Annotated in this window: 124 protein-coding genes, 1 other RNA gene, 1 pseudogene and 3 riboswitches (2 of these 129 only partly in view); of the genes and pseudogenes, 69 read left to right on the top strand and 57 right to left on the bottom strand. The window is 52.8% G+C overall.

Annotated features, from left to right (window positions below; translation table 11 throughout):
• From KNP82_RS06235 to KNP82_RS06255, 5 genes are all read left to right on the top strand, one after another.
• Positions 1-21, top strand: the final stretch of a protein-coding gene (locus tag KNP82_RS06235) for a GTP-binding protein (RefSeq protein ID WP_214802520.1). 1173 nt of this gene lie to the left of the window's left edge; only the last 21 of its 1194 coding nucleotides appear in the window; its start codon lies off the left edge, out of view; it ends in the stop codon at positions 19-21.
• 61 nt (positions 22-82) lie between these two features.
• Positions 83-183, top strand: a riboswitch (TPP riboswitch).
• Between the two features lie 81 nt (positions 184-264).
• Positions 265-858: a YkoF family thiamine/hydroxymethylpyrimidine-binding protein gene (locus KNP82_RS06240; protein WP_214827351.1), complete on the top strand. Its 594-nt coding sequence runs from the start codon at positions 265-267 to the stop codon at positions 856-858.
• Complete coding sequence (locus KNP82_RS06245) at positions 851-1426, top strand: ECF transporter S component (protein ID WP_131471192.1); 576 nt, start codon at positions 851-853, stop codon at positions 1424-1426. Before KNP82_RS06240 ends, KNP82_RS06245 begins: the two co-directional genes overlap by 8 nt.
• A complete protein-coding gene (locus tag KNP82_RS06250; RefSeq protein WP_214802523.1) occupies positions 1419-2747 on the top strand; it encodes an ABC transporter ATP-binding protein in 1329 nt (442 codons plus the stop codon). The genes KNP82_RS06245 and KNP82_RS06250 overlap by 8 nt, the downstream gene beginning before the upstream one ends.
• Positions 2747-3481 (top strand): energy-coupling factor transporter transmembrane component T family protein, encoded by a 735-nt coding sequence (locus KNP82_RS06255; protein ID WP_214802526.1) that lies wholly within the window; start codon positions 2747-2749, stop codon positions 3479-3481. Before KNP82_RS06250 ends, KNP82_RS06255 begins: the two co-directional genes overlap by 1 nt.
• A 15-nt stretch (positions 3482-3496) precedes the next feature.
• Here the strand turns inward: KNP82_RS06255 and KNP82_RS06260 are convergent, their stop codons facing one another.
• Entirely contained in the window at positions 3497-4084 is a 588-nt protein-coding gene (locus KNP82_RS06260) for a DUF1643 domain-containing protein (protein WP_029595402.1), read from the bottom strand.
• 34 nt (positions 4085-4118) lie between these two features.
• Positions 4119-4811 (bottom strand): lytic transglycosylase domain-containing protein, encoded by a 693-nt coding sequence (locus tag KNP82_RS06265; protein ID WP_251128654.1) that lies wholly within the window; start codon positions 4809-4811, stop codon positions 4119-4121.
• Positions 4812-4889: 78 nt separating this feature from the next.
• Here KNP82_RS06265 and KNP82_RS06270 point away from each other — a divergent pair, with 78 nt between their 5' ends.
• A complete protein-coding gene (locus KNP82_RS06270; protein WP_214827354.1) occupies positions 4890-5588 on the top strand; it encodes a CPBP family intramembrane glutamic endopeptidase in 699 nt (232 codons plus the stop codon).
• Here the strand turns inward: KNP82_RS06270 and KNP82_RS06275 are convergent.
• On the bottom strand, positions 5545-6444 hold the full coding sequence (locus tag KNP82_RS06275; RefSeq protein WP_131471189.1) for an alpha/beta hydrolase: 900 nt from the start codon (positions 6442-6444) through the stop codon (positions 5545-5547). The genes KNP82_RS06270 and KNP82_RS06275 overlap by 44 nt on opposite strands.
• Before the next feature lie 183 nt (positions 6445-6627).
• On the opposite strand from KNP82_RS06275, the gene KNP82_RS06280 reads away from it, so the two are divergent.
• Positions 6628-7056 (top strand): hypothetical protein, encoded by a 429-nt coding sequence (locus tag KNP82_RS06280; protein WP_214756590.1) that lies wholly within the window; start codon positions 6628-6630, stop codon positions 7054-7056.
• 54 nt (positions 7057-7110) lie between these two features.
• Here KNP82_RS06280 and KNP82_RS06285 read toward each other — a convergent pair whose 3' ends face one another.
• The 5 genes from KNP82_RS06285 to KNP82_RS06305 all read right to left on the bottom strand — a co-directional run bounded on the left by KNP82_RS06285 (position 7111) and on the right by KNP82_RS06305 (position 11792).
• A complete protein-coding gene (locus KNP82_RS06285; RefSeq protein ID WP_214827358.1) occupies positions 7111-7758 on the bottom strand; it encodes an ABC transporter ATP-binding protein in 648 nt (215 codons plus the stop codon).
• Positions 7755-8762 carry an ABC transporter permease gene (locus KNP82_RS06290; RefSeq protein WP_214827361.1) on the bottom strand — a complete coding sequence of 336 codons (1008 nt, stop codon included), beginning with the start codon at positions 8760-8762 and terminating at the stop codon, positions 7755-7757. Before KNP82_RS06290 ends, KNP82_RS06285 begins: the two co-directional genes overlap by 4 nt.
• Positions 8763-8829: 67 nt before the next feature.
• Complete coding sequence (locus KNP82_RS06295; protein ID WP_131471187.1) at positions 8830-10176, bottom strand: sensor histidine kinase; 1347 nt, start codon at positions 10174-10176, stop codon at positions 8830-8832.
• Positions 10173-10838: a response regulator transcription factor gene (locus KNP82_RS06300; RefSeq protein ID WP_131471186.1), complete on the bottom strand. Its 666-nt coding sequence runs from the start codon at positions 10836-10838 to the stop codon at positions 10173-10175. Before KNP82_RS06300 ends, KNP82_RS06295 begins: the two co-directional genes overlap by 4 nt.
• A 63-nt stretch (positions 10839-10901) precedes the next feature.
• A complete protein-coding gene (locus KNP82_RS06305) occupies positions 10902-11792 on the bottom strand; it encodes a hypothetical protein (protein WP_131471185.1) in 891 nt (296 codons plus the stop codon).
• Between the two features lie 169 nt (positions 11793-11961).
• Here KNP82_RS06305 and KNP82_RS06310 point away from each other — a divergent pair, with 169 nt between their 5' ends.
• Both KNP82_RS06310 and KNP82_RS06315 read left to right on the top strand, forming a co-directional pair.
• Positions 11962-12369: a hypothetical protein gene (locus tag KNP82_RS06310; RefSeq protein WP_131471184.1), complete on the top strand. Its 408-nt coding sequence runs from the start codon at positions 11962-11964 to the stop codon at positions 12367-12369.
• Between the two features lie 105 nt (positions 12370-12474).
• Entirely contained in the window at positions 12475-13929 is a 1455-nt protein-coding gene (locus tag KNP82_RS06315) for a S8 family peptidase (RefSeq protein WP_131471183.1), read from the top strand.
• 38 nt (positions 13930-13967) lie between these two features.
• Here KNP82_RS06315 and KNP82_RS06320 read toward each other — a convergent pair whose 3' ends face one another.
• Complete coding sequence (locus KNP82_RS06320; RefSeq protein ID WP_021067512.1) at positions 13968-14372, bottom strand: hypothetical protein; 405 nt, start codon at positions 14370-14372, stop codon at positions 13968-13970.
• Between the two features lie 121 nt (positions 14373-14493).
• Here KNP82_RS06320 and rnpB point away from each other — a divergent pair.
• The 4 genes from rnpB to KNP82_RS06340 all read left to right on the top strand — a co-directional run bounded on the left by rnpB (position 14494) and on the right by KNP82_RS06340 (position 17577).
• Positions 14494-14861: RNase P RNA component class B (gene rnpB, locus KNP82_RS06325), an RNA gene on the top strand.
• Between the two features lie 106 nt (positions 14862-14967).
• Positions 14968-16134 (top strand): THUMP domain-containing class I SAM-dependent RNA methyltransferase, encoded by a 1167-nt coding sequence (locus KNP82_RS06330; RefSeq protein WP_021067511.1) that lies wholly within the window; start codon positions 14968-14970, stop codon positions 16132-16134.
• Positions 16135-16575: 441 nt separating this feature from the next.
• Positions 16576-17058: a VOC family protein gene (locus KNP82_RS06335; protein WP_214827364.1), complete on the top strand. Its 483-nt coding sequence runs from the start codon at positions 16576-16578 to the stop codon at positions 17056-17058.
• 21 nt (positions 17059-17079) lie between these two features.
• A complete protein-coding gene (locus KNP82_RS06340) occupies positions 17080-17577 on the top strand; it encodes an NUDIX hydrolase (RefSeq protein WP_214798348.1) in 498 nt (165 codons plus the stop codon).
• Between the two features lie 45 nt (positions 17578-17622).
• Here the strand turns inward: KNP82_RS06340 and KNP82_RS06345 are convergent, their stop codons facing one another.
• Complete coding sequence (locus KNP82_RS06345; RefSeq protein ID WP_214827367.1) at positions 17623-18489, bottom strand: DNA/RNA non-specific endonuclease; 867 nt, start codon at positions 18487-18489, stop codon at positions 17623-17625.
• 256 nt (positions 18490-18745) lie between these two features.
• Between KNP82_RS06345 and KNP82_RS06350 the strand changes: the two genes are divergently transcribed.
• The 6 genes from KNP82_RS06350 to KNP82_RS06375 all read left to right on the top strand — a co-directional run bounded on the left by KNP82_RS06350 (position 18746) and on the right by KNP82_RS06375 (position 23252).
• The gene (locus tag KNP82_RS06350; RefSeq protein ID WP_021067507.1) at positions 18746-18928 is read left to right on the top strand and encodes a hypothetical protein; all 183 of its coding nucleotides are present in this window, start codon (positions 18746-18748) and stop codon (positions 18926-18928) included.
• Between the two features lie 68 nt (positions 18929-18996).
• Entirely contained in the window at positions 18997-19902 is a 906-nt protein-coding gene (locus tag KNP82_RS06355; protein WP_214827370.1) for a Gfo/Idh/MocA family protein, read from the top strand.
• Between the two features lie 59 nt (positions 19903-19961).
• The gene (locus tag KNP82_RS06360) at positions 19962-21380 is read left to right on the top strand and encodes an alanine/glycine:cation symporter family protein (RefSeq protein ID WP_029595416.1); all 1419 of its coding nucleotides are present in this window, start codon (positions 19962-19964) and stop codon (positions 21378-21380) included.
• A gap of 108 nt (positions 21381-21488) precedes the next feature.
• Positions 21489-22310 (top strand): YihY/virulence factor BrkB family protein, encoded by an 822-nt coding sequence (locus tag KNP82_RS06365; protein ID WP_131471179.1) that lies wholly within the window; start codon positions 21489-21491, stop codon positions 22308-22310.
• Between the two features lie 79 nt (positions 22311-22389).
• Complete coding sequence (locus KNP82_RS06370; RefSeq protein WP_029595418.1) at positions 22390-22944, top strand: hypothetical protein; 555 nt, start codon at positions 22390-22392, stop codon at positions 22942-22944.
• Between the two features lie 83 nt (positions 22945-23027).
• Complete coding sequence (locus KNP82_RS06375; RefSeq protein WP_021067502.1) at positions 23028-23252, top strand: hypothetical protein; 225 nt, start codon at positions 23028-23030, stop codon at positions 23250-23252.
• A 147-nt stretch (positions 23253-23399) separates the two neighbouring features.
• On the opposite strand, the gene putP is transcribed toward KNP82_RS06375, so the two are convergent.
• Positions 23400-24881, bottom strand: a complete 1482-nt coding sequence (gene putP / locus KNP82_RS06380) for a sodium/proline symporter PutP (protein WP_029595420.1) — start codon at positions 24879-24881, stop codon at positions 23400-23402.
• A gap of 358 nt (positions 24882-25239) precedes the next feature.
• A complete protein-coding gene (locus KNP82_RS06385; protein ID WP_029595421.1) occupies positions 25240-26256 on the bottom strand; it encodes a D-alanyl-D-alanine carboxypeptidase family protein in 1017 nt (338 codons plus the stop codon).
• Between the two features lie 162 nt (positions 26257-26418).
• On the opposite strand from KNP82_RS06385, the gene KNP82_RS06390 reads away from it, so the two are divergent.
• From KNP82_RS06390 to KNP82_RS06410, 5 genes are all read left to right on the top strand, one after another.
• Positions 26419-27951, top strand: a complete 1533-nt coding sequence (locus KNP82_RS06390) for an FAD-dependent oxidoreductase (RefSeq protein WP_214827373.1) — start codon at positions 26419-26421, stop codon at positions 27949-27951.
• Between the two features lie 66 nt (positions 27952-28017).
• On the top strand, positions 28018-29484 hold the full coding sequence (locus KNP82_RS06395) for a carboxypeptidase M32 (protein ID WP_021067498.1): 1467 nt from the start codon (positions 28018-28020) through the stop codon (positions 29482-29484).
• Between the two features lie 11 nt (positions 29485-29495).
• Positions 29496-30209 (top strand): glycerophosphodiester phosphodiesterase, encoded by a 714-nt coding sequence (locus KNP82_RS06400; protein WP_029595424.1) that lies wholly within the window; start codon positions 29496-29498, stop codon positions 30207-30209.
• Positions 30210-30462: 253 nt separating this feature from the next.
• Entirely contained in the window at positions 30463-31260 is a 798-nt protein-coding gene (locus KNP82_RS06405) for a DUF4397 domain-containing protein (RefSeq protein WP_021067496.1), read from the top strand.
• The gene (locus KNP82_RS06410; RefSeq protein WP_236355686.1) at positions 31208-31846 is read left to right on the top strand and encodes a class F sortase; all 639 of its coding nucleotides are present in this window, start codon (positions 31208-31210) and stop codon (positions 31844-31846) included. The genes KNP82_RS06405 and KNP82_RS06410 overlap by 53 nt, the downstream gene beginning before the upstream one ends.
• A 100-nt stretch (positions 31847-31946) precedes the next feature.
• Here KNP82_RS06410 and KNP82_RS06415 read toward each other — a convergent pair whose 3' ends face one another.
• Both KNP82_RS06415 and KNP82_RS06420 read right to left on the bottom strand, forming a co-directional pair.
• Complete coding sequence (locus tag KNP82_RS06415; RefSeq protein WP_021067494.1) at positions 31947-32384, bottom strand: MarR family winged helix-turn-helix transcriptional regulator; 438 nt, start codon at positions 32382-32384, stop codon at positions 31947-31949.
• 91 nt (positions 32385-32475) lie between these two features.
• On the bottom strand, positions 32476-33534 hold the full coding sequence (locus tag KNP82_RS06420) for a GTP pyrophosphokinase (protein WP_021067493.1): 1059 nt from the start codon (positions 33532-33534) through the stop codon (positions 32476-32478).
• A 112-nt stretch (positions 33535-33646) separates the two neighbouring features.
• On the opposite strand from KNP82_RS06420, the gene KNP82_RS06425 reads away from it, so the two are divergent.
• Both KNP82_RS06425 and KNP82_RS06430 read left to right on the top strand, forming a co-directional pair.
• Positions 33647-33874 carry a hypothetical protein gene (locus tag KNP82_RS06425; RefSeq protein ID WP_029595427.1) on the top strand — a complete coding sequence of 76 codons (228 nt, stop codon included), beginning with the start codon at positions 33647-33649 and terminating at the stop codon, positions 33872-33874.
• A gap of 103 nt (positions 33875-33977) precedes the next feature.
• Complete coding sequence (locus KNP82_RS06430; RefSeq protein WP_021067491.1) at positions 33978-34301, top strand: YflT domain-containing protein; 324 nt, start codon at positions 33978-33980, stop codon at positions 34299-34301.
• Positions 34302-34342: 41 nt separating this feature from the next.
• Here KNP82_RS06430 and KNP82_RS06435 read toward each other — a convergent pair whose 3' ends face one another.
• On the bottom strand, positions 34343-35380 hold the full coding sequence (locus tag KNP82_RS06435) for an SDR family oxidoreductase (RefSeq protein ID WP_029595428.1): 1038 nt from the start codon (positions 35378-35380) through the stop codon (positions 34343-34345).
• 192 nt (positions 35381-35572) lie between these two features.
• Here KNP82_RS06435 and KNP82_RS06440 point away from each other — a divergent pair, with 192 nt between their 5' ends.
• Complete coding sequence (locus tag KNP82_RS06440; protein ID WP_021067489.1) at positions 35573-36868, top strand: glutamine synthetase family protein; 1296 nt, start codon at positions 35573-35575, stop codon at positions 36866-36868.
• Positions 36869-36917: 49 nt separating this feature from the next.
• On the opposite strand, the gene KNP82_RS06445 is transcribed toward KNP82_RS06440, so the two are convergent.
• The 3 genes from KNP82_RS06445 to KNP82_RS06455 form a co-directional block, all read right to left on the bottom strand.
• Positions 36918-38411 carry a peptide MFS transporter gene (locus tag KNP82_RS06445; protein WP_021067488.1) on the bottom strand — a complete coding sequence of 498 codons (1494 nt, stop codon included), beginning with the start codon at positions 38409-38411 and terminating at the stop codon, positions 36918-36920.
• 144 nt (positions 38412-38555) lie between these two features.
• The gene (locus KNP82_RS06450) at positions 38556-39800 is read right to left on the bottom strand and encodes an MDR family MFS transporter (RefSeq protein WP_021067487.1); all 1245 of its coding nucleotides are present in this window, start codon (positions 39798-39800) and stop codon (positions 38556-38558) included.
• 265 nt (positions 39801-40065) lie between these two features.
• Complete coding sequence (locus tag KNP82_RS06455) at positions 40066-41166, bottom strand: AI-2E family transporter (protein ID WP_021067485.1); 1101 nt, start codon at positions 41164-41166, stop codon at positions 40066-40068.
• 173 nt (positions 41167-41339) lie between these two features.
• A riboswitch (SAM riboswitch) is annotated at positions 41340-41440 on the top strand.
• Between the two features lie 77 nt (positions 41441-41517).
• Between KNP82_RS06455 and KNP82_RS06460 the strand changes: the two genes are divergently transcribed.
• The 5 genes from KNP82_RS06460 to KNP82_RS06480 all read left to right on the top strand — a co-directional run bounded on the left by KNP82_RS06460 (position 41518) and on the right by KNP82_RS06480 (position 46423).
• Complete coding sequence (locus KNP82_RS06460; protein WP_214827376.1) at positions 41518-42693, top strand: aminotransferase class I/II-fold pyridoxal phosphate-dependent enzyme; 1176 nt, start codon at positions 41518-41520, stop codon at positions 42691-42693.
• Entirely contained in the window at positions 42690-43706 is a 1017-nt protein-coding gene (locus KNP82_RS06465) for an iron-containing alcohol dehydrogenase family protein (RefSeq protein WP_214827379.1), read from the top strand. Before KNP82_RS06460 ends, KNP82_RS06465 begins: the two co-directional genes overlap by 4 nt.
• 40 nt (positions 43707-43746) lie before the next feature.
• Positions 43747-43851: riboswitch (SAM riboswitch) on the top strand.
• Between the two features lie 72 nt (positions 43852-43923).
• Positions 43924-44745 (top strand): MetQ/NlpA family ABC transporter substrate-binding protein, encoded by an 822-nt coding sequence (locus KNP82_RS06470; protein ID WP_021067482.1) that lies wholly within the window; start codon positions 43924-43926, stop codon positions 44743-44745.
• A gap of 9 nt (positions 44746-44754) precedes the next feature.
• Positions 44755-45789, top strand: a complete 1035-nt coding sequence (locus KNP82_RS06475) for a methionine ABC transporter ATP-binding protein (RefSeq protein WP_029595430.1) — start codon at positions 44755-44757, stop codon at positions 45787-45789.
• Positions 45761-46423, top strand: a complete 663-nt coding sequence (locus KNP82_RS06480) for a methionine ABC transporter permease (protein WP_021067480.1) — start codon at positions 45761-45763, stop codon at positions 46421-46423. Before KNP82_RS06475 ends, KNP82_RS06480 begins: the two co-directional genes overlap by 29 nt.
• 27 nt (positions 46424-46450) lie before the next feature.
• Here the strand turns inward: KNP82_RS06480 and KNP82_RS06485 are convergent, their stop codons facing one another.
• Positions 46451-46846, bottom strand: a complete 396-nt coding sequence (locus KNP82_RS06485; RefSeq protein ID WP_021067479.1) for a Spx/MgsR family RNA polymerase-binding regulatory protein — start codon at positions 46844-46846, stop codon at positions 46451-46453.
• A 172-nt stretch (positions 46847-47018) separates the two neighbouring features.
• Here KNP82_RS06485 and KNP82_RS06490 point away from each other — a divergent pair, with 172 nt between their 5' ends.
• The 6 genes from KNP82_RS06490 to KNP82_RS06515 all read left to right on the top strand — a co-directional run bounded on the left by KNP82_RS06490 (position 47019) and on the right by KNP82_RS06515 (position 51571).
• Positions 47019-47402, top strand: a complete 384-nt coding sequence (locus KNP82_RS06490) for a DUF302 domain-containing protein (RefSeq protein WP_131472636.1) — start codon at positions 47019-47021, stop codon at positions 47400-47402.
• Between the two features lie 104 nt (positions 47403-47506).
• Entirely contained in the window at positions 47507-48799 is a 1293-nt protein-coding gene (locus KNP82_RS06495) for a hypothetical protein (RefSeq protein ID WP_131472638.1), read from the top strand.
• 11 nt (positions 48800-48810) lie between these two features.
• Positions 48811-50067 carry a hypothetical protein gene (locus KNP82_RS06500; RefSeq protein WP_214827382.1) on the top strand — a complete coding sequence of 419 codons (1257 nt, stop codon included), beginning with the start codon at positions 48811-48813 and terminating at the stop codon, positions 50065-50067.
• A 15-nt stretch (positions 50068-50082) separates the two neighbouring features.
• Complete coding sequence (locus KNP82_RS06505; protein ID WP_214827385.1) at positions 50083-50262, top strand: hypothetical protein; 180 nt, start codon at positions 50083-50085, stop codon at positions 50260-50262.
• Positions 50263-50292: 30 nt separating this feature from the next.
• Positions 50293-50463, top strand: a complete 171-nt coding sequence (locus KNP82_RS06510) for a hypothetical protein (protein ID WP_214827388.1) — start codon at positions 50293-50295, stop codon at positions 50461-50463.
• 202 nt (positions 50464-50665) lie between these two features.
• Positions 50666-51571: a methyl-accepting chemotaxis protein gene (locus KNP82_RS06515; protein WP_131472644.1), complete on the top strand. Its 906-nt coding sequence runs from the start codon at positions 50666-50668 to the stop codon at positions 51569-51571.
• A 37-nt stretch (positions 51572-51608) separates the two neighbouring features.
• Here KNP82_RS06515 and KNP82_RS06520 read toward each other — a convergent pair whose 3' ends face one another.
• Positions 51609-52265: a M48 family metallopeptidase gene (locus KNP82_RS06520; protein WP_131472646.1), complete on the bottom strand. Its 657-nt coding sequence runs from the start codon at positions 52263-52265 to the stop codon at positions 51609-51611.
• Between the two features lie 116 nt (positions 52266-52381).
• On the opposite strand from KNP82_RS06520, the gene KNP82_RS06525 reads away from it, so the two are divergent.
• The 3 genes from KNP82_RS06525 to KNP82_RS06535 all read left to right on the top strand — a co-directional run bounded on the left by KNP82_RS06525 (position 52382) and on the right by KNP82_RS06535 (position 55975).
• Positions 52382-53554 (top strand): MalY/PatB family protein, encoded by a 1173-nt coding sequence (locus tag KNP82_RS06525; protein ID WP_131472648.1) that lies wholly within the window; start codon positions 52382-52384, stop codon positions 53552-53554.
• A gap of 70 nt (positions 53555-53624) precedes the next feature.
• The gene (locus KNP82_RS06530) at positions 53625-54836 is read left to right on the top strand and encodes a hypothetical protein (RefSeq protein ID WP_131472650.1); all 1212 of its coding nucleotides are present in this window, start codon (positions 53625-53627) and stop codon (positions 54834-54836) included.
• Positions 54833-55975 (top strand): hypothetical protein, encoded by a 1143-nt coding sequence (locus KNP82_RS06535; RefSeq protein ID WP_131472653.1) that lies wholly within the window; start codon positions 54833-54835, stop codon positions 55973-55975. Before KNP82_RS06530 ends, KNP82_RS06535 begins: the two co-directional genes overlap by 4 nt.
• 63 nt (positions 55976-56038) lie before the next feature.
• Here KNP82_RS06535 and KNP82_RS06540 read toward each other — a convergent pair whose 3' ends face one another.
• Both KNP82_RS06540 and KNP82_RS15665 read right to left on the bottom strand, forming a co-directional pair.
• Positions 56039-57049 carry a tyrosine-type recombinase/integrase gene (locus tag KNP82_RS06540; protein ID WP_214827390.1) on the bottom strand — a complete coding sequence of 337 codons (1011 nt, stop codon included), beginning with the start codon at positions 57047-57049 and terminating at the stop codon, positions 56039-56041.
• Between the two features lie 15 nt (positions 57050-57064).
• The gene (locus KNP82_RS15665) at positions 57065-58120 is read right to left on the bottom strand and encodes a GGDEF domain-containing protein (RefSeq protein ID WP_214799911.1); all 1056 of its coding nucleotides are present in this window, start codon (positions 58118-58120) and stop codon (positions 57065-57067) included.
• A 353-nt stretch (positions 58121-58473) separates the two neighbouring features.
• Here KNP82_RS15665 and KNP82_RS06550 point away from each other — a divergent pair, with 353 nt between their 5' ends.
• The 3 genes from KNP82_RS06550 (at position 58474) to parC (ending at position 63383) form a co-directional block, all read left to right on the top strand.
• Complete coding sequence (locus KNP82_RS06550) at positions 58474-58878, top strand: CoA-binding protein (RefSeq protein ID WP_021067467.1); 405 nt, start codon at positions 58474-58476, stop codon at positions 58876-58878.
• 129 nt (positions 58879-59007) lie between these two features.
• Complete coding sequence (gene parE / locus KNP82_RS06555; protein ID WP_214827393.1) at positions 59008-60975, top strand: DNA topoisomerase IV subunit B; 1968 nt, start codon at positions 59008-59010, stop codon at positions 60973-60975.
• Positions 60976-60977: 2 nt separating this feature from the next.
• Complete coding sequence (gene parC / locus KNP82_RS06560; RefSeq protein ID WP_214756598.1) at positions 60978-63383, top strand: DNA topoisomerase IV subunit A; 2406 nt, start codon at positions 60978-60980, stop codon at positions 63381-63383.
• A gap of 65 nt (positions 63384-63448) precedes the next feature.
• Here parC and KNP82_RS06565 read toward each other — a convergent pair whose 3' ends face one another.
• Positions 63449-63955 carry a DinB family protein gene (locus KNP82_RS06565; protein WP_214756599.1) on the bottom strand — a complete coding sequence of 169 codons (507 nt, stop codon included), beginning with the start codon at positions 63953-63955 and terminating at the stop codon, positions 63449-63451.
• A 141-nt stretch (positions 63956-64096) separates the two neighbouring features.
• Here KNP82_RS06565 and KNP82_RS06570 point away from each other — a divergent pair, with 141 nt between their 5' ends.
• The 3 genes from KNP82_RS06570 to KNP82_RS06580 are packed head-to-tail and all read left to right on the top strand — an operon-like array spanning position 64097 to position 65906.
• On the top strand, positions 64097-64708 hold the full coding sequence (locus tag KNP82_RS06570) for an NUDIX hydrolase (protein WP_214756600.1): 612 nt from the start codon (positions 64097-64099) through the stop codon (positions 64706-64708).
• A 14-nt stretch (positions 64709-64722) separates the two neighbouring features.
• The gene (locus KNP82_RS06575; protein WP_214827396.1) at positions 64723-65439 is read left to right on the top strand and encodes an MBL fold metallo-hydrolase; all 717 of its coding nucleotides are present in this window, start codon (positions 64723-64725) and stop codon (positions 65437-65439) included.
• Between the two features lie 17 nt (positions 65440-65456).
• Positions 65457-65906: a GNAT family N-acetyltransferase gene (locus KNP82_RS06580; RefSeq protein WP_214827398.1), complete on the top strand. Its 450-nt coding sequence runs from the start codon at positions 65457-65459 to the stop codon at positions 65904-65906.
• A gap of 156 nt (positions 65907-66062) precedes the next feature.
• Here KNP82_RS06580 and KNP82_RS06585 read toward each other — a convergent pair whose 3' ends face one another.
• Positions 66063-66605, bottom strand: coding sequence for a GNAT family N-acetyltransferase (locus tag KNP82_RS06585; protein ID WP_214827401.1), 543 nt, complete (start codon positions 66603-66605; stop codon positions 66063-66065).
• An 81-nt stretch (positions 66606-66686) separates the two neighbouring features.
• Positions 66687-67082 carry a hypothetical protein gene (locus KNP82_RS06590; RefSeq protein WP_214827403.1) on the bottom strand — a complete coding sequence of 132 codons (396 nt, stop codon included), beginning with the start codon at positions 67080-67082 and terminating at the stop codon, positions 66687-66689.
• Between the two features lie 333 nt (positions 67083-67415).
• On the opposite strand from KNP82_RS06590, the gene KNP82_RS06595 reads away from it, so the two are divergent.
• The 6 genes from KNP82_RS06595 to KNP82_RS06620 all read left to right on the top strand — a co-directional run bounded on the left by KNP82_RS06595 (position 67416) and on the right by KNP82_RS06620 (position 72273).
• Positions 67416-68264, top strand: a complete 849-nt coding sequence (locus KNP82_RS06595) for a transporter substrate-binding domain-containing protein (RefSeq protein WP_214827406.1) — start codon at positions 67416-67418, stop codon at positions 68262-68264.
• 6 nt (positions 68265-68270) lie between these two features.
• The gene (locus KNP82_RS06600; protein WP_021067457.1) at positions 68271-68966 is read left to right on the top strand and encodes an amino acid ABC transporter permease; all 696 of its coding nucleotides are present in this window, start codon (positions 68271-68273) and stop codon (positions 68964-68966) included.
• Positions 68967-69076: 110 nt separating this feature from the next.
• A complete protein-coding gene (locus tag KNP82_RS06605) occupies positions 69077-69250 on the top strand; it encodes a hypothetical protein (RefSeq protein WP_214799924.1) in 174 nt (57 codons plus the stop codon).
• 110 nt (positions 69251-69360) lie between these two features.
• Positions 69361-70269, top strand: coding sequence for an AAA family ATPase (locus KNP82_RS06610; protein ID WP_029595449.1), 909 nt, complete (start codon positions 69361-69363; stop codon positions 70267-70269).
• Position 70270: 1 nt separating this feature from the next.
• Positions 70271-71299, top strand: a complete 1029-nt coding sequence (locus tag KNP82_RS06615; protein WP_021067454.1) for a DUF58 domain-containing protein — start codon at positions 70271-70273, stop codon at positions 71297-71299.
• Positions 71296-72273: a hypothetical protein gene (locus tag KNP82_RS06620; RefSeq protein WP_131472677.1), complete on the top strand. Its 978-nt coding sequence runs from the start codon at positions 71296-71298 to the stop codon at positions 72271-72273. The genes KNP82_RS06615 and KNP82_RS06620 overlap by 4 nt, the downstream gene beginning before the upstream one ends.
• 50 nt (positions 72274-72323) lie before the next feature.
• Here the strand turns inward: KNP82_RS06620 and cls are convergent, their stop codons facing one another.
• On the bottom strand, positions 72324-73790 hold the full coding sequence (cls, locus tag KNP82_RS06625; RefSeq protein WP_214827409.1) for a cardiolipin synthase: 1467 nt from the start codon (positions 73788-73790) through the stop codon (positions 72324-72326).
• 121 nt (positions 73791-73911) lie between these two features.
• A complete protein-coding gene (locus KNP82_RS06630) occupies positions 73912-74694 on the bottom strand; it encodes a LysM peptidoglycan-binding and 3D domain-containing protein (RefSeq protein ID WP_214719589.1) in 783 nt (260 codons plus the stop codon).
• Between the two features lie 208 nt (positions 74695-74902).
• On the opposite strand from KNP82_RS06630, the gene KNP82_RS06635 reads away from it, so the two are divergent.
• Together KNP82_RS06635 and KNP82_RS06640 are read left to right on the top strand one after the other, a co-directional pair.
• Positions 74903-75163, top strand: coding sequence for a DUF1294 domain-containing protein (locus KNP82_RS06635; protein WP_232939616.1), 261 nt, complete (start codon positions 74903-74905; stop codon positions 75161-75163).
• A 140-nt stretch (positions 75164-75303) separates the two neighbouring features.
• On the top strand, positions 75304-76104 hold the full coding sequence (locus KNP82_RS06640) for an AraC family transcriptional regulator (RefSeq protein ID WP_214827412.1): 801 nt from the start codon (positions 75304-75306) through the stop codon (positions 76102-76104).
• Positions 76105-76137: 33 nt separating this feature from the next.
• Here KNP82_RS06640 and KNP82_RS06645 read toward each other — a convergent pair whose 3' ends face one another.
• The gene (locus KNP82_RS06645; protein ID WP_214827415.1) at positions 76138-76896 is read right to left on the bottom strand and encodes a glucose 1-dehydrogenase; all 759 of its coding nucleotides are present in this window, start codon (positions 76894-76896) and stop codon (positions 76138-76140) included.
• A 191-nt stretch (positions 76897-77087) separates the two neighbouring features.
• Here KNP82_RS06645 and KNP82_RS06650 point away from each other — a divergent pair, with 191 nt between their 5' ends.
• Together KNP82_RS06650 and KNP82_RS06655 are read left to right on the top strand one after the other, a co-directional pair.
• A complete protein-coding gene (locus tag KNP82_RS06650) occupies positions 77088-77333 on the top strand; it encodes an alpha/beta fold hydrolase (protein WP_214827418.1) in 246 nt (81 codons plus the stop codon).
• On the top strand, positions 77333-77872 hold the full coding sequence (locus KNP82_RS06655; protein WP_214827421.1) for a hypothetical protein: 540 nt from the start codon (positions 77333-77335) through the stop codon (positions 77870-77872). Before KNP82_RS06650 ends, KNP82_RS06655 begins: the two co-directional genes overlap by 1 nt.
• 33 nt (positions 77873-77905) lie before the next feature.
• Here KNP82_RS06655 and KNP82_RS06660 read toward each other — a convergent pair.
• A pseudogene (locus tag KNP82_RS06660) lies at positions 77906-78075 on the bottom strand (excalibur calcium-binding domain-containing protein); the annotation flags it as partial.
• A gap of 592 nt (positions 78076-78667) precedes the next feature.
• On the opposite strand from KNP82_RS06660, the gene KNP82_RS06665 reads away from it, so the two are divergent.
• Positions 78668-78883 (top strand): hypothetical protein, encoded by a 216-nt coding sequence (locus KNP82_RS06665; protein ID WP_214827423.1) that lies wholly within the window; start codon positions 78668-78670, stop codon positions 78881-78883.
• A gap of 89 nt (positions 78884-78972) precedes the next feature.
• Positions 78973-79839, top strand: coding sequence for an AraC family transcriptional regulator (locus KNP82_RS06670; RefSeq protein WP_214827426.1), 867 nt, complete (start codon positions 78973-78975; stop codon positions 79837-79839).
• Positions 79840-79889: 50 nt separating this feature from the next.
• Here the strand turns inward: KNP82_RS06670 and bglA are convergent, their stop codons facing one another.
• Together bglA and KNP82_RS06680 are read right to left on the bottom strand one after the other, a co-directional pair.
• Complete coding sequence (gene bglA / locus KNP82_RS06675) at positions 79890-81344, bottom strand: 6-phospho-beta-glucosidase BglA (protein WP_214827429.1); 1455 nt, start codon at positions 81342-81344, stop codon at positions 79890-79892.
• 12 nt (positions 81345-81356) lie between these two features.
• A complete protein-coding gene (locus KNP82_RS06680) occupies positions 81357-83246 on the bottom strand; it encodes a beta-glucoside-specific PTS transporter subunit IIABC (protein ID WP_214827430.1) in 1890 nt (629 codons plus the stop codon).
• 162 nt (positions 83247-83408) lie between these two features.
• Here KNP82_RS06680 and KNP82_RS06685 point away from each other — a divergent pair, with 162 nt between their 5' ends.
• Positions 83409-84119 (top strand): GntR family transcriptional regulator, encoded by a 711-nt coding sequence (locus KNP82_RS06685; protein ID WP_214827434.1) that lies wholly within the window; start codon positions 83409-83411, stop codon positions 84117-84119.
• Positions 84120-84220: 101 nt separating this feature from the next.
• Here KNP82_RS06685 and KNP82_RS06690 read toward each other — a convergent pair whose 3' ends face one another.
• The 8 genes from KNP82_RS06690 to KNP82_RS06725 all read right to left on the bottom strand — a co-directional run bounded on the left by KNP82_RS06690 (position 84221) and on the right by KNP82_RS06725 (position 90864).
• The gene (locus tag KNP82_RS06690; protein ID WP_214827437.1) at positions 84221-84922 is read right to left on the bottom strand and encodes a hypothetical protein; all 702 of its coding nucleotides are present in this window, start codon (positions 84920-84922) and stop codon (positions 84221-84223) included.
• Between the two features lie 14 nt (positions 84923-84936).
• On the bottom strand, positions 84937-85998 hold the full coding sequence (locus KNP82_RS06695) for a DUF58 domain-containing protein (RefSeq protein WP_251128656.1): 1062 nt from the start codon (positions 85996-85998) through the stop codon (positions 84937-84939).
• 2 nt (positions 85999-86000) lie between these two features.
• Positions 86001-86924 (bottom strand): AAA family ATPase, encoded by a 924-nt coding sequence (locus tag KNP82_RS06700; RefSeq protein ID WP_214827440.1) that lies wholly within the window; start codon positions 86922-86924, stop codon positions 86001-86003.
• A complete protein-coding gene (locus tag KNP82_RS06705) occupies positions 86921-87694 on the bottom strand; it encodes a hypothetical protein (RefSeq protein ID WP_242679045.1) in 774 nt (257 codons plus the stop codon). The genes KNP82_RS06700 and KNP82_RS06705 overlap by 4 nt, the downstream gene beginning before the upstream one ends.
• Positions 87695-87800: 106 nt before the next feature.
• Positions 87801-88349 (bottom strand): DUF3916 domain-containing protein, encoded by a 549-nt coding sequence (locus KNP82_RS06710; RefSeq protein WP_131472703.1) that lies wholly within the window; start codon positions 88347-88349, stop codon positions 87801-87803.
• Positions 88346-88834 carry a DinB family protein gene (locus KNP82_RS06715; RefSeq protein WP_131472705.1) on the bottom strand — a complete coding sequence of 163 codons (489 nt, stop codon included), beginning with the start codon at positions 88832-88834 and terminating at the stop codon, positions 88346-88348. The genes KNP82_RS06710 and KNP82_RS06715 overlap by 4 nt, the downstream gene beginning before the upstream one ends.
• Before the next feature lie 109 nt (positions 88835-88943).
• The gene (locus KNP82_RS06720) at positions 88944-89537 is read right to left on the bottom strand and encodes an Imm64 family immunity protein (RefSeq protein ID WP_214827442.1); all 594 of its coding nucleotides are present in this window, start codon (positions 89535-89537) and stop codon (positions 88944-88946) included.
• 64 nt (positions 89538-89601) lie between these two features.
• Entirely contained in the window at positions 89602-90864 is a 1263-nt protein-coding gene (locus tag KNP82_RS06725; RefSeq protein ID WP_029595471.1) for an NCS2 family permease, read from the bottom strand.
• Between the two features lie 779 nt (positions 90865-91643).
• Here KNP82_RS06725 and KNP82_RS06730 point away from each other — a divergent pair.
• From KNP82_RS06730 to KNP82_RS06740, 3 genes are read left to right on the top strand one after another with little or no spacing between them, the layout of a single operon-like run.
• Positions 91644-92204 carry a VanZ family protein gene (locus tag KNP82_RS06730; RefSeq protein ID WP_058763659.1) on the top strand — a complete coding sequence of 187 codons (561 nt, stop codon included), beginning with the start codon at positions 91644-91646 and terminating at the stop codon, positions 92202-92204.
• Positions 92205-92224: 20 nt separating this feature from the next.
• Positions 92225-92905, top strand: a complete 681-nt coding sequence (locus KNP82_RS06735) for a response regulator transcription factor (RefSeq protein ID WP_214827445.1) — start codon at positions 92225-92227, stop codon at positions 92903-92905.
• Entirely contained in the window at positions 92895-94037 is a 1143-nt protein-coding gene (locus KNP82_RS06740) for a sensor histidine kinase (RefSeq protein WP_251128657.1), read from the top strand. The genes KNP82_RS06735 and KNP82_RS06740 overlap by 11 nt, the downstream gene beginning before the upstream one ends.
• 144 nt (positions 94038-94181) lie before the next feature.
• Here the strand turns inward: KNP82_RS06740 and KNP82_RS06745 are convergent, their stop codons facing one another.
• The 6 genes from KNP82_RS06745 to KNP82_RS06770 all read right to left on the bottom strand — a co-directional run bounded on the left by KNP82_RS06745 (position 94182) and on the right by KNP82_RS06770 (position 98600).
• A complete protein-coding gene (locus tag KNP82_RS06745) occupies positions 94182-95687 on the bottom strand; it encodes a PH domain-containing protein (RefSeq protein ID WP_214827451.1) in 1506 nt (501 codons plus the stop codon).
• A complete protein-coding gene (locus KNP82_RS06750) occupies positions 95684-96193 on the bottom strand; it encodes a PH domain-containing protein (protein ID WP_214712776.1) in 510 nt (169 codons plus the stop codon). The genes KNP82_RS06745 and KNP82_RS06750 overlap by 4 nt, the downstream gene beginning before the upstream one ends.
• Before the next feature lie 74 nt (positions 96194-96267).
• Positions 96268-96729: a hypothetical protein gene (locus KNP82_RS06755; protein WP_214827454.1), complete on the bottom strand. Its 462-nt coding sequence runs from the start codon at positions 96727-96729 to the stop codon at positions 96268-96270.
• A gap of 6 nt (positions 96730-96735) precedes the next feature.
• Complete coding sequence (locus KNP82_RS06760) at positions 96736-96939, bottom strand: WGR domain-containing protein (protein ID WP_214827456.1); 204 nt, start codon at positions 96937-96939, stop codon at positions 96736-96738.
• A 26-nt stretch (positions 96940-96965) separates the two neighbouring features.
• Entirely contained in the window at positions 96966-97391 is a 426-nt protein-coding gene (locus KNP82_RS06765) for a hypothetical protein (protein ID WP_214827458.1), read from the bottom strand.
• Between the two features lie 117 nt (positions 97392-97508).
• Positions 97509-98600, bottom strand: coding sequence for an FUSC family protein (locus KNP82_RS06770; RefSeq protein WP_114166163.1), 1092 nt, complete (start codon positions 98598-98600; stop codon positions 97509-97511).
• Between the two features lie 172 nt (positions 98601-98772).
• Here KNP82_RS06770 and KNP82_RS06775 point away from each other — a divergent pair, with 172 nt between their 5' ends.
• Together KNP82_RS06775 and KNP82_RS06780 are read left to right on the top strand one after the other, a co-directional pair.
• Positions 98773-99393 carry an NAD(P)-dependent oxidoreductase gene (locus KNP82_RS06775; RefSeq protein ID WP_211779474.1) on the top strand — a complete coding sequence of 207 codons (621 nt, stop codon included), beginning with the start codon at positions 98773-98775 and terminating at the stop codon, positions 99391-99393.
• A 17-nt stretch (positions 99394-99410) separates the two neighbouring features.
• On the top strand, positions 99411-102791 hold the full coding sequence (locus tag KNP82_RS06780) for a dynamin family protein (protein ID WP_214827460.1): 3381 nt from the start codon (positions 99411-99413) through the stop codon (positions 102789-102791).
• A gap of 160 nt (positions 102792-102951) precedes the next feature.
• Here the strand turns inward: KNP82_RS06780 and KNP82_RS06785 are convergent, their stop codons facing one another.
• Positions 102952-103518 carry a histidine phosphatase family protein gene (locus KNP82_RS06785; RefSeq protein WP_214797477.1) on the bottom strand — a complete coding sequence of 189 codons (567 nt, stop codon included), beginning with the start codon at positions 103516-103518 and terminating at the stop codon, positions 102952-102954.
• Positions 103519-103834: 316 nt separating this feature from the next.
• Here KNP82_RS06785 and KNP82_RS06790 point away from each other — a divergent pair, with 316 nt between their 5' ends.
• The 4 genes from KNP82_RS06790 (at position 103835) to KNP82_RS06805 (ending at position 106593) form a co-directional block, all read left to right on the top strand.
• Complete coding sequence (locus KNP82_RS06790; RefSeq protein WP_251128658.1) at positions 103835-104467, top strand: class I SAM-dependent methyltransferase; 633 nt, start codon at positions 103835-103837, stop codon at positions 104465-104467.
• Between the two features lie 79 nt (positions 104468-104546).
• Entirely contained in the window at positions 104547-105095 is a 549-nt protein-coding gene (locus tag KNP82_RS06795) for an AAA family ATPase (RefSeq protein ID WP_483299264.1), read from the top strand.
• A 67-nt stretch (positions 105096-105162) separates the two neighbouring features.
• Positions 105163-105981 carry an SDR family NAD(P)-dependent oxidoreductase gene (locus tag KNP82_RS06800; protein ID WP_214797475.1) on the top strand — a complete coding sequence of 273 codons (819 nt, stop codon included), beginning with the start codon at positions 105163-105165 and terminating at the stop codon, positions 105979-105981.
• A gap of 66 nt (positions 105982-106047) precedes the next feature.
• Positions 106048-106593 carry a P-loop NTPase family protein gene (locus KNP82_RS06805; RefSeq protein WP_214797474.1) on the top strand — a complete coding sequence of 182 codons (546 nt, stop codon included), beginning with the start codon at positions 106048-106050 and terminating at the stop codon, positions 106591-106593.
• Here KNP82_RS06805 and KNP82_RS06810 read toward each other — a convergent pair.
• The 11 genes from KNP82_RS06810 to KNP82_RS06860 all read right to left on the bottom strand — a co-directional run.
• On the bottom strand, positions 106587-106952 hold the full coding sequence (locus KNP82_RS06810; RefSeq protein ID WP_214797473.1) for a hypothetical protein: 366 nt from the start codon (positions 106950-106952) through the stop codon (positions 106587-106589). The genes KNP82_RS06805 and KNP82_RS06810 overlap by 7 nt on opposite strands.
• 60 nt (positions 106953-107012) lie before the next feature.
• A complete protein-coding gene (locus tag KNP82_RS06815) occupies positions 107013-107993 on the bottom strand; it encodes a Gfo/Idh/MocA family protein (RefSeq protein WP_214797472.1) in 981 nt (326 codons plus the stop codon).
• 19 nt (positions 107994-108012) lie between these two features.
• Complete coding sequence (locus KNP82_RS06820; protein WP_214716207.1) at positions 108013-108489, bottom strand: GNAT family N-acetyltransferase; 477 nt, start codon at positions 108487-108489, stop codon at positions 108013-108015.
• A gap of 6 nt (positions 108490-108495) precedes the next feature.
• Positions 108496-108978 carry an SRPBCC family protein gene (locus KNP82_RS06825; protein WP_034777574.1) on the bottom strand — a complete coding sequence of 161 codons (483 nt, stop codon included), beginning with the start codon at positions 108976-108978 and terminating at the stop codon, positions 108496-108498.
• Positions 108979-109021: 43 nt separating this feature from the next.
• On the bottom strand, positions 109022-109531 hold the full coding sequence (locus KNP82_RS06830) for a GNAT family N-acetyltransferase (protein WP_214827461.1): 510 nt from the start codon (positions 109529-109531) through the stop codon (positions 109022-109024).
• Positions 109532-109556: 25 nt separating this feature from the next.
• Positions 109557-110318 carry a hypothetical protein gene (locus KNP82_RS06835; RefSeq protein ID WP_214797470.1) on the bottom strand — a complete coding sequence of 254 codons (762 nt, stop codon included), beginning with the start codon at positions 110316-110318 and terminating at the stop codon, positions 109557-109559.
• 144 nt (positions 110319-110462) lie between these two features.
• A complete protein-coding gene (locus KNP82_RS06840) occupies positions 110463-111110 on the bottom strand; it encodes a DUF2750 domain-containing protein (RefSeq protein WP_131472743.1) in 648 nt (215 codons plus the stop codon).
• A gap of 284 nt (positions 111111-111394) precedes the next feature.
• On the bottom strand, positions 111395-112171 hold the full coding sequence (locus KNP82_RS06845; protein ID WP_131472745.1) for a hypothetical protein: 777 nt from the start codon (positions 112169-112171) through the stop codon (positions 111395-111397).
• A 71-nt stretch (positions 112172-112242) separates the two neighbouring features.
• Positions 112243-112926, bottom strand: coding sequence for a hypothetical protein (locus KNP82_RS06850; protein ID WP_131472747.1), 684 nt, complete (start codon positions 112924-112926; stop codon positions 112243-112245).
• Between the two features lie 92 nt (positions 112927-113018).
• Positions 113019-113453, bottom strand: coding sequence for a hypothetical protein (locus KNP82_RS06855; RefSeq protein ID WP_051627722.1), 435 nt, complete (start codon positions 113451-113453; stop codon positions 113019-113021).
• 158 nt (positions 113454-113611) lie between these two features.
• Positions 113612-114537, bottom strand: partial view of an ISL3 family transposase gene (locus tag KNP82_RS06860; protein ID WP_214800016.1) — the 3' portion only. 229 nt of this gene lie beyond the right edge of the window; 926 of the gene's 1155 nt are visible here — the last part of the coding sequence; the start codon falls outside the window, past its right edge; the stop codon is at positions 113612-113614.

Genomic DNA, 114537 nt, shown 5'->3' on the forward strand with positions numbered 1-114537 from the left:
GGTATCGTGACTTTCACATAAACCGTTTACAAATTCGGAGCGGTCGTCTATACTTCTCGTTGCATAGATAACCGCATACATTGGACTACACTAGGGGTGCTTCGGCTGAGATGTGAGCATGGCTCCAATCCCTTATGACTCGATCCGGGTAATACCGGCGTGAGGAAGTGTGGCACTTTTTCTAATGGATTATTACATTGGACGAGTGGCCGCATTCTCATGGATGCGGCTTTTTTGTGTACATACAATAAGGGGGAATAGAACATGAACAACCAATGTGGTACGAGTCCGATCGTCGGATTCCGCTTTACGCTGAGCCCAATGACATCTGATTTTGTGAGTGTCATCAAAGGGGCATTGAAAGAGACGAACTTGCAAAACGTTTGGCGGCATACCGATGACGTCTCGACGGTCATCCGGGGACGCAGTGAGCATGTGTTCGACGTGGCCAAAGCCGTCTTGTCACATGCGTCGAAGAACGGGGAACATATGTCGATGAGCGGGACGTTCTCGGTCGGCTGCCCAGGCGACACGGCAGGAGACAACCTGCTCGACGTGACGACTGATCCTGTGAACGGTCCGGTATCGACCCAGTACGTCTCTTCCCAGTTCGCCCTCTATCCGCTCGGGGACGCGAAGTATATGGACATCATCTACGAAGAAATTGCCTTTGCGAAAGAGCGTGGCGTCTTCAATGACTCGATGCATTACGCCTCGGGCATTCACGGCGACATCGAACCGGTGTTTTCATTTTACGAGGCGACGTTCGACCGGGTCCGTGCGAAGACGTGCCACGTCGTCATGACGGTGACGTTCAGCGTGAACAGCCCGTCACACGAGGGACAACAGCATGCTTAAGTCGTGGAAGTTAAAAGAAATCGTCTTGTTGGCCATTTTATCGGTCGTGTTCGCTGTCGTCTATTTGGCGTTCGTCCATGTCGGGAATCTATGGGCTGGCTTGATTGGACCGATCGCGTACGAATGGATTTTTGGGATTTGGTTCATCGTCTCGATTATTGCGGCTTATATCATCCGCCGACCTGGCGCCGCATTCTTGTCCGAAGTGCTTGCGGCGACGATTGAGATGATGATTGGTAACGCGATTGGACCTCGTATTATTTTAGTCGGGATCATTCAAGGACTTGGTGCTGAAGCAGCGTTTGCGGTCACGAGCTACAAGCGATATGACCTTTGGGTGCTCATGCTGGCCGGATTTGGTGCAGCTGCGACTAGTTTCGCGTATACGTACGTCATGGGTGGACTCGCTGCCCTCAGTCCGACATACGTGGCGACGATGTTCGCGTTACGAGCGACGAGCGGGATGCTCATTGCCGGTCTGGGAGGTAAGATTTTAAGCGACTTGTTGCTTCGGACGGGTGCGCTCGAAGGGTATGCCATCGCGCGTCAGGGACGTGTGCATGGTTGAGGCAGAACAGCTGTCATTCCGCTATCCGGAAAAACAGCGCGAAGTATTGACGGATATCACGCTTCAATTAACGGCTGGGAGGACACTCATCACGGGGGCGAGCGGGTCGGGAAAATCGACATTGTTCTCTTTGTTGAATCGTCTGTATCCGGATAACTGCGATGGCATCGTGACAGGCAAATTACACTTGTTTGACCGCTCTTATGATACGTATGCAGCTGGTGAGGTGAATCGTCGTGTCGGAACGGTGTTTCAAGATCCTGACAGTCAGTTCGTCATGCAGACGGTCGAGGAGGAATTGATTTTCACACTCGAAAATTTTGCCGTGGCGAGGGACGAGATGATGGCGCGTGTGGCCAAGATTTTAGCGGAATTGCAGTTGACCGATTATCGTGACCGAGTCATTCATGACCTGTCAGGTGGTGAAAAGCAACAAATCGCTGTCGCCTGTGCTTTGATCGGGAAGCCGGAATGGCTACTGCTCGATGAGCCGCTCGCGCACCTTGATCCCGAGACATCAACCCGTTTCGTTCAGTGGCTCGACAACGTCGCACAGACGGTAAACGTTGTCGTCATCGAGCATCGACCCTTCCTATGGGGCGGGTTCTTCGACAGAGAAGTGGAACTCGTGAACGGACGCATCAACTATGACGGACCGTTCGTTGCCCGCCCGGATTATACGTTCTCTCCGGTTGAAGTGATACAAGGAAATACTATTTTATTTCACGTACCGCAATTGAAACGAAAAACATTCAACCTAGCAACGAGCAAGCTGACCGTCGCCGAGGGTGATCTCATTGCCGTACTTGGTCGAAACGGCAGTGGCAAATCGACTTGGCTCAAGAGCCTTGCCCGCGAACATCAAGAAGTGGGACTCGTCCCACAATCTCCGGCTCATCTATTTATCACGAGTGATGTGACACGTGAACTCGCATATGGCCATAATCGTCCGATTGGGGACATCATGAACCGGCTCGGGCTTGGACCGTTTCGTAACGACCACCCACTCTCGCTTAGTCACGGTCAAAAACGAAGGCTCGCCATCGGCGTGATGATGCTCTCGAATAAACGGCTCATCGCGTTCGATGAACCGACTGCTGGACAAGATGAGGTATCGCTTCGTGCGCTTTATGAATTGATGGTTGAACGAATCCGCGCCGGCCAGACGGTTCTGTTTGTGACACACGACCTTAGTTTCGCCCGAATCGCGAACACCTATTACTTGATGCATGAAGGTTACTTGAGTGGGCCATATGATGCATCGCTCTGGAATGAGACGGAGCTACTACAAGCTCACGGTTTATTGCTGGAGGAATCGTGATGACGTTTCAAGAGATGAATCCGACGATCAAATTTATGACCGTGACGTGTCTCATGTTCGGTCTTGCCTTTATGTACAATCCATGGACGCCGCTTGCGGTATTCATCGGAACGCTTATACTTCAAATTCTTTTTTCTAACGTGAACTGGAAGCGCTGGGGGCTATTCATGATTCCGTTTTTATTCACCGCGCTCGGGACATTGTGGACGACGCTCGTCTTTGGAAAAGAGACGAGCGGGGAGGTCATGTTCACGCTGTTCGGCAACGACGTCACCGACGAGAATGTGATACTAGCAGCGACGCTCTCCTTACGGGTATTAGCATTCACCGCGTTGTCACTCCTGTTCACACTGACGACGGATCCCAAACGGTTCGTCTACAGCTTGATGCAACAAGGGAAGTTGTCACCTAAAATCGCTTACAGTGTCTTCGTCGGCTTTCGTTTCTTTCCGATTTTGAAGCATGAACTGATGCAACTGTATGAAACGCATGCTTTGCGAGGCGTTCGTTTAGAGACACGACTCGATCACATTCGGCACGTTCCGAATTTAGTCATCCCGCTTCTGGCCGGATCGATCCGACAAGCGGAACGCATCGCGTTCTCGATGGAGGCACGCGGGTTCACGGGCGAACCACGAGCGACGTATGAAGTAGTCGCCATCACTCGGTACGACTTTCTGTTGGCGTCGCTCTTGATTGTATTGTTCGGAGTGAGCGTATGGATTGGCGTATAAACGAAACAAGACGACTCACTCGGAGTCGTCTTGTTTCGTTTCTTTCACGATTCTAAACTTCGGTTTGACCGATTCATTATTGAACGCCTCGAGCACAGTGTTCTCGTTGGCCATACGAATCTGTTGCGGCTCGCCTTTGGACGTCGTGCCGATACAGAACATATGGGCCTCGTGGTCGGCGAACAGCGTCTTATACGGGGTCGCATGGTGCATCAAGCGTCCTGGCGAGCCCCAGCCGACGATCACCATTCCGCCGGTCGCCTCGACCTCGTCGAGCGTTTCCTCCACGTAATGAAAGTTGACCTCGTCAAGCTGTGACTCGACGTAAGGCAGATTGTCATTGATGGCGAGTGTCGGGACGAGACTGATGACGCGCATCTCACGGATCGGTTGATCGAGATGGTTACGCATGAGCATATACGCCCGCTGCGTGGTCGTGCCAGACAAGAAGGCATCGCTCATCCGGGGTGAGTAGATGATGACGGCACAGATGACGCCGTCGACGACATCTGTGAATTCGTACGTTCGCATATATCGTTTCGTCTTGTCCTCATTGAAGACCGACTTGACGCGAATCGTCACTTCCTCGATATGGGTGTTCATAATGTTTCCTCACTTTTGCTCAAATAGTGCCAGGTCAGACCCAGCCGGCGAACCATTCCAAATAGCGAATCGTATAGCGGGCGACTTGTTGCGTCGCCGTCGCCTTGTCATCCGGTAAATAAGACACGTCAGTTTGATATGACTCATAAAACGACATCACATCGTTGACATACTGCTCGCTTCGGTTGTATTCGAAGATGGCGTTCCGAATCGAATCGGTCGAATCTGCCGTCGTCCCACCGTGCTCGCTTAAATAATAAGCGGCTGCATGGGCCGAATCGACGAGACTGTGCGGGTCGGCCTGGCCATCGTTGTTACCGTCGCGTCCGAGACCGCCATACTGTTCGATCAGCGCGAGGTCTGTCAAATCGACCTCGTCCTCAGGCACGTCACCTTTTTGGTCGTCGGTGTCGTACTGCCAACCGAGCCACGTCCGCGGCATGAATTGGAACGGACCGATCGCCCCGACTGATGAACGCATCGATGAGCTATGGGAGAAAATCGTCTCGACGCGATGGACCGCGGCAAGAAGCCGCCAATCGACGTCATACGTCGCCGCCGCATCTTCATACACGTCACGATGGACAGCAGGGATGCCGTGATCCCCGTAATAGGCCCGGTAAAGGGCGTTGTTCACTTTATCATGTTGACCAAACCAGCCGATTGCGCCGAGGCACAGCACGATCACAAGCAAGAGACCGGTCAGTCGCAAAATCAATCGTTTCAAGATTCCGCCTCCTAGCTTTCTAGACAATACCCGAATAGTGTAGCATATAGCTAACAGGAAGGACAGGAGTGGATATCCATGCTCGAACAGGCCGTCTTTACCATCATTCTCGTGTATTTATTGATTGTCCAATTGTTCAACGCCCGGTTGATGAAACCGATGATTGAAACGCTCGGACGAAGCCGCGTGTACGATCAGACCATCAAATCGGCGTGGGGGCTCTGTTTGCTGTTGCTCGCCCTCATCTTTTTGTTCCAGGTCCCGCCTGAAGCGGTCGGGCTCGGCTTCGCCCCGGCCGAGGGGGATTTGCGCGCCTGGCAGTTCTTCTTTTTGACGAGCGTCCTCATCTCCGCATTGATCGCGTTCTATCTGCTCGTGAAAACGTCTCCGGGTTTGCGGCGCCGGTTACGGCCATATTATGAGCTCGAGATTGAACGGCTACTGTTGCCTCAGACGATTCAGGAGGCGAGAGCGTGGGGCGCCGTGTCTTGGACGGCTGGAGTGACCGAAGAGTTCATCTTCCGTGGCGTTCTGCTCTACACGGTCACATTGTGGATGGACGTCTCGCCCCCGATGCTCGCCTTGATCGGCGGAGCGTTATTCGGGTTGGCCCACGCTTATCAAGGTGTCCGAGGCATCCTCGCGACCAGTCTCGTCGGGTGGGGGCTCGGTTATTTATATGTGGCGATGGGTATCCTCTGGCCGGTGATGGTCGTTCATGCCTTGCTCGATCTTATTGCTGGACCGATTCACGTCGTCGATTCAGAAACTGACTGACGGCCGCTTCATACGCGGGCTGGTCTTTCAAAATACAGTTCGTATGTTCCGCGCCGTGGATGAGGGCGATCTCATTTTTGCGGTTGAGCGCATTCATCTCGACGGACATCCAGGTCGGGACGTAATCGTCCTCTGTCCCATGGATGAACAAGACCGGCACATCGATTGCCGCGAGCGCTCGTTTCGGTCGGACTTGGTGCATCCGGAATCCGGCTCGCGTCCAAAGGAAGTAATTGATTCCCGGCAACAACAAATCACCAGGCAGTCGGTGTAAGACGTTCAACTGATGGCGCATGAGTTGTCTCATGTCATCGAACGGGCACTCGGCAATCAAAAAATCGACATCTGTCAATGGACCGGCCTGTAAAATCGAGGCGGCGCCCATCGACACGCCATGTAGCCCGACCTCGGAGACGGACTCATTAACCCGCAACCAGTCGACCCAATCCACGATGTCATGTTTCTCATGATAGCCGTACGAGGCGTACACGCCCTCGGATTCGCCGTGGGACCGCAAATCGACGGCGAGCAGATTGTAGCCGAGGCGATGGAACATCGCCAAATGCGGGGCCATGAAGCTGTGGGACGCCGTATAGCCATGCACGAAGACGATCCACTTCGATGAGCCTTCGTTTCGGTAGACACGCCCATAGAGGCGATATCCGTCTTGCGAGCGGAGCGAGACGTGCTCAAATGGCACGTCGTGATAAAAGGATTGATCTTCCTTCGTGTAGGGGGCCAACAGCATCTCGGGCGTCTTGCGTTTCCCTCGTGTCATGCGTTTGAACGCATAGTAGCTGATGGCATAATAGCCAGTGAATAATGTTGCGAGTCCAACCTTCCATCTCTTCTGCATATGAACCGCTCCTTTCCCCATTATTGTACCCGAAAACGCGTTCCCAATTCACGCGCCATATGGGTCATGGTGTGTTTTCAATGACGGAACGCCAAGGCTTATATGTGATAAGGCGAATTGTGCCGAATAGAGTTGCCACATATGATAGTAGCGAATAGTCACCAAGTGGGAGGATATGAACCGATGGAGCGACAGGCGATGTATCAATTTTTACAGGCATGTTTGATGGGACAGACGGATTATACGACGACTGAGGGAGTGACGTTCTATCGCGCTCCGACGAGCGGGGAACGGCAACATGGAATCGTCTTGGACGTGTTAATTGACCGCTACTTATGTCAGCCTGGGCAGGCAATCGAATTATCGGTCCCGGACATCGCCGTTTCCATTGACGTGTCGGCCGATGAAATCGTCCGGTCCGTACTCGCACTCGCCCGCATCACTCTCGTCTCGCAACATATCGAGGAGAGATTGATTCGTGTCGTCTCGGCGGGCATCAATGAAGCGGGTCGATTGACGCTCGTCATCGGTTTCAACGCTTGGCTGACGCATCATTTGGGCCATCTATCGGGCGAGTGGGTCGAGCTGCCGGCTCGCGTGCACGCCATGTGACAAACCTTGAACAACAAAAAGGGAAGGCCGCGATGGACGCGGTCTTCCCTTTTTTTAATGTCGGGGCGAGGGTTGAAGCTGACCGTCCTGAAGCAATAGGACCCGGTCGCAGACGTCTAGCATGCGTTCATCGTGAGTGATGACAAGGACTCGACGTCCGTGATTACGCGCCTCAGCGACGAGCAACTCCATGACCCGGCGCCCGTTCTCGAAATCGAGGCTCGCCATCGGTTCATCGGCCAACAAGAGTCGAGGCCGATTGATGAGGGCTCGGGCAACGGCGACGCGCTGCCGTTCGCCGCCCGACAAGTGCTTCGGCAGTTGATTGAGGCGATGACTCAGACCGAGGACGTCGAGCAGGTGGAGCGGGTCTTGTTTAGATTCGCTTTCGGCCTGGACGAGCTCGAGTTGTTCTCGAACCGTCAAATATGGAACGAGGTGGGCTTGCTGAAATACGAAGCCGATTTCATTCAAGCGAAGCAAGCGTCGTTCTTCTTCACTCGCAGCGAGCAACTCCCGTCCCTCGAGCTCGATGAGCCCAACGTCAGGTCGTTTCAATAAACCAAGAATTTGGAGCAGCGTGCTCTTCCCGCTACCGCTCGGTCCGATGATGCCGATACATTCCCCGGGCTCGACCTGTAAATCGATGCCACGCAAAATGGGTTGTCCGTCATACGTATGGCAAATATTCGTCAATTTCATTGTCCAATTCCTCCTAGCGCGTCGGCGGCGTCAAGCCGGCGCAATTTCCAAAGCTGCAACAATGTCCCGATGAGTGAGAGGGCGGCCATGACCGCACCATATGCGAGCACGTTGCCCAAGTCGAACCGGAACGGGATGGCGTCTGGGACGAACGTGCCGGTGAACCCTGTCAGCACCGTGGCTAGCAGGCTCGCCGTGAGCACCGTGGCCATGACCTGGATGACGAGAGCCGTGCCGATCACACGGGGACGAATCCCGATTGCTTTCAAAATCCCGAGCTCCGGGAGCTTTTGGAGTGTCAACATATAAAAGAAAGCGGTCAAGATGAATGCGCCGATGAACAGCAAGAAGCCGCGCATCATCGTGAATGTGCCTTGTTCTGCCGTATACCCAGGGACGGCCTTAACGACGTCTTGTTTCGTCATCGTAGCGAGTGAGGTGTCAGCCTTCCCGAGCCAGGCCGAGACGTAGGCGGGCTGACCGCTAGCCGTCTGGAACGCTTCCCACGTATCCTGTGTTGCCCAGATGACCGGGGCGTGGCTATAGCGACCGTCCGTCGTCCCGACGATGGTGAATGCATACCCGGACGCAAAATCGCGAACCGTGTCTCCGATTTCGACGTCACCGAGAAAACTTGGGTCGACGAGCACGTCCCCGACAGCGAGGTCAAGCTCGGGCCCGATTGTGGAATCTTTCGGCAGTGTGAATAATGTGGCATCCTGTTTTTTCGTCCCATGGACGAGCGTCATCGATTTGACGCCGAGCGGGGTGAGCGCATCGGGTGTCGGCAGTTCGATGAATGAGCGGGTCAATTGCCCGTCGGCATCATCGGCCAGTTGAAACGACTCGACATCGAGTTCACGCAAGGTGGCCCCGTTATCATAAGCCAGACCGTCCGCGAGTCCGGTGATCAATGTCGACAACAAGACGATAAGTAGCGTGATTACGAAAATGAGCGAAAATTTTCGTTTTTGCCGCCACATCTCTTTTAATCCTAAGTTCATAAAAAAAGCCTCCTTCATAGCGATGAAGGAAGCATAACCGACCAAGATGAACGGAATATGAACATGACTACAACGTGACGTAAAAGACGGTACCCGCCCCGAGCTGAGATTCGACCGTCAACGTGCCGCCGTGAAGGTGGACGATATCTCGGGCGATGGCGAGGCCGAGCCCGGTGCCTCGTCCGGATCGTGAGGCGTCGCCTTTATAGAAACGCTCGAACAGCCGTGCCTTCGTCGCTTCATCCATGCCGACACCAACGTCTTGAATCAAGACGGTCGGGCGTTCGCCTTGATACGCCTTGATGGTGATGAGGCCACCGTCTGCAGAAGCGTGAATCGCGTTCGTCAGCAAGTTGGACCACACTTGTGCCAGCAATAGCGGGTCACCGGTCACGAAGAGCGTCGAATCGAGTTCTGTGGCAACGGCGATCCCTTTCTCGTCGAGTTGGAACGTGTGCCGCCGGATAACATCCTCGATGGACGCACGCACATCGACCGGTGTCGTTAACGACACGTTGGCCTCGTCGAGCCGGGCGAGGAGCAGTAACTGTCTCGTCAGATCGGACAGGCGCGAAGCCTCGTCTCGAATGATGGCGGCATGCGCTTTCGCGTCACCGTCGGTCGTCGCGACGAGTTCCGAGGCGTAGCCTTTGATGGAAGTGAGCGGGGTCTGGAACTCATGGGAGACGCTCGAGACAAACCGTCTGCGCTCGCCTTCCGATTTTTCAAGCGAGTCGACCATATCGTTGAAGCGACGGGAGAGCGTGCCAATCTCATCGTTGCGCTCGAGCGGGAGGTCGCTCGGCCGACCCCCGGATGCGACCGAATCGGTCGCAGCGGTCAACGTCCGCAACGGGCGGACGAGTTGACTCGTCGACAAGGCAATCAAGATGAAGGCGAGCCCGGTCAACAAGGCGAAGAACAACCCGACGAATAAATGCAGCTCGCGGATTTGGGCACTCAGATCGGGACGGATGAAGACGGCATCCTCACCATCGATGCTAAACCCATACGTATTGACGACCTCGTTGTCGAACAGTCCGAGCAAAAACAAGTGGAACGGATAGGTGTGCATCCCGTCGTAGGTTTCACCGGACCGGACGGAGGCGATGACGTCGGTGTCGAGCCGCTCATCCCGGAACGCTCCGCCATAGCGTTCAATCGTATCGTCCGGTCGTACGACGAACAACTGATAGCCGGTCTGAGCGAGCAGTGTATAAAATGTGGACGTCTCACCATCGGTATGGGCCTCGAAGTACACTTTCGCGGCCTCAGCCGTCTGTTCGGTCTTGTCGCTATAGGACGGTTGCCACCACACGTAGTAGGCGACGTTGCTGACGAGCAGGGCGATAGCACCCGACAACAATAAAATCATAAACACGGTCAAGACGATTCGCGTGTATAACGTCTTCATGGCGTCACCTCGAGCGTATACCCGACGCCTCGCACCGTCCGAATCATGTTGCCTTCGTCACGGAGGCGACCGCGTAATCGCTTGATGTGGACGTCGATCGTCCGGTCGTCGCCTTCGAACTCGAGGCCCCATACTTGCTCAATCAATTCATCACGGGTGAACACACGACTTGGAAACGCAGCCAACTGATAGAGCAGCTCGAACTCTTTTTTCGGCAAGTGGATCGTCTCCTCATGAAGTTCGAGCCGATAATCACGCAAGTCGAGTTTGAGCGGTCCGGCAGTGACGACCGTGGCCGCATTCTTGGCGTAACGTTTCGCGACGGCTTGGAGCCGGAAGAGCAGTTCTTCTGGAATGAACGGTTTCGTCATGTAATCGTCGGCCCCGTGCTCGAAACCGCTCCGTTTCTCCTCCCATTCCCCGAGGGCGGTCAATAGGATGACCGGAATATCCGTCAATCGTTTCAGCCGGGAACAGAGCGTTCGCCCGTCTTGGCCCGGCAACAGGATGTCAATCACGGCAGCATCTGCAGGTCGCTCTAAAAACAGTCGCTCGGCGACGTTTCCGTCCATGGCCGTGGTGACGGTGTGACCGGCCCGCTGTAACGTCGTTTCAATCAGATGCAGGATGGCCAGGTCGTCTTCAACAATCAGTACGTGCATGACTCTCTTCCTTTCTCATGAAGGACATCGAAAACAGGTGACCCATGTCAGGTCACCTGGCCGTTATGTCGCTTTGGTCAGTTCTTTGTGTAGCGCCCGGAGCGCCCGCAGGAAGGCATCTTTGAAGTACTTGTCTTCTTGGGCCTCGAGCGTCTCGAGCGCGGTCGTATCGCCCGCGCTCGCTTTGACGAGCAGGTTGACGACCGTTCCCCAGCGCTTGACATGCTCGGGCTTCGGATGGTTCATCGCAACGGTCAACGTGAACCAATACGGTTGGTCCCGACGCTGCAACGTGGCAATCATCTGCTTGGCCGTCTGTGCCTCCGCCTCGGACGGTAACGTGGCCGTCGCGAACCAGCCGAGCAGTCCGGCACTCATTGCCTCGAGTCGCGCCTTGGCTTCTGACTCGATCGGCTCACGTCCGAATTCGGAGATATTGACGAAGACGAGACGGTCCTTGCGGTCGAGGTGGGTGATCCATCCTTTGACCGTCTTGAGCTTGTCTTTGTCTTTCGACTGGGCTTTGACCGTGTAACCGTTCAGTTTGCCGATGTAAATTCGGAACTGGCCACGGTCGAGTTGCTTATCGACTTTGAACTCGATGTCCTGACCGACCGTGAACGGTTGGTTCTGTTTGTTGAGCGTCTCGCCTTTTTTCAGTTCCGGACGTCGGACGATGTAGCGGAGCGCTTCTTGTTCGGTCTTGTCGTCGAGCGTCCACAGATTGTTCGGTGTGACATTTTTAAAGCGATGCCGGCGGACGAAGATGTATTGATCGAGCGCCTCGACGGCGTCGGTGACGGAATTTTTTCCACTCAAATAATCATCGGCGATATCTCTTAGCGTGATTGATTCGAGCCGGTCGATATGCCCGACGTATGGGACGTGTCCGACGACGAACAGGGCGGTGGCAATCAATTCACTCTCGCGAGGGGTCAGAGGACGTTTGGCCATGTTGCACTTCCTTTCTTGCATTCATATCATTTAGTATACCAAAAACAAATTTCGACATGTTGTATGAATCAACCAGATGGAAAATTTTACAGGCATACAGGATTTCGTGGATTGATTGCGAATACTTGAATATGATAGAGCTATGCGGATGTTGAGATGAGGTGATGAGATGAAGCTATCGATAGAACCGGGGGATTATGTCGTGTTGATTGAAATCAACAAGGAAGTATTGAAATGTACGTCCCTCGATCAGGCCGACTATGTCGACCGAGACCGCTATGAACTGGTCGGCCGGATGAGTGAACGGCTCCCGGCCGAGGTGATCGTCCCTTCTATCATCGACTATATTCGGTTCGGTAGTGGATATATCGGCGACAATATCGTCTGGGACACAGAGACGGAATCGTTTTTCTGTCAACAGTTCGAGACGATTGATGGATCTCCGCTCGGTGAGGACCTCGACGGATTTACACCCGATCCGTATCGGACGGAACTGGCGCGTTATTATACGTATTTGACCATCGGAAAGATTGTCGACTATGAGATGGATGAGCCTGACGAACCGAACTATTGGTGAGCGTCGAAAAAATGTCACAATCTATTTTTCGAAAAAAAGGGAAATTGATTCCGTAATTTGAGATAATGGGGGCATCTTAGGAAGTTTGGAATGGAGCGGTAGGCGATGAAAAAAATGATGCTTGTGGCGGCGCTCGCGCTGCTCATGCCTGCATCGGTGGACGCGGCGAAACCGGTTGTATTGGAGAAACACGGTTACATCGTGGCCGAGCCGAGGGTCGGGAACCAATACTATATCAAGCAAACAGGCACCGATTTGGCGTGGAACACGACGCGCGGCGCTTCAGACATCGTGATCGCTTTAATCGATTCGTCGGCCGATCGTCGGCATAAAGAACTATACAAGGTCCCTCGTGTCGTCAATTCGATGAAAGGGCCTTACAGCGTCGATTATCATGGGACGCATACGGCCGGCATCATGTCTGGCCGTCACAACAAGTTCGGGATGGCCGGACTTGCTCCGAACGTACGCTATCATTTTTATAACGTCTTCTACGGTAAAAACTCGGAGTACACGGATTCTTGGACCGTCGCCAAAGCGGTCGATACGGCGGTGGCGAAAGGGGCGAACATCATCAACCTGTCGCTCGGCGGGCAAGATTACGATCAAGTCCTCGCCGATTCGATTCGCCGGGCCCGGGCCAAAGGGGTCATCATCGTCGCCTCGGCAGGAAACGACGGGGAGAAGACCGTCTCGTTCCCGGCCAATATGAAAGAAGTCATCGCGGTCGGGGCGATTGACGCGAACCGTCGCGTCGCCGGTTTCAGCAATATGGCCGCTCAAGTCAAAATCGTCGCCCCCGGGGTGAACATTTTGTCGCTCGGCCTGAATAACGGCTTCGTCTATATGGACGGGACGTCGATGGCCGCGCCGATGGTGTCGTCGGGTCTCGCGCTCGTCAAATCGGTCAATCCGTTTTTGACACCGGCCGATGTGGACGCCTTGATTCAAAAGATGCCACGGGCGAGCGGCAAGATTTATACGGAGCTGAACACGAAGCGGCTCCTCGATGCGACACCGCGTCCCGTGACGCTCTCGGTGCCGTCGACGCTCAAGAGCCGTTACGTCAAAGAAGCGAAACTGACGGTCATGAAAAAACCGAATTTGAAAACGACGTATACGTTATATCAAGGTACCCGTAAAGTGAAGACGCTGTCGGCAGGGAATTCGATGTTCACGATGTATGCCGGCGGCGATTGGCTACCGAGTGGCTCGTACAAACTCCAAGCCGTCGTCACGGATGGGAAACATAAACGTACGGCCAGTCGGTCCTTCAAATACGTGAATCCCGTCAAGCCGGCGGTTGCGGTCAAAGCGTCCGACGGAGGCACGTTCGAATTGGCGACGACGCGAAAAGGGGTCGTCACCGTACTCGATGCGAACAAAAAAATCGTCTATGAGGCGCTTCACGTACCGGGCAAGTTCCCGGTCCGGAGCGACACGGGAGCTGCGTACACGGTCGTCTTGAAACCGACCGACGTCTCTGAGAAAGTGGTGACGGTCAAGTATGCGCCGCAACCGGTCCAAGCCGAGACGGACAAATCGGCGGAATCGACATGAAAAACACCCGGAGCCAGCGCTTGGCTCCGGGTGTTGATTTATGCTTTCGTGATGGCTTCACCGCTCCAACGAATGTTCGCTTCTAAGACGTTGCCGTTGTCGTCGATATGTTCAAAACTCAGTTTCCCGTCGACAATAATCTCACAGAGACCGACACGGACATCCTCGCTCCATGCGCGACGTGTCTGAGTCGACGCGTCGAACGTCGGAATCGATTCAGGAAAACGTTCCTGTAAGTGGGCCAAGTTATGATGGTCGAAGTGATACGGACGTTTGGACAGTTCATTCGGTGCTTTAATGTCAAACGGCTCGAATCCTCGGACGAGTCGATTATTCCGGTAGAAGGCGAACACGCCGTTGTTTGGGTGGAGCGCTTTAATGTCATCGATTTCAATCACATAGGTCAGTCGTTGAATCCAACCGTTTTTTGCATCTTGACGCATCAAAATCCCTCCTTGTTCAATGGAACACGCCTTATTTTAGCGCTGACGCCGGTGAAAATCAAGTTCAGGTTCTCGGTTGTCATTTCACGGGTTATCCGCTACAATGGGTAAAGTGACTATGAGGTCTGGGCAATCGCGGGACGCAAGTCTTGAGGAAAGTCCATGCTCGCACAGCCTGTGATGGCTGTAGTGATCGTGCTACACGAAAAGATAAGTGTAGGCAACGCAAGTTGACGGCAGAAGAAGCACCTAAGTCCTCGGATATGGTGCAAGCTTCTTGAAAGTGCCACAGTGACGGAGTCTGATCGGAAACGTTCAGAGTGGAACGAGGTAAACCCCACGAGCGAGAAACCCAAACTATGGTAGGGGAACTTCCTGACTGGAACCGAACGGGACGGAAGGCGCCAATCGGCGCAGATAGATGATTGTCACTCCATCGTGCCAGGGAGACCGTTATGAGCACCGGAGTACAGAACATGGCTTACAGGGCAGCATAGTCTCTCATTTAACATTGACCAGGAGTTCAAGCAATCCTACTTGAGCTCCTTTTTACATGACCATTTTAGGAGTAACACTTATAGAAAGTAGGGATAGTATGGCAAAACGAAAACTGATTGCCACCGCAGCGATGGGCATCGAAGCACTCGTCGCCAAAGAAGTGCGCGACCTCGGCTACACGTGTGAGGTCGAGAACGGACGCGTCTATATCGACGCAGAAATGGAAGACATTCCGCGATTGAACCTATGGCTCCGGACGGCAGACCGCGTCAAGCTCGTCGTCGCCGAGTTCAAAGCGACGACGTTCACGGAACTGTTTGACGGTGTCGTCGAACTGCCTTGGACGGATCTCATGCCGTGGGACGCTCGATTCATCGTCGACGGCCGCTCGGTCAAGTCGAAGTTGTTCTCGATCCGCGACTGTCAGAAAATCACGGAGAAGGCGATTGTCGACGCGATGCAACGCGGATACGATAAGCCGGGCGAGTGGCTGCCGAAGACGGGCGCCTACTATCCGATTGAAGTCGCCTTGTTGAAAGATGTGGCGACGATCACAATCGACACGTCAGGTGACGCGCTTCACCGTCGTGGTTACCGTGAGCTCCACTCACAGGCACCGCTCAAAGAGACGATGGCTGCGGCAATGATTCAGCTAACGAACTGGAAGCCGGACATGCCGTTCTACGACGTTTTCACCGGCTCAGGGACGCTCGCCATCGAGGCGGCGCTCATCGGTCGTAACATCGCGCCTGGTCTCAACCGTGAGTTCTGTTCACAAGACTGGCCGTGCGTACCGAAGAAAGCCTGGTATGATGCAATCAATGAAGCGAACGAGAAAGCGGAATGGGACAAACCGCTCAAAATCTACGGCATCGACCTCGACCCACGCATGGTCAAGCTCGCCAAGGATAACGCCGAGCTTGCCGACGTCCGTGACGCCATCACGTTCGTCCATAGTGACGCGGCTGCCTTGAAGCCGAAAGAAGAGTACGGTGTCATCATCGGCAACCCGCCATACGGCGAACGGTTGCAGACCGAAGAAGAGATTATCGACCTGTACGAGCGGATCGGCCAGCAGTTCGCCAAATATCCGGGCTATAGCGTCTATATGTTGACGAGCTATGAGGATTTCGAGAAAGCGTATGGCCGTCCGGCGACGAAACGCCGTAAGCTGTACAACGGGAATATCGAGACGCAATACTACCAGTTCTTCGGTAAACGTCCGCCGAGACGTTCAGCTGAGCCGACTTCTGATACGAAATAAGTCTTCATTGCACACACATTGCACACTTTTTGTTTGTGATACTGAAGACAAGCGAAAACTGCTCCTAGGAGCAGTTTTTTTGCTTGCCGTGGTTTTTTCGCCCTTGTAGGTGACGGAATGAATGTATGTGCAAGATAGTCGGACCAGTCCTCATAAATGGGCATGGCCCGTCCTAAGTCCGTCTGTTCAAGAATCGATTGCGCGTTCTTCTTGTCTTTCTAATACGTGACGACGAGACGTTCGAATAGCCTCCCTGGAGTCGGACGGCAGTGAAGGGCCATACAAGTTTTTAAACATTGCGTAATCGCATCCTGTAACACATTACATCACTCACTTTCCTATACATCGCTCTACCGTTCAACATTCAAGCTATTATAACTTACATTTCCATATATAAGGATTATACTCATAATATGGCAAAGATAGGGAGATGAAGAATGGATGATAAGAGGTATATATGAGGCACACTTGCCGGTAAGTGATTTGACGGTGTCGATTCCGTTTTATGAAAAACTCGGAATGAAGCTGGCCTTCCAAAACGAGTCCTTGGCGTTTCTATGGATCATCGAAGGAGAGAGTTGGCTCGGTTTGTGGGAGAGCGATCGCGTCGAGGTGCCGTACCATCCATCGATTCGTCATGTGGCGTTTCGAATCGACCCCGAAAGCCTTGAAACGGTGAAGAAGTGGCTCAATGAACGGGATATCGAAGTACGGACCGCATTCAAGATGACGCCTGCAGAACAGCCGTTAGTCCTGCCGAACTTCCCGCACGCACATGCCGCTATCTATTTCGACGATCCGGACGGGAATTCGCTCGAACTGATCACGTTTCTTGAGACGGACCCGACCGCTGCGTTTCAAATGATGTCTTTCGCTAACTGGTCAGAAGAGAAGCGGATGCAAGGGTCACAACATACTGAATGAGACAAGGCAGGGGGTAGGGCGATGTATCGGTATACGTTATGTCTATTGAAATCAGAAAATGAAGTCTTACTGTTGAATCGTGAGAAGTCGCCAGCGATGGGACTATGGAACGGCGTAGGTGGGAAAATCGAGTCGGGCGAGACGGTTGAAGCGTCGGTCTGTCGAGAAGTATTCGAAGAGACCGGATATAAGATTGAGCATCCTCTGTATAAAGGGGAGGTCATCCTGCATGGAGAACAGCAGGTCGGGATGCATCTGTTCGTCGTGGAAGTCACGAAACATGAAGCCGCTGACAAGGTACAGAGGACACGTGAAGGGATTTTGGAATGGAAGCGAATCGACTGGGTGCTTCATCCTGACAATATGGGAATCATCAGCAACTTGAAGCAGTATTTACAGCCGATGCTAGACCATCCTATGCCTCGGCGCCATACGTTCCGTTATAACGGGCATGAGTTGTTGACGTACACGCACGACCAACTGGATGAAGCTTCAAGCATTGTACATAAAACGAGATGATTGGCCCCATCGGCCAACCATCTCGTTTTTGATTCAGATATTGGATCACTCGCCAACCATCCCGTCGCCATCGTTATCACGCATATGCGGATAGAGCCAATGGACGCTCGTGATCGGCATGGTGAAGCCGGCGTCCTTCGCCTCTTGAATCGTCACTTGGCCGTTGCCGTTCGTATCGACGCGCGTGACGTCACCGCTTGCTTCGGTGGCCGATGGTGCGCTCTCCGTCAATCCAAGTTCTTCATTCACCTCATCCGGGTTGACGTTGTCGAACGAGTCGGTAACGACATTTCCTTTGACAGTGTATGTGTACTCATAGTGTGAAGGGATATGAGTATTCGTATCCGGATATGTGATGAGCGCCTCGAAGTCGGTCGCGCCGCCTGCGCTCCGGATCACGCTCTCCATATACGCCTGGTCGCCGTGGCGATTGAGCGTGCTGTTTTGGGGCGTGATGTTGAAGGCGTTCGAGACGCCGCCGAGCGAATCGGCGATGACGTGCCCTTCGTCGAGGTCGCGGTGTTCGACCCCAGACACTTTCGCCTCGTCAGCGTAGTATCGCCCATCCGACGTCCCGTCTTCTCGGTCGTCATCTTGCAGCACAATCTCGTCCGCAATCACTTTCACGAGTTGACCGTGCTCGTTCGTGAACGCCCAATATTCGCGGTCGCCGTATCCGATATCGACGACGACATTACTCTCGCGTTCACCTGACAAATCTCCACCCTCGACTTCGATCATGTCATAACCGGTGAAGCGGTCCTCTGTCTGCGGTTCGGGTGGCGCCGTCGTCTCGACGGCGGACTGTTCTGGGGTGTCCGTCACCGTGGTGGTCCCGGCTTCTTCGCTCGTACAACCTGCCAATAGCAGAATCGAGAGCGGGAATGCTAAATAAGTAATGTTTAATTTCATTTCAAGTCTCCTATGTGTGAGGCATACTTGTTCATTCTAGGAATCTTCGACACGATTGACAAGCAATCGGATTGGGACGTGTTTCGGTCGTGCTTGTCATAAACGAGCCAGAAATTGTCACGATTCGATGACGCGCCTCCGTTGGGACTAGTGGTACAATGGATGGGAACGGTCCGGCGGTCGAGCGGGTTATGGCGTTTCAATCGTTTCGTTTCAGGCTATACATACGTATACATCGCTTGAGAGGAGACGTATCATGCAGACATATACCATCGAATATGCGTTCCAGGACAAAGAGCAGACGACGCGGACGTGTGAGGTCGTTCTCGACCGGACGCCCGATTTACATGATAACGAGCAATTGGCCGACTTGTATCAAATCGTGTCAGATGCGATTCGTAAACCGATTACCAGTTTTGAAATTGTAGCGGTCCATTAAACGAACCTTTGACCCCGGGCACACGCCTTGGGGTTTTGTTCAGTCTTAGGAAGAGGAGAGATGTACACATGAAGATTGTCGTTGTTGGGTTAGGGGACGTCGCGAAGAAGGCGTATTTGCCGGTCTATGCCGGTTTAGAAGGGGTCGACGTTTATCTCGTCTCGAGAGACGCGGCGAAAGCGGGTCAACTCGTCGAGAAGTATCGTTTTGCCGGTCAGTATGCATCACTCGAAGACGTCCCGTTCGAGATGATGGACGGTGCGTTGATTCACTCGACGACATCGGTCCATGCCGACCAGGTCGGTTACGTGCTCGCGCAAGGTGTGCCCGTCTTCATCGATAAGCCGGTCACGTTCATGCTCGAGGACACGGAGCGGCTCGTACGCCTCGCTGCCGAGCAGGGCATCGAGCTCATCACCGGGTTCAACCGCCGTTTCGCGACGGCGACGGCTGCCTTAAAAGAAGTGTCCGACCCGAATCTGATTTTGATTCAAAAGAATCGGACGTATCAACCGGCGACGCTGCGTGAGTTCATCATCGAAGACTTCGTCCACGTCGTCGATACGCTCCGCTATTTGACAGGGCTCGCCCCTGTCGAGAATTTGGCCGTGCGGACGCGCCATGAGGCCGGGACGTTGAAACAGCTCCAGATTCAATTCACGGCCGGAGGGGTCGAAGCGATCGGCATCATGAACCGGGACAACGGCTGTACGGAAGAAGTGATGGAAGTGATGTCGCCTCGTCTGAAGCGGGTGTCGCGCGACGTTGAGCGTGTGTATGATTTCACCCGTGACGGCATGCTCGAGCGGGCACTGAATCCGTGGGAGTCGAATTTGACGCGTCGCGGCTTCACGACCATGCTCGACGAGTTCCTGAAGCTCCTCGCAGGTGAACCGAATGACTCGGTGCGGGCAGAGGACAGTTTGACGACGCACGCGCTCTGTGAGCGCATACTAGAGGAGGCTTCGCGTTGACCGTGTCGTTTCTGTGGCCCATCGGGCGGGTATTAACTCCGTAAAAGGAGGGGATGCGCATGGATATTCGTGAGCTCGTCATGCAGGTGAACGACCTGTTATGGACGTACGTACTCATTTTCGTTTTGATTGCCGGAGGGTTGTATTTCACCATCCGGATGGGATTCGTCCAGTTCCGCATGTTGCCGGAGATGTTCAAGTTGCTGTTCGTCAAAGGAATCAAACACGAGAAAGGGCAAGTTTCATCGTTCCAGGCGTTCGCCATCGGAACGGCCGCACGGGTTGGGACAGGGAATATCGCTGGCGTCTCGACGGCCATCGCACTCGGTGGACCGGGCGCCGTTTTCTGGATGTGGCTCATCGCCTTGATCGGTTCGGCTTCTGCCTTCGTCGAGAGCACGCTCGCCCAAGTGTATAAAGTGCACGACGGGAAGGCGTGGCGCGGTGGACCCGCCTACTATATCGAGCGGGCACTCGGTCAACGGTGGCTCGGCATCGTGTTTGCGATTTTAATCACGTTCGCGTTTGGCTTCGCGTTCAACTCGGTACAGGCCAATACGATTGCTTTATCAATCAATAACGTCTTCGAAGTCGATACGCTCTGGGTCGGCATCGTCTTGGCTCTCGTGACGGCCGTCGTCATCTTCGGCGGGATTCGCTCGATTTCAACGTTGTCGGGGATTATCGTCCCGATTATGGCCGGCGGCTATATCCTGCTCGCCCTCTGGGTCGTGTTCACAAACCTAGAGGCCATCCCGGCCGTAATTTCGGCCATCTTCTCAGAAGGGATTCTCGGCTTCCGACAACTGCTCGGCGGTGCAGTCGGTGCGGCCGTCCTGCAAGGGATTCGCCGCGGCTTGTTCTCGAACGAGGCGGGGATGGGGTCGGCACCGAATGCGGCCGCGACCGCGGAGGTCAGCCACCCGGTCAAACAAGGCTTGATTCAATCGCTCAGCGTCTTCGTCGATACGCTCTTTATCTGTACGGCGACGGCGATGATTGTCCTCATCTCGGGAGTTCCGGGTTCAGAGGACTTCCAAGGCATCGAGTTGGCGCAAGAGGCGCTCTTGACAGAGATTGGGCCGCTCGCGACGACACTCATGACGATTGCCATCCTATTGTTCGCGTTCAGTTCGATTTTGGCGAATTACTATTATGGGGAAACGAACATCGAGTTCATCTCCGAACGAAAAGTGTATCTGGTCATCTACCGGATTGCGGTCGTCGGGATGGTCTTGTTCGGCTCGGTTCGATCGGCGGGGTTGGTCTGGTCGATCGCCGATATCTTTATGGGCTTGATGGCGCTCGTCAATATGTATGCCATCTTCCGACTCAGTAAGGTCGCCAAAGCTTTGCTCGACGATTATGTGGCGCAGAAGCGAGCCGGACGTGATCCGGTGTTCAATCGTGATGATGTGGATTTACCTGGTAAAGAACATGTCGAGGCGTGGGAAGAGAAACGAGAGAACATCAGTTAAGATCGGGGCAAGAATCGGACGCGTCGCGCCATTCTTGCCTTTCCTTTATCAAATTTCTTATTTCAAATACCGCATTTATTTAATAAATTATAGAAAAGAGTGCACGAAATGATACAACCATTCCTTCATACATTCAAACGATTTTTTGCCGAACGATTTTTCGACCAAGCCGCCATGTTGGCCTATTATTTCATCTTATCGACGTTCCCGTTCTTACTGTTCGTCCTCGGGATCGTCGGGTGGCTGCCGTTCTCGAGCGGGGACGTGATTTCCGCGCTCGCCCTGGTCATGCCTGAAGCCAGTTATCGGTTGCTGGAAGGGAACATCGAGGCGATTTTTGATGATTCACGGTTGCGGATTGCCTCACTCAGCATCTTGCCGGCGCTCTGGATCTCATCGATGGCGGTCCAATCGCTCGTCCGGTCGCTCAATGACGCCTATCGCCTGATTCGGAACAAGGCGTTCTGGCGGGGCGTGTTGCAAGACATCGCCGTGACGCTCGCGCTTATGTTCGTCTTGCCGTTCTCGCTACTGATCCCGGTCATCGAGACCGCGCTTCGGGAGTTGGCGACGCATATCATCTTTATCGACGACATCGTCGAGCGCTATGCGCAAATCTGGTTCTATTTCCGCTGGATCGTGGGTACGCTCGTCCTGTTCAGCGTTTTCTTGCTCGTCTATAAGTGGTTGCCGAGCCATCGCGGCACGTTCCGCGACAGTTGGGCCGGGGCGGCGTTTGCTACCATCGGCATCTTGACAGTTTCGAACGTGTTCAGCTACTATTCACAGTATGCAAACTATGAACAGTTTTACGGTCAACTCGGTGCTTTCATCATCTTGCTGATCTGGTTCTATTTGGCGGCCTCGGTCATCCTTCTCGGGGGGCTGTTGAACGCCACGCTTATCGAACGAAAAGAAATATCCGGTTGACGTGTAAATGCTTGTTATCATTCTTTGATTCAGGGAATGATACGGTTAAGGTCACATCTTTTAATCGGAGGTGGGAAACATGGATATGCAACGGCTCGTACACAATCGTCGTTTCATCGATCAAACATTGTTTTACCTCGCCTTACAATTATGGAAGTGGGTTATGTTACTACCGGTCTTGTTCTATCTAGACGTTTCGATGAGCAGTGCCCCGTTTTCCCAGTATGTGGCGGTCAGTCTGTTGCTGTATGTGGCGTTTCGTGTCATGCAGTACGTGATTGCCAGCCGGGCTTCGTTGATGGAGTTACTCGAATTCGGCTATGCGGTGCTATCGCTCGTCCTCGTTTTCTCCTTACTGCTTGAACTCTCAGCATCGCCAGGAGCCATTGCCTTTGTGCTCGGTGTGTTCTTGGTCCATCCATCGCTCGCCTTGCACCATTACCGTGACTTCACAGAACGGAAGTGGTTGAACAAGCAGTTCCAATTGTTCAGTCCGATGCTTCGAAAAGGTGAGATTCCGGTTCACGTGCTCGTGTTGACAGAGGATGAGATTATCATCACGGCAGAGAGTGGAAAAGAGTACACGTATCGGCATATCTACTGGGGCGGATTCTATATCGAAAATGTCTCATGAAGGTGGTCTAATCATTGAATAGTGTGATTGTGATGGTATTTTGGGTAGTAACATTTATTGTGTTCTTCAAAGGGGCGTTCGATATGTGGCGAGAATGGCGTGCCACGAGACAGCGCTCGGTTCTATATTTCTTTATCGTCTTGTTGCTCACTTGGTTCTGGTTCAACCCTTACCAGCTGACGGCGCTCCATCCGTTCGTCTTGATGGCGTATTATTGGAACCGGAACCGTCGGATGCGCAACGCGATGCTCGTGCTCGTCCTCGTGCCATTCTTCATTCAACTTTGGTTCATGGCGAGAGCGATGTAATTTATTCAGACCACAGACAAGATGTCTGTGGTTTTTTCTTTAATCCTTTGTCACGGCCATTTATAAAACAAGCCGCGTTAGAGTAAGGATACGCGACCGTGCGCAACAAAAAACGCGAGCCGTTCGGCCCGCGTTTTTTGATTGATGTTATTCTTTTTTCGCAACGGCGAGTTCAGCTTCCATTTCACTGAATTCACGGTTGATCCGTTTCTGCTCACGTTGGCTCGTAAACGTGCTGACGAGCACGATAGCAAGCATACTGAGGAAGAAGCCTGGTACCATCTCATAGATGACGGCCGAGAGTCCAGTCACGATCCAAAGGATGACCGTGATGGCACCGACGAGGATACCGGCAAGTGCACCTTGGCGCGTCATCTTGTTCCAGTAAAGCGACAAGAGAATCGCTGGACCGAACGCTGAACCGAATCCGGCCCACGCATAACCGACGAGCGTCAAAATCGTGTTCGACGGGCTGAGCGACATGAGTGTCGCGACAAGTCCGACCGTTAGGACACCGATTCGACCGGCGAGGACCATTGTTTTCTCACTGGCATCTTTATTGAAGAACTTACGATAGAAGTCTTCTGTCAATGCCGACGATGTCACGAGAAGCTGTGACGAAACTGTCGACATGACCGCTGCCAAAATCGCAGCAAGCAAGAATCCAGTGATGAACGGGTGGAACAACACTTCTGAGAAGCGGATGAACACTGTCTCCGGGTCAGCGAGAGGATTCCCTTGACCACGGAAATAGGCGATTCCGACAAGTCCCGTCATGACAGCACCGATGATTGAGACTGTCATCCAGCCCATACCGATGCGACGTGCCGTTTTCAATGATTTCACATCACGAATCGCCATAAAGCGGACGATGATGTGTGGCTGACCGAAGTACCCAAGTCCCCAAGCGAGGAGACCGATAATTCCGAGCGTCGACGTTCCTTCAAACAGGTCGAACAATTCGGTATTGATTGTGGTAGCCGTATCGACGGCGTTTGATACACCACCGACGTCCGTCAAGGCGACGACTGGGACAAGGACGAGAGCGAGGAACATGATGACACCTTGCGCAAAGTCCGTCCAACTGACGGCTGTGAAACCGCCGAACAGTGTATATAGTGCGACGACGCTAATCGTCACGATGACACCTGTCTGATAGTCGAGCCCGAATGAGCTTTCAAACAACTTCCCGCCAGAGACAAGTCCGGCTGACGTATAGAACGTGAAGAAGATGATGATGACGGATGCAGACAGGATCCGTAGCCAGTTCGAGTGATCTCGGAACCGATTCTCTAAAAAGTCAGGAATCGTGATCGAGTCATTTGCCATCTCTGTGAAGACACGTAGACGGGGAGCGACTAACAAGTAGTTCAAGTAAGCTCCGATGACCAATCCAACGGCTAACCAAATCGCTGATAATCCCGTGGCATACATTGCACCCGGAAGTCCCATTAACATCCAACCACTCATATCCGAAGCTCCGGCTGACATGGCGGTAACACCTGGCCCCATCTTGCGGCCACCTAACATATAATCTGATGAATCGGTTGTCCGTTTATAAGCGACGTATCCGATGAGGAGCATCATCACGAGGTAAAGCGCGATGGATACCCATTCTTGCCATAACATTTGATTACCTCCTGTTTGCCTTCAATTGTGTCGATTCAATCAATCACGGTTCAATCATGTGTGTGTCTCACACAAATGAGTCAAACTTGAATGACTAGGCGAACTTGTGACTAACCATAACGGACCACGGAAATCATTGCAAACTGTCATCTTTTCATGAAAACGGCTCTAAAGCGCATAGTATCAACGGGTGAGCGCAACATTTTTCATGATTAAAGTTTAAATGTTCTGACAATTAGTTATGCGTGTGACACTTTTGTGTCATCCGTTTGTCATATAATTCGTCATATTTTATGTCTTTAAACGCAAACGACGGCTTCTCCCTTTACAGAGAGAAACCGTCGTTTGATTGCTTAAATCACTCGGTGGTGAGATTGAACGCGATTTTTTCGACAGAACGCATCGTCGGGAACGTCTGCCCGGATTTGGCTTGCATCGTCACCAAGGCATATTGTTTCCCATCCCGCTCCATCAAGAACACCATCGTATAGCCCGATTCGTCGGTATAGCCGGTCTTGGTCGCTGTGACGAGTTTCGAGTAATGGATACTCCGTTCATTGACGGCAGATCCGAGATGATACCACCAGCGTCGCTTTTGATTTCCAGCAGCGTCTTTAAACTTTGCCTCATATTCATACGTCCCGGCAATCTCGACGAGTTCAGGATAAGTGCCGAACGCATACGTGATGCGAGCCATGTCGAGCGCGGTCGTATAATGATTCGGGTCGGAGTAGCCATGGGCATTCCGGAACTGGGTCCCGGTCAGTCCGAGCACTTGGGCGCGTGCGTTCATCAGTTCAACGAACTCATTCGTCGAGCCGCTCACGTATTCGGCTAGACTATTGGCCGCGTCATTTCCTGATTCGAGCAATGTCGCGTACAAGGCCTGGCGAACGGTCAAGCGGTCACCGACCGCGAGGTGGACGATATGGCTGTCCCATGGGATATCTAAAGTAGATTTTTTGACGATGACCACGTTTTGATCGAGTTCTTTCTCGGCGACGGCCTTCTCATAAGCGAGAAGTGCGGTCATCAGTTTGGTCGTACTGGCCGGGAAGACGCGGTCCGCACCATTCTTGTCAATCAGCACCTGGCCATCTGTTAAATTGACGAAAGCCATCGATCCGACGAGAAGTTCGGCCGTGTCGGGCGACACGAGCGGTTGCGTCGTCCATGGTTTGATTGGAATCTCGGGGAACGACGGTCCTTGTTTGACCGGTACGGCGGCCGCGGCCGGCGCAACAGGTTTCGGTTCTACTTCTTGTTTAAAGCCGATCAATGCAGGGATGATGGCAAGTAATCCAATCATGGCGAGGCCGACAAAGAGTCGCCTCATGATGAACGTGTTTCTTCGATGTCTGCGGTTTCGTTTCACTAGATAATCGCTCCTTCATTGTTTACTTTTCTACCATAATGGATGAGGCCTCCTGAAATCGTCTTCAAAATCAAGAATCAGGTCAATAATTGAGGCGTATGAAATGAATCGGAAGGGGTATACACAGTAACAGACACTTATCTTATTAGAGGAGGTACGTTTATGCATCGTCATCCGTTCACCAATTCACTCTGGCGTCAGCACAATGCGGCAACACCTTATCCGCGACTTGAGAGCTCTGTTTCGTGTGATGTCGTCGTCATCGGGGCAGGAATCGCCGGGCTCGTCACGGCATATGAGTTGCAACAGCGCGGCAAGCAAGTCGTCTTGCTCGAAGCGGCTGAGATCGGCCGGGGGACGACCGGCCACACGACCGCGAAATGTTCTGTTCAGCATGGGACCGTCTATTCCAAATTGATTCGGACGTTCAATCAAGAGACGGCGCGCCTCTATTACGAGTTCAACGAACAGGGACTCGCCTATTTGCGGCAACAGGTCGAGGCCGGGTTCGACATCGATTTCGAGACAAAAGATTCATACTTATATTCAATCGATGGGTTGAGTCAACTCGTCGCCGAGCGTGAGGCGTATTCACAACTTGAGCTGCCCGGGGGAGACGCGACCGAGGAAGTGAAGGCGGTCCTCCCGTTCGAGGTCAAACAAGCGATCGTCATTCGCGACCAGGCCCAGATGCATCCGGTCAAATACTTACACGAGCTCGCCAACCGCTTCGTCGCGGCTGGCGGGAGACTCCACGAGAAGACACGGGCGAGCGAAATCAGTTCGGGACCGCGCCCGATCGTCACGACGTCGACAGGGCGACGGGTCCAGGCGAATCAGGTCGTGGTCGCCACCCATTACCCGTTCAACGACATCCGGGGGCTGTACTTCTCGAAGTTTGAGGTCGAGCGTTCCTATATCGTCGCTTGTGAGACGGAACAGAGCGTCCCGGACGGTATGTATTTGAGTGTCGATCAACCGAGCCGGTCGTTCCGTACGTTCAAGGAGGGCGACAAGACGTATATGCTCGTCGGAGGCGAAGGACACTTGAGTGGACACGTCACCGAGACCCGCTCGCGCTATGACCGCTTGGACCGCTTCGCCCATGATTCGTTCGGGGCCAAGAAAGCAAGTTTCCGCTGGTCATCCCAGGATCTGATCACGTTGGACCACCTCCCGTACATCGGGCAAATGTTCAGCCGTGAGCCGGACGTGTTCGTCGCCACCGGGTTCGCCAAGTGGGGGATGACGAATGGGATTGCCGGCGGACTGTTGCTGGCCGATCGACTGACCGGGCGCCCGAATCGGTTCAACGACTTATTGGACCCACAACGCTCGAAATTGAAACCGGCCGACGTCGGGCAATTCTTAAAGACGAACCTCGACACGGCCGTTCAATTCGTCAAAGGGTCACTGGAAAGACCGGGTACACTCGACGACCTGCAACTTGATGAAGGCGGGATCGTCCAGGTCGACGGCAAGAAGGTCGGCGCGTACCGTGACCTCGACAACGAATGCCATCTCGTCTCGACACGATGCACCCATATGGGATGTACCGTCAATTGGAACGATGCGGAACGCTCATGGGATTGTCCGTGCCACGGTTCACGGTTCGACACGAAAGGAAACGTGTTGGAAGGACCGGCGACACAACCGCTCGCCTATGATCGGAAAATCGATGTGCCGAAACAATAGGCAACGCGGGTCGTCTATATTAAAGTAAAGAAGTAACGATATAACTGTCATAGGGGTGGAATCAGAATGGAACTAACAAAGCAGTGGCGTGACCATTTCAAACAATTGCGTGCCTTCGACGAGGCGATTTCTTTACTGTATTGGGACATGCGTACCCAGATGCCGGAACAGTCGGCACCGCTACGGGCCGAGACGATTGGTTATCTGTCGACCGAGGCGTTCAAACGCCAGACGAGCGAATCGTTCAAGGCGCTGTTGGCCGAGATGACCGAGACGGAGGACTTGACACCGATCGAGTTGCGTTCGGTCGCGGTCGCCAAAACCCAATATGAACGGAATGCTAAAATTCCGTCCTCAGAATATCAGGCGTATGTGACGCTCGTCTCTGAGGCTGAGACGGCGTGGGAGAAAGCGAAGGATCAGAATGACTGGCACATGTTCGCTCCATATCTTGAGAAAATCATCGGATTTCAGCGGAAGTTCGCCGACTATTTCGGCTACGAATCGCATCCGTATGACGCCCTCCTTTACGATTATGAGCCAGGGATGACCGTCGACCAGCTCGATGAATTGTTCCGGACGCTTCGCGACGAGCTCGTCCCGCTGATCCGTCAGCTGCCTGAACCGGTCCAAGGGCTCGACTGGTCGATGGACAAGGCCGTTCAGCAACGACTGTGTGAGGACTGGATGCGTGTCGTCGACTATGATTTGACGCGCGGCCGTCTCGATGCCACGGTGCATCCGTTCGAGATCACGATCAACCGTCGCGATGTGCGCATCACGACGAAATATGATGAGACCGATTTCCGTAACGCCTTGTTCGGTACGATGCACGAGGCCGGGCACGCGACGTACGAACAGCAAATCGACTCGGAACTCGACGAACTCGGTCTCGGGGGCGGTGCCTCGATGGGCATCCATGAGTCACAGTCCCTCTTCTTTGAAAACTTTGTCGGACGAAGCGAGGCGTTTTTGAAAAGCGTCTATCCGCGCCTTCAATCCGAGCATCCACAGTTGCAGAACATAGATTTTGATACGTTCTATGCCGGCGTGAACGAGGCGAAACCGTCTCTCATCCGGATTGAGGCGGACGAACTGACATACAGCCTGCATATCATCATCCGCTATGAGCTTGAAAAGCAACTCATCCAAGGCGATTTGTCGGTCGAGGATTTGCCAGCGGCATGGAACGCGCTCTATAAGGAATATCTAGGTGTCGATGTGCCGAGTGATGCGAAAGGCGTCCTACAAGACGTTCACTGGGCCGGCGGGTCGTTCGGCTACTTCCCGAGTTACGCCCTCGGTTTGATATACGCCGCTCAATTGACGGAATCACTCAAGAATGAGCATCCTGACTTCGAGTCGCTCGTCAGCACGGGCACGTTCGGTCCAATCAAACAATGGCTTGAGGACAATGTCCACCGCCATGGTAAAGCGCTGACACCGAACGAACTCATCAAGCAAGTGACCGGAGAGGACATCTCGGTCCGCCCGCTCATCCGCTATTTGACGAACAAATACAAAACGAACTGAGGCGAAAACGAATGAAACTTTTCGCGCACCGAGGGGTGATGGCCCATCATCCGGAGAATACGATGACGGCGTTCCGGGCCGCACTCGAAGCACAAAGCGATGGGATTGAGGCGGACGTGCACATGACAAAGGACGGAAAGCTCGTCCTTATCCACGATGAGACGATCAATCGGACGACAGATGGGCGTGGACGTGTCGCCGATATGACTCTATCGGAGCTGCGAGGCTATAATGCCGGTGTCACGTTCGCTATCCAAGAACAGATTCCGACGTTAGACGAACTGATCGATCTGTGCCGAGGGACATCGATGGTCCTCAATCTCGAGGTCAAGACGGATATCGAGCGGTATCCTGGTATTGAACAACTCTTGCTTGACACCATTCGAAACCAGCGTCTTCCAGTTGGACAAGTCATGTTCTCTTCTTTTAACCATTCGACGCTCCAGCGTTTGAATCAATTGGCGCCAGAAATTGAGTGTGCCGTATTGTTGGCACAACCGCTCTATGACCTCGTCGCATATTGCAAGAAAGTGGGCGCGACCGCCGTTCATCCGAATGTCCTGACGATGACCGATGAAGAGATTCTTCATCTTCAGGACGAAGGTCTCTCCGTACGTCCCTATACCGTGAAAACAGTCCCCGACCTAGAGCGGTTCAGTCAACTCGGCGTCGATGCGGTGTTCGTAAATGACATCGACTGGGCAAAAGCACATTCAACCCCGTAACGTTACGCGTTACGGGGTTTTTAAACAATAGGGAAGGGTAAGTGTGGTTAATGTAAAGAAAGCGGTTTCTTTCAAATGTGCTGAGCGGCATATTGAGAGCACACCGTCACCTTTACGCCGTTGCTCCGTTGTCTTAAATTTAAGATGTCACCAGCTACATAGCAATCAGATGTAGCACACATTGCAGCACCGCATCAAACTTGTTGTATACAGTCAATCGGTCAACCCAAGCAGAAAAAGGAGGAAATTTCACATGAAGAAATTGATGTCTTTACTTGGTACACTCGCCTTGGCGTTCGCACTCATCGTGCCGGTCAGTGCAGATGGACACGAGAACGCGATGGTACGTGTACTCCACGCTTCACCTGACGCACCTGCAGTAGATGTGTACGTCAACGGTGAAGTCGCGGTCGAAGGCGCAGAGTTCAAAGCGCTCACAGACTACTTGACTCTCCCGGCTGGAGATTACAACGTGGAAATCAAGCCAGCTGGTGATGCAGAGACGGTCGTCGTTGCGGCAGACCTCTCAATCGAAGCAGGAAAATTCTACACAGCGGCAGCAATTGGTCAACTTGAAAACATCGAGATCGCAGCAATGGAAGACGATGCGAACTTCGAAGATGGAAAATCGAAAGTCCGCGTCGCTCACTTCGCACCTGACGCACCGGCAGTCGATGTCGCTCCTAAAGGCGGCGACCCACTCTTCTCGAACCTCGAGTTCAAAGCAGTAAGTGACTACGGTACACTCGACGCTGGCACGTATGACCTTGAAGTTCGTCCGGCCGGCGCGACTGACGTCGTGAAGGCACTTGACGGTGTCGCTCTCGAAGGCGGTAAAAACTACACGGCATTCGCCATCGGACTCCTTGAAGGCGAACCAGCGTTTGAAGTCCTTCTCGCAGCAGACGGTGGGGAAATGGCTGGAGCACCTGACACAGGTCAAGGTGGTCTCGCTCAGACAGCATCGATGAACTGGTTGCTCGCAGCAGCGGTTCTTGGTGCAGCAGCAGCTGGCTTCTACGTCTTTCGTCGTCAGAAGCAAGACGCTTAAACTACTCTTCATCGGAACGTTATCGTTCCTTATGATTGCACCGGGCGCAGACGCACCGGATGCGGACGCGAAATTGACGACGGTCGGCTTTGCCGAACCGCTCGTCCTAGCAACGACCGAAATTGATCGGCAGTCATTCCGTACCGACACATTTATCCCAAAACGACTGAAGATTCCGTCAATTGATGTCAACGCGGTCATCCAACCGGTCGGGAAAGACCGACTCGACCGGATGGATACCCCGACGGAGACAGATGAGGTCGGCTGGTATCGGTACGGGGCGAAAGCAGGGGCGACCGGAAACGTGGTCCTATCTGGTCATCTCGATGACCTCAGTGGTCCGGCCATCTTCGCGAACCTTGGCGACTTACGCCTCGGAGAATCGGTGACGCTCCAGCGTGGCAAAAAGGCAATCGCGTATGAAGTCGTTTCCGTCGAACGGTATCGGCTCGAAGACGTCCCGCTCGCCTCGATTTTTGCGGCGACCCAGGCGGAACGGCTCCAGCTGATCACTTGTGCGGGTCCTTATGACCCAGAGTACGGATACCGGGACCGAATCGTCGTCACGGCGATCGCCAAGTCTTAAATCAAGAATGAACCCGAGTGTGGTCCAACCACACTCGGTTTTTTTGTTGTAGCGTGGCGAAACAAAAACGACCAGGCCGAGATAATCGGCCCAGTCGTTCTTATGCGTCCATTCGGTCAAGCAGTCTTGACAGAAGAATCAATTCGTCATCTGAGAAATCGGTGAACACGTCCATCAAATACTCGATTTTCATGTCTTCCAGTGTCTCGAACAAGGCACGGCCTTCTTCAGTCGCTTGCAATTCGACGACACGACGATCACGTTCGCTGCGTTCACGGGAGATCAACCCTTTTTTCGTGAGTTCATCCGCGAGAGCGGTAATCATCGAAGCCGAGAATTGGAACTCGTTCGATAGAGCCGAGGCGATTTGAGGACTGTTTTGACAAAGCGAGCGGAGAATGAAAAATTCGTTTCGCGTCAAGTATTGTGAGAACATCGACCGGAGGTTCTTTTTCACTCCGCGATAGTTCATGCGAATCCCTCGCTCAGCATCGGCGACGAGCTGACGGCGGGATGCTGTTTGTACAGGTGTTGTCATCCTCAAGAGTACCTCCTACATAAAATATCATTATTTGCATATATTTCAGAACATAAAAACATTCTACAACAAAAACATGAAGTCTGTAAAGTTATGATGGCTCTTCGCGGGTACGAAGTTCTTGGATGACCTCGTCGTAATGTTTCAAATCCGGATAGAAGCGTCGGAAGAAGAACTCGATTTGCTGGTCATCCCCTTCTGCGAGCAATTTCGCGAGGACGGCATAGACGACACCCATTCCTTGACGGGGCAGGAGAGACGATGGCAACAGCGTCGCACATTGAATAGCCCGATTGAAGTAGAGGTCGAGCGTGTCGCTCAAGTCCTGGAACGTGCGAATCTCCGCGTAATGGAACATACGCGTCAGTTCAATGATCGTCGACAAGTCGGTGTCGAGTAACCAATCGCTCTGGAAGATGGCGTTGTCAAGCTTCTCGACGGTGACGTCATTGGCGATATAGTAATTCAAATTATCTCGCGTGATGCTCACCTTATCGGGCGATTCGACGATCCGTTCGACGGTCTCTTGTTCGAACGTCCGCAACTGTTTGCGGATATTGACGAACTCGGAGTCGGCAATCTCGAGGAGCCCCGCGACACGGCTGAAGCTGCGCTTGATTTCCGGTGGCACGGCGTTCGGGTTCTTATAACCGAGGTCATGCTCGATCTCGGCCCACGCGTGCTGCAAGATGGACCGGACTTGAATCTCGGCTTCTTTGTCTTCATAGCGACGGTACTCCCCGAGGGCGAGCCGCGTGTCGCTCAAGCCGACGACGTAATGGACCGACAAATAGCCGAACTCATTCGGGTCGAGCAACGTGGATTTATCGATCGACTGTTCGCGGTCAATCCGGAACTCATCCTCGAGGATTTGGGCCACGGCACGGACATCGTCGTGGAAATAGGTCACGATCCGAATCCCCGCCAAATCCTGGACGTCGCGCAACGACCGGTATTGATACGGTTTGCGGGACAACTTAGCATACAGGCTCTCGGCTTCCTTCGCCCGGGCGACGATCGAGTGGAACTGGATGCCGGCGTCGTTCAACAGCTCGCTGAGGAGTAACTTCAGCTTGGCTGCGAATGCCTCGTAATCTTCTTTCTCATTCATATAGTCGAGCATGATCGTGTTCATATCCTGTCTCGGCATCAACATCACTCCTTGTCTCATTATATGTAGTATAGCATCAAAGAAATCGGTGTCGCATCTGTTGTCCGTCCCTATGATACAATACGGTTTGGAACGGGAAGGAGTGTCACGCGTGAGAGTGAGCCATACGTTGAAATCGAACGAGCGCGAGAAGCTCGAGATCGTTGCCGGGTTGTTGCAACAAGCAGGTTATCGGTCTGGAAAGATCGACTGGCAGACCGGGATCAATATCGTTCGGGTCAGTCGCGAAGATGTGTCGTCTGAATCGGACGAACGGACCCGCATCCAAGGCATCGTCGACCATTTCGGGATCGAGGACTGGAGCGCCACGTTTTCTTGAACCCCTCTTTTTCAAATCGCTGGACGAAATGGGTTTTGTGACTCATTTTTCGGGAATAGTATATTATTCGATTATAGATCAGCGGACGTTTAGGAGGATGAATATGTTAGAAACAAGAATCGTGCGGGATATGACCTCGGTCGACCATGAAGTGAACGGGATGGTGTCAGGGGGATGTGTCAACGAGCACATTTACTTATTTGCGAGAGATGAAGAATTGACGGTGCGGCTCGCTGCAGAAGCGGGTGTGCAACCATACCGCATCACTGAAAAAGGGCTGTGGGAGTCGCTCATGTCGAAGTTTACAAAAAATTCGGATGACCGGATCGAGCAGCTCGAGAGCCTCGGTCTGACGAAAGAGATGGTCGAATCGCTCGAAGGAGAGATTCAGGCCGGGAAAATCGTCCTCGTCTGCGACAAGTCATAAAAAGAGCCGGAACTGACTCTCGTCAGTTTCGGCTCTTTTCGTCATTTCGTCTCGTAATAGGCGTTCACGATCCGGCGCAGCGACCGCTCGTTCAAATCGAGCGGTTTGAACCCAGCGTCCTGCAACAGACGTTTCGTATTGGCGTCGTCGAACGCGATATCGCGATTCAAGTAAGGATTGAACACCTTCACCATCTCGTTGAACGTCTGCTCGGCTTGGCTGAGCGAAGACGTCGCCGTCTCCGTGATCTTCAAGTGCGGGAACGCAAGCGCTTGCTTCATATAGTCGAGCATGGTCACGTTGCGCGGCGGGGCATCGTTCGTCACGTTATAAATCGTGTCCGGTTTAGCGTGTTCGATGGCAGCGAGGAGTACATCAGCCACATAATCGACCGGGACGAGGTTCGACGTGCCGGTCTCAGAGCCGAGGAGACGGATCGGTCCATCCGGTGCCCCACGGCGCTCGAGGCGGCGCTTGAACACCTCGAGAGCGCGCATATAGCCGTACATCGTGAACTTCGAGTCGGCCTCACCGGTCTTCGAGTCACCGACGATGATGGCGGGACGGAAAATCGAGACGTCGAGGTGGTCCCGTTCCGCCCAGACGGCCTGTTCGGCGTGCGCCTTGCTCTCCTCGTACGGATTATGGAACGTCTGGTCGGTCGCATACAACGTCTCATCGCCGACCTCGCGTGCTCCGAGCGTGTACGCCGTGCTGACGTGGAAGAAGCGAGGGCAATGCAGCGCCTTTGCGAGCGCGAGCGCTTGTCTCGTCCCGGTCAAATTCGTCTCGAACAGTTCCTCACGGAGCTCCTCATCGAATTTGACGAGGGCCGCCATGTGGAGCACCAAGTCGAATGAAAGGTCATGATCGGTGATGAACCGCTCGTCTGCTCCGAGGAACGGGGCCGTCAAATCCCCGGCCAGGACAGTGATGGAGCGACGTTCGTCCCGTGAGAACATCGCCTCCACTTTCTCAGGTGTACGGGCGAGGACGCACAGCGTATGCCCACGATGAATCAGCTCGCGGGCGAGCCGTCCTCCCAAAAATCCGGTCGCACCGGTCATAAAAATATTCACAGCGTTCTTCCTCTCTTTTCAGTCTCTCCCCATCATAACAAGTGGCAACGGAATGAGCCACTTTCAACCTAAAGAATAAAATTAGGGGTTTAATAATTTTTAAAGTCGGTTATGACTTAAGGAGAAGCGTACGCAAGGTACGTCATGACAGTGTTGATATGTCAAATAACTTAAGTGAGGTTTTTTAGAATCATGGCTAATCTATTCGGAACAGACAAGGATGGCAACAGGAAGAAGCAAGAAGAGATTGAAAAAACGGTTCAGGAGAAAGGGATCACACAAATCCACATGTACTTCTCCGACGTGCTTGGAGACTTGAAGCTACTGACTCTCTCTGCAAAATTGTTGCCGGAAGTCTTTGAAGGGAAGACGATGTTTGACGGTTCATCCATCGCCGGTTTTTCTTCCATCAAAAACTCAGACCTATTCTTGAGACCGGATTTAGATCGTCCACGCTACGAGCAGGATGGGGACGAGAGCATTCTCGCCTTTTTCTGTGACGTCTGCACACCGGACGGCGAACGTTACGAGTTCGACCCGCGCAACGTCTTGAAGGATGCCCTCGAGCGGGCTGCACGTGACGGCTACTCGATTTTCGTCGGCGCTGAGCCGGAATTCTTCATCTTCGACGAGAATGGTGAATTTTACGATGAGGCGGGTTACTTCTCGACACGTTCGGAAGACAAAGGGTATGAGGTCCGCCAACATATCGCCAACCGCTTGAGCGAAGTCGGTTTCAACATCGAGGCGGTCCACCACGAAGTCGCACCGGCCCAGCACGAAATCGGCATCAAATATGATGACGCGCTCCACACGGCCGACAACATCCAGTTCTTCAAAGAAATCGTTCAATTGGCAGCCCAAGAGAAAGGTGCAAAAGTGTCATTCTTGCCGAAACCGCTCCGTGACGTGAACGGTTCGGGGATGCACCTCAACATCTCGGTTTGGAAGAACGACAAGGACGGCAACCCGACGGTGAACGCATTCGAAGAGCCGGAGTCGGATTACGGTCTATCGCTCACGGCCCGTCACTTCATCGAAGGGATTCTGAAGCATGCCCGCGCGACGGCCATCTTCACGAACCCGCTCCCAGAGTCGTACGAGCGTCTCGTGCCAGGTTTCGAGGCACCGGTCAACATCTGTTGGAGCCCGTCGAACCGCAGTTCGATGATTCGGATTCCGGCGTCCCGCGGAAGCGCGACGCGCGTCGAAGTCCGTAACCCAGACCCGAGTGCGAACCCGTACTTCGCGCTTGCGGCATTGATTTATGCCGGACTCGAGGGCATCGAGCAACAGCTCGAGCCGTCGGCACCGAACGAGGACGACTTGTTCGAGTACTCGGCGAAGCAGATTGAAAGCCAAGGCATCTCGTCACTCCCGGCGACGTTCCATGAGTCGATTCAATCGCTCAAGTCGGACCGGTTCCATGATTACTTCAACCATGACTTGATCGACCGCTACTTGTCGCTCATCCAAGTCCGTAAATAAGCAATGTATACAAAAGCCCATTCCTCGGCCGAGGAATGGGCTTTTGCGCTTAATGAATCCCGCGCATATACTTTTTGATGACCGGTGCGAGAGCGAACAAAATCATACTGAGTACGATCGCTGCTCCACCGATAATCCCGAAGTAGAGCATCTCGTTCTCTGGTGAATAGAAACGAACGAGCTGGGCGTTAATCCCTTGTGCCGCCGCGTTCGACAAGAACCAGAGTGACATCGTCTGGGCCGAGAAGGCAGCCGGGGCGAGTTTCGTCGTCGCCGACAGACCGACCGGCGACAGGCTGAGCTCACCAAGCACGACGATGAAGTAACTGAGGACGAGCCAGAGCGGATTGACGAGCGTGTCCGGGCCACCGAAGTAGGCCGGGAGCAAGATCACCAAGAAACTTAACCCTGCGAACAAAATCCCGAAGGCGAACTTCGTCGGGATGCTCGGCTCACGGTCACCGAGTCGGACCCAAAGCCATGCGAACACCGGAGCGAGCATGATGATGAACAACGGGTTGAGCGACTGGAACCAGGCCGGTGACAGCGTGAACCCTAAAAATTCAAGGTCGGTCCGCTTATCCGCATAACTGGCCAAAATCGTTGCGCCTTGCTCTTGAATCGCCCAGAACATGACCGAGGCGATGAACAGCGGGATATAGGCGATAATCCGTGACCGCTCGACTTCCGTCGTTTTCGGGCTACGATACATGACGATGAAATAAATCGTCGGAATCGCGATCCCGAACACACCGACGAGACCGATGAACGTGTTAATCGTGAACAACCCTTGTGGAATCAACACGGCCAACAGACCACCGATGAGGACGACTGCAATCGTCGTATACTTGATTGCGTTTTTCTTTTCAGACGGTGTCAACGGGTTCGGTACGTATGAACCGGCGAGACCAAGGTTCTTTTTCTTCGTGACCATGAAGACGACGAGACCGATGAACATCCCGACCGCGGCGAGCGCGAAGCCCCAATGGAAGCCATAACTCTTTTGAACCCCTCCGACGATCAAAGGCGAGATGAAGGCACCGAGGTTGATCCCCATATAGAAGATACTGAACCCGGCGTCACGACGACGGTCCGTCTCATTGTATAAATCACCGACGATACTCGAGACGTTCGGTTTCAAGAGACCGGTCCCGATGACGATCAACGCCATTGAGATGAACAAGAACGTCAGGCTACCCGGAATCGACAGTACGATATGACCGAGCATGATGAACACACCGCCGAAGAAGACGGCCCGGGACGTCCCGAACACACGGTCAGCGAGCCATCCCCCGATGACCCCCGACATGTAGACGAGTGCGCCATACACCGACATGATGGACAAGGCGACGTTCTGGTCGAGACCGAGACCGCCATCTGATACCTCGTAATACATGTAGAAGACGAGGATCGCACGCATCCCGTAATACGAGAACCGTTCCCAAAACTCAGTGAAGAATAGCGTGAACAACCCTTTCGGCTGTCCGAAAAAACCTTTTTGTGGCACGCTGTCCACAATTTTCTGTTTATCGATCCTTTCCATGAAAGATCCCTCCTTAACCGTATTATCATAAAAAGAATCATTATGTTTGTAAAGAATAATAGAAGCAAATATTCAAAATTTAACGAATTTGCAACGAATTAAAAAATCACACTAAACGACTAGGTTCAGTGTGATTTATATAGGTCAAGCCGTCTTTTGTTTCGCTTCGGCCGCACTGACGCGACGTCCGAGCTGCCAGTAGATGAGGCCTGACACACAACTGGCCGCCCCGACGAGAATCAAGGCGATATGTCCGGCCCGCTGATCGAAGAATAGGCTCGCCATGATTGGAGCCGTCACCCCGCCGATCAACCATTGGATACTGGCGGCCCCGTTATAGGCCCCACGCATATTCTCCGGAGCGATCAAGGCGATGAACGTCTGTTGGACCGGGGACATGATCATCTCACCGAGCGTATAGAACGCGTATACCGCGAGCAAGACGCTCACGAGGACGAGGTACGGTGTCCCGAGGGAGTAGAGGAGACGCGGCATGACCGCGATCAGGATCATGCCGACCCCGAAGATGGTCGCCCCGGCGAGCATGACGTTGCCGAACGGCTTGCGCCCGAGTTTCGAGGCAATCGGGAACTGGAACAACACGACCATGATGCCGTTCAAGGCGAGCATATAGGCGAACGGATTCTCACGGTCGGTGAACGACGGCATCGACTCGCGCAAGAACAGCGGCAACATGCTCTCGATGAGCGAGAAGCCCATCGAGATGAACACACCGGCGAAGATGAAGACGAGGAACACCTTATCGTTATAGAACACCCGTAGGACGTCCCGGTTAGACGGTGTATCGGCCTCGGTCGTCTCCGGGAGCGACTCCCGGATGAAGCGGCCGAGGACGAGCGCATAAAGGATAAAGACGAATGACGCCGAGAAGAAGATATACTGCCGGTCGATGAACAGGACGGCGCTGCCGAGGAGCGGGCCGAGCGCCGCCCCGATGTTATGGCCCATCCGCAACAGGCCGAACGCCTCGTTCATCTGTTCGGGCTCGGTCACGTCCGCCACCATCGCGCTCGCGGCCGGATGAAACAACGAGTTCGTCAAGCCGAGCATGGCGTTCAAAAGGAGGAGCGGCCAAAACGTCTCGGCGAACGCGAAACCTACGAGCGCGAGCGCGTCGCCGAGGATGGCGATCATCATGATCGGTTTACGGCCATACAAATCTGCGAGCCGTCCGCCGACGACCGAACCGATGAGGGCCATGATCGGACCGGTCGCCATGATGACACCGACCTGGATATAACTGTCGAGCTTGTCGCTGTAATAGAGGACAAGGAACGGCGCGATCATGAACATCATGACGCCGGTGATCGTCTCCCCGAGGAAGCGGATCCAAATATTGCGGTCGAGTCGTTTGAGTGATTGAATCATTAGGTTCACCTGCTTTAATTATTGGAATGTAAAAAGGGACGCAGCATGCACAAAGGCATACGCGTCCCTACGATCTTAGACATGCCTCGGAAGGCGGGCGAACGTCACGGATTCAAATCACGGAGAGGCGCCTGCCGGTCAATATGGACTTGGACGTGCGAGCGTTGAATGACTGACATCGGTACCTCTCCTTTCTGCATTGGACTGTCTTCTCTTCAAGATTATGATATTTCTGTGAAATGTGTCAACCTAAATCGTCAATGTGTCATAACAATTCATTCAAGTTCTTGCGACTGAGCCGGTAGTCGATCAAGCGCGAGAACACGACTTGAATCATCGCCGTGACCGGCACGCTGATGAACATCCCGACGAGGCCGAACAGGCTGCCGCCGATGATGATCGACGTGATGACCCAGAACGGCGTGATGCCGACGCTGTCGCCGAGAATCTTCGGCCCGAGCCAGAGTCCGTCGAATTGTTGCAACAAGAAGATGAACAAGAGGACGATGAGCGCCGTGAACGGGTCATAGAAGTAGGTGATGATGAACGCCGGGATCATCCCGAGCAGCGGCCCGACGTACGGGATGAAGTTCAAGACACCGACGATGACGCCGAGGAGAAGCGCGTATGGCGCCCCGATAATCAACAGACCGGCGACGGCCAGCACCCCGATGATGAGGCAGTCGAGCGACTTCCCGATGATATAGCGTTTAAAGATGTAATCCATCTCTTGGAAGATGTCGATCGTCGTCTTGGCTGACGCGACCGGGAACATCGCATACAACAGCCGCTTGAACATGCGGGCAAAAATCTCTTTGTCTTTTAAAAGATAAATCGAGATGACGATCCCAATCAAGAAGTTAATGAGCGTCATCGTGAAGCTCGACACGTAGCTGACCGACGACAAGACGGCCGTCTCGACCCAGCCCGAGTAGCGCTCCTCGAACCGGCTGAAATCGATGGCCTGGGCGACTGTCGCGTTATACTCTTTCAAATACGTGTTCAACTGTGACAGATACCCGTCGATTTGCCGGATATAGGACGGGAGTTCCTCGATGAGCGAGGCGAGGCTCGAATAAATGCGTGGGAACAGCGTCACCGCAGATATGACGAGAATCCCGATAAAGATGATATAGACGATCAGCAAGCCTTGATATCGTTTTAGTTGAAACCGTTCTTCTATATAGGACAGGACGGTATTCAGGAGCAGCGCGATGGCGATTCCCATAATAATCGGCGTCAGCAACTGGAACGTATAATGCATCATCTGCGAAATCGTATCCGGTTCGCTGATGACTTTCCAGAGCACGAGCAGGATCAGGCCGATCACGCTCAACTTCCAAATCAATTGACGGTTTAATTCCAAAGGTCCATCCCCTCATGTTTTAAATTTTGTAGAATAACGTTCACTTTCACTATGAACGTTTTTTTATCGGGATTCAAGAGGACATGCTCATTTTCAAAAAAGGATTGACAAGATTGGTAACGTTTGGTTAACTAAGTGACATATTACAAAAAGACAAATCGCATATAAAACACTTTCTATCAAGAGAAGCGGAGGGACTGGCCCGATGAAGCTTCAGCAACAGATTGATTCAATACTGTGCTAATTCCAGCAAGGTGACCTTGAGAGATGGAAAGGTGGTTGTTTGAATACGTCCGTATCTCGACACCCCTTTCCGCGGAAAGGGGTGTTTTTTGCATAGGAGGACTATTCATGACTGACAGACGCTCACATCTACTTAAAACGTTACCACCTCAACATTTCGTCGGACTCGCGAACGAGGTGGCCGAACTCGAACAAGCCGGCCGCGACATCATCCGACTCGGACAAGGGACGCCTGACCTGCCTACGCCTGAGCCAATCTGTGACGCGCTTCAGACGGCGCTCCTCGACGCCTCGACCCATCAATACGGTCCGTTCCGCGGTCAGGCCCGCCTGAAGCAAGCAGTGGCGACGTTCTATTTGAATGAGTATGGAGTCGAACTTGATCCCGAGACAGAAGTAGCGATTCTCATCGGCTCAAAATCTGGTCTCATCACGTTGCCGCAATGCGTACTCGAACCTGGCGACGGAATTTTGCTACCGAATCCCGGCTATCCTGATTACATCTCGGGGGCACGCCTCGCCGGTGCCGTCGTCCGTGACCTCGTCCTCCGGGAAGAGAACGGCTTCTTGCCGGACTATGAGACGCTCGATACGCAAGATGCAAGACTCATGTATTTGAACTACCCGAGCAATCCGACCGGAGCCGTCGCCTCACCCGCTTTCTTTGACGATACCGTCCGTTTCGCCCGGGAGCGGGACTTGATGGTCGTCCACGATTTCGCATATGGCAGCATCGGATTCGATGGCCATGTCCCGCCTAGCTTTCTGCAGGCGGAAGGGGCGAAAAAAGTCGGCATCGAGGTATATACGATGTCGAAAGCGTTCAACATGTCCGGTTGGCGCGTCGCCTTTGCTGTCGGGAACGCGGACATCATCGAGGCGATCAACACGTATCAGGACCACGTCCACGTCAGCGTGTTCTCGGCCATCCAGGCGGCGGCTGTCGCTGCGCTCGAGGCGCCCCGTACCATTCGCGATGACTTGGCACGACTGTACGAGGCACGGCGTGATCGCCTGATCGACGGGTTGAACCGGGCCGGCTGGGCCGTCGAACCGCCGGAAGGCTCGTTCTTCGTCTGGGCGAAAGTGCCTGAGGGTGATGCCAAGTCGTTCTCGCGGAAACTGCTGCATGAAGCCGGTGTCGCCGTCACCCCGGGCTATTTCTTCGGTTCGGAAGGGAACGGATACGTCCGCTTCGGCCTCGTCTCACCGGAACCGAAGATTGACGAGGCCGTCGAACGAATCGAGCGGTTGTTTGCCGCCTATGAGGAGGTGCGCGCATGATTCGTCAGGCCGTCCTTGAATATGACCACGCCGATGACGCGCTCGACCGTCTTGATGACTTAGTCGACGGCCGCCGTGCCCACGTCCTGCACGGTCAGAAAGGGTATGACGTCGTCCGAGCCATCTTTCCGGCCATCGCGGACTATCCGGCAACAAGGTTCAGCGGGGAGTGCACGGACTCGGAAGTCAAACGGCTCAAACCGTTGGACGCCGACGTGTTAATCGCCGTCGGAGGTGGCAAGCTCGTCGATACGGCCAAACTCGTCGCCTATCAACGGAACGTCCCGCTCATCGTCGTCCCAACGCTCGCCTCGAACTGTGCGGCGTTCACACCGCTCAGCGTCGTCTATCAGGAGGACGGGAGCTACGACCGCTACGACATGTTCCGCGTCGTCATCGAACGGGTCATCGTTGACTCACGGGTCATCTCGCGCTCACCATATGAATACTTTCGGGCAGGTGTCATCGACACGGTCGCGAAGTTTTACGAGGCCCGTTATTTGAGTGGTGACAGCTCAGCTGACGCCGGCGTCAACACCGGACTCGTCTTGGCCGAGCAGTGCGGGCGTCTCGTCGAACTTGAATTGAGCGAGCACGCTTTTGAGTCGTATAGTGACGACGTCCGCTTCGCGGTCGATCACGTGCTCGCCATCGGCGGCGCCGTCGGTGGATTTGGTGACGCCGGGACACGCGTCGCCGTGGGCCATGCGGTCCATAATGCGCTCAGCCGCTTCGAGTCGACCCACTCATTCTTGCACGGAGACAAGGTCGGCTTCGGCCTGATCATCCAAGAGCGCTTGCGGCGCTCGGCCGATGCTCCGTATTTGGAAGCTTGGTTGAAACGGTTCGGTGCCCCGACGACGCTCGAGACGCTCGGGGTCGGATTTGAGCATATCCCGGTCCTCGTCGACTCCGTCATGACGGAGACCGAGCTGCAACAGTTGCCGGAACCGCTCGATAAAGACTTTTTGAAAATAATTTTTGAAAATTTACAATTATCTATTTACAATTAAAAGAATTAAAAGTAAGATGATAACAACTTAATAGACCGATTGCTTATCAAGAGTGGTGGAGGGACTGGCCCTGTGAAACCCAGCAACCAGATCGTAATGATCATGGTGCTAATTCCAACAGACGAAATCGTCTGGGAGATGAGCGTGTCCGACTTTGACTTGTCGTGCCCGCCACTCTGAATGAGTAGCGGGCTTTCATTTTGGAGGAGGAAAACAAATGAACATCAAACAGAAAACAGTACTTGCAGGAACATCACTACTCGCCGCCATCGCGCTCTCAGCATGCGGACAATCGGACGCGAGCGAGGCGCTCAGCACGGAGTCGCTCACGATCGGCGTCACGGGCGGGCCGCACCAACAGATCGCCGAGAAAGTGAAAGAACTCGCGGCCGAAGACGGCCTCGAACTCGATATCAAAGTGTTCAACGACTATAATACGCCGAACACGGCGCTCGCCGAGGGTAGCCTCGACGTGAACAGTTATCAGACGCTCTCATTCCTAGAACTGCAAAAGTCCGATAAAGGCTATAAAATCGACGACGTGTTCAAGACCGTCGCTTTCCCGATGGGTCTCTACTCAGAGAAATTGACCGACATCGAGGACTTGAAAGAAGGTGACAAGGTCGCCGTCCCGAACGACCCGGCGAACGAGCTACGCGCGCTCCGTCTCTATGAGACAGCGGGACTCATCACGCTCAAAGAAGGATTGACAGACAAGGCGACAAAACGTGACATCGCCGAGAACCCGCTCAACCTTGAATTCATCGAACTCGAGGCGTCGCAGCTCCCGACCCAGCTCCCGGAAGTCGCACTCGCTGCCATCAACACGAACTTCGCGATGGGTGCCGGCCTGTCGATCAACGAGGACGCCTTGTTCCATGAAGACACGGTCGACAACCCGTATCCGAACTACGTCGTCGTCCGTACCGACAACAAGGATGACGAAGTCGTCGCGACGCTCAAATCGTATTATCACTCGGACGAGGTCCGGACGTTCATCGAAGAGACGTTCGACGGCTCAATCGTCCCGGCGTTTTAAGGAGGGCCTATGATCGCACTTAAAGGAATCACGAAGACGTTCACGGTAAATAAAGGTGCTGTCACCGCACTCGACGACGTCTCGCTCACCATCGAGAAAGGCGAGATCTTCGGCATCATCGGCCGAAGCGGGGCAGGAAAGAGCACGCTCATCCGCATGATCAACCTGCTCGAACGCCCGACGTCGGGCCAGGTCGAAATCGAAGGACAGGACGTCACGAAGCTCGACAAACGAGGGCTCTCGAAGCTACGTCATCGCATCGGGATGATCTTCCAACATTACAACCTGCTCAAGACGGCGACCGTCGAAGAGAACGTCGCCATCCCGCTCCGTCTCGAAGGACTCGATAAGCGGATAATCCGCGAACGCGTCGACAAGTACCTCGACATCGTCGGATTGACGGATCATCGGAAACATTATCCGGAGCAACTTTCGGGCGGACAGAAGCAACGTGTCGCCATCGCCCGCGCCCTCGCACATGAGCCGGACATCCTGCTCAGCGACGAGGCGACGAGCGCGCTCGACCCGGAGACGACCGAGTCGATTCTCGACCTGCTTCTCGACATCAATCGCGAGCTCGGGCTGACGATTTTCTTGATCACCCACGAGATGGAAGTCATCGAGCGCATCTGCGACCGGGTCGCGGTCATCGAGGCCGGCCGGATCATCGAAGAAGGGGACGTGCTCGACGTGTTCTCGGACCCGCAGCATGCGACGACGCGCAAGTTCTTGAAGACGAACCTCGATGTCCCGAAAGAGGTCGTCGAAGAATTGAGCACGCACGGGACGCTCGTCAACTTGTCGTTCATCGGCCATCAAAGTGAACAGGCCGTGCTCGCCCAATTGACGAAACGGTTCGGCTTGCTGCCGAATATCATCGGGGGCGGCATCAAAAAGCTTAAAGGCGGTCTCGTCGGTAATCTACTCGTCCATTTGGACGGCGATGAGGGCCAGACCGACCAAGCCGTCCGCTTCTTAGAAGCGAGTGGTGTGAAAGTGAAGGAGGTGACGAACCATGCTTCAGTTTTGGGAAAATTGGGGTGACTTGATTTGGACGGGGACGATTCAGACTCTCACGATGACCGGCATCGCGCTCGTCATCTCGACGTTGATCGGACTGCCGCTCGGGACGCTACTCGTCTTGACGCGACCGCACGGGCGGCTCGCCAACCGTTATTTCTACGGCATCTTGTCGAGTGTCATCAACGTCGTCCGTTCGATCCCATTCATCATTCTCTTATTCTTCATCCTCCCGTTCACCCGTTTCATCATGGGAACAACGATCGGCGTCCAAGGCGTGCTGTTGCCGCTCATCGTGTTCACGGCGCCGTATATCGCGCGGCTCATGGAGTCGGCGCTGCTCGAGGTCGACCGCGGGGTCGTCGAGGCGTATGAAGCGATGGGCATCTCGACCCGGAAAATCATCTGGTACGTGTTGATCCGGGAGGCCCGCTCTTCAATCGTGCTCGGTTTGACGATTGCGACGATCGGTTTGATCGGGGCGACCGCGATGGCAGGACTCGTCGGGGCCGGTGGACTCGGCGATATCGCCTATCAATACGGGCATCTCCGATTCGAGCCGGAGGTCATGTACGTGACCATCTTCGTCTTGATTCTACTCGTCCAATCGATTCAATCGTTCGGAAACCGCTTGGCGGCCCGACTCAAGAAGGCATAAGAAAAGAGCTCTGCTTCGGCAGGGCTCTTACTTGTTATCGAGCAATCGTTTCAATTCGGCAATGCGGTCATGGCGCGGGATGAACGTACGAATCTCTTTCTCGCTGAACCCGATTTGAATTCGATTGTCGTCGACGACGATCGGACTCTTCAAAATCTGGGGATGCGACGCCACGAAGCTGTACAGCTCGCGGAGCGACATCTCATCAAGTTGATCCGCCGCTTGTTTGTACACGCTCTTTTGAACGGACAACAGGTCGGTCGTCCCGTTCTCGGTGAGGCGGAGCATGTCTTTGAACTCGGTGAACGACATCCCTTGGTCGGTCAATTTCTTCTCGATGAACGGGATGTTCTGCTCACGTAACCAATCGATCGTCTTACGGGAAGAACTGCAGCTTGTATGTGTGAATACGGTGACCGTCACGGCAACCACTTCTCCTTTACGTAAGTATGGACTTCTTTATTTTCTCTCATACATACGTGACGGACATCGAATATGTTTCAAATCACATATACTTTTTTCGACCGAACAGACGATTTGTCGGTCCTCACTTCGGGTACAAGACGAGAGAGACTACATCTTAGGAGGGGTTCACATGTTTGATTACACGGTCAAGACCGATCAGACGGTCGAAGCGGTCGTCGAGAAGCTGAAAACGACGCTCAAAGAGGAAGAGTTCGGGGTGCTTTGGGACTTCAATTTGAGTGAGACGCTCGAAGAGAAAGGCCAAGCGATTGATGGAGACTACCGCATCCTCGAAGTGTGCAATCCAAAAGAAGCGAAAAAAGTCATCACGGCGCACCGGGAAGGCGGTTATTTCCTCCCATGCAAGCTCGCCGTCTTCACGAAAGACGGGTCGACCCATGTCGGGATGCCAAAGCCGACGAAACTGATCGAACTGATCGAGGATGAGTCGCTCCAAGCTGTGGCACGCGATGTCGAGACGAGATTGACCCGAGCCATCGATAAAACTGTGTAACGGTCATTGAACCCGTCCAGGTCGTCGGACGGTTTTTTTCGTGTTCCCTCCTAAAGTAATATAATGGTAAAATTGGTACAAATAAATGGTGAGGGGCGGATGATTTGAAAAAGTTAGTCGGTTTATTTGTACTATCCACAGGCTTATTGGTTGGTTGCGGTGGGGAAAAGCCGGACGTCGTAAACTTGTCTTACGTCGACGCGCATTGGACCGTCAGTAAGTATGCCAAGGAGGAGTTGATTTCCCTTCATTCAGCCGACGAGACGCTTGAAGCCTGTAGCGGTAAGTTGACGACCGAGCTGGAAGGCGACTTGATTGTGTTCGATACGATCGTGGCGAACCGCTATCCGATGACGGACACGGGTGAGGAGTATGCGTTCAAGGCCGTATCATATATGAAAGGGGATGAGAATTATGTGCTTTGTCGTGACACGGTCTCGAACCGCTTCTCGGCGGAAGTGATCGAGTCGTTCCCTGACGATGTGGACGTATCAACGGGGACACCGATCGGTCGTTATCCAATCGTCGGTCCGGCCGATAAGTCCGCCAAAACCGCCTTACGGGATGCCGATGAATTGAACGAGTCAGGCAACCGGATTGAACCGTTCCTCGAAACGCTCGTCGCCTTTTCCCCGGCTCTGTACGGTGAGATTGAAGTAGAAATCGGGGGAATGCCGAGTCCATATCCGTTGTTCTCGTTCGATCCGTCGATGGCCAGCATGAAAGACATCAAAGTAGCGATCGGTTACGACACGATTACTGAGAAACCGTATTTGCTGCTCATGTTTGCGGACCTTTATTTCTCGGTGACTCCACTCGAGTCGATGATTGACCAAACCGCAGAAGGGCTTACATATGAAGCGTTGAGCGTCGAGCGCCTCCCCCTCGAGACGGAGCTCATCCCGGACCAGACTTATCCATTGTATGAGTTCACCTATACTCGTGACGGAAAAGTCGTCAATGAGACGATGACGTTCACATACCGCACCTCTGACTTATTATCGACAGCGGAACGAAAGCAGCTCGAGACACACCCCGACGAAGACTACATGCCACTTGTGGTCGGTCCACTCGTTTATCTTCATCAACAGCCGTTCAACCCGGAATCTCCGTTGTCATACCCGGTTCTTTTAAAAGCAGCGGGGAACGATATGGATGACCTCGTCCAAGCAATCGATTCCGCTGAACCGACGAAGCGTCAAGGTGATGAAGGCGACTATCCGCTTCTAACAATCGTCGATGGACACAAGGGACAAGAGTTCGAGGTGACGTATAAACAGCGCTCGAAAAAGATGGATATTTACGTGACCGACCGCTCGACCGACGAGACGTACAAACTGACGAGCGAAGGGGCCGAGACGTTCTTGTCCTACTTCCCTGACTTGAAGAAGAAATGAGTGGCTTGAACATGAAGAAACGAGCGTTGATGTCATTGTCACTGTTATGGTTGACGGCAGGCTGCTCGGAAGACGTGGACGTCGTCCGCTATGGCCATATCGAGGAGCACTGGCAAGCCGAACGGGTTACGTTGAACAGTCAAGAGCCTGTAGTGGATGCCGAAACAATTTTGAACCAATGTGAAGACAAGGAACGACTGACCGAACTAGATGGAGAGACGTTTTCAATCCTCGGGATGGCGTATGCGACCCGGGCCCCGCTTATGAATGATGACTATTATGGATATAGTTTTAATGAAGTGACCTATGTCGAGGGGGATACAATCTATGCGCTCTGTAAATCAGACCGGATGGACGGGATGGAAGGGTACGGGGCCGTCGAGCTTGCAGAAAGACCTGCCTACTTGAAAGACGAGGTCGGCACGGAGATTTCGTTCCTTCCGACCGTCCATATCGCGACCGCAAATGAACGGGCTGCGTTACATAAGCCGGACGCCTTCTATGACAATGGACAAGACATGGAACCGTATCCGGTCACACTTATGAGGATTTCGCCTGGATTTAGCGGCACGGTTGAGATTGGGATTGAAGAAGGGGGCTACTTTAACCCATTCTTCCACTTTTTGCCGAACCTTAGACCGTCCGATGTGTTTATCGCATTAGGACGAGATAAGGCCACGAACATGCCTCATCTGCTCCAGTCTTATGGTGGAGACAAGGCTCGCTATTCCTCCTCCATTTTACAAGATGCCGATTTGCTCAACGGGGCTGACAGTTTAACCTTCCGTCGAATCCATAACGGTGGCACGATGGAACCGATGACACCTTATCCGCTATATGACCTCACGATTGACGTGGACGGACAAAACGTAACAAAAACCGTGTCGATGCGCTATCGAACGAGCCCTCTCCTTACAGATCCTGCAGATCTAGACGAGATAGCGGTCGCTTACCTCCATAAGTATCCGTATCACCGGGAAGTCCCGCTCCCTTACCCTGATGCGGTGAACGTGAGCGGAAAAGCGTATGACCGATTGGTCGAAGCCCTCGAGACCGCGCGCCCGTCGACGAAGAGTGGTGATACGAAAGACTATAAGTATTTGACGCTGTTGCACGGGAATCTCGGTCAACAGTTCGATGTCAGTTACCAGCAACGGTCGAAGAAAGTCGATGTCTTCGTGAAAGACGTGAAGTCCGGGGAAGTGTTCAAACTGTCGAGCACCGGGGCGGAGACGTTCCAAGAACTGTTCCCACAGGCGTTCGAATGAATGAGGAGGGATGCTTTGTTAAAACGCATGTTGTCAGGATGTGTCATCTGTATGGGACTGCTGCTCGGCGGTTGCGCCGGTAGCGAGGAAGACTTGGACCCGTCACGCATTGAATATCAGACGTTAAAAGCTAGTGGCGACTATGGGCCGATCCGCACCATTACCGACGCCGAGACGAATGCCGAGCTTGATTGAACGACGGAGGAAGTCGAGCGGGAACCGGATGTGAAAGCGACGTTCGTCTACACGCCGGACGATGCGCCAGAACGTTCACTCGACTTCGGGATTTGGTTCGAAGAACACATGATCGGCGGCATCGACCCGAAGGACAGCCGGGGTGAACTCACGGCCGACCAAGTCACGCTGTTCAAATCAATATTCGATGACCAGGAATGATAGGGGCCCGTGCCATGCACGGGTCCTTTGTTCATGGACTTAGCAGTGAACCAACTGGAAAACACTTCAAATTCAAGATATTGACTCGATTTCAAAAACCGACGCTATTCAGGAATTTTCGCACAGGGTACACTAGAATTCCGCTACATTCCAGGAATAAAGCACTAAAGGAAATCGAGAAAAGAAGGTAGGAATAATCGGAATGGAACTGACAAAGTTTGCTAGCCTCTCATCCCCTGAGGTGCTCCGTGCCCTCGAGGCCAACGTGGCGATGATCCGATTCGACCGTCAACGACGCGTCGTCGATGTGAACGACCTCTTCTCCAAGGCAATGAAATATAAACGTGACGAAATTATCGGGATGCACCATCACTTGTTCTGCACGCCAAGTTTCGTCAGCAGTCCGGACTATCAAGCGTTTTGGAACAAGCTGTTCGACGGCTTCAGTTCGGCCGACAAAATCGAGCGCATCGACGCCCGCGGTGATTCAATTTGGCTCGAAGCGACCTATATGCCAATCTATGAACAGGATGAAGTCGTCGGCGTCGTCAAAATCGCCTCCGACATCACGAGTCGCCAACAGACGATCGAAGAATACGCGCGCTCGTTCCGTGACATGGCCGCTAATCTTGACGACCGGGCCCGGCGTGGCATGGAAGAGAGTCAACAGTTGAAACGGACGATCGAACGCCTTGATGCGGACTCGAATCAAAACTTGAAAACGCTCACGAACTTGCAAGAGCAGGCCGCCGAGATCACGAAAATCGCTAGCACAATCAAGGAAATTGCCGCCCAGACGAACTTGTTGTCGCTCAACGCCGCCATCGAGGCCGCACGGGCAGGTGAGCACGGTCTCGGCTTCAACGTCGTCGCGACCGAGGTCCGGAACCTGTCACGTCTCGTCGAACGCGCCGTCATCGAAGTGCGCGCGAACACGGACGGGATGAACAAAGAGCTCGTCTCAATCGTCGACGGCGTATCCCGCTCCAGTACAGACATTCAAGAGAGTGTCCGCATCATGGAACAGACGCTTGAGCGGTTCGAGCATATCGAACAGTCGGCCGAATCGCTGAACGGCACAGCCGAGCGGTTCACTTCCGCCATTTAAAAAACCAATCGGACATGCCTCCTGACAAGGGACACGTTCAATTGGTTTTTTTGATTTGCAGCGTATGGCCATGCTGTTTCAACCAGGCCATCGCGCCGGCGACGTTTGGATACACTGACGCAAGCTTCGACCAGAACGCTTTCGAGTGGTCGAAATGAACGAGATGGACCCATTCGTGGGCGATGACATAATCCATGACGTCCTGCGGGGCGAGCATGAGCCGGACGTTGATCGAGATCGTCCCGGTCGAGCTGCATGACCCCCAGCGCGTCTTTTGGTGGCCGATGCGGATTCGTTCCGCCTTCACACCAAGTTGACGTTCATAGTGGGGGGACCTTTCCATCACATAAGCGAGGGCCCGTTCTCGTAGCCAGACCTCGTACGCTTTCCGAAGCGATGATTCGTCCCACTTCGCAGGACAGTAAAAGTTTTCGCCGTCGAAGCGGAACCTTGTCTCGGTATTGCTTTTCACGAGCGAAAACGTCTCTCCGTGCAAAAGCAGTCTGTCGGCTGGTAAGACGTCACGCTTGGGCAGTGCCGCGAGGCGATCTTCGATCCAGCCGGCATGTTCCGTCAATATTGTCTCGACGACTCGGTTCGGGAGCCTAGCTGGAATCCGCAGCTCGATGCCGTCCGGCGTCACGAAGAAAGCCGCCCGTTTCCGGCGTTTATGGCGGATGACGGTCACGGTCATCGGGTTCACCTCCTTGAAGTATCTCGGTCGATTATAGCCGACGCGTCTCGAATCCGCCATCGTTTTGCGGACTCGAACGCTCGTTTTTTGTTACAGTAGGAGTAGGAGGGATGAACATGAAATCAATCTTACATCAATCGCTTGACCGGACGGGAACGGATTCGGTGAAATGGGACGGGCTCGACCGCTGGTTCCATTTGACAGATGACGTCTTGCCGCTGTGGGTCGCAGACATCGATATCCGCACGGCACCGTCCATCTCGGAGGCGCTGACGGCACGGGCCGCGACAGGAGAGTTCGGGTACACATTGTTCTCGAGAGAGGCGCAAGCAGCCGTGAGTTCTTGGTATGACCGTCGTCACGGGCTCAAGGTCGATGCCGATCACGTCTTGTTCTCGAGTGGCGTCGTACCGGGATTGACGCATATCGTCGAGGCGTTGACGGAGGAAGGGGATGGGGTCGTCATCCAGTCGCCCGTCTATCCGCCATTTCATGAACTGGTCACCGGGTTGAAACGGGAGTTGCTCGACGCTCCGCTCCGTCAAGTCGATGGTCGCTACGAGATGGACTTTGACGCGCTCGAGACACAGATGCAGAAGGCGAAGTTGTTCTTGCTCTGCTCGCCGCACAACCCGGTCGGACGGGTATGGACCGAGTCCGAGCTGAAGCAAGTCGTCGAGCTGGCACGTCGCCATGACGTCATCCTCGTCGCCGATGAAATTCATGCCGACTTGACCTATCCGTCACAACGGCATACCGCCCTCAATCGCCTCGATGACTCGGTCATCACGGTGAGTGCACCGTCGAAGGCGTTCAATATCGCGGGGCTGTTCGCGTCGTACATCATCTGTCCGGACGATGCGATGCGAAAACGGATTATCCAAGTCCAAAACAAACACCATGTGTTACCGACACCGTTCGCGAACACGGCCATCATCGCCGCCTATTCCGACTCACGGGCCGAGCGTTGGCTCGACCAATTGACGGCCGAACTCGAGGAGCAGGCGACGTACCTCGTCGAGCGGTTCCAGGAAGAGCTGCCCCAATTGAAGACGTACATGCCTGAGGCGAGTTATCTCCTCTGGATCGACTTCAAGGCGCTCAATTTCGAAACGGAACCGCGGAAGAAGTGGTTGCACGAGGAAGTCCGTCTGTTCTTGTCGCCAGGTCACCCGTTCGGGGAGTCGGGCGAGACGTTCGAACGCCTCAATTTCGGGACGTCGCGCGCTATCGTTGATGAGGCGCTTCAGCGTCTCACCGAACATGCTGACGGAAAGGCGTTTGTATGAATCAAGAAACGGGAAAAATTTCACAATGAGCCACACGAGAACGATGGCCACGGAAAGCGAGTGAATGCGAATGGAGACGATCAATTGGAAAAAGAAGATGGAGGAACAACTGAGGCGTAGCGGATTCACGTTACAAGTCGAGAACATGGCCAACCTCGGTCTGACGGAGATTCATGCGTCATCATCCCCATTGATCTCGTATCCGCTCCGGATTCGCCTGTACGTCCGCATGGGGTGGCTCATGTGCACGGTCGATGCGACATCGGTCGACCGGAACGAGGACCATCCGCTGTTCGAACGGATGATTGCCGCCGTGTTCGAGCGCATCGTCCGACACTTGTATCACGCCTATGACTTCCATGTCTTGACGTATATCGGCAATACCGGCAACTATATCGCACCGAAAGAATCAGAGACGGGAGAAATCGTGCGCTTGCTCGCGCAACTGTGGACCGACCGCTCCTATCTGCACCTCGAGACGTATGAAGAGTATCCGGCCCTATATGTGACACCACCTTGGGCGCACCAAGCCTACGCGTTCGAAAGCACCGAGGACGAATGGATTATCTATGCGGGCCGGAGCGGCCGTCCGGCGACGGACTATCGCGCCGACGGGACGGAGCTCAAACCGCATCGACTGGCCGAAGGGGACCTGTTCTTCCCGGTGCATCGCATCAAAAAGGACCGCGGCACCCTCGCGCTCGCCGAATGGATACGGCTTGAGCGTCGCGAGGTCGAGGATTTCATGCTCGCCTTCATGAACACGATTCAGAAATTCGATCCCGCCTTCGGCTTTTCCTGGGGTGGGACCGATACGTTCTTTCATGGGGTGCCGGTCGAACCCTATGCGCAAGTGCTTCGGCTCGAGAGCGGGAAACGACGTTACCGGGTCATGAACAACTCGGCTAAGCGACTGTTTGCCGTCGCGGACGACCCGCTCGAATGTTTGAAGGAAGTGGAACAGACGCTCCGGACGGTCCGTTTGCCTGAGCGGCGGGTCTCCTCGCTCGGACAGCTCGTGATGGGCATTTGGCAACAGTTTGAGCTTGATGAATCGACCTATATCCAAGAAGTCGCCTATCGTGGCATTTCCCAGTTCCAAATTGAAGAAAAGATTGGCCACGCCTTGGCGAACCGCCAACGCGTCCGTTGGGTCGAGAAGACCGATCCTCACCAATCCATCATTGAGTTCGCCCATTTGCGGATTTCATTCCCGAAACGACCACCCGGCATCGTCACCGTCGAGCCGGTTGAATCTTCCTATGAGAGAGGTGCCCTATGAGAATCGTTGACGCACGTGCCATGCCAATCAGCCATGAGGATTTGATTGCCGTCACCGAAACGTCCATCTACTATCGAGAGAAGACCGGCGAGACGAGTTTCTCGATCTATCGCTATGATGAAGCGGACGGTACCGTCACGCCGATCAGTCATCGCGCCTATGAAGACTATGGGATCTCGAAGCTGTTCGTCAGTGACGCCCGCGTCTATTTCTTGAATGAGATACCAGACCGGACGGGTGTCGTCCGCACGGAGTTGATTGCGTTCGACTATCGCTCTGGACGAGAAGATGTGCTCGCGACGTTCGAGAAACGTGGTAACAGCACGCTCTATTGGGTTCTCGCGGACCGTTACTTCCTCTTCCTGACGAGTTTCGGAGATACCGATGAGGCATGGCTGTATGATGCGGAGACGTCGTTCCAAGAGCGAATCCGTGACGAGCGACTCGTCGGACATGCCGGTAAGTTCCGTGAGCTCTATCTGTTCTCGACCGAGCTCGATGGCATTCCATATATCGTCTGCAACGCCCGCTTGGACGAGTTTGCCTATTACGAGGCACTCGAGGACGGTCGGGTCTTCCCGGACGATTCGATCGACCATTCGGAGGCGATTCTGATTTGTTCGCTCGACGAGGCGGTCGAGGCAGTTAGGTCCCGTCAAGATGAGATTCCGTTCGAGGACTTAATTCGTCTGCACGGGGAAGGGGACACGGTCCAATACTTGGGTGAACGGAACAAGCGACTTCGGTTCTCGACTTTCGTCGACGAGGCGAACGAGGAGACGATTTATGAGTTGACAGCACCGGACGTGCTCCGCGAGGTGGCGGTGGTCGACTGGGGCGCCTACGAGCCGATTGACTTCACGTATGACGATGTCAGTTCCACTATTTTCATTAAAGTGGAAGAGTCAACGGACCATACCGAATTGATTGACGCGACGACCGGGGCCCGCTTCCTCGACACGGCTCCTTTCGAGCGCGTGCTCGCCTCGAACTATTTCATCCATGAGTCGGCGGCAGATGGAACAGGTGGGGGCGTGACCGTGTTCAATCTCGAAACAAATGAGCGGCAAACGTTCGAAGACGCCTATTACACGGTGCTCGATGAGACGATTGTCATCCTATCGACGAAGCAGTTATAACGAAAACACCTGAACCAATCCATGTGATTGATTCAGGTGTTTTATAATGGTTTACATAATAAGTTATCGTAAACCTATCATAGCTTGTTTTTTCTTCTCGTCGCCGATATGGGCATAGACTTGCGTCGTCGCCACCGATTCGTGACCGAGCAACTGTTGAATCGTCAACACATCGATGCCGCTCATGGCGAGCCGTGAGGCGAATGTATGACGTAGTTTGTGTGGTGTCACCTGTTTATGCGTCAAGAACGGCAAATACGGTTTCAAGCGGTCGATGTGGCCTTTTAACGTGTGTTGCACCGTCCGCACCGAGATGCGCTTGCCTCGCTCCGATTGGAATAGCGGGCCTGACCCGTCACGTCGATAGGCGTCGAGGAGCGGCTCGAGCGGGGAGGCGATCGGAATGACCCGTTCTTTATTGCCTTTCCCGATGACGCGAATCGTCCCGCTCTCGCGGTCGATATCGTTCCAATCGAGGCCGACGAGTTCCGAGACGCGCATCCCGGTCAACCCAAGCAGTTGAATCATCAAAAAATCGCGGTCCCGGTTGCGCTCGTACCAACTCGCCTCGCGGTCGGACATGCCGACGTTGCTGCGGACGAGCGTCGAGAAGTCGAGCCACTCCTGCTCCGTCAAATAGACCGGGTTGCGTTTGGCACGCTTCGGCCGCTCGACCGCCTGGAACGGGTTGTGGGCCGTCACGCCCGTCTCAATCAAATAGTTGAACAGCGATTGCATCGTGGACAATTTACGGTTGATGACGCTCGGCGCGTTATCGAGCTCGAGTGCGAGATACGTCGCGTACGCCTCGGCCCCCGCGTGATCGAACTCGACGAACGAGTCAATCTCGACCGTCGAAGGGTCGACCTCAGATGCGCTGGCGGCCTCGACCCAGCGGAAAAAATCTAGAAAGTCATACAGATAGCGCTGCGCGGTCTGTTCCGAATAATGTTTGGCTGCCAGGTGATTCAAAAAACGCTGGATGAAGCTCGGCATGCGCTCGTAGCCGCTCAAATTGAAACGTTTCGTCGCGACCTTGGTCGGTGCTTGTCCGAGCTGGCGGAATATACTCAAAAGATCTCTCCTTGCTTACTGATGGATTGACGTGACGATTCGGTCTTTGCCTTCTTGTTTACCGGCCCGGAGCCGGTCGTCCGCCTCTTTGACGAGCGTTTCGACGGCCTCGAATCCAGTTCGCGTCGTGACACCGAACGTCATCGTGACGCTGAGACGACGGCCGTCATAAATTGTCTCGAGTGATTTGATGCGTTGCCGCAAGCGGTCAATCGTCTCCGTGGCCTCTGCAGTGGACTGGTCCGCCAAGAAGATGAGGAACTCCTCGCCACCCCAACGGACGGCTATCCCGTCGGTTCGGGCAAGCGCGGAGGCGACTTGCTTGAGTACGAGATCGCCGCAGTCATGACCGTGTTGCTCATTGAACGCCTTGAAATGGTCGATGTCCCCTAGAGCGACGGCGTATGGCCGTCCATTGATGACGGCTTCGCGAATCTCATCTTCGACCAATCGGTAACCGGTCGTCCGATTATACAACCCGGTCAGCCCGTCCCGTGAGGCGAGCGTGTGCAACCGTTCGTTCGTCCGCTCGAGCTCGGACGTCACTTCGACGACGGACCCTTCGAAGACGAAAGACAGACCAGCAATCAAGGCGATCGTCGACAAGAGACAAAAGAGGCCCAATATTTGCTCGAAGGACGGCGTGAGCGGTTGCGTCCCTGTCGTCACATTCATATATAGGAAACCGTAGATGGTCATGGCGAGTATCGTCGAGGCGACCCGGATGGACCGACGGACGTTCGGCATGAAGAACACTCCATAGGCGACCATGATGATGAAGTAGTGGACGTTCGCACCCCAACCGAGCACGACCGTCGAGATGATTGCGTTATAGACGACCTCAATGAACAGACCGACGAAGAACGCCCGATAATATCGTTTATGTACAAAATAAAAGGATAGCGTGTAATACAGAATGCTGAGTAGATTCGACCAGGCGAGTACCGTGACGCCGAGTTGCCAAAACGTGATCAAGAACACGACGTGGATGAGCCAAGCGAGCGCGTTCCCGTAAAAAGTGATGCGGTAATTATATAGTGTACCGCGACGTTCCTCATAGGCAGTTCCCACGCGAACACCTCCTGAACCTTAGTATACCGAACTGCCATCGATTTGCCCATGGGCGTTCGAGAAACGAGTCAATCTTGCTATCTGAAACGCTTTAAATCGGTCCTTATGATTGCGTGAAATAGATATTTCACGCAACGTTCGTTCGCACGGGATTTTCCTCCGAGACACACATCGACCTGCCAACCGGAGAAATAACGTCGTATAATCCGGTTTACATAATTAGTTATGGTGAACCAATTGATTTGTTTTAAAAATTTGAAAGAGTTACAGTTGTATGATAAAAGAAAATAAAGCTTGAAACGGTGATTCAGGTAAAGGTACACTGAGAACGTAAACAAAAGGGGGATTTCAGGATGGACGATCAACGTTTGAAACAATGGCTCACCGAGGCGAAGACGATCGCTGTCGTCGGCGTGTCAGCGAACCCGAACAAGACCGCGAACCAAATCGCAGACTATTTGATTTTGCAAGGTTACACAGTCATCCCTGTCAATCCGACGCTCGAGACGTGGAACGGACGCAAAGTCTATCCGACGGTCGAGAGCATCCCGGGGCGCGTCGATATCGTCGACGTCTTCCGACGCAATGAGTATTTGGCCGGCGTGGCCGAAGATGCCGTCCGACATGGGGATGTCGGTCTCGTCTTCAACCAGCTCGGGCTCACCAGCCCGGACGCCGAGCGGATCGCTCGCGATGCCGGACTCGACTACATCGAAAATCGATGCATCTATGTCGAGCACGCCCGCCTTCTCGGTTAAGACCTACCTCCTTGGTAGGTCTCCTTTTTTTCACGAGCCCCGCTCGCGGAGGGAGGCTTGCCAGAATCCAAAAACAGCTATACAATAGGATAGAAAAACGAACGTGTGTTCGAAATTGAGGTGACGAAGATGTCAACAGACTTATTTAATTACAATGAAGACGCCATCCAGGTGCTCGAAGGACTGACTGCTGTCCGGAAACGTCCGGGGATGTATATCGGTTCGACCGACCATCGCGGCTTGCACCATCTCGTCTATGAGATCGTCGATAACGCAATCGATGAGGCGCTCGCCGGATTCGGTGGCCAAATCGATGTGACCATCCATAAAGATGACGCGATCACGGTACGAGATCACGGGCGTGGGATGCCGACGGGGATGCACGCCTCCGGGAAACCGACGCCAGAGGTCATCTTCACGGTCCTTCACGCCGGCGGTAAGTTCGGCCAAGGCGGCTACAAGACGTCAGGTGGACTCCACGGGGTCGGCGCCTCGGTCGTGAACGCACTCTCGAGCAAGGTCCTCGTCACGATTTATCGCGACGGCAAAGTGTTCGAGCAGACGTTTGCCGACGGCGGGATCCCGCAGACGACGCTCCTCGAGACCGGAAAGACGCGTCAGACGGGGACGAGCGTCTACTTCAAACCGGACGCCTCGATCTTCTCGACGACGACATATAACTACGACACGCTCGCTGAACGGCTCCGTGAATCGGCATTCCTGTTAAAAGGATTGACGATCACGTTGACGGACGAGCGTTCGGATAAAGAAGAGACGTTCCATTACGAGGAAGGGATCGCCGAGTTCGTCCAATATTTGAACGACGACAAGGCGACGCTTCATCCGATCGTCTATTTCGAAGGGACGGAGAACGATATCGAGCTCGAGCTCGCCTTCCAGTTCACGGACGCCTATTCTGAGAACGTCCTCTCGTTCGTCAACAACGTCCGGACTCGTGACGGCGGCACGCACGAGGTCGGCGCCAAGACGGCGATGACCCGCATCGTGAACGAGTACGCCCGTAAGAACGGATTGTTGAAAGAAAAAGACAAGAACCTTGACGGCGGCGACGTCCGCGAAGGCTTGACGCTCATCGTCTCGGTACGGATCCCGGAAGAGTTCCTCCAGTTCGAGGGGCAGACGAAATCGAAACTCGGTTCGCCCGAGGCCCGTACGAGCGCTGATGGTGTCATGGCCAAACAACTGACGATCTTCCTCGAGGAGAACCCGCAGATGGCGACGATGCTCATCAAGAAGGCGATCCGCGCCGCCCAGGCCCGCGAAGCCGCCCGGAAAGCCCGGGAAGAGGCGCGCAACGGCAAGAAAAAGAAACGTTCGAGCATCTTGAACGGGAAACTGACGCCGGCGACGTCGAAGAACGCCGCCAAGAACGAACTGTTCCTCGTCGAGGGTGACTCGGCCGGCGGTTCGGCCAAACAGGGCCGCGACCGGACGTTTCAGGCCATCCTGCCGCTGCGCGGGAAGGTCATCAACTCGGAGAAGTCGAAACTCCAGGACATCATGAAGAATGAGGAAATTAACACGATCATCCACGCGATCGGGGCTGGGGTCGGCCATGACTTCGAGCTCGAGGACTGCAATTTCGACAAAATCATCATCATGACCGACGCAGATACGGACGGGGCTCACATCCAAGTGCTCCTGTTGACGTTCTTCTTCCGTTATATGCGCCCACTCGTCGAGGCCGGCAAAGTGTTCGTCGCCTTGCCACCGCTCTATCGGATTTCGAAAGGGAAAGGCAAGTCGGAACAGTTCGAGTACGCTTGGGACGAAGAAGCGCTCGAGAAGCTCGTCAAAGTGTATAAGAAGGGCTATATCCTCCAGCGCTACAAAGGTCTCGGTGAGATGAACGCCGACCAGCTATGGGAGACGACGATGAACCCCGACTCACGGACGCTCATCCGCGTCACGGTCGACGACGCTGCCGTCGCCGACAAGCGTGTCTCGGTGCTCATGGGAGACAACGTCGCCCATCGCCGGGAATGGATCGAGGAGAACGTCGCCTTCGGCCTCCAGGAAGATGATTCGATCATCGCCAATGAACACGTGACTAAAGCGATTGAGGAAGTGATGTAACGATGTCGACGATTCAACATATTTTAAACTTGTCGCTCGAACAGGTCGTTGGTGACCGCTTCGGGCGTTACTCGAAATATATCATCCAGGACCGGGCCCTCCCGGACGCGCGCGACGGCCTCAAACCCGTTCAGCGCCGCATCCTGTATGCGATGCACCATGAAGGCAACACGAACGAGAAACCGTACCGCAAATCGGCCAAGACGGTCGGGAACGTCATCGGTAACTATCACCCGCACGGTGACAGTTCCGTCTATGAGGCGATGGTACGCCTATCGCAGGACTGGAAGTTGCGTTACCCGCTCATCGACATGCACGGGAACAACGGCTCGATGGACGGCGACTCGGCCGCCGCGATGCGGTATACCGAGGCCCGTCTGTCGAAGATTGCCGGCGTCATGCTGACGTCGATCTCGAAGAACACGGTCGACTACACGCCGAACTTCGACGATTCGACCGAAGAGCCGCTCGTTTTGCCGTCACTCCTCCCGAACTTGCTCATGAACGGGACGACGGGAATCTCTGCCGGTTACGCGACCGAGATTCCGCCGCACAACTTGACCGAGGTGCTCAACCTCGCCATCGCCCGTCTGAAAGGTGAGGTCGAGACGACGAATGACGCGTTCCGTTATATGCAAGGACCTGACTTCCCGTCTGGCGGAATCGTCATGGGCAAAGACGGCATCTTGAAGGCGTTCGAGACCGGAAAAGGCAAGGTCATCATCCGTGCCAAATCGGTCATCGAGCCACTTAAGGGAGGTCGTGAACAGATTACCATCACCGAGCTCCCGTATGAGGTGAACAAGGCGAACCTCGTCAAGAAGATGGAAGAGCTTCGCCTCGACCGCAAAGTCGAAGGCGTCGCCGAAGTCCGTGACGAGACTGACCGGACCGGTGTCCGCGTCGTCATCGAGTTGAAGAAGGAAGCCGATGCGGAAGGTGTGCTCCATTTCTTCTTGAAGCATACCGATCTGCAGCTCGCCTATAACTACAACATGGTCGCCATCGTCAACCGGACACCGAAACAGATGGGACTCTTGTCGATTATCGACGCATACTTGAAGCACGTCGAAGAGGTCGTCACTCGACGCACGACGTTCGAGCTCGACCAGGCGAAGAAACGCGCCGAGATCGTCGATGCGCTCGAACAGGCCATCTCGGTCCTTGACGAGACGCTCGAACTCATCCGTTCGGCCAAAGACAAGTCCGAGGCGAAGCAGAAGCTCATGGAGCGGTTCTCGTTCTCAGACCGTCAAGCCGAAGCGGTTGTCATGCTCCAATTGTATCGTTTGACGAACACGGATATCGTCGAACTGCAAAAAGAGGCGAAGGCGCTCCAAAAAGAGATCGCTCGCCTCGCTAACATCTTGAACGTCGACGCGACGAAACGGAAGCTCATCTCGAAAGAGTTGACCGCACTCCGTGACGAGTACGGCGACGCACGACGCTCGGTCATCGAGTCCGAGGTCGAAGAGTTGAAACTGAAGACAGAGGTCATGATCGCCGTCGAAGAGACGATGGTGTTCGTCAGCCGCGACGGGTACGTCAAACGTTCATCGATGCGCTCATATGGCGCCTCGAGCGACGAGATGCCGGAGATGAAGCAGAAAGACCGTCCCGTCCTCGTCACCCAGGCGATGACGACGGACCACTTGCTCGTATGGACGAACAAGGGCAGTTACTTGCTCATCCCGGTCCATCAGATTCCAGAGTCGAAATGGAAAGACGCCGGTCAGCATGTCGCCAACCTCGTGCCGATCGAAGGCGAACAAGTCGTTTCGGCCGATGTCGTCTCGACGTTCGACACCGACGCGCACTGTCTGTTCGTGACGCGTGAAGGCATGGTCAAACGGACACCGCTCCGTGACTATGACGCCCAACGCAAGTCGAAGGCGCTCATGGCGCTCAAACTGAAAGGCGACGACGAGGTCGTCTTCGCCGGCATCAGTGACGGGCCTGGCCAACTGTTCCTCGTCTCTGAGCGCGGTTACGGCCTCTGGTTCAAAGAAGATGACGTGCCGGTCGTCGGTCAGCGCGCTGCTGGCGTCAAAGCGATGAACTTGAAGGATGGGGACATGGTCGCCGATGCTTTCGCCTTCTTCACACCGCCACTGTTCGTCCTCGTGACGCAACGTGGAGCGGTCAAGAAGATGAAGCTCGAGGATCAGTTCGACTGCACGAACCGCAACTTGCGCGGGACGATGCTCATCCGCGAAGTCAAATCGAAACCGCACCAGATTCGTCGCGTGCTCCCGGTGCATGACGATGAAACGCTCCACATCATCGGGAAAGAGAAAGCGAAGACGGTCAAAACGAAGCAGTTGACGCTCTTGGACCGCTACGCCAACGGCTCGTTCGTGTTTGATGAAGAGACATTCGGAGAGATTGAGGACGTGTATCTCGATTGAGATCGAACTAAAGAAAACCCTGTACCAGAGACCATTGTCTTTGATACAGGGTTTTTCTTATGGATTCAAAGCTCGGCCTCTATCAGATAGCGCTCCAAATCGGCCTGTTGGCGCAAGTGATGACGGGTATGCATCTCGATGAGGTCGTACCACTCCTGTGCGTTCAGCCAGCCAAAGCCGCCATGCCGTGCTTTGACGTCACGGTTCGCTGAGCGGACGAGCGGTTCAAGTCGCTTCAAACGCGCAGACAATTCGTCGAGTCGTCGCTCGAGCGTCTCCCGCTTGTCCGTGTTGTTCGGTGGTTGGTTCATCTCATCAGGTAAACGAATTTTAATCGGAGGGAACCCACCGGCCTGAAACAATCGTTCACCGAATTCGGTCTTTCCGAGCGGTTGCTCTTCGCGTGAAGCGAGACACCGTTCAATCTCGTCTGCATATTCCTCGGCCACCACGATGATATGGTCGTACATCTGCCCGATTGACCAGACGTCTGCTGCTGCCTGGTAGCGCAACTGCCGTTCGGTATAGCCGTCCAAGTCTGCTTTGAACTGGGATAACACTGCGATCGACATATCGTTCCTCCTTTGCCACCGTTCTCATTTCAGTATATCACGGGGAGGATAGGTACTTTCTTATGGGAGCGGGTATTGCTAAAAGGAACAAGTCCATCGTTTGGCGAATGGGGTAAGAGGAAAAATCATGGGGGGATCACTATGTCTCAATGGCTCGACTGGGCCAAACGGCTCCAGGCGCTGGCACAGGCTGGCTTGACGTTTACGAAAGACGAGTTCGATCGAGAACGTTACGTCGAACTTCAACGAATCGCGACCGAGATGTTCGAACGACAGTCAGACCTCGCCTTGGAGGAGGTCACGAAACTGACGCACGTCGATGGATACCCGACACCGAAACTCGACGTACGCGGTGTCGTCTTCCGGGACGATGCGCTCTTGCTCGTCAAAGAGCGGTCGGACGGGCTTTGGACGTTACCAGGTGGTTTTTGTGAGGTCGGGTTCTCCCCGGCCCAAAATATCATTAAGGAGATTGAGGAAGAGGCCGGGTTTGATGTCGTACCGGTACGGCTACTCGCGTTGTTCGATATGCATCATCACGACCATCCACCGCTGTCGCAGCATTACTATAAACTGTTCATCGAATGCGAGCTGATTGGTGGAGTGGCGCAGGTGAGCCATGAGACGAGCGAGGTCGCCTTCTTCACGCGGGGCAACTTACCACCTTTATCCACCGCGCGGAACACACAGGAACAGCTTTATATGTGTTTTGAGGCTAGATGGCAAGAAGATTGGATCACGTTGTTTGATTAAGGGGAGGGGATATCATGAAAGTCACACGGATTGACCACGTCCATCAACTGACATTCTATGCGCCTGTATTACCGATTAACGTCCAGTTGATTGAGCGGGAGCTCGGACTCGTCTTGATTGACACCGCCCTCGCGCGCAATGCGGAAGCGATTTTAGCGTATATCGAGGCACAGGAGCGTCCGCTGCTCGCCATCTTGCTAACGCACGCCCATGGCGATCACGTCGGTGGTGTCGATGCCATCTTGAAGGCGCACCCGCACGCCGAGCTGTACGTCTCACGTCGGGATGCCCGTCTCCTCGAAGGGGACAAGACGACCGACCCGGATGAGCGGCCACTCAAATTAAAAGGATCACTCCCAACCATCCACTCCTTGCCGGATAAATTGCTCGACCCAGGTGAGCGCTTGTTCGGTCTGAGGGTCTATCCGGCAGCGGGTCATACGCCGGGCTCCATCGCTTATTTCGATGAAAAGGAGCGGAACTTGTTTGCTGGTGACGCGTTCCAGACCCGTGGGGGAGTCTCCGTGGCAGGGGATGTGCGCCCGTTGTTCCCGCTCCCGGGCGTCGCGACATGGGACAAACGGGCAGCGGTCGCGCATGCAGAGAAGTTGATCGACCTGGCACCGCGCCACACGTTCGTCGGGCACGGACAGCCCGTCGCTGGGACACACCGGCTCTATTTGGCGCTGAAACGGGCCAAACGCAAGCAAGCACGTCTATTTTCACGATAAACCGGAGGTGCTGATAGATGGAGTTACGCGAGATTCAGACGACAGATTATCAACTGGCCGAGCAGATGCTCGAGATTCAACGGAACGCTTATGCGGTCGAGGCCGAGCTGATCGGATTCGATGAGATTCCAGCGCGTTATGAGACGGTCGAAGTGATTCAAAATCTGCCTGGGACGAGCTATGGCTTATATAACGATGAGCGGTTGATCGGATTCATCACGGTCGAAGCGGCTGAGAACACGGTCGAGGTCACGAAATTATGTATCGATCCGACGTATTTCAGGTCGAGGCTCGCGACGACGTTGCTCGAACACGTGCTCAGCTTGCATGAGGACAAGCTTGTCTATGTGCACACCGGCAAACATAACGGTCCGGCCAAGAAGCTGTATACGAAGCTCGGGTTCGAACCGAGTGCCGAGTTTGAACCGGAACCAGGTGTCACTTTGATTCGATTTACGCGATCTTGAATCCCTTATCTCAAATTTTAGATTCCGTCTCACTTCCTTAAGTATACTAAAGGATTGAGACGGAGTTTTATTTTTACTGATAATATATGTTATGTTAACTAATAGAAAAATAAAGAAAATTGATGTCAGATATGACATCTCTCCTCTCGAAAAAAATCAGAAAATCTTGTACCAATACAACGTCATATCGATGTTCGGATTGCCGGTCTGTTTGAGCGTATCGACACCGCCGAGCGCGAACCCTTCTTTCGCATAAAAGCGACACGCGATCACGTTATCGTTCTGCGCTTCGAGTGACAATCCAAGCAACGATTGCTTTTTTGCCCACGCCTCCGCAACTTCTATCAGCAAATGCCCAAGCCCGCTGTTGCGATAGCTTCCACGGACCGCGATGTTCTCGATATACGCAAAACGGTTCCAGTCTTTCACCATACGGATTTGTCCAATACATGTTGTCTCGTCGAATGCCAAGAATATTTGTTTGTCCTCACTGTTGATGTATTCAGACCAATCCAGCAAATCGTCTGGAAAGCTTGTCACACTGGCTTTCTCATATAACTGTTCCTCATACGTCCAAACCCCGTCAGAAAAGCTCGGAATGATTTTCCCGATGACTGGAAACGGATTATTGGCTTCGTTCACGACGCTGATGGAATACTCATCTAACGCTTTGATCGAGATGTTCGGGGCTTCTTCCATTGCATTATTCTCCCTTCTATATGTAATGACCGCTCCATCCTATAACTACATGATCTCACCAGACTAGCCATAAAGTGGCGGTCATGAAATCAAAGTCGGTGGTTCTGTCGACAACACTTCAATTACATCATGTGATGTCAGGAACACGTAATGCTGAATATTATAAACCGTTTCGTAAATGTTTGTTGATTCTTCAGCTAGCCATTTTAAATAGCTGGAATCGGTCACTTGAAAGAGTGTCCAGTCGCCAAAAAAATCAGGGTCATGATGTTTGTATAAATGTTCTAGCGTTCTAATAAGCGTTCCTTCGTCTGTATGTCGATACGACAGCACTAGTCCGTCAAACAAGAATGTATACGTGTTCTCATGCGTATCCATAAACACGAGTCTTAATCCGTCTTTATCATCAATTAGAGCCTGCAGATATAGTTTGGCCGGTATTTCTGGATTGACGGTCCATCTTTCCCATTTTTCCATTTGCCCCCCGCTCTCCTCATTTTAATATGTTACGAATAAGCCTTTACTATCTATCATACATGAATTATTAAAGTTCACATGGGTCCGAGTCGGCTGATCATCACGATGATATTTTCGCTTAAACCGTATTGTTCAAACCGACATCCATTGATCTGTTTCATCATAATTACTAAACTGTGTCATTCGATTGAATCCTTCATCCATCAACATGTTAGCGCTTTATGGATTTATGTTTCAAAAATAACTTTAATGCTGTTCATCCGCTCTTAGGAGTTGCCTGTAAGCGTATGTCATGCTATTTTTAGACAGATGATAACTTAAGGAGGAACTTGAATGAAACGTATGACAAAAGGTTTGGCAGCATCGCTATTACTGGCTGTCCCGCTCGCGGCGTGTGGTGATTCTAGCACCGATCAGGCCGAAACTTCGCGCTGGGACGAAATCAAAGAAGACGGTACACTCACGGTCGGTACAGCGGGGACACTCTACCCGGCCTCATTCCGTGAAGAAGATAGCGATACATTGACTGGGTTTGACGTCGAGCTCATAAAAGAGGTCGGGAAACGTCTTGACCTTGAGGTCCAATTCAAAGAGATGGCGTTCGACAACATGTTGACGAGCGTCCAAAACGGACAAGTCGACGTCGCAGCGAACGATATCTCGGTCACAGAGGACCGGAAAGAGAAGTTCGCCTTCTCAACACCGTACAAGTACACGTACGGGACGGCCATCGTTCGCAAGAGCGATTTGTCTGGCATCGAGTCAATCGAGGACTTGAAAGGCAAAAAGGCCGCTGGTGAAGCGACAACCGTCTTCATGGACGTGGCACGTCAATACGGGGCGGAGGAAGTCATCTATGACAACGCGACGAACGACCAGTACCTTCGTGACGTCTCGACAGGACGGACCGACGTCATCTTGAACGACTACTATCTTCAGACACTCGCCCTCGCTTTCTTCCCGGACTTCGATATCACGATCCACCCGGATATCGCCTATAACCCACAGGAAGTCGCGTTCTTGATGGACAAAGAGAATTCAGAGCTCCAAGAGAACATCGACCGCGTCCTTGGCGAGATGCTTGAAGACGGAACGGTGAAAGAGTTGTCAGAAACGTTCTATAACGGAGCCGATGTCTCGGTCGAACCGGACGTCGACGCGACGATCGTCGAATTGGACTAAGCCATCATGTTCGAAGGTGTGAAATGGGAAGCAATCTTTGACGTCGACCTGGCTGTGCGCTCGTTCCCTTATCTGCTAGGCGGCTTGCCGAACACGCTTTGGATCTCATTCGTCAGCATGTTCTTCGGCTTGTTGCTCGGTCTCGTGCTCGCCCTTGGGAAACTGTCACCGTCGCGGTTGTTACGGTTCCCGTCGACGTTCTATATCTCGTTCATGCGGGGTGTACCGATTTTGATTATCCTGTTCATCTTATATTCAGGGTTTCCATTCATCGGCATCGAGTTCGCAGCGCTGACGGCGGCAATCATCGGGTTCAGTCTGAACTCGGCGGCCTATATCGCGGAGATTGTCCGGGCTGCGATCCGTGCCGTCGATCCAGGACAAGTCGAGGCGGCCCGCTCGCTCGGGATGAACAAGTGGTTGACGCTGAAAGGGGTCATCTTACCTCAGGCGACGCGGATTGCCCTCCCCCCGCTTTCGAACGTGTTCCTCGATTTGATTAAAGCGAGTTCGCTCGCCGCCATGATCACGGTTCCGGAGATTTTCAATAAGGCGAAAATCGTCGGGGGTCGGGAATTCGATTATATGACCGTCTATTTGGTTGTCGCCTTGATCTATTGGGGCATCTGTACGTTCATGTCGTTCTTCCAGGACTGGCTGGAGCGGCATTTCGAACGCTATTTGGATACACCGAAACGATGACTGACTTGCCTCATACAGGCAGGTCAGTTTTTTTGTCGGGCGGTTATTGCGAAAGTGACATGGTATAGTCCACCTATTCCATATTGCGATTCAAAGGAGAGACGTCGCCTATGTTCTCAAAATTATTAGTCGGATCATCCGTTCTCATCACACTTACGTATATTTTGTTCGACGGGCCAACATGGGTCAGCGTCCTGCAACCTTTCACAAGCATGATTGTCTTGTATTACTTGATTTTCGAGTTCCCGAGCCGTAAGAACGCGAAAACGTCTTCTTCGGATTGACCATGATCGACCTACATATTTAGCAACACCGTTCTTTAGCGTTCCATCTCGGTCCGCGAGTGTGCTATGATTTTTATAAATATTCAGAAAATAGACGGGGGACTTACATTATGGTGCAACAATGGACGACACATTTAAACGATCAAGTGATCGGGCAGTCGAAGGCGATTAAGCTGTCGACGATCGCTCTCCTCTCCGGGGGCCACGTGCTGCTCGAGGACCGGCCTGGTACCGGCAAGACGACGCTTGCACGAAGCCTGGCCACATCGGTCTCGGCCGCGTTCCAACGCGTGCAATGTACACCGGACACGCTACCGAGTGACATTTTAGGGATGGAGCTGTTCAATCCGACGACGGGAACGTTCGAACGCCGGACTGGACCGATTTTCACGTCAATCTTGCTCGTCGATGAGATTAACCGGACGACACCTCGGACACAGTCGGCACTGTTGGAGGCGATGCAGGAGCGACAAGTGACGCTCGGTGAGGTGTCGCTTCGTCTACCGGACCCGTTCTTCGTCATCGCGACGCAAAACCCGTTCGATGGGCAAGGGACGTTCCCGTTGCCACAGGCTCAACTCGACCGCTTCTTGTTCAAACTGTCGCTCGCTCCGTTGTCTCGGGAGTCGGAACGCCGGTTGCTTCGGAACGAGCATTTGAGTGCGGCTCCGTTCACGTTGCAACAGACCGAACTTGCCGAGATGCAGCAAGCCGTCCGTGATGTCTTGTTCCACGAGGCGATGGAGGACTATCTCCTCGATTTCGTCGAGGCGCTCCGTCATCACCGGGATATCGAGGTCGGACCGAGCCCACGGGCGACGCTCGCCTACACGATGGCGGCTCGGGCGCATGCCTATATGGACGGACGGGATTACGTATCACCGGAAGACATCCGCGCGCTCGCCTTGCCGATTCTCGGACACCGCATCGTCTTGACGGTCGAGGCGTCGCTCAAGACGAAGCCGTCTAAATTGATCAAGTCCGTTTTGGAGACCATCCCGGTCCCATCAGAGGTGTGATATGCAACTCGTCAGCCCTCGCTACCTCGAGTCCGGGTATATGTGGCTCTTGTTCGTCGTCGGGGTGTTCACCGCCCTATACGGCAACGTCTTCCTCGCGAGTGTGATTATCGGTTTCAGCCTGTATGCGCTCATCATGCCGGAGTTGTTGTTCCGGCTCGCTGAATACGTACATGTCGAAGTGACCGACGAGCTGAAGCTGTTCCCGAACGATGAAGAGACGTATACAATCAAATTGGTTTCAACGGCGCCTGTCCCGCTCGGTGTCGTCCGTCTGTCAGGATATCTCCATCCTACCGTCGAGTCGGAGGAACACGCCTTCTGGCGCCAAGAGAACTATGTCGGACGCGAGGCGGCCGTCGCCTATACGCTCCCGCTCAAGGCGATTCGACGCGGACCGATCCGCATGGAGGCGATCGGTATGGAGATTCGTGACCCGCTCCGTATGTTCTCGCTCTATAAGGAAGACCCGCTCGACCGCATCGGCTATGTCTTCCCTGAATTCCTGCCTTATCCGATTCCGAAGCGCCCTCCGACGTTACCTGGGGAGGAGATGGTCCGTCATAGCGCCTACCGTGACCCGGAGACGTTCCAGTCAGTGGCGCCGTATCACGGCCAGCCGATGCGGCAACTGTATTGGTCGGCCTATGCGAAGACCGGCGAGCTACTTGCCCGGACCGAGCAACCCGTCCAAGCGAACGAATATGTCGTCGTGCTCGACTTGCTGACGAAAGACGGACGCGCCCTCACCCATCAGATGGAGCGGTTGATTTCGCAGGCGGCGGCGCTATGCCGCGACTTCGAGAAAGAGAACGCGAGCTATGGGCTGATTGTGCCGACATTGACGAAGGAAGGGATCACCTATGACCTCGCACCGGGGAGCGGTGAGACGCATTTCCGCAAGGTCATGACGACGCTCGCTTGTCTATCGGAGCGTGACTTCCCGCTCGCCCGGTCGCTGTTCGAACGGAAAGTCGCCAAATATGGCGGCAGCCAATCGATTCTACGGCTCGGAGGTGACGGCCGATGAAACTACTTTGGTGGGTATTTGCCGCTTTCTATGTCGGTCACGCGTTTCCACTCGTATTTCTCTTGACGCTCCGCTTGCCGCGCAACTGGCAACTCGGTGTCCAGACGGCACTCAGCATCGCCGCCCTTTGGTTTTCTTATGAGATGAGCGTGACGTTGCTCTTGTTCACGTACGTCCATGCCTTTATCCGGACGCTCGACTGGACGGACCGTTACGCGATCGCCAGCGTGCTCTTCCTGATCGTCGATTGGTTGTCTCCGCCGGCGTCGCAGCCGCTCGCGATGATCGTCTTCCCGTTCTTGTTCTTGTTTTGGCAGCGGAGCCTATATTACCGCCGTGACTATAAACGGATGCTGTCGACGCTCGTCGTCGCCCTCGCCGTCGGTCTCGGACTGGCTGTGATCATCCGGACAATCAAAGAGTTATTGTTCGGTAACCTCGTCGCCTGGATTCGCCCCATCTTCGTGTGGATCGGGGGTTGGTTCGATGGGTTCAACTTGGATCCGACCGACCGCGTCAACCGGATTCTCGTGCCGGACAATCCGAACATTGATGCCGAGACGATTTCGAATGAGACGTTGCTCGAATCGGCGACGAATCAATCGCTGTTCTTGATTTTGGCTTTTCTCGTCCTTCTGGTCGGGTTGGTCGCCTTGTTCATCTATTTGCAACGCCGTAAAGAGATTCAAGAGGCTGTGACGGTACCGAAACAGCGCCATCAAGCAGCGGATGCCGGGCGTCGCGTCACACGGGCCCCACGGCACGTCCGCTTGCTCGATGCCGGGCGCCGGCTCGAACAGGCCCATCCTCGCCATCGTGAGGAGACGGTCATGGAATGGTTCGACCGCATCGGATTCAGCGAAGGGAACCGCTTCGCCGTCTGGCTCGAGGCCGCCGAGTACGGGGAGAAAGAAGCCCCGGTACCCATCGTCGAGGCGTTCGAACGACATGTCACCCAGACGCTCAAAAAATAAGAGACCAGTCAGTTCGCCGGGCACTGCCGGACGGTCTTGACTGGTCTTTTTTAAAGGATTGGGCTGAGCAAGCGTGACACGCTCTCTTTGAAACGGATCCATTTCGTTCGTGTCTCATAACGCTCAATCGTTAACCTGTCGGCACATACGAGGTCTCGATTGAATGCATCGATGACAGACTGGGCAACGACTTCGTCATAAACGAGCGCTGAGATCTCGAAATTGAGACGGAAACTGCGCGCGTCGATGTTCGTCGTGCCGATCGAGGCGACCTCGCCATCGATGACGAGCGTCTTCGCATGGAGGAACCCACCTTCATACGTATATACTTCGGCACCGTAGCGGACGAGCTCGGCCGCATTCGTATACGTCGCCCAATAGACAAACATGTGATCCGGCTTGTTCGGAATCATCAGGCGGATTTTCGTCCCAGACATGAGCGCGTTACGGCAGGCGTCAAGGAAGCTAGCGTCAGGGATGAAATATGGGGTCTGGATGTAAATCGTCTCTTTCGCCTCGGTGATCATCTTGACGAGCATATTTTTCAAGTGCTCGGTCGACGAGTTCGGGCCAGATGTGACAATTTGTACCGGTGACCGGGACGTCTCGAGTAGAGAAGTCGGCCAAAGGAAGTCCTCTCTCTCGGCCCGGTGTTTCGTCGGTACGGCACGGTTCCAATCGAGGAGGAAACGCTCGAGCAATTCACGAACCGCCTCCCCTCTCATCCGCAGATTCACATCGCGCCAATAGCCGAACTGACGGTTCGTCCCGAGGTATTCATTCCCGACGTTGAAACCGCCGATATAGCCGATGTCCCCATCGATGATACATAGCTTTCGGTGATTCCGGTTGTTGACGCGGAAGTTGATACCGAGGCGTGACGGGAAGAACGACTTCACCTCGCCGCCGTGCGCGAGGAGCTGTTTGAAATAGGAACGTCGCAATCCCCGTGAGCCGACGGCGTCATAGAGCAGACGTACTTTGACGCCTTCCTTGGCACGGCGCGTGAGTGCCTCGATGAGCGCTTGGCCGAGCGAGTCATTTTGAATGATATAGTACTGGATGTTGATTTCCTGCGTCGCTATCTCGATGTCATGGAATAACGCCTCGAACTTCTGCTCGCCATCATGGATGACCTGAATCGCATTATGATACGTCACGAGCGCATTTGTGGAGGATAAGTTCAAGCGGGCGAGCCTTCGATATTTTGACAAGAGCGGGTCATGGGCGAAAAGTCCTTCATGCGCATCAAGCTCGGTCAATTGGTCGTCGACGTGTTTGGCGTACTCGTGACGACGCTCCTCGTCGACCTGATAAAAGTTGTTCGATTTGATTAACCGTCCGAAGAAGATGTAGATGAAGAAACCGAGCAGTGGGATGAAAAACAGCACGAGCAACCAAGCCCACGTCGAACCGATGTCACGCCGCTCGAAAAAGATGATGGTGACGGCGAACGTGACGTTCAAGACAATCAGCACGATACCGAGAATACTGATGATGATTTCAGTTGGGACCATCTCGACGTCTCCTTTATCCTCTAGTTTACCCGATGATGGGCAAAACGAAATGCTCGTTTACAGATACCGCGTCTACAACACAAAAAAACACCGCGCTTGCGGTGTTTTTGGGGTAAACCGATTAGTTTAAGATTGTGATTTGGACTGATTTACGACCGAAGTTGAGCGCTTGCTCTTGTGTCGGCATCAAGAGGTCAATCTTGTTACCTTTGATGGCGCCACCAGTATCTCCAGCGATTGCTTCGCCGTAGCCTTCGACATAAACTTTAGAGCCGAGTGGGATGACTGAAGGGTCAACCGCGATGACTTTTTGGTTCGGGTTCGAACGAACGTCGATTCCTGTTGCCGTGATTCCTGAGCATCCTGCACAGTATGGCGTGTAAGCCGTTGCTTCCACAGTCATCGTCTTACCTGAAGCCGGAGCTTGGGTTTGCGTTGTCGACGTAGACTGTTTCGTCACTGGTGCAGATGTTGATGCTTTTGGTTTAGCGGCTGGTGCACTGTTTGCAACCGATGCTGCGTTGGCACCTTTTACAGAGAATTGTTGACCAGGGAAAATGAGATCTGATTTAAGACCGTTCCATGTCATCAATTGGTTGACAGATACGCCGTTGTTTGTCGCGATGCGATACAACGTGTCGCCTGCTTTAACTGTATACGTTTTTGAAGCACTTGAAGCTTTAGCTTCTGACTTCGCAAGCTTCAATACTTGATTCGGATAAATCATATTAGAGTTTAAGCCGTTCGCTTGTTTGATGTCATTTACTGATACATTGTTGTTCACGGCGATACGGTAAAGTGTATCTCCAGACTGAACTGTGTGTGTTGATGCTGCCGAAGCTGGAGCAGCGACTCCTAAACTAAGGCCAGCGAGTGCCGTTAGTGTCAATAGTGGTTTTTTCATAAGAATATTCCTCCCTTTTCTAACGCCCCCTTACTGTAACACCTGTATATTTCACTGCCGTTACAGCCTGATATGAGAGTGATATCAGTTCAGTTACAGAAGCTTTCAAAGGGATGAGAGGAATCTGAATTTTTACAATCTAGATACAAATGGCTTTGTTGAGCCATTTTCGTCTATACTAAAGAGAAGAGAAAGGAGGTTTTAGTCTTTGGAACTATTACTGCTATATTACATTGTGACTAATTTCCTAGCGTTTATGTCATTTTACCTCGATAAACGTCGTGCTAAATCTGGGGAATGGCGCATTTCGGAACAAACGTTACTCATTCTCGTTTGGATCGGTGGCGCATTCGGGGCCTATCTCGCGATGCGGTTCTTCCGTCATAAGACATTGAAACCGAAATTCCGCATTGGTGTTCCAATCGCCATCTTAGTGCATGCGGGTGTCACCGGTTGGTTCATCTTTTGACGCCATTATATAGAAGGAACTTGTTCAATCACCACGTAGAAAATCCCGATGAAATGTCTTGATAGACGCTTCGTGGTGAAAAAGAAGTATGTCCATCCGGTGTTAAAACGAAATAAATGTTCAATTATTGAGGTGTTCGGATGAAGGTTGAAGAAAATCTGATTGATATCCAAGAGTGGACTGAAACGACGATTGAGACGACGATCAAAGTGAATCCGCAGTTTCAAATCTGGTTAATCACGAACGGACAACTCGACCTGCTCGTCAATGGGACACGGTCTCGGCTCCGCTCCGGGATGGCGTTGATCTTAGACCGTGGACAAATCGTGAAAGTTGAACCGAAAGGAGAGCCATTTCGTTTGGTCGTGATCTCCGTCGAGCCGTTTGACCTATTCTCTCCGTCGCTTGCGGAGTTTTACGTGACACCGCACGCCGAGACGTCGCGTAGTAAAGTGTTGCATCCCGGTGAACCAGGAGATAAGCCCGTCCTCGACATAATCGACAAAGTGATTCGCAGCCTGAAGAAGAAGTCTTCGTTCGCGTTGCTCGATGCGAGCTTACAGCTCGCAGTCATTTGGCGCTATTGGATTCAACAGCCGCAAAGCAGAACGAAACGTCATGTTCAGGAACGGATGCGTCTCATGCTCGCCTACATACATGACCATGACACGATGAAACTGACGCTCGAAGACATCGCAGCAACGGGTGGTCTGAGCCGGGCGGAATGTTGCCGTTACTTTTCAAAATGGGGGGACACATCGCCGCTCGCCTATGTCCAAGACGTCCGGATGCAGCGGGCCGCGCGCCTGTTGTGTGAGACGGACAGTCCGGTGGCCCAAGTGGCGAACCAGCTCGGCTTTACGAGCGTGAGCCATTTCGTCCAGACGTTTAAGAAAGTACATAACCGAACGCCGCTCGCGTTTCGCAAACAGAAGACATAACAAAAGCCGACACGCCTGTGTCGGCTTTACTCGTTAACGGGCGGTCCAACCGCCGTCCGCTTTCACGACATCACCATTGACGAAACTGGAGTCATCGGAGGCGAGGAACAACGCGACCTTGGCGATTTGCTCCGGTTCACCCATCGGAGCCTCCCCTGCCCCTTGGATGGCCCGCATCCCGAGCTCGCTCGGCGCGGTGATGGTGGCACCGATATTCGTGTTGACCCCGCCCGGTGCGATGGCGTTGGCCCGAATCTTGTTGAACGTCCCGTACGTGGCGGCGATGTTCTTCGTCAGACCGACGAGCGCATGTTTCGATGCGACGTACGCCGCCCCGCCACGTGTCCCGAATAATCCCCCGACCGAGGCGTTATTGATGATGACGCCACCCGAATCTTGCTTGTCCATGACATTGATCGCGGCCCGGGCCAGTTTCATCGGTCCGGTCACGTTGACCGCGATGACACGGTCCCACACCTCGTCGGTCACTTCCCCGACCGTCAAAAAGTTGTCCATGATGCCGGCGTTGTTCACCAAGATGTCGAGCGAACCGAACGTGCTCGTCGCCGTCTCGACCATCTTGTCGATGTCTGCCTGTTTCGTCACGTTCCCGGCCATGCCGATGGCGTCCCCGCCGGACGATTTGATTTCACTCACGACGGCCTCTACCGTGTCCGCATTCATGTCGACAGCCACGACGCGCGCCCCTTCCTCGGCGAACAGTTTGGCGATGGCTCGCCCCATCCCAGATCCCGCACCGGTCACGAGCGCTGTCTTACCTGAAAGTTTCACACTGCATTCCTCCTTGTTTAAGTAGAAGTAGACACAGAAAAACGACAAGTGCCGACTGAACACGTGTCACTACTCTATACCCGGATTTTAGAAGGAATGTGTGTCAATTTGGAAAAATCTTCTTCTGTTCAGAACCGTGGTCACGTAAAATGGGAGGATACAGTTATTGGAATGAGAAAGGTGGGGTTCGATTGAGTCATTATCATGCAGAAGTGATTGGAAGCGGGACACCCGTTTTATTTTTACCGGCTGGAGGATTCACCGGAGAAGAAGGCCGTTCGCTCGCTGAGGAGCTACGCGATGACTTCGAAGTTCATTTGTTAGATTTGCCGAGGGTCGGGCGAATGACAGGCGGCCACTTCGTCTATTGGAACCCAGCGTTCCCGATTGAACAAGTGCGACAGTTTTTACAAACTGAGAAAGCGAGCGGTCTCTAATGAACCGTCAGCAAAAGATGGTTCTCTTTATTGTGTTCATGTTGTTGTTCTCAGCTGGAGTGGCATGGGGAGTCGAGTCAACGAAGCAGCCGCAGTTGCCCGAGGGAGCGGAACCGATTCTCATCTACCCCGTTGATGACCGTGACATGAGTCTTCGCTTTTTCACGTACAGTTACACCGTCGAGGAATGGAGCGACGAGCCGGTTGCGCAAGGCATAGGTCTTGAACTTACTGTCGACAATCAGGTTCGGTCGATTACATCTGAATCGCTGTCCGAGGCAGGTCTCACGTGGTCGACTTTCGGCCAATCATGCGGAGATACGTCAGCATGTTCCCCGTACGATATCCTTTACGGGATGAACCATGGCGAGACGACAAGAGTCGTCGTCGAGTTGAACGGGGAACGGTTCGAACCGGAACTGTTGAAGACGAAGGCCGGGAATGATGTCTGGTTCGTGCTCGTCGACCAAATCGAATCGATTGAATCCATCACCGGCTACAATGCTGCGGGAGACGTATCGTACCGTTTCACCAACTAAAAAAGAGACGGAGGACGATTGTCCCCTCATCTCTTAACGTTCACAGTCGATACCATCATTATCGCGATCTTCGATTCGTTCGCTTTGTACAGCGAACTGTTGGCGTAAGGCTTGTACTTCGTCTTCCCGCTTTTGTTTTTCGTCGTCTTCGTCTTGGCGACACCGCCCTTATACGTCTTATTCAGTTCAGTTTTTGAATTTTTTCGGTGCGGCGTCCACGATGTCTGACGGTGCGACGCTCAGCTTGAACAACGCGATGTCGGCGATGGTCGCACGAAGTAGCTTCTTCATGAGTGTTTTCTCCTTCACCACTAACGATACGAGTCACCATTCTCGTTCATTATAGGAGGGATTAGGATAACTAACCTGATTTATAAAATTTTCAAATGAAAGGACCATCACATTGAACTTATCACCTTTTCATATCGATAATACGAATGAACAGCTCTATCAAGGGGATTTGCTCGTATCTGAATACGAAATGCTCGAACCGCTAAATCTGGAGTCCATCGAACGGTTGGTGTTTGGTCCTGAGTCCATCAAGTGTTTTATCACCCGACACCATTCTTCGCGGCGGATTCACTTAGAAGAACAGTACATCGACCAACTACAGAAAATGTGGGAAAAGACATTCAAACACCACCTCACCTTTGATCATGCGTTTTCTCTTGACGATTTTCCGAACGGATATTGTTGGACCACACGCGTCTCGCAAGGACACGACTGTTGGTATGTCGTCTTCACCGAACATCACTGATCTCGTTGTTAACAAACCAGTAAAGGAAGGTAACATCTATGGACTTACTTATATTGATGCAGGACCGGGCCCTCCCACTACTCTTGCTCGCACTGTTTCTCATTCTGAACGTGGCGTTTGTCATCGGAATTTGGAAACGACGACGCCACTTCTCCAAAGCATTTCTCGTGTTCGCAAGCTCGCTTGCGTTCCTGCTCATGACGTCATCGGTCATCCTCATCATGTTCACGATGTTCATCGGCTACAACCAGTGATTGCCTTCATCCGATGACATCCGTATCGAAATCATCGAGTCACCTCACGATGTTCGAAGTATGATGAGTGCAGAAAGGAGGGAATGTAGATGCTTGAATCATTGAACCGATTGATGGACCACATCGATCAACATTTAACAGAGGACATCACGAGTCAGGACGTCACCCGCATCGTCGGGGTATCCGACTATCATTTCCGGCGCATGTTTTCGTTCATGGCCGGGATGACGCTCAATGAATACATCCGAAACCGTCGGCTGTCAGAAGCAAACAAGGAATTGATTCACGGGAAATCGGTCACGGACGTGGCCTATACGTATGGATACCAATCCGTCGACGGCTTCTCGCGAGCGTTTCGAGACTGGTGCGGCTTTTTACCATCAGAAGTGATCAAGAACAAGATTCAAAAATCATTCCCGAAATTCACTTTCTTCATCGACATCAAAGGAGGAATTTCAATGGAATTCAAACTAGAACATAAACCCTCATTCAACGTCGTCGGCGTGTCCAAACGCGTCCCGATTCAGTTTGAAGGTGTGAATCAGGACATCGTCGAGTTGGCACAGTCCATCACGGAGCAACAACGAAGCGAGATGCATCAGTTGGCGGACCTCTATCCGCATCAAGTGCTCAACGTATCGTACGACTTCGACGAAGGCTATTTGGACGAAAAAGGGTCGCTGACGCATATGATCGGTTTCGCGACGACACAAGCTAATCCGTACGAGGACCTTGAACAAATCACGATCGAATCGAACCTGTGGGCCGTCTTCCCGAATTCCGGTCCGTTCCCGGAGACGCTCCAGGAGACGATGGCCAAGACGTATGCCGAATGGCTGCCGACGTCGGGCTACGAACTCGCCGACTTACCGAGCATCTCGTTCACGAAGCACGACGGACCGTCGGACAACGTCTATAGCGAAGTGTGGGTGGCGGTCAAACCGAAAACGACATAAGCACAGAAAAGCACCTCCAGAAGACAACTGTCTTCCGGAGGTGCTTTCGTTTACTTCGAAGGCTCGTAGGCGAGCGCTTCCCCGTTCGTCTCGATCACATGCTTGTACCAATCGAACGAGTCTTTCTTCATCCGCTCCATCGAGCCGTTGCCTTCATTGTCACGGTCGACGTAAATCATGCCGTACCGTTTCTTCATCTCGCCCGTCGTGAACGAGACGATGTCGATAATGCCCCACGGCGTGTACCCGATCAAGTCGACGCCGTCATAGACGACGGCTTGTTTCAGCTGCTCGATATGCGCCTTCAAGTAATCGATGCGGGCCGCGTCATGAATTTTCCCGTCGACGATCTCATCGACGGCACCGAATCCGTTCTCGACGATGAAGAGCGGGATTTGATAACGGTCATACAACCGGTTGAGCACGTAGCGGAGACCGACCGGGTCAATCGCCCAGCCCCAGTCGCTCGACTTGATATACGGGTTCTCGACACCGTTCGGCAGACCGCCATTGACAATATCGCCGCTGTTGTCGGCGACGACGTCACTCTTCACGGTCGTCGACATATAGTAACTGAAACCGAGATAGTCGACGGTCCCGTTCTTCAAAATCTCCTCATCCCCATCAAGGAACGGGATTGAATACCCTTCACGCTCGAACTCGTTCAAGGCGTAGCTCGGATAGACCCCGCGCACTTGCACGTCCGGGAAGAAGTAACGTTGGCGCATCATCTCTTCGGCCAGCATGACGTCGTCCGGGTTCGACGAGAACGGATAGATTGGCACGTGGGATACCATCGCCCCGATTTCAAAGTCTGGGTTGATCGCTTTTCCTTTCGAGACGGCGAGCGCACTCGCGATCAACTCGTGGTGCCCCGTCTGATACATCACTTCACGAGCGTTCTCCCCATCTTCGACGATGACGCCTGAGTTCGTCCATAAGAAGAGCGGGTTATTGACGTCCATCTTGTTGTTGATCTCGTTGAACGTCATCCAATATTTGACCTTGTCTTTATAGCGGTCGAAACACACCTCGGCGAAGCGGACGAAATGGTCGACGACGGCACGGTTGCGGAACCCGCCGTACTCACGTGCGAGATGAAGCGGCATCTCGAAGTGAGATAGTGTGATGATCGGCTCGATGTCGTGCTTTAACAGCTCGTCGAACAAGTCGTCATAAAATTGGAGTCCTGCCTCGTTCGGTTCCGCATCGTCCCCGTTCGGGAAGATCCGGCTCCAACCGATCGACGTGCGGAGACACTTCAAGCCCATCTCGGCAAAGAGCGCGACGTCCTCTTTATAACGGTGATAGAAGTCGATCGCCTCATGGTTCGGATAAAATTCGTCCGGCTCGACCTTGTCCGTGATGCGACGCGCGACGCCGTGAGCGCCGGCCGTCAACACGTCGACGACGCTCGGCCCTTTGCCGTCGGCGTCCCAGCCGCCTTCAAATTGATGCGCGGCGAGGGCGCCGCCCCATAGAAAGTCTTTTGGTAATGTCTTCATCGTAGTTCCTCCTTATTGATTAACAATCGTGAGCATTGGTGTCGTCGTGTCTGTCTGATTACTTGCTTGGACGAGTACGTCAGCGTATGTCGCGCTGTTCGTCACGATGACAGGTGTGATGCTTGAAATATTATATGCGGCAATCATGTCGCGGTCGAACGTCGTCAACACATCGCCCGCTTTAAAGCTGTCCCCGTCTTTGACGTGTACGGTGAACGGTTTCCCATCGAGCGTCACCGTATCGAGACCGACGTGAATCAACAACTCGATTCCCGTGTTCGAACGGAGACCGATCGCATGTTTCGTCGGTGCGACCATGACGACCGTCCCGTCAAACGGTGCAATGACCTTATTCCCGTCTGGCTCGACGGCATAACCTTTACCCATCGCCCCGGAGGCGAATACATCGTCCGGAACATCGCTCAAGGCGATGACTTTTCCAGAGAGCGGTGAAGCAATCGTCTCTTCCTGGACGAGCGTCGCACTCGCTTCTGCCGTCGCAGGTGTTTCCGTCACTTCTGTCACTTGTTTGGCCGTGTCTTCTCCGAAACCGAAGATTTGAATCAAGACGACCGGAAGGATGATGGCGATCGCTGTCCCGATCAACAGTCCCCAAATCGAGGTCGGCACGTCTTCACTGATTCCGTTCACAAGGGTGAGCGGACCCGGGAGACCGGCGTAAGCGAAGTAATACGGGTTGAAGAAACTGGCCACGATGGCTCCGACGGCCCCCGAGATACATCCAAAGATGAACGGTTTCTTGAAGCGGAGTGTCACCCCGTAAATGGCAGGCTCTGTGATTCCGAATAGTCCAGTAATCCCAGCCGAGACACCGACTTTTTTGATTTCTTGGCTCTTCGCTTTCAAGATGACACCGAGAACGGCGCCGACTTGGGCGATGACGGCAATCGTCTGATATGCCTGGAATGAGTCACGGCCATACAAGTCGAAGTTTGCGAGCACCATCGGCGTCACACCCCAATGGACCCCGAAGATGACGATGACTTGCCAGAGACCACCGATAATTGCGCCAGCGAGCATCGGGGCGTTCTCCGCTAAGAAGTTGTAGCCGTTGGCAATCCCGACCGCACCCATCGTCGTGATTGGTCCGATGACGAGAATCGTGAGTGGCACCATGAGCACCAAACTGAAGAACGGTACGAACAAAGGACGAATGACCTCGTTCATGTGTCGGTTCAAGAACCGCTCGACGTAGGATAAGATCCAGACGAGGAAGAGCGGTGGTAATACCGATGACGTATACGTCGTACCTGACAAGGCGAGACCAAGGAAACTGATCGTCTCCCCTGACGTGATGCGAGCCGCCATCTCGGCCCATGTCGGACTGACCAAGGCCGCACTGGCTGCGACGGAGATGAACGTGTTCGTCTTAAAGTGTTTCGATGCCGTGATGGCGATGAAAATCGGTAAGAACGTGAACGGTGCCCATGAGATGAAGCTGAACACTTCGTACGTCCCCGTCTCGGCGAAACCGTCGAACAACAATGTCGTGATGATGAGTACCCCTTGCAAAATCCCGGCTGCGGCCAAGATATAGATGAACGGTGCGAATACGGCGGACATCGTGGCGATGATGCGGTTGAGGACGGTCCCTTTGTTTCCGTCTTCGACCTCCGTCCCTTCGATCTGTACCAGTTTCGTGAACTCATCGAACACTTCCCCGACATGCTGCCCGATGACGACCTGGAACTGGCCACCCGTCTCGACGACCGTGATGACACCTGGCATCGTCATGACTCGTTCTTTCGCCTGCGGATTCGACCGCTTCAAGACGAGGCGGAGTCGCGTCGCACAGCGCGCCGCATTGATGACGTTGTCTTCCCCTCCGACGGCCTCTAAAATATCCCGAGCCAATTTTGAATAATCCCGAACTTTACTCAACTGAACACCCTCCTTTGATGTAACGCTTACATTTTGTACACTCTTACTATAATTGTACCGGTACAATTAATCAATAGCGATACAATAAATAGTTTGTGAACGTTTCGTAGACATGTGTGTGGTATAATGAAGGCAACATTTTTAAGTAGATGAGGGATGAGCGTGCTTAAATATCAACAAGTGGCAGCAGAGATTGAACAGTACATCAATCAATATGATTTGAAGCAAGGAAATAAACTGCCCGTGCTCGAGCAGTTGATGAGCCAATATGCCGTCAGCAAGAGCACGATCACGAAAGCACTCGAATTGTTGGAGCGGAAAGGGGTCATCTTTCAATTGCGGGGGAGCGGCATCTTCGTCCGGCGCCACAACCGTCCGGGCTATATGAGTCTGTTCTCGACGCAAGGGTTTAAGAGCAACCTCGGTGACCGAGTGTTGACGTCGGACGTGCTCGACGTCTCGGTCACGAAACCGGACGCGACGGTCGCACAGAACCTTGGCATTGACGTGACAGATGACGTCTATCGTGTCGAGCGGGTCCGCTTCGTCGACGGCGAGGTGTTCTGTTACGAGGAGTCGTACTATGTGAAGGCGATCGTCCCGTATTTGAACCGAGAGATCGTCGCCGACTCGATCTTCGATTACGTCCAAGGCGCACTCGGCGTCACCATCGGCTTTTCGGACATGTACATGCAGGTCGGGCGACTGACTGAGACGGAGGCCGGCTATCTAGGTTTACAGACGGATGAACCGACGCTCCGCATCGAGACGATTTTCCATCTTTCGAACGGGAAGCCGTTCAACTATTCACGCATCACGTATCATTACGAACACTCGCAGTTCGTCGTCCAGGCGAACGGACCGTACATGTGAAAACACCGCTCGACGCTATTGCGTGGAGCGGTGTTTTTTATAGGTGTAATTTATTTATCTTTGAGTCAGGTGGTGATATGTACCGACTCCATGCAACCGTCTTATTTATTCGCTCGCCTCCGGTACAAAAGATAACCGAGCGGGAGCCCCGCCAACAACGCGAGGCCAAGCATCCAATAGGATTTCGGCTCTTTCGTCTGAACATCACTAGAACCACTAGTAAGGGCATCCTCCGCGGAACTTTGAGTGTTTGAACGTGTCTCGACCAAGCGTTTCTGATACATCTCGAGCGTGATCGTGTCTCCGCCGATGAACCGTTTCGCATCGGTCGTCAAGGCGGTCAACGTCTTCCCTTCATAGTCAAACCAGGCATTCTCTGACGCCGAATGGACGAGTGAGCCGGATACGTCGCTTAGAGCAGTTGCCAACTCCTGGCCGTATCCGAACGTGGAGAAGGCGAAGAGGCCCGGTTCCTGCTCGTACGTGCCGATGACATTTCTCGGCTCCCCATCTTGTAGGACGGCTGATACGTACTCCTTGCTCGAGACAAACGTACACATTTCGTCCGACGAATAACAGGATTGCGCGGCAATCATCACTTCATGGAGCGAACCGAACGAGATGGCGCGACTTTCCGTCAAATGATAGTTACTCGGGTCGTCACCTTCGATATGGTCGAGGACGATTGACTCAAAATGTTTTTCAGCAAAACGCTCCGCGGATCGTTCAGTCGGCGCGGCAGCTGCTGACGTAGCAACGAGCGTGAAGGCCCCAGCTAGGGCGAATGTTGTGAGGTGGCGCAACATGTTTTCTCCTTTCAACTGATAGACATCTGTTTGAGCAGTGACGCGTCAATCCGAATCACTTCCGCATGCGGATGCTTCTGTCGCTCGATGATTTGATTGAACCGTTTCGAAGCGACGAATCGATCGGATTCATGGACCCACGCCAGACGTACGAGGGCGAGGCGCAACTGCTTGCGACCGTCACTCATTCGCAGGTGGTCGATATGATTCTCAGCATCGAGCCGATTGATGAACAGCTCGACTTTACAATCTTCCTTCACTAAATAGGATACCAGATAAGCGGCCTGTTGAATCAACTCTTCATAGCGCGCATGAAGGCCATTCCCTAGCGGACCGCTCAAGTCAAGCACGAGCGTGAATGTATCGAGGTTTTGGCGTTGATACACTTTCGCCTGAAGTTTTCCTGTCTTGGCTGTCGCGATCCAGTCAATCTGTTTGACCGGCTCTTGCTCATACCGTTTTGTGCTTTGAATCATCAACGGGTCGTTGAGCGGTGAATGTTTGACGAGTCGGTCCCCCATCCGTACCAGGCGTGAGTCAAATCTGTTCTGTCTCGTGATGGATGGGAGTATGATCCAGGATGGAAGCGTATGATCTGTGACGAAGATGGTGCCAAGCCAAAATGGGAGTCTGAACTGAAGTGTACATTCATTGACTTGGACGGGCCCGCGCTGTTTCGCATGAATTGGAAGCGAATAGGTCGATTCCTCACGAAGTTGAATGATATGTACGCGCTGATCTTCGTCAAACGTCAAGCCGTGTCCCGTGACCAGGCGGACCGATGTCGGGATTCCGAGTTCTTGGAGACGTTCTACACCTGTCACCTCCATTCTTAGCGAGACACGATCATTTACGAACAACAACTGCTCTTTCTGGTGGAACGATAAACATGTCCCTTCGACAATTTTCTGCGTCAGCCATTTCCGAATCAGCATCAATCCTAGAATTGCGCCAGACAGATAAGCGAGCGGCCACACATATGGGAACCATATGAACAGAAGTAGGATTCCGGTATAGGCCGGCCATAGCTTGTCGTCTAAAAGTGACGGTGTGCTCACTTCGACTTGTCGCATCTTCACACCTTCTCGACCGGTACATCGACTCGCTCCAAAATATCAGCGAGAACTTCCCGTTTCGTCGATTTCACGTCCCCTTCGAGCGTGAGCGTCAAGCGGTGTGCCAGAACATGCGTCGCGACGGCTTGGACATCTTCCGGGGTCACGAATTGACGGTCTTCGATATAAGCGTAAGCTTGAGACGCCTTGACGAGGGCGAGCGACGCGCGAGGACTGGCTCCGACTTCGACGAGCGGATGAAGTCGTGTCTCTTGGATGAGGGCGAGCAGATAGGTGACGACGTCGTCATGGATACGGACCTCCTCAACTGCTCGCTGCGCTGCTAAAAACGTTTCGGACGACATGAGGGCATGAACGATGTGGCGTGTCTTAGAAATTGTCTGAAGAATCAACTGTCGCTCCTCCCCTGCTTCAGGATATCCGACTTGAAGGGACATCAAGAAACGGTCGAGTTGAGCGTCGGGCAAGGCGAACGTCCCTGCCGATTCGATCGGGTTTTGCGTCGCGATGACGAAGAACGGTTCCGGCAGTTGATACGTGACTCCGCCGATCGAGACTTGCCGCTCTTCCATCGCCTCGAGCAAGGCGGATTGTGTCCGGGGGACGGCTCGGTTCACTTCATCAATCAATAAGATGTTGGTAAAGATCGGTCCTGTCCGATTTTCGAACGTCTGTGTCTGCATGTTGAAGAAGTCAGAACCGATGATATCGGTCGGAAGCAAATCGGCCGTGAATTGGATGCGCGTGAAATCAGCTTCAAAACTCTTGGCAATACTTTTGGCAAGTAACGTTTTCCCGGTACCCGGGACGTCCTCTAACAAGATGTGCCCGTTCGCGAGTAGCGCCGTGCAGCAGAGGCGCGTGATTTCAGGTTTTCCGAGATAGATTTGGTCCAATTGTTCCAATACGCGTTTAATGGTCATAAGGGTGGCTCCTTTTCTAAACGAAGTAAATAGGCATCAAGCTGTTGTTTGAACGCTTCTTCACGTTGTGGCGTGATCTCGACTTTGTCATAACGGGTCTCTAAATAGCTCCGAAGCGAGGCGTCGAGTTGAATGCGGCTCGCCCAGGCGGATAACGTCTCGAACCTCCGTCGACGTTTTTCTTGCGGTAGCGCTTGTTCGAATTGAATCAAATGTTGCCGCAACGGGGAATCTGGTAGCGGATGAGCGGAGCGTTTTGCCTCTTCGAACGTTTCGTCTGTCTCTTGCCTTGAGTGGATCCTCTCGTCTATCGGAACGGCTTCCCTCCCCTTTTTGTGGAAGGGTCTACGCCACATCCATACACCAATCAAAAGAAGGAGGAGGGCGCTGACAATGTAAGGCAACAGGGAAAGGCGATCGGATTCGCTTGTAGATGGTGTACCATATGACGGAGACGAGTTATTCTCATCTTCCCTTGGTGTGCCGCCTTCATCATCTGATGGCCCAACAACCGCTCCTGCTTCAGAAATACCGGGCCCGGGATCTGCGTCACTACCATCTCCACACCAAACATCCGTATCGACGACCTCAATGATCCCAAACAACTTTCGCTTGTCATGACAATCCGTGACCCAACTTGTGATGGGGCTCCCTGAAATGTCCAACCCTTTGAAGTAGGTATAAGCAAGTTGACCTGAAAATGAAATAAGTGCGACAACCAGTAAAGAAATCAAGACTGCTGATACAAACAGAACTTTGGCTTTTCTCATGTAACGACCCGTATGTGAATATGTAGATTCGACTGCATCCCATTCAACGGCCCCTTTCATTCATCGATTCCATTTAACCCTTTTTTTGGAAATGGATTTGAAAGGATTATAGCATACGGATTAATGGAATATTCAGTTTTTTAGCAAAAAAAGTTGCCCGCTTATTGTACACGAGCAACCAGACTTCTCCACTATGCATATAATCTTCATCTTGAATCAGTTCGTGGAACCGATGCACCTCGACGTCCGCTGACAGGTCGAGTCTTTGTAGGAATACGCAATCGTTAGGCAACCGCGTCCACGTCTGCTCTGACGTATCCCGATCCTTAAACGCCTTCAGTCGTGCATCGCTTTCAAACACGAGGAGTTCGGACTGCCAAAGCGTCGGCAAATCGAGTAAGACGACGACCTGGTACCGCTCCTCTTCTCGGTTATGCACGAGACGTGAGGCCCCTTCCATCATCACCTCGATAATCGCACGTTGAATCCGGCTGTTCTCCTGTACAGACGATAAGAACGATTGATCAATCGGGATTTTGTTATGCCAATATCCGTCATGAAACGTCGTCGGGAACGATTGGGTCTGTTCGTTGACATGCAGGCGCAACCGTTTCAGTCTTCGTCTGACACCGCGTACTTTTGCCCGTCTCTTCAAGAGGTTTTCCCCAAGATGGCGTCGACTTGCTGCTGGTGGTGCCGGTCATGTTCGATGAACTCGGTGACGATATAGGCGAGCGTATACGGGACACCGTGATGCGGGCAATGGGTTACCCCGTTCGCCGTCGTGTGCGAAGTCAGCGTCTCTTGACTTAATGACTGAAGCGTTTCTATGAGCGAACTTCGACTTGTTTTGGCTAACTGGAGCACGTTTTCTCCTGAGAGACGCTTCGCTTTTTGGGTCGCTCGCGCGTTAAATGAGTCGAATTCAGGGAAAATCATGGCTTCCCCGGTCTTGACGGCCGGGACGATGACGTTCAACAGATGATTGTCCCAATGGGCGATGTGAAGGACGATTGCTTTGATTGACCATTTGTCGGTTGCAATCGATTTTTCCCACATCGATTCATCCAATCCCGACAATGTGTTTAACCAGTCTATATAGGATGCAAACTCGTCGATGACATCTGAGGTTTTCGTCATAAAAGTATCCTCCTTCGGTTATAAGCTAAGAAAATTGTATCATGTTCCGGCCGCTTAGCACTGAGCTTCGTCAATCAAGGAATGCTTGATTGAGGTGATTGAGCCTCACTTATGCATATAACGGGATAGACCTCTTCATATTGGTTTGAGGAGTCATCCCGTCGATTGAAATTGAACCGTAAGTTACCATCACGCCTTGTGGTGACGGGACCATAAAAAGAGGGAACGCATCCAACCAGTCCGCTGATGTCGGAAACGCATCAGGTGCCCAGTCGAGCTCAAGTTCGTGCCCGGCAAGCGCGTACGAGAATGGCATATGGCGATACACGTCAACTAGCAGTCGTTCGATTTTCTGTGTGAACACGGGTCTCGATGCAGGGTGTGAGACGATATCATTCCACTTTATATCGATGAGAATCCCGACATAGGTGTCCATCTCTTGAAGGGACACGGTCATCGTCATGTCCACGTCTCCAAAATAGTTGCTTCGTAAATGGATAGATCCGTAATGCCCAACCTGAGCAAAGTCGGTACCTGTCGTTGTCGTCCAACTAGTGCCCGCCTTATCCTGACTGTATGTCACGTTTATGATTTCGCCACCGCTACTTAACAGTTCCGCACATACATTTTGAGCAAGTTCAGGTAACGGATAATGGCTCGGATAAGCCATCCCGATGGAAATGAATCCGCCTGCTTGATCCATTCAAACACCTCCTTTGTTTCATCATACAAAAAAAGCGGCACCGTATACACGGCACCGCCCTATCTTATAGCCAGACTGGTAAAGAAAAGAAAACCAAGAACAATACGGTCAAGACACCGACGACCGGACTGAGCGATCGATAGCCCTTCTTGAACAAGACAATCATCGTGTAGGCGATGAATCCGAGCCCGATGCCATCGACGATGGAATACGTGAACGGGATCATGATGATGACGAGAATCGCCGGGAAGGCATGCTCCCAATTGTCGAGCGGGAGATGCTTCACGTTTTGGAACATCATCATACCGATGATAATCAACACCGGCGCGATCGCCGTCACCGGAATGATCGCGAACAGCGGCAGCAACAAGAGCGAGACGACGTAAAGTCCTGACGTCACGAACGATGCGATGCCACCTCGTGCGCCGACCGAGATGCCGGCCGCGACCTCGACCGTCGAGACGGTCGGGCTCGAACCGAACATGGCACCGGCCATCGTCGACAAGCCTTGGGCGACGAGCCCTTTCGGGGCATCCGCATCCTTGCCGATGGCGCGCGTCTGATTCTGGATCAGGCTGATGTTCTCGATCAGCAAGACGAGCGTCAATACGCCGACGGCGACAAGGAAGATCGGTGACGCCGACTCGGCGAACGAGACGTTGCCGAACACGGTGCCGAACGACTCGAAGAACGGCATGAGCGCGAACTCACCGGTCCAGTCGAGCGTTCCCATGACGGCGCTCAAGCCGACCCCGAACGCAATCGTCCATAGGAAACTGCTCGGCCCCATCTTCAAGAAGAGAAGGATGGCGACGAAGAGCGACAGGAACGCGACCTGCACCGGCCGTTCCCCGAGGTCTCCGATATGAAGCAGTGCCCCACCACCGCCCGAGACGATCCCCGCCGCCTCGAGTCCGATCAAGATGAGGAACAGGCCGAGTCCGACCGTCAATCCGTCATGAATAATCGGTGGGAATGCGTTCGCAAGTTTCCTCGCCACCTTCGTCACCGTCAACAGGACGACGAGCGCCCCTGAGACGAACGAGACAGCGAGCGCGCCTTGCCAGCTCAGCCCCATCTGCAGGACGAGCGTGTACGTGAACAACGCGTTGATGCCCATCCCTGGTAACAGGAGCAGCGGCAAGTTGAACAGCCCTGCGATGAACGTTCCGATGATGCTTGTCAAAATCGCTCCGACGAGCGCTCCCTCGAACGGGAGTCCGGCTTGTGTCAAGATTGCCGCGTGAACGGCCGGGATGTATGCTGTCGCCAGAAAGTTCAGCACGCCCCCGTATGTTTCTGTTTTCCATTCTGTTTGTTTTGCCATAGGAATCAATCCTTTATTGGCACCCTCACCCACCCATGTGGTTATACACACGAGGTAAATTATATCCTGTCTGACCTCTGACATGCAAGACAATCTTGGTTCAAATCCATCTTTGGACCCAGTCATGAGACCCATTCGGACGAAAGGTTCATTTTATAAAACAAGAACAAACGTTCCTGTTTTTAGCATCTTTTTTGACAAGAATCTGCTATAATGAAGAGGCAGGTTAACGCAGCAATAGTGGGGTCAGCCGCCAAGTCCACAATGGAGGAAGGCGGTGGTGCGGATGGAACAACTATGGACCTGGGTCGGCGATTATGTAATCGTCCCGATCCTCGCTCCGATCATCGTTCACTTGGTTTTACACCAAACATCCAATCGTGCAACGTCTGAACGCACAAAAAAATGACCCCCTCGGCGCAATGAGATGGGTCACTTTCTGATTCACTAACCATTGTGGCGGCTGGGACCACTCTTAAAGTGGTAGCCTGTAAGCCAGAGGCCGGTGTGTCCAGCACCGGTCTCTTTCTACTTGCATCATACCATACTTGTTCCCATTTTTCAGCAACAGAAACGCGAAAACGGTGAAGTTGACGTGACGAATGATATCGGGACGCCCGACATTATTCCGAGAGCAAGCTTCTTGATTGATTGTTCAACAGTTCGAGGCAGAGCAAAGCGCTTTGCCTTTTTTAGATTTCATTTATGACTCCTTTAAGAATTCTTTAAATCTGCCATCTACACTGAAGACAGTTCAAATTCTTAGGAGGTTTATTCCCATGTATAATCAGAATTATTCAGTTATGTTCACAATCGAATCAGGAGTCGTTCTCATCCCACTCGCCATCCTCGGACTCATCACGTTACTCGTCTGGTCGTTTCGCAAGAAACATGTAAAAGCCGCACAAACTATTTTGCTTCTATCATTCGGGATATACTTATTAGGTGTCCTTCACTTCGTGTTTTTCCCGATTGACGTCAATTTAGGAAAGTATGCGAATCAAGTTCCGTGGTGGAGAACGATTAATTTTATTCCGATTTTGACCATCGATGTGTATTCATTTGTGCTGAATGTCGTGATGTTCCTCCCGTTCGGCTGTTATCTTCCATTTTTGAAACCGTCGATCACAAAAAAAGAAGTACTTAAATTAGGATTTCAGTTTAGTCTGATCCTTGAACTGATTCAATTATTGGTGCGCACGACACTAGGCAGTGGACGAAGCACGGATGTGAATGATTTATTGGCAAATGCGTTCGGGGCGCTCTTAGGGTTCTTACTCGTTCGCTTCGTCGTCCAATACGCCCCGTTCCGACGTTTGTATCAGAATTTCCAACTTTAATTCGCGAGGGAGTTTCAAGCATGACAAAAATCTTGTTAGTGGATGATGATGTCCAAATCGCAGAACTGATTGATGTGTATGTAAAAAATGACGGGTATCACACGACGATGGCAACCGATGGGGAAATGGCGCTTGACTTGTTCAACCAAGAATCGTTTGACTTAATCATTTTAGATTGGATGATGCCTCGGATGGATGGGCTTGAATTTTGTAAGCGGGTGCGCCAGACGAGCCAAATTCCGATCTTAATGGTCAGTGCCAAAGTGGGTGATATGGATAAGATATTGGGATTGACGACGGGAGTCGATGACTACATCATCAAACCGTTCAATCCGCTCGAGTTGATGGCACGTATTAAAGCATTGCTGCGCCGTTCAAACTATAACCGACCAAGCGAGTCCTCAAGTGTACAAGCTGGCCCTTTCCTCATCGATCGAGCCAGCCACACCGTCATGATGCAAGAGCAGACGGTTCGATTGACGGCACGTGAATTTGAGATTTTGTATTTACTAGCGAAACATAAAGGCCGGGTGTATAGCTCTGAAGAGATATTCGAGGCTGTCTGGCAAGAGCATGGCGTCGGGTCGAACCAGACGGTGATGGTTCATATCAGTAACATCCGCGAGAAATTACATGCCGTTGTGCCACATGAGGTCATCATTCATACGGTGTGGGGAGTGGGATATAAAATTGAGACATAATATATGGCGCGTCATAAAGTTCATCCCGATGTGGAAACGTCTGCTGTATGTGGTGATTGCGTTTGGAGTCGCCACCCTGAGCGGTGTTCTGTTACTGCCTGCCGTCTGGTACTTTGAGGAGTCTTCACGATTTGTGGAGAGTCTGATCATCGTATTGTCGTATTTCCGGGAAGGTGTCATCCTCATGTTTTACAGTCTAATGGTCATCGTTTGTCTCGTGTTGATCTATCAATATGAGCGTAAACGGTATTTACAGGTTCACATTGAGCGGATGACTTCACTTGTCGAAGAACTCCATGCCAATCGTGATTTGGTTGAACCATCGGTCCCGCCAGAGCTAGAGCGGTTGATGGCGACCGTTCGCGCCATCTCGGACAGTGCGGCAAAAGCGGAGCAGGAATTGGTTCAAGCTGATCGTTTGAAGCACGAGCTCGTGACGAACGTCGCGCACGACTTACGCTCCCCGCTCACGTCGATCACGGGTTATCTTGACTTGATTCACAGCGACCGTTACCGGGACGAGGTGGAATTGCGTCATTACATCCAAGTCATTCATGAGAATGCGATCCATCTGAAAGGATTGATTAACGATATCTTTGACTATACATTTCTACAAAACGACCGAATCGCGCTGCAAACAAGTGAGATCCGTCTCGATGAATTGCTCAATCAGCTCATCATGCAGTCGACGTTACGTCTCTCGGAAGTTGAAATGGAAGCTCGATTCAGCTCTTCAGCCAAACGACCCATCGTTGAAGGTGATGCGTTGAAGCTCGTCCGTGTGTTTGAAAATATACTCGAGAATGCGATTCGTTACGGTCGTGACGGAACGTATATCGATACGTTCATTGAAGATACGGATGAAGTGGTTCTTATCAACATGACGAATTACGGCGAGGAGGCCATCCCATCACGTGACATCCCATACGTGTTTGAACGATTTTTTAGAGTGGAAAAGTCACGCGCACATTACACTGGCGGATCAGGTCTCGGTCTCGCCATCGCCAAGTCCATCATCGATTTACACGAGGGCGAGATTCACGTGACGAGTCAACCAAGAAAAACGACGTTCACAATCATTCTCCCAAAAGTCTCTTCCAATGCTGTTCATGAACAATCATGGCACGTGTGACCTACACGTGCCATGATTGTTGCATTCACACCAAACAGGGTCAACTTCAAGCTTATGTCGGAGCGAGCCCCTCAAGCCGATTAAAAAAGACGAGCCACTCGCAACACGCGAGGGGGCTCGTCGATCACCTGACCGGGCTATCCGTTAGCCCGGTGTTTTCATATCTTCCTGTACCGTATAGCGGGAGAACCAGTTCAGCATGGCTTCTGCCTCTTGTTTCGGGATGTCCTCGATCATCTCATTCGATAGCAAGCCACCCCGTGTCGAGAACAGGACGTTACATACATCGAAACGGCGTTGGAGTGGCGTCTGTGTCACTTGGACCTGTTCGATCCGCGGCTTGTCCGTCAAGAATGAACTGACGTTGAAGGCCCCTGTCCGCAGCTCGATGAACTGACCGTTGCGAGCGTAGCGCGTCGTCATATAGCTCAATAGGCGACCGCCGATAATGATGGCCCACAGTAGGACGAGCCACCAGGCGTAATCGCGGAAGAAATACAAAACGACACCCGAGACGATGAGTCCGACCCAGCTGATGCGTAGCAGTTTGACCCAGAGCGAACGTTTTGGCAAGCGATGAAGCGTGTCAGACCAGACGAACTGGTCGAAGTGCTCGTTCAACACGGTCATCGCCCGCTCCCGTTTCACGAACGGGAGGATGGTTGACGATTCGTCTTTCAACTCGTCCATCGTCCCGGCCGCGACGAGTTCGACACCGACGATGTTGAACCAGCGCCGAATGAACGTCTCTTTGACCCGGACCGCTTGAATCTTCTCGTATGGGATCTCTTTAGCGGAACGGTTGAGCAGTCCTTTCTCAACGCGGATGCGGTCCCCGCGTCGTTCGAGCCGGAAGTTCCCGTATTTCAAGAAGTTGATGACCATGCCGATGACGACCGACAATATCAGGACCGTCAGGACGAGCAGGCCAATCGCGATAATCGACGCGTGGACGACCCAATCGCCGATTGTATCGAACGTCCCGTCGAGATTGATGAAGTCATCGATGGACGAGATGATTGTCGAGGCGACCGGGAAGATGGCGAACACCGACAATGATGTCAGCGAGGCGATGATGATCTCTCGGGTCGAGAGGGCGTATAACAAACGGCTCGCCGGTTTTTCAATCGCCACCGGTGTAGCTGTCGTGTCCGTCTCTCCTTCTACTGATATGTCGGTCTCGGTCTTGCGGTGACGGACCTGGTCCAGGATGTCCTCGAGCCGCTTCGCCTCGTTCGGGAAGACGCCGGCCAGTTTGAACGAGGCGTCGTCGCTGTTCGCGTTTGTATCGAACGTCAATTCGACGACCCCGAGCAACCGGTACAAGAACGGGCTGTTCGAGTGGACGCTCTGAATCTTATACAGCGGGAGCGACTTCTCTTTCTTGATCCAGTTGCCGTCGATGATATATACCGTCTTCTCATCGAGCGCATACCGGAAGTTGAGCCAGCCGAAGAACTTCTGCAGGACATCGAGCCCGAGGAAGAGCAGGATTCCGACCCGTAAGATGATGCCGAACGTGGACTCCCAATCGTTGTTGACGACGAACAATAACACGAGTGGGATGGCGAACGACTTGATGATCTCTAATACCCGTAACAGTAAGACGCGACTCGGCAGCCGATGCCACGTGAGGGCGGCTTCCGTCATACGACATCCTCCTCCTCGATGCGGGCGTAGACGGCGATCTGTTCACGAAGCGACTTCGCGAACGACTCCTCGATTGCATAAATGTCGTGCGACCCGGCCGCCGTTCCAATCGTGATCGTCTGCAAGCCGTACTTTCGTAGCAGCGGGCCTTGCTGGGCGTGGACGTATTGTACTTTCGTCATCGGGATCAACACATCGTGCGTCGTGATGATGCCGTGATGCAAGCGAATCTCGAGTGGTTTCACATCATACGTGAACCGCTCTTGCTTCCATTTTTGGAAGACGACAATATCAATCACACTATAGATGAGGTCGATGGCGAGTAAGACGTACATCGTATATTGCAACCATGTCGGCCAGTCAAAATAAAGCGCTGCGGCGACGAGGCCCCCTGTGATGACGAGCCCAATGAGATAAAAGATGGCGCTCGACAGTCGGAAGACGGTGCGTGCCTCGATTGGCAATGTGCCGCTGAATGATGTCGGTGTTGTTTCTATGTCTGACATTGGTGTTTCCCCCTAACGATTCGGAGCATGTGTCCGTTCTACCTCTAGTATACGGCGCACTCCCTAAAAAAGTTTCAAATTGAGGTCGGGAAACTGTTCAACTGCAAGCTCATCGATTCAAACCGCGGTCTGTCTTCTGATTCGACTTGCTGGATGAGGCGGTCGAGTGCGGAGACACCTTGCTCTTGTAGCGCAGCGTCTAGATGACCGGTCAGTTTAATCGACGTGAACGCACTCGACATGACGGCGACGTCACAGTCGAAGCCGTATTCATATGTCGCCCAGTCGTCAGGGCTCGATACATCCCGCTCCATCCAGCCTGAAACGATGTCGTACGCACCGACGAGGAAGTCGATGTTCCGGTCTTTTCGGATTGCGTCCTCGAACATCACGAGCACGTCGACACCTTCATCGCTCCCGAATCGACTATATTCATCCGTACAGTCCAAATAATAGTCATCTTGGAAGTGAGCATTGAACCGAGGCTGTGTCGTGAGTCGGTTCGGTCCGACTTCCGGGTCGTCGACATAAATCAAGTCGTCTCAATCGGTATCGGTCTCGACGTACCCTTTCCGGAGTTTCTGACGAATCAGCTTGTCCGCTTCTTTGCAGCAGATACCGTCGGATTCAAAATACTTAATTTGAACTTTACCAATCGTCCCGAGTTTTCCGTAATGGACGGCGAACTCGTCGGAACCGACGCGGATGTTCCAAAACTTCTTGGTGTGTTGTAGGTACGTTTTCATCAAAACCTCCAGAATGATATATGAGTTCAGTCAAGTGCGGGTAGGACAAAGAGACGTTTTCTTGGTTTGAACGTCAGAATTTCCTCATGAGTTTTCCCTTCTTCTTCTACAGAAATTCGTAGCGTGTAGACACTGGTCGGATTCGGTTCAGCACCTAAAAATGCAAATTCATACGAGTTGCTTTGATCCATCTCAATTGGATGGGTCATAATATCCCCCGTCAGTTGGATGTCGTTCTCATAAAAAGATAGATTGACGATGACACCGTCTGACTCCTCCCATTCCACCTGACCCGCCCACGTCTCTTTTAAGGAATGAGAAACCGTATAAACCGCATCAAACTTCCCGTCACTTGAACTCGCAATAAGCTTGGGCGGTAGGGTCAATGAGACAACCATCCAAATTACAAATAAAAGAATAACAAGGCCTATACTTACTTTCTTATTCATCATGCTGATACCTCATACCTCCCTCATTACTGCACGCCTCTCATACATTCAGCGACAACTTCCGGTATTCCTTTTCGCTCCATAAAAAAAGCCAAGCCGCTTCTGCGACTTGGCGATTTGTTAGTCTTCAAAGAACCACTTCTTACGCGGTTCCACTTTCAAGTTGTCCCCGTGCTTCTTCATCTCAGTGATGAGGTAGCGTTCGAGTTCGTTCATTGCCTTGACCCAATCTGTCATCGTCGCGACGAGCGGGACGACGGTAAGGATGAGGTCTTCCTCTTCATCCCGCATCTTCTCAATCATCAACTTCGCGAAATCGAAGTTCTCATGGATGAGGTCTTCTTCCCGGTCGATGATATGCTCGTTCTCGAGTTCATACGCTGAAAATAGACGCTCATGCCGTCTGAGCAAGTGCCGCATATGACGCATCAATTCGTCCTCGAGCTGAGGTGGTAGATGTTCGAGTGTCAGAAAATCGTCATGCAGCTTGTCGAGCACGTGGATAGCGGCACTGTTCGTATCAATCATCTTCGACTTCAAGACGGCCCGGCGATAAATTGGCGTCTTCTTCTCGAGCCAGCGGTTGGCTTTAATCTCTTCTTCAAAGAAGTCGTACGTCGTCTTTGAGGCTCGATGTTTCTTTTTCGTCTCATCGAGTGACTCAAATGACGAGCGTCCTCCCTCTGTTTCCGAGAACAGTCGCGCGATGCGGACGGCCATTTGGGAGACGGTCGCGATCTCGTCCTCAAGCTTCCGCTCATAGCGCGGCGGGAACAAGAGCGCATTGACGACAAGCGCCACGGTGATCCCCATCATGATGAGCAAATAACGTTCACCGGCGAACATCCAGACGGGCATGTCCGACTGGCTCGCCCCTTCCATAATCAGAATCGTCGTCAAGATGACGGTCCGGGTCGTCGACTCGAGGTTCAAAAAGAGAAGGATCGAGATGGCGATGATGATGACGACTCCGATGGCGATTGGGGTCGGGTTCGGCGTCAACATTAATGAGAAGACGGCGAGCAAAGCCCCGATCAAGTTCCCTTTTAGTTCTTCTAATAGCCGGACACCCGTCTGATAAACGGACGGCAATAATGCGAGCGAAGCCGCGAGTGCCGGTACGACAATCTGTTGAAATTGAAATGCCTCGGCGATGAGCAATACCAAGGCGACGGATATCCCGGTCTTGATGGTTCTAGCTCCAAATCTCATGCGGTGTCGACAACGAAGTGTCTTCCTCCCTTATACACGTCTTAACTTTTTGTATCCCACTTACCCTGCCCTGAAACCTCACAACTTCAAGCCGTTGTCTCCTGTTTCGATAGCGCTTCCGTGGTATGATGGCGTTGGATATTTTCTTTAATCTTGATTGGGAGGGGTTTACTTGTCAACCATTGCTTTATTTGGAGGGAGCGGCCGCACGGGGATGCGGTTGCTTGAACGTTTGTTAAAAGACGGCCACGACGTCCGACTGTTGTCACGTCGCGAGGTCGAACCGAGGGATCGTCTCACGGTCATCATTGGTGATGCGACCGATGCGGATGCCATCGCAGAAACGGTGAAATCGGCCGACGTCGTCATGTCGGCGCTCGGTACGGATAAGCAGGACGTCTTGTCCCGCTTCACGCCGTTCATCATCTCAGCGATGCAAGCAGCCGGGGTCACGCGCATCTTGACGGTCGGGACGGCCGGCATCTTGCAGGCACATGATTCTGACAACTATCGTTTCGAGACCCGTGAGTCGAAACGTTCGATGACGACCGCGGCCGAGGATCACGCCCGGGCATATGAACTGCTCGATGCATCAACGCTCGATTATACAATCGTCTGCCCGACCCAATTGATTGAAGACGCGTCCGTCGGGAACATCGTCATCACAGCTGACGTGCTCGGGACACAGAACTCGGGACCAATCTCGCGTGACGATGTAGCAGATCTCGTCATTCAAGCCTGGGAAAACAAATCATATCGTAGACATCGCGTCGGCATCACGACGGAATCATAAGTAGGGGATGGGGATTTATGAACGAACAACGCATGCGCCTCGCGCAATTGACCGACGTATTTGACACACAAACTGAGACCGAGTCGGCTCGTCTCGCCAAGACCGCACTCCGAAAAGTGACACAAAACGAGATTTGGATCGCGGTCTGTGGTCATTTCTCGGCCGGTAAGTCGACACTTCTCAACAATTGGCTCGGGGACGGTGTGTTACCGACGAGTCCGATTCCGACGAGTGCGAATATCGTGACGCTTCGACATGGGGAAATCGGGGCATCCGTCGCCGTCAACGATACAGATTGGATTCGACTCGCGCCGGATGAGCTCGACCGTTTGAGCGACTACTGCAAAATCGAAGAGATTAAAGAAGTCGAGTACGCCCTGCCCCGCTTCCCGTTCGGAAGCGACGTCGTCCTCATGGACACGCCCGGAATCGACTCGACCGATGAACGGCACCGTCAAGCGACGGAACGCTCGCTCTTCCTCGCCGACCATCTGTTCTTCATGATGGACTACAATCACGTCCAATCCGAACAAAACATCAAACTGATGAAACAGTTTAGTGCCGAAGGGCGTCCCTACTCGATCATCATCAACCAAATCGATAAGCACGATGAAGGAGAGCTTCCATTCAGCACGTTCAAACGCTCGCTCGAGACCGCCTTCACCCGTCATGCGATCAATCCGGACGATATGTTCTACATCTCGCTCCGTGAGCTCGATCACCCGGAAAATGAGGTCGAACGCCTCCGGACGTACGTCCAAACCGTCATCGACGCCGCGCGGGAACATGCGGAAGCGCGCGCCGACTTGCTCGTTGACACGTTGCTCGCCCGGTCCACTGGTGCGCACGACGCGCTCCTGAACGAGTTGCCGGTCATCGAGAAGCAGCCGACGGAGATTCAAGCCCGCCTGCAACGTCTCGACAAAAAATCGATATGGCTCACCGCGTTCCGCCGCGAGTTCTTCAAACACCAGACACCGATTGTCGCGAGCGCGCCAATCATGAACTACGAGTTCCGCGAACTATTGCGGGACTATCTCGAGAGTTGTGCACCGGAGTTCAAAGTCGGCCTGTTCTTCTCAAAAGAGAAGACACGACAGGAACACCTCCGTCGTGAAGACATCGCCGTCAAGGAATTCAACCGGTTGATTGATACGAACCTTCGCCCCCACTTGATCAAGTACGCCGAAGACATCGTCCGTGATTTGAAACTGCCCGAGGCGATTTTGTCCCGTCCGGATACGTTACCGACTGCACCGAGCGCGCTCATCAGTGACCAAGTGAAGTCCGGCGCATCGCTCAGCGGTGACACGGTGCTTCAATTCAGCCGCGACATCGAGTCGGCTCTCGCCTCTTGGGTGACGAAAGTGTCCGAACCGTGGGTCACGTCCGTCGAAACGTATCTTGAGGCCGAAGGTAAAGACCGAATCCATGCCATCGAGACCGAGCAAGATGAGTTGTATGACATGCTCGATACGTTGGCGCTACAACGTCAGCTGGCCGAACAGCGAGACGAGCTTATCAATTACACGACACGTGACCTCACCGATTCGCGTATGACGGACCTTGAGACCCGTCACTACGTCACGGCCGACCAATTGCCGCAGAAACAAGTCGAACATCAGCAACAAGAAGTTGCTTCGACCTCGCTTTTGGTGGATGATATCACCGCTTTGTCGTTTGATTTTTCGTATGAATATACGGTATGTGAAATATTGGAGAACCATCCGTTATTCAAGTCACGCGTCAAATCGCTCCGTCATAAATTGGCCCGGGCCGAATCCGAGACGTACACGCTCGCCATCTTCGGGGCGTTCTCGTCCGGCAAATCGTCGACGTTGAACGCGTTGCTCGGTGAGACGGTGCTCCCGACGTCACCGAACCCACTGACGGCGTCGATCACGAAAATCGTGCCGCCGAACGGCCGTGCCAACAAGAGCGCGTTGATCACGTTCAAGACACGTGCCGAACTCGAGGCCGAGCTGAACGGTTACGGGGCGTCACTCGACGCACTCCATCTCGACCACCCGTTCGTAAACGCCGTCAAGAACGCTCCCCTGTCCTATCTCGGTAGCCAGGAGACGGTCGACTATGACACGTTCTGCTCGTTCGTCACGGAGGAAGAGAAGAGCTGTATCGTCAAAGAGATCGAGCTCGCCATCGACTCCCCTTGGGCCGAGCGCGGCATCATCTTCGTCGACACGCCGGGTGCCGACTCGCAGTTCAACCGTCATAGCGAGGTGCAGTTCGGCTATATGCGTGACGCCGATGCTGTTTTATTTGTGACGTACTACAATCACGCTTTCACCGAGGCCGACCGTGAACTCGTCATCCAGCTCGGACGGGTCCAAGGGACAGGTGACCATCACATGTTCTTCCTCGTCAACGCATCAGATTTGGCGGCCGATGAGACGGAACGGCTTGCCGTCACTGATTATGTGTCGAACCAGTTGACGAAGCTCGGTGTCCGTCATCCGACGGTGCTACCGATTTCGAGCCGGAACGCCATCCAAGGCACGGACGCAGGATTCGAACGATTCTCGGCCAAGCTTGAGCAATTCGTCGACCACGATTTGCGTCAGGCGAACGCGGTCCGCATCAAAGATGAGGCACATGCCCTCGTCACCGCGTTCGAGGACGTCGTCCGCGAGGCCGAAGCGGATGCGAGCGTCAAGGCGGCCCGCCGTGACAAGCTCGAACAAGTGCGCACGTCTGACAATTGTCTCAACGTCACGACGCTCGAAGACCCGTTCAAGCGCGAGACGGACGAGTTGCTCGCCCACCTCGAGACCCGCTCGCTCCTCCGGCTGTCGGACTTCGTCAAAGAGACGTTCCATCCGGTCGAGGTCGATGGATCGAAGGCGAGCCTCGAGCGCGCCCTCAGCCGGACACTCGACAAGTATGCGTATGACATCCATCAAGAGTTGCAAGTGTTCCAATATCGGCTCGAGCGCTTCTTGAAACGGGAGACGGAACGCTTGATCGAGCGCGAGACGCTCAAACTGCGTCCGCTCCTGCCGACGTTGTCGTTCGAAGATGACATCGACATCGATTGGCTCCGCGACGCCGTCGACCCAATCACGTTCGAGGCGGCCCCTTTCCGTCCAGTCTTGAAGCACTATAAGAATGCGAACCAGTTCTTCGAAGGCGATGGCCGGACGAAGTTGCGCGACGACTTGAGCGCCCTGTTGAAGACGGCGGTGCGTGAACAGCTTGCGCGCGTCGGAAGTCATCAAGTCGAACGGACGGCGACGCACCTTGCCGCGCTCGAGACGACGCTCAGCCAGGACTGGGACCGTGAAGTGAACGACCTCGTCGCCGGTGAATTGAGCGTGCTCTCGGACGGACAATCGTTCCAAGACATGACACAGCGCCTCGCTGCGCTCAGAAAGGACTGAACGCATGGGTTCTTTGTTGCTCGTCGGCCTGATTCCGGCCGTCATCATGACGGTCGCACTCGGCTTGTTTATTCGCCACCTGTATCTGAATAGAGAGTAGACTTTCAAGGATGGGACCGAGACCGGCCCCATCCTTTTTTCATGTCGTCATGAACGGATTTCAAACCACTCCTTGACGGTCCCATAGCTTTTCGACGTTCACGAGTTCATGTTGATCGAACGTCACTTTATATATGTCCGGCATATCGAGTTCTTTCCAGAACGTATAGCCGTATTTGTCATCGAAGTAGTTCAACATCAATACCATGATATTCCCGTGCGTACCGATTGCGATTCGCTTTCCTTCGTATTGGTCGAGTAGTGCCTGAATCGCACGGACTCCCCGCTTTTGAGCGACAACGTTCGATTCGCCGCCTTCCCATGTAAAAGTAGGATCTTCCCACACTTTCGTCATCGCCAACGTGAAATCTTCCGCCGGTTTTGTCGTCAACATCCGTTCCCGCAAATCGTCCATGAGTAGCACTTCTGTTCCAAGCTGGTTAGCAATCCCTTGGACGGTTTGAATAGCTCGTTTATATGGACTCGAAACGACGAGTTCGATCGCTTCTTTGCTTAATATGTTTGTGATGTGAGGCACGTCACCCGCCCCTCTTTCAGATAAAGGTCTCGTCCACTCATCGGCTGTATATGTAGAGTGTGCATGTCTTACGAAATATAAGGTCGTCATGTCATCGTCTCCCGTTCTTTGGATGTCATCATTCACTATCATTCCACTGAAACTTATTGTAAAATTATCCAGCGCCACTTTAGTATACCCCTTAAATTGTTAAATACTGTTGATTTTGCTTCGAACCATACAGCTTTTCATAGTGTTACATACAACTCGATCGTCAGGTACAAACAGATAGGACAGATGCGTTTGAATAAACAGACGGAAACCAATAAAAACCGCTTGGGAATACCATGCCTATGAATTTTGGCAAAAGCGCGATGGCACGCCAGCAGGCAAGGCAAAAGAAATTTTAAAAGACCCACGAGCCAGCTTGAAAAAGCACCAAGAATTTTTTCATGACGTGGATGGACTGAATGTGGCCAATCTATGCGGGTCGAACGGAAGAAAAGCCGTCCCGCTGTCGTTGATGGGGGCGAACGTCACCATCTTCGATGTATCCGAAGAGAACAGAAGATATGCACTGGAATTAGCTGCCTGTGCCCAGACGAGAATCGACTATGTGTTAGGTGATGTCTATGACCTCGATGTAATCAAATATGAAGGCCGATTCGATCTTTTTTATTTAGAGGGCGGTATCCTACATTACTTTGATGATCTCGAGCGATTATGCGATATCCTTTATTCCATCCTAAAACCGGGGGGAAGCATGATTTTAAGTGATTATCATCCTCTCAAAAGATGCATTGGTCCTGAGTCTACATTTAGGCCCGTCTATTTTGATAACGGATTGCATGAAGAGAGCATCGCGTTTAAATCGTTTTTTGATGAAAACGAACAACAGGACTTCCCTCATGTTTTGCTGACACATCATACGCTGAGCGACATCATGAATTCGGTGATCACCGTCGGCTTTCAAATCCGTCGATTTGACGAACATCGAGGTTGGAACGATGAGAATATCCCGTGGGAGTTCACGATGGTGGCCGCAAAAGGTATAGGTTGAACCTAGAGCGAAGTATTCACATAATGGACGCTTCGCAGTTTGCTACCATTGATTGTTTCACTCACCAGTCAATCCTAATATTTCAACATCCCAATCGCGTAAAAAGGAGAATATGATGAAGCCGATTCTAGTTATATTGCGAGGCAATTCTGGTAGTGGAAAGACGACCATCGCCAAACAGATTCAAAAGAACTTTGGACCTGAAACGATGCTCGTCTCTCAAGACGCAATTCGAAGGGATATCTTACATACACGTGACAAAGACAATAACTCATCGATCGAGCTGATTGAACGGATTGCGTTATATGGAATGGAACGCTGTCCGATTGTAATCCTCGAAGGAATCCTAATCAAAGAACGGTATGGAAAGATGATATTGAACCTGATTGACGCCTTTAATGGAAATGCGCTCGTCTACTATTTTGACTTATCTTTAGAAGAGACTTTCAAACGACATCGAACAAAAGGTGACGACCTCGAGTTTACCGAACAGGATTTAATGAAATGGTATCGTGCTGAGGATTGGTTAGGTGTGAACAATGAATCCATATTGACCTGTGAACTGTCTAAAGAAGAGATTGAAAGAAATATTATTACCGATATTCAGGAAATCTATTTAAAACCATAAGTTTTTTGGTTGAATACATACATCCATTGAATCTGATGATTCGATACGTATTCTGGGAGGACTAAACATGTATCCATTGAAAGGAAAAGTCGCGCTCGTCGCCGGTGCTTCGCGTGGCGCCGGGAGAGGCATTGCCTTGGAACTCGGGAACGCCGGCGCGACCGTTTATGTGACGGGAAGAAGTTCTGGTTCGAAACGAACGGACGGTCGACCGGAGACGATTGAAGATACGGCCTCTGCCGTCACGTCACGTGGAGGGACTGGCATCGCTGTCCCATGCGATCATACAGATGAACAAGAACTTGAACGCCTTTACGCTCGAATCAAATCAGAACATGGTCGAATCGATCTATTAGTGAATAGCATCTTCGGCGGTTCAGAAGATTCGGTGCCTCGGGGACAAGGACGACATTTTTGGGAGAGACCGAACGAGCATTGGGATGCGATGATGGTCGCAGGACCAAAGGCTTATCTCTCAACAATTCGACACGCCGTCCCGCTCCTTCAAGCAAGTGAACAGGCCGTCGTCATCAACATCACTTCGTTCACAGAAAGCGGAGTCGCCAGCAATCTGTATTATGATTTGGCCATGAACACCATCAATCGGATGACTTATGTGATGGCCAAGGAGTTCGAAGCCCTGAACCTGAAGATTTCGGTTGTCGCCTTGAGCCCCGGCTGGATGCGGACGGAACGTGTCCTCGACGCCGGCTTCAAACCAGAGGACGGGACGACAGAGACGACAGCCTACGTCGGTCGTGCCGTCGTCGCGCTCGCGAACGATTTGGACAAAAATCTTTATAGCGGTCAAACCCTCACTGTCGCGGCGCTGTCCGAGCACTATGGCTTCACAGATATCGACGGGTCTCGTCCTTCACCGTTCTGAACAGTAACATACGTAGTCATGGCTTCAAATATTTTTATGATGTCTGTATAGAAGGGAGGAAAAGGAATGAAACACCACATTCATATAGTAGGCGCTTCCGGCTCCGGGACGTCAACACTTGGCGACGCGTTAGCGAACGTGCTGCCGCATACTCATCTCGATACAGATGACTATTTCTGGATCACCAAATTCACCGAACCGAGACCCGTCCCTGAACGACGCGAAATGCTCAAGGAAGAGTTGTTCCACTCTGAACAGTGGATTCTGTCAGGGTCGCTTGTCGGTTGGGGCGACTGCTTCATGCCCTATTTGGATTTGGTTATCTTTTTATGGATTCCGCCCGATGTTCGTTTGGCCAGATTGCAACAACGGGAGTTCAAGCGCTATGGAGCAGCGGCACTAGCTGGCGGCAGTCTATACGAGCAATCGCAAGCGTTTTTGAGATGGGCCGCCCTTTACGACCATGCCGGGACGGAAGTAAGAAGCAAGACGTTGCATGAACAATGGCTTGCTGAACTGGCTTGTCCCATCCTAAGGATCGAAGGCGACCACTCGACAGAGGAACGGATCGCAATGATCATGGATGTGTTAAAACAGGATCAGCATCAATGATATTCCTTCCCGAATCTGATTTTGGTGAAATGAATTTCAGCGCTTGCGGGAGGGAACAACAGATTACATACGAATACCTCGGTCCCATCCAACATGTAACTCGAGACAGCGATATCGTGCATAAAGTAAGGTAGCTGTAATCTAGTTAATTCTTTGATGGGTGCCACCCGGTCGTTCAAAGGAGCAGAGATGTCGACTTTAATACACCCTAAAAATTCGATTTGATGATGATAACTCTCATTTTCTTCTTCGATTTTGATTAACACTTCATCTCCATAGTACCGACACTCACACCCGAGCACACGAGAGTCCCAATAATATATCTTTTCAAATTCCGCTAAAATTTCTTGAACGTTCATTGTTAAATCCTTCCCCTCTATTCAGAATAAGAGCCTCGGGCACATGCTCGAGGCTCTTTGTTATGCGTCAGCCGGATACCGCACGTCGATGCGCTGCCGGATATCAGTCATGACGTCCGCGAGTGTGAGCATATCGGCAAACGAATGGATCTCGGTCTCCCGCTCCCCTGCTTCAATCATGTTCACGAACGTTTGAATCTCGTACGTCATATGGCTCTCCTGTTCTAAGCCGAGTTCGACGGTCGTCCCGTCGCGGCCAACGAATGTCAAGCGGTCGATCGAACCGATATCGTCAATCACGATGCGCCCCGCTTCCCCGATAATCTCGGTCGGTGCGTCCGTGCCATGGATCTTCGAGTGGAGCACGATGATGTCCATCCCGTCATACGACAAGATGGCCGAACCACTTCCGTCGACACCTGACTCGAGCTTGACCGCGTTCGCTTGCACGCCGTCCGGTCGACCGAACAGCTTCAAGGCCGGACCGAGGCAATAGACGCCGAGGTCCATCAGTGAACCGTTCGAGAAGGCTGGATTGAACGTGTTCGGGTTGTCCCCGCGCTTATACAAGTCATAGCGTGACGAGTATTGCGACTTGTTCAAGATGACACGCCGGACCGGTCCGACGCGATGGAGTTCTTGACGCAACACATCGAAGTTCGGCATGAACAGGTTGCGGAGCGCTTCGAGCAAGACGACGTCATGTTCGCGCGCCGTCTCAAGCATCTGTCTGACTTCCTCGACGTTCGAGGCGAACGGTTTCTCACAGAGGACGTGCTTGCCGTGGCGGATGAAGAGCAGGCTCTGCTCGGCGTGGAGCGAGTTCGGGCTCGCGATATATACCGCATCAATCAACTCACTGGACGCCATCTCCTCGAGCGAGGTGAACGTATGTGGAATATCAAATTCTTCAGCGAACGTTTTCGCGCGCTCGTCTGTCCGGGAATAGACGGCGGACACGGATGCGCCTTCGACTTCATGGGTCGCTTCAATGAAAGAACGGGTGATAAAGTTCGTGCCGATGATACCGAATCGAATCATAGGAAAATCCCTCTTTTCTTTAAGTTGTGATGACTTTGATAAGCATGATTTCGTCATGGAGCGGGATACGGTGCTCCCCAATGACGGGAATCGACGGTTTATGTAGCCTGGCCGCATCGACCGCACCCGGGATGATCCGTGCGAAGCGCCAGCCTCGGCGTTGGTAAAATGCGAGCGCTCCCAGATTGTCGTTCGTCGTGATGAGCGACAGCCGTTCGAGCTGATGTTGCTTGGCCACTCTCTCCACTTCATCGAGGAGCGCCGAGCCGATGCCACGCTTCTCCTGGAGGCTGTCGAGCGAGATGATCTCAATCTCGTCTTCCCGAATGACATACGTGACGAGGCCGATGATGACGTTCGTTTCCGACCAGACAAACCCGTCAAGCGTGGCGCAATCATACGTCCCGGTCGAGATCACCATCTCAGGTGTGCCCCAGGCATCGATAAAGAATGCACGGACCGCGTCACGCGTCGAGGAGGTAATCGGTTCAATCATCGCAAATCACTCCGCCTCTCGGGCAAGTGACGGTTTTGATGCACTCGCCTCGGTGTAGATGCGGAACTGTTTAAACTGTTCATCGTAAATCAGGCGAATCGCCCATTTGAACGCCTTCACATATAGGGCATATAGCCAGGATGAAGGGATGAGTGAAATCCGAATCGTCACATCCGTCCCGTCCGTTGTCTCGCTCAACGTATACGTCGCAATCGACACCCCTTGATTCGTCACCGCCTGCACCTCGCATTCGTGAGGACGATTGACATGGGTCAACTCGGATTCGACCCGAATCTCTTTTTTCTCGAACTGTTGGACCGAGATGAACCGTTTTCCCGTCACGAGTGAGGCGTCACCGTCCTCATAAATATTTTCGATCAAATGGTCGTTCCATTTGATGATATGTTCGTCTTCTGCGAGACAAGCGAACGTGTGGTCAATCGGTGCGTCGATTGTCATCGTATATGTAGCCACTTCGAGTTGTTTCACATCAAATCCTCCTTCATCGATCGACATTCTTTTTTTCATTACGTTAGACAAGTTCTTTTTCAAAACAGACATACCGTTCATGCCCTTTCGGTTTCGAATCGAAATGGACGCTTCCACGTTCCACGTAGCCGTGTCGTTTGTAAAAGCTGCAGGCTGCCTCATTCTCTGAGAAGCTGTCGAGCCGGATGCTGGTGTAACCTTCCGCTTTCGCCAACTGTTCCGAGGCATGCAACATGGCTTTTCCGATGCCTTGACCTTGCCGCTCCGGGTGCACCATCAAGGAATGGATGACGAGCGGATGGTCGTGACGCCAGTCGATCGCCTCCCATTCGTGCGACTGCCATTGATCGAGTACAACGACTCCGAGCAACTCCTCACCGTGTTTCATGATATAGACAGAATCGTCTTTGATACATTCCTCAAAATAGGCGCGGTTCGGATACGTGTCGTCCCATTGAAAAATCTGTCGGGTGAGCAAATCGTCTTTACAAGCGAGATACAGTCGTTCGATTGCAGTTAAATCTGATGGTTTGGCTAATGCGATTGTGTTCATTCCAATGCTCCGTTCTTTAGGGTGACTATCTTTTATTGATGATCCGCTCGTATTTTTTATACTCGTCGTGGTCCATGCTTAGACCGAGCAGCTCAGCGATTGTGTCTTGTCGCCACGTGGTCGGATTAAAATACTGCGATCCCGTGTTGAACCAGCGCCCCTTTTGATCGAATCCCCACGTATACTTCACCCGGTCAAGCCCTTGCTGTAGAAGCATCTTTCCTTCTGCTGGATGGGCTCGCAAGCGATGTTCGCCGAGACGCATATATGGTTCGACGGCCCACGGGCATCGTTCAATCGCTCGTTGAACATATGTATAATCGAAATGATCGATGTCTCTCTTCGCCAACGCAATACAAAGCAAGCCGCTCACTTCTTCTGGCCCTTGTTCGATGAGCGACTCTGCTAAGGCGACGTGTTCGTCTGTGATGACAAAGTCATTCCAACCCGTCCAATATAAGGCGAGCGCGAAATAGAACGGGTCATTCGGATGAAACGTATAGGCAGTGAGACCGAAGCTATTCACCCGGGCAAAATCTTCGATGGTATCAATCAACTCATACCCGATGAGCATGTCCCATCGGCTGTTATCGGTCGGGTCCATCATCACATGATCAATCAACATCTGCTCGATGCCTCGGGTTTGTTGAAGGTAATGTTCAAGCTGTTTGAACTGGTTTGCCTCAACGTAGGCGTCGATGGGATCCATCATCGCCTGTTGCTCCACCGAGAGGGTCTCGTTGCCTGAATACAGCTCAAAGATATTCCCTACGTTATAATCATTCAAAGATGTGTTCTCCTCTCCCACGTCGCTTTCCACGATGAGCGCTAGTAATTCTGTCGATATGATTGCGTTTTTAGAAAAAGAATTTATCATATTCGTTGCTATATTTTTTTAAAAAAGATATCACATGCGGTATTTGAAATAAAATTATTCAAAATACTCTAGAATGGTTTCTGGGTCATATTCCAACCCTACCAGCTCGCTCGACCAATCGAGGCCGCACAGCAGCTCATCATCCGACATGTTCGGCAACCAGCGTTCAAGGAATAGCTCGACCGGCAACTCGATCACATGATAGTCGGCCCATTCTTTAACCCGGCACGCGAGCGCAAGCTCTCGTGACGAAAAGAATAACAGGACGTCTGTGTCTTCGACGTGCGATGGTGCGTACGCCCACCCCTCGTCTTGCTCCGCAGATAATCCGAAGACGAGTCCATTCTTCTCGACTCGTTCGCAAAATGTCTCGAGCACGTCGCTTTCCGCCTGCGTCACTTCGACGAACGCCTCAAACGAATGCGCCGCCACCTCGAGGTCATTTATCTCGTGCCACCAGGCGTAAATCGTCTCCCGGTCGTCTTTCAAAAAACCGAGCTCATCACCGGATCCGTTCGTCGCAAGCGTCACGAACCCATGCGGTAACTCCTCTTGTTTCAATTCGTTGGCTCGAATGACGTCATCCCATGTCTTATTGAAAAACCGCTCGTCCTTGATCGGATAAAAGAACCAATCCCCAAGTTCGAACTTGTTCTCATGACCCCATGCGTCACGTAAGCCGTCCGGGAAGCGTGACCCCACTTGTTACTCTACCTGTTCAATCGTTTCGACCGAAATTCCTGAAAGATTCGTATCAAGCCTCATCTCATCGCCTTCTTTCTAACATCAATAACATGAGTATACTGAATTTACAAAAAAGAGGGAATTGATTCCGACAAGTTGATTCAATAATGATCACGATTCTGTTGCGCCAAACGTTTGTAAAACGTAAAAAAGGACCTATAGACAAGGTCCATCGTCACGAGAAATCATTCGGTTGTAAGTTGTAACTTCTTAGTCGATTCAACGACTACCTATATGCGTCATCACTCGTTAACGAGCTGAACGCCGCTCACTTCATAATCACCGATTTGAATGAAGTGGAACCGTTCACCCTCCCCTAACCCTCTAGCAGTTCCCGAAAACTCAGCTACAACGTCAGGGCGTTTGCGTGCACCGAACGGCCACTTGTACAACAACCCGTCTTTTACGAAGTAGCCGACCTGTCCTTGAATCGTCAGCGCCGAACTGTCGTGAAGTCGCTTCGGCGTCTTATACTTGTTGAGTCGACCGGTTAAATCAACATGAATCAAGTCATACCAAATCGACGGACAGAACCATACCCCGGTTTGATTTGCTTGCAACAATTCGCAGTCGACAATGGTCGGCGGACGTACAAAATCTGACTGATAGCGTTGTAACACTTCCCCTGTCCTCGAGAAACAGACGAGTGCCTCGGTGGATATCCCTTCCCCGAACACCCCTTCATCGGCATAGCCGATCCAAATCCCCGTGTCGTTGACGGCGACAGCTCCGATGGCGTTGCCCGCATGGAACGAATGAAGTATCGACCCTCGCCCATCGATAACCCAGGCGTTGCCGGGTGTACCTTCGTGCGTCACATCGACGACGAGAAACGTTTCTGAATCAAGTAGACGGATGAATGGCGAACTCAAATGAAACGGCAGTCGTATCATTCGCTCATTCCAATAGACGACCTGGCCATCCTGATCCACCAGAACAATCACTTCACCACCTGATAAATCGGCATCAATTATGCTAAGCCTATCCATTTTAAATAACGTCTCAACTTGTAGCTCCATCCAGTTTCACCTCCCATATTCACTGCTATCTTGTTGTTCAATCGAACACGATGAATCGTTTATACGTTTACTCAACGAGCTAGACGGTCTTGATACTGCTCGAGCCTTCTGCGGAAGCGGTCAACTTCTTTCGGTGTCACCGAATCTGTCATTCCATAGCGCTCTTCCAAATATGGCTTGAAATCGATGTCCGTCAATTCGATGCGCCGTGCCCACTCTAAAACCGTTTCTGTCGGCAACCATTTCTTCGCCGGCGGTAACGCCTGATTGAACGTGATGAGCGCGTCTCGAATCGTCACACCGGTCCAAGCCGGTTCTTCGACACTCGTCATCGAGCTCGGGACTGAATGACGCGAGAACGTCCGCGTCGTGAACGAAGCTGTTTCGTCAGCTCGCTTGCGGTGCTGAAAACGAATGTTAGCGGCAAAAATCAGTACGCTAAGCAATACACAGGCTAGTATCAACACCCAATAGAAGAGGCCATCGCCTCGTTCGATGACGGTAGTCACAGAATCAATCGTATAATCCAAATAGTCCAGTTTCAGACGAGACTGTTCTTCTTCTTTCGGTATCCTCATCTTTCCTTCGGACGACTCCATCAAATACTCAGATTCTGCCGGTGTCGGTCGCAACTTTAACCCCGAGGTCGGAGGCTCATACCACCATTCCATCAACAAGCTGATGAGACGAAGTCCAATAAAGACCGTTCCTACTGTCAGCACTGCGGTCAAACCAAGCCGAATCATCCAACGCATGTTGTCGCCTCCTCTAGGGATGACTTACATCACATTGTATCATTGGACGTTTCCACTTGGAATAATCATTCAGCACGACTCTAGTCATCGTTTTACAGAAGATGCATCTTAGCGACCTGACTTGTTGGCCGCAGCTTTAGAATCTCGGTCGCTAATTCGTTCGCTTCATCATCCGTCATTAATTTGTCGGGAATCGCATTGAAAAAGAGCAAGTATTCCTTTAGATCTATGCGACTAGAATCAAGCACGACAGCACGTTTCGCATGTTCGTAGGCCCGTTCATAGGCATGAGGATGGTGACAGAACGGTTGGCTCATGAGAAGCGACGCAGCCTCTTCCCAATCCGCAGTCTGCTCAACTTGAATCTGATCGCATACGATTTCGTAGACCGCTAAATCATCCGTATCAAACGCAACTTCAAGAAATGTATCTAACACCACTTCGTGAGCGAGCGGCTTCACTAGACGTTGAACGGTCGCTCGGTCATTTGAGAGGATCGCCTTGTGTAGTTGTTTTTTCAGGCTCATTTGAACGCTTGCCCCTTCCTTGATGATTCATCAACGCTCTTTTTTTCATTCATTTCCGTTTAAAACCTAGCGCGATGGAACGAAGAATCCTCGATTTGTTTCCGCAACTATCACACGCTATAATCATTGGCTCATCACCATAACACGTGGTTGCTATTTTAACGACCAAGCTCGAAGCGTAATCTCAAAAAGAAACGTTCGAGGTTTCGGTAGCCATAACCACGGCGTTTGATAAGCTTGATTTTGTTGTTCGTTCCTTCCATCTTTCCGTTCGATAGACTGGACACGATTGTTCGACGCATCGCTTTCTCTCGGTTCTGGATCGATTTCGCGATCTTCGCCAGAGGCCCGCAAGGATGGGACTGATAACGATCCAACCAATCGGTCAGTCGACGTTTCGCCTGTCCATGGCACGTGGCCTTCAGCACATATCGAATATGTTGAAGTCCTTGATAGAGGTCCCGGGTGAACGGATCTTCCCGAAGGCAAGAATCGGCGACCTCCCGGTCTTCGGGGGACAGCGTCTCCGGACGACAGGCGAGAGCACGGTCAATCACACGGACATGATGGTGACGTTTCACCTCGTTCAAAAAACGACGCCGACGGCGAAGGGCGTCCGTGAAGAACTGGATGAGATGGAAACGATCCAGCACATGTTTCGCATCCGGGAAGACATGTGCGACGGCCTTCGCCATTGTCGGTGCAAAGTCACTGACGACAGAACGGATGTCTCCGGCTATGCCTTGGAGTGCAGCCGTGATGGCCGTGACGTCCCTTCCCGGGACAATGGACAGGAGCCGACCACTCTCCGCATCGAGGGCGATTGTCGCATAGTGATGTCCTTTTCGTGTGGCGAACTCGTCGATGAGGACGTCTGTCGTATGCTTCTCTGTCTCTACTGAGGCGTACCGATAAAACAATCGTTCCACCGTCGTGTAAGGTAATCCGTATTCACGCGCTACATCTGAGATTGTCCTACCGTGGCAACGTTCTGCGATGCCTTTCCGGAACACCTCGGTGGAGGTGCGGACGAGCCCGAGACCGTAGTCATACACGAACGTCAAATCACAAGAGAAGCATCTTT

This window comes from Exiguobacterium sp. s26, assembly GCF_018618235.1.
Classification (GTDB): domain Bacteria; phylum Bacillota; class Bacilli; order Exiguobacteriales; family Exiguobacteriaceae; genus Exiguobacterium; species Exiguobacterium chiriqhucha.

Excerpts from the sequence above, each read along its gene's own strand:
- KNP82_RS06260 (WP_029595402.1), bottom strand. The coding sequence starts at position 4,084 with ATGAACACCCATATCGAGGAAGTGACGATTCGCGTCAAGTCGGTCTTC.
- putP (WP_029595420.1), bottom strand. The coding sequence starts at position 24,881 with ATGTTATGGCAAGAATGGGTATCCATCGCGCTTTACCTCGTGATGATG.
- KNP82_RS06275 (WP_131471189.1), bottom strand. The coding sequence starts at position 6,444 with ATGCAGAAGAGATGGAAGGTTGGACTCGCAACATTATTCACTGGCTAT.
- KNP82_RS06310 (WP_131471184.1), top strand. The coding sequence starts at position 11,962 with ATGAAGCTATCGATAGAACCGGGGGATTATGTCGTGTTGATTGAAATC.
- KNP82_RS06445 (WP_021067488.1), bottom strand. The coding sequence starts at position 38,411 with ATGGAAAGGATCGATAAACAGAAAATTGTGGACAGCGTGCCACAAAAA.
- KNP82_RS06565 (WP_214756599.1), bottom strand. The coding sequence starts at position 63,955 with ATGTCGATCGCAGTGTTATCCCAGTTCAAAGCAGACTTGGACGGCTAT.
- KNP82_RS06490 (WP_131472636.1), top strand. The coding sequence starts at position 47,019 with ATGTTTGATTACACGGTCAAGACCGATCAGACGGTCGAAGCGGTCGTC.
- KNP82_RS06240 (WP_214827351.1), top strand. The coding sequence starts at position 265 with ATGAACAACCAATGTGGTACGAGTCCGATCGTCGGATTCCGCTTTACG.
- KNP82_RS06450 (WP_021067487.1), bottom strand. The coding sequence starts at position 39,800 with ATGATTCAATCACTCAAACGACTCGACCGCAATATTTGGATCCGCTTC.
- KNP82_RS06315 (WP_131471183.1), top strand. The coding sequence starts at position 12,475 with ATGAAAAAAATGATGCTTGTGGCGGCGCTCGCGCTGCTCATGCCTGCA.
- KNP82_RS06520 (WP_131472646.1), bottom strand. The coding sequence starts at position 52,265 with ATGACCGTGACCGTCATCCGCCATAAACGCCGGAAACGGGCGGCTTTC.
- KNP82_RS06845 (WP_131472745.1), bottom strand. The coding sequence starts at position 112,171 with ATGGAGCTACAAGTTGAGACGTTATTTAAAATGGATAGGCTTAGCATA.
- KNP82_RS06785 (WP_214797477.1), bottom strand. The coding sequence starts at position 103,518 with ATGACGACCTTATATTTCGTAAGACATGCACACTCTACATATACAGCC.
- KNP82_RS06830 (WP_214827461.1), bottom strand. The coding sequence starts at position 109,531 with ATGAACACAATCGCATTAGCCAAACCATCAGATTTAACTGCAATCGAA.
- KNP82_RS06345 (WP_214827367.1), bottom strand. The coding sequence starts at position 18,489 with ATGAAATTAAACATTACTTATTTAGCATTCCCGCTCTCGATTCTGCTA.
- KNP82_RS06745 (WP_214827451.1), bottom strand. The coding sequence starts at position 95,687 with ATGACGGAAGCCGCCCTCACGTGGCATCGGCTGCCGAGTCGCGTCTTA.
- KNP82_RS06750 (WP_214712776.1), bottom strand. The coding sequence starts at position 96,193 with ATGTCAGACATAGAAACAACACCGACATCATTCAGCGGCACATTGCCA.
- KNP82_RS06780 (WP_214827460.1), top strand. The coding sequence starts at position 99,411 with ATGAACGAACAACGCATGCGCCTCGCGCAATTGACCGACGTATTTGAC.
- KNP82_RS06390 (WP_214827373.1), top strand. The coding sequence starts at position 26,419 with ATGCATCGTCATCCGTTCACCAATTCACTCTGGCGTCAGCACAATGCG.
- KNP82_RS06365 (WP_131471179.1), top strand. The coding sequence starts at position 21,489 with ATGATACAACCATTCCTTCATACATTCAAACGATTTTTTGCCGAACGA.
- KNP82_RS06335 (WP_214827364.1), top strand. The coding sequence starts at position 16,576 with ATGATAAGAGGTATATATGAGGCACACTTGCCGGTAAGTGATTTGACG.
- KNP82_RS06375 (WP_021067502.1), top strand. The coding sequence starts at position 23,028 with ATGTGGCGAGAATGGCGTGCCACGAGACAGCGCTCGGTTCTATATTTC.
- KNP82_RS06430 (WP_021067491.1), top strand. The coding sequence starts at position 33,978 with ATGTTAGAAACAAGAATCGTGCGGGATATGACCTCGGTCGACCATGAA.
- KNP82_RS06500 (WP_214827382.1), top strand. The coding sequence starts at position 48,811 with ATGAAGAAACGAGCGTTGATGTCATTGTCACTGTTATGGTTGACGGCA.
- KNP82_RS06855 (WP_051627722.1), bottom strand. The coding sequence starts at position 113,453 with ATGAGCCTGAAAAAACAACTACACAAGGCGATCCTCTCAAATGACCGA.
- KNP82_RS06805 (WP_214797474.1), top strand. The coding sequence starts at position 106,048 with ATGAAACACCACATTCATATAGTAGGCGCTTCCGGCTCCGGGACGTCA.
- KNP82_RS06575 (WP_214827396.1), top strand. The coding sequence starts at position 64,723 with ATGAAAGTCACACGGATTGACCACGTCCATCAACTGACATTCTATGCG.
- KNP82_RS06465 (WP_214827379.1), top strand. The coding sequence starts at position 42,690 with ATGATTCGTCAGGCCGTCCTTGAATATGACCACGCCGATGACGCGCTC.
- KNP82_RS06580 (WP_214827398.1), top strand. The coding sequence starts at position 65,457 with ATGGAGTTACGCGAGATTCAGACGACAGATTATCAACTGGCCGAGCAG.
- KNP82_RS06285 (WP_214827358.1), bottom strand. The coding sequence starts at position 7,758 with ATGAAATTGACGAATATTTGCCATACGTATGACGGACAACCCATTTTG.
- KNP82_RS06440 (WP_021067489.1), top strand. The coding sequence starts at position 35,573 with ATGGCTAATCTATTCGGAACAGACAAGGATGGCAACAGGAAGAAGCAA.
- KNP82_RS06850 (WP_131472747.1), bottom strand. The coding sequence starts at position 112,926 with ATGCGTTGGATGATTCGGCTTGGTTTGACCGCAGTGCTGACAGTAGGA.
- cls (WP_214827409.1), bottom strand. The coding sequence starts at position 73,790 with ATGGTCCCAACTGAAATCATCATCAGTATTCTCGGTATCGTGCTGATT.
- KNP82_RS06400 (WP_029595424.1), top strand. The coding sequence starts at position 29,496 with ATGAAACTTTTCGCGCACCGAGGGGTGATGGCCCATCATCCGGAGAAT.
- KNP82_RS06725 (WP_029595471.1), bottom strand. The coding sequence starts at position 90,864 with ATGGCAAAACAAACAGAATGGAAAACAGAAACATACGGGGGCGTGCTG.
- KNP82_RS06475 (WP_029595430.1), top strand. The coding sequence starts at position 44,755 with ATGATCGCACTTAAAGGAATCACGAAGACGTTCACGGTAAATAAAGGT.
- KNP82_RS06305 (WP_131471185.1), bottom strand. The coding sequence starts at position 11,792 with ATGGCCAAACGTCCTCTGACCCCTCGCGAGAGTGAATTGATTGCCACC.
- KNP82_RS06415 (WP_021067494.1), bottom strand. The coding sequence starts at position 32,384 with ATGACAACACCTGTACAAACAGCATCCCGCCGTCAGCTCGTCGCCGAT.
- KNP82_RS06640 (WP_214827412.1), top strand. The coding sequence starts at position 75,304 with ATGAAGGTTGAAGAAAATCTGATTGATATCCAAGAGTGGACTGAAACG.
- KNP82_RS06290 (WP_214827361.1), bottom strand. The coding sequence starts at position 8,762 with ATGAACTTAGGATTAAAAGAGATGTGGCGGCAAAAACGAAAATTTTCG.
- KNP82_RS06360 (WP_029595416.1), top strand. The coding sequence starts at position 19,962 with ATGGATATTCGTGAGCTCGTCATGCAGGTGAACGACCTGTTATGGACG.
- KNP82_RS06280 (WP_214756590.1), top strand. The coding sequence starts at position 6,628 with ATGGAGCGACAGGCGATGTATCAATTTTTACAGGCATGTTTGATGGGA.
- KNP82_RS06630 (WP_214719589.1), bottom strand. The coding sequence starts at position 74,694 with ATGAAAAAACCACTATTGACACTAACGGCACTCGCTGGCCTTAGTTTA.
- parE (WP_214827393.1), top strand. The coding sequence starts at position 59,008 with ATGTCAACAGACTTATTTAATTACAATGAAGACGCCATCCAGGTGCTC.
- KNP82_RS06330 (WP_021067511.1), top strand. The coding sequence starts at position 14,968 with ATGGCAAAACGAAAACTGATTGCCACCGCAGCGATGGGCATCGAAGCA.
- KNP82_RS06355 (WP_214827370.1), top strand. The coding sequence starts at position 18,997 with ATGAAGATTGTCGTTGTTGGGTTAGGGGACGTCGCGAAGAAGGCGTAT.
- KNP82_RS06530 (WP_131472650.1), top strand. The coding sequence starts at position 53,625 with ATGGAGACGATCAATTGGAAAAAGAAGATGGAGGAACAACTGAGGCGT.
- KNP82_RS06515 (WP_131472644.1), top strand. The coding sequence starts at position 50,666 with ATGGAACTGACAAAGTTTGCTAGCCTCTCATCCCCTGAGGTGCTCCGT.
- KNP82_RS06800 (WP_214797475.1), top strand. The coding sequence starts at position 105,163 with ATGTATCCATTGAAAGGAAAAGTCGCGCTCGTCGCCGGTGCTTCGCGT.
- KNP82_RS06620 (WP_131472677.1), top strand. The coding sequence starts at position 71,296 with ATGAAACTACTTTGGTGGGTATTTGCCGCTTTCTATGTCGGTCACGCG.
- KNP82_RS06600 (WP_021067457.1), top strand. The coding sequence starts at position 68,271 with ATGTTCGAAGGTGTGAAATGGGAAGCAATCTTTGACGTCGACCTGGCT.
- KNP82_RS06525 (WP_131472648.1), top strand. The coding sequence starts at position 52,382 with ATGAAATCAATCTTACATCAATCGCTTGACCGGACGGGAACGGATTCG.
- KNP82_RS06730 (WP_058763659.1), top strand. The coding sequence starts at position 91,644 with ATGTATAATCAGAATTATTCAGTTATGTTCACAATCGAATCAGGAGTC.
- KNP82_RS06245 (WP_131471192.1), top strand. The coding sequence starts at position 851 with ATGCTTAAGTCGTGGAAGTTAAAAGAAATCGTCTTGTTGGCCATTTTA.
- KNP82_RS06395 (WP_021067498.1), top strand. The coding sequence starts at position 28,018 with ATGGAACTAACAAAGCAGTGGCGTGACCATTTCAAACAATTGCGTGCC.
- KNP82_RS06300 (WP_131471186.1), bottom strand. The coding sequence starts at position 10,838 with ATGCACGTACTGATTGTTGAAGACGACCTGGCCATCCTGCATCTGATT.
- KNP82_RS06665 (WP_214827423.1), top strand. The coding sequence starts at position 78,668 with ATGGACTTACTTATATTGATGCAGGACCGGGCCCTCCCACTACTCTTG.
- KNP82_RS06655 (WP_214827421.1), top strand. The coding sequence starts at position 77,333 with ATGAACCGTCAGCAAAAGATGGTTCTCTTTATTGTGTTCATGTTGTTG.
- KNP82_RS06535 (WP_131472653.1), top strand. The coding sequence starts at position 54,833 with ATGAGAATCGTTGACGCACGTGCCATGCCAATCAGCCATGAGGATTTG.
- KNP82_RS06765 (WP_214827458.1), bottom strand. The coding sequence starts at position 97,391 with ATGATGAATAAGAAAGTAAGTATAGGCCTTGTTATTCTTTTATTTGTA.
- parC (WP_214756598.1), top strand. The coding sequence starts at position 60,978 with ATGTCGACGATTCAACATATTTTAAACTTGTCGCTCGAACAGGTCGTT.
- KNP82_RS06250 (WP_214802523.1), top strand. The coding sequence starts at position 1,419 with ATGGTTGAGGCAGAACAGCTGTCATTCCGCTATCCGGAAAAACAGCGC.
- KNP82_RS06815 (WP_214797472.1), bottom strand. The coding sequence starts at position 107,993 with ATGATTCGATTCGGTATCATCGGCACGAACTTTATCACCCGTTCTTTC.
- KNP82_RS06550 (WP_021067467.1), top strand. The coding sequence starts at position 58,474 with ATGGACGATCAACGTTTGAAACAATGGCTCACCGAGGCGAAGACGATC.
- KNP82_RS06595 (WP_214827406.1), top strand. The coding sequence starts at position 67,416 with ATGAAACGTATGACAAAAGGTTTGGCAGCATCGCTATTACTGGCTGTC.
- KNP82_RS06770 (WP_114166163.1), bottom strand. The coding sequence starts at position 98,600 with ATGAGATTTGGAGCTAGAACCATCAAGACCGGGATATCCGTCGCCTTG.
- KNP82_RS06370 (WP_029595418.1), top strand. The coding sequence starts at position 22,390 with ATGGATATGCAACGGCTCGTACACAATCGTCGTTTCATCGATCAAACA.
- KNP82_RS06605 (WP_214799924.1), top strand. The coding sequence starts at position 69,077 with ATGTTCTCAAAATTATTAGTCGGATCATCCGTTCTCATCACACTTACG.
- KNP82_RS06460 (WP_214827376.1), top strand. The coding sequence starts at position 41,518 with ATGACTGACAGACGCTCACATCTACTTAAAACGTTACCACCTCAACAT.
- KNP82_RS06760 (WP_214827456.1), bottom strand. The coding sequence starts at position 96,939 with ATGAAAACGTACCTACAACACACCAAGAAGTTTTGGAACATCCGCGTC.
- KNP82_RS06470 (WP_021067482.1), top strand. The coding sequence starts at position 43,924 with ATGAACATCAAACAGAAAACAGTACTTGCAGGAACATCACTACTCGCC.
- KNP82_RS06670 (WP_214827426.1), top strand. The coding sequence starts at position 78,973 with ATGCTTGAATCATTGAACCGATTGATGGACCACATCGATCAACATTTA.
- KNP82_RS06610 (WP_029595449.1), top strand. The coding sequence starts at position 69,361 with ATGGTGCAACAATGGACGACACATTTAAACGATCAAGTGATCGGGCAG.
- KNP82_RS06295 (WP_131471187.1), bottom strand. The coding sequence starts at position 10,176 with ATGAAGACGTTATACACGCGAATCGTCTTGACCGTGTTTATGATTTTA.
- KNP82_RS06700 (WP_214827440.1), bottom strand. The coding sequence starts at position 86,924 with ATGACCATTAAACGCGTATTGGAACAATTGGACCAAATCTATCTCGGA.
- KNP82_RS06270 (WP_214827354.1), top strand. The coding sequence starts at position 4,890 with ATGCTCGAACAGGCCGTCTTTACCATCATTCTCGTGTATTTATTGATT.
- KNP82_RS06420 (WP_021067493.1), bottom strand. The coding sequence starts at position 33,534 with ATGCCGAGACAGGATATGAACACGATCATGCTCGACTATATGAATGAG.
- KNP82_RS06705 (WP_242679045.1), bottom strand. The coding sequence starts at position 87,694 with ATGAGAAAAGCCAAAGTTCTGTTTGTATCAGCAGTCTTGATTTCTTTA.
- KNP82_RS06590 (WP_214827403.1), bottom strand. The coding sequence starts at position 67,082 with ATGGAAAAATGGGAAAGATGGACCGTCAATCCAGAAATACCGGCCAAA.
- KNP82_RS06615 (WP_021067454.1), top strand. The coding sequence starts at position 70,271 with ATGCAACTCGTCAGCCCTCGCTACCTCGAGTCCGGGTATATGTGGCTC.
- KNP82_RS06255 (WP_214802526.1), top strand. The coding sequence starts at position 2,747 with ATGACGTTTCAAGAGATGAATCCGACGATCAAATTTATGACCGTGACG.
- KNP82_RS06350 (WP_021067507.1), top strand. The coding sequence starts at position 18,746 with ATGCAGACATATACCATCGAATATGCGTTCCAGGACAAAGAGCAGACG.
- KNP82_RS06715 (WP_131472705.1), bottom strand. The coding sequence starts at position 88,834 with ATGACGAAAACCTCAGATGTCATCGACGAGTTTGCATCCTATATAGAC.
- KNP82_RS06585 (WP_214827401.1), bottom strand. The coding sequence starts at position 66,605 with ATGGAAGAAGCCCCGAACATCTCGATCAAAGCGTTAGATGAGTATTCC.
- KNP82_RS06340 (WP_214798348.1), top strand. The coding sequence starts at position 17,080 with ATGTATCGGTATACGTTATGTCTATTGAAATCAGAAAATGAAGTCTTA.
- KNP82_RS06405 (WP_021067496.1), top strand. The coding sequence starts at position 30,463 with ATGAAGAAATTGATGTCTTTACTTGGTACACTCGCCTTGGCGTTCGCA.
- KNP82_RS06320 (WP_021067512.1), bottom strand. The coding sequence starts at position 14,372 with ATGCGTCAAGATGCAAAAAACGGTTGGATTCAACGACTGACCTATGTG.
- KNP82_RS06820 (WP_214716207.1), bottom strand. The coding sequence starts at position 108,489 with ATGATTGAACCGATTACCTCCTCGACGCGTGACGCGGTCCGTGCATTC.
- KNP82_RS06735 (WP_214827445.1), top strand. The coding sequence starts at position 92,225 with ATGACAAAAATCTTGTTAGTGGATGATGATGTCCAAATCGCAGAACTG.
- bglA (WP_214827429.1), bottom strand. The coding sequence starts at position 81,344 with ATGAAGACATTACCAAAAGACTTTCTATGGGGCGGCGCCCTCGCCGCG.
- KNP82_RS06480 (WP_021067480.1), top strand. The coding sequence starts at position 45,761 with ATGCTTCAGTTTTGGGAAAATTGGGGTGACTTGATTTGGACGGGGACG.
- KNP82_RS06720 (WP_214827442.1), bottom strand. The coding sequence starts at position 89,537 with ATGGATCAAGCAGGCGGATTCATTTCCATCGGGATGGCTTATCCGAGC.
- KNP82_RS06570 (WP_214756600.1), top strand. The coding sequence starts at position 64,097 with ATGTCTCAATGGCTCGACTGGGCCAAACGGCTCCAGGCGCTGGCACAG.
- KNP82_RS06695 (WP_251128656.1), bottom strand. The coding sequence starts at position 85,998 with ATGCGACAAGTCGAAGTGAGCACACCGTCACTTTTAGACGACAAGCTA.
- KNP82_RS06810 (WP_214797473.1), bottom strand. The coding sequence starts at position 106,952 with ATGAACGTTCAAGAAATTTTAGCGGAATTTGAAAAGATATATTATTGG.